General features: G+C 71.3%; 87 protein-coding genes and 2 tRNA genes (2 of these 89 only partly in view). 37 read left to right on the top strand and 52 right to left on the bottom strand.

From position 1 onward, the window contains the following. From WMF44_RS24475 to WMF44_RS24465, 3 genes are all read right to left on the bottom strand, one after another. On the bottom strand, window positions 1-850 hold the 5' portion of the coding sequence (locus WMF44_RS24475; RefSeq protein ID WP_437301504.1) for a hypothetical protein. The gene continues 542 nt to the left of window position 1, outside the view; only the first 850 of its 1,392 coding nucleotides appear in the window; its start codon is at window positions 848-850; its stop codon lies beyond the left edge, outside the window. A 66-nt stretch (window positions 851-916) separates the two neighbouring features. Further along, a complete protein-coding gene (locus WMF44_RS24470; RefSeq protein ID WP_437301503.1) occupies window positions 917-2,527 on the bottom strand; it encodes a hypothetical protein in 1,611 nt (536 codons plus the stop codon). Beyond that, window positions 2,524-2,778: a hypothetical protein gene (locus WMF44_RS24465; protein ID WP_044965533.1), complete on the bottom strand. Its 255-nt coding sequence runs from the start codon at window positions 2,776-2,778 to the stop codon at window positions 2,524-2,526. Before WMF44_RS24465 ends, WMF44_RS24470 begins: the two co-directional genes overlap by 4 nt. Window positions 2,779-2,914: 136 nt before the next feature. On the opposite strand from WMF44_RS24465, the gene WMF44_RS24460 reads away from it, so the two are divergent. Beyond that, entirely contained in the window at window positions 2,915-3,610 is a 696-nt protein-coding gene (locus tag WMF44_RS24460; RefSeq protein ID WP_437301502.1) for an SMI1/KNR4 family protein, read from the top strand. A 182-nt stretch (window positions 3,611-3,792) separates the two neighbouring features. Next, window positions 3,793-5,319 carry a serine/threonine protein kinase gene (locus WMF44_RS24455; RefSeq protein WP_437301501.1) on the top strand — a complete coding sequence of 509 codons (1,527 nt, stop codon included), beginning with the start codon at window positions 3,793-3,795 and terminating at the stop codon, window positions 5,317-5,319. A 192-nt stretch (window positions 5,320-5,511) separates the two neighbouring features. Here WMF44_RS24455 and infC read toward each other — a convergent pair whose 3' ends face one another. The 3 genes from infC to WMF44_RS24440 all read right to left on the bottom strand — a co-directional run bounded on the left by infC (window position 5,512) and on the right by WMF44_RS24440 (window position 6,922). After that, on the bottom strand, window positions 5,512-6,231 hold the full coding sequence (gene infC, locus WMF44_RS24450) for a translation initiation factor IF-3 (RefSeq protein WP_437301500.1): 720 nt from the start codon (window positions 6,229-6,231) through the stop codon (window positions 5,512-5,514). A gap of 244 nt (window positions 6,232-6,475) precedes the next feature. Beyond that, complete coding sequence (locus WMF44_RS24445) at window positions 6,476-6,817, bottom strand: hypothetical protein (protein WP_437301499.1); 342 nt, start codon at window positions 6,815-6,817, stop codon at window positions 6,476-6,478. Between the two features lie 33 nt (window positions 6,818-6,850). Beyond that, window positions 6,851-6,922 (bottom strand) — tRNA-Val (locus tag WMF44_RS24440). A gap of 483 nt (window positions 6,923-7,405) precedes the next feature. Here WMF44_RS24440 and WMF44_RS24435 point away from each other — a divergent pair. From WMF44_RS24435 to WMF44_RS24395, 9 genes are all read left to right on the top strand, one after another. After that, window positions 7,406-8,548, top strand: coding sequence for a transketolase (locus tag WMF44_RS24435; protein ID WP_437301498.1), 1,143 nt, complete (start codon window positions 7,406-7,408; stop codon window positions 8,546-8,548). 201 nt (window positions 8,549-8,749) lie between these two features. Further along, window positions 8,750-9,184, top strand: coding sequence for a preprotein translocase subunit YajC (gene yajC / locus WMF44_RS24430; protein ID WP_437301497.1), 435 nt, complete (start codon window positions 8,750-8,752; stop codon window positions 9,182-9,184). A 55-nt stretch (window positions 9,185-9,239) separates the two neighbouring features. Further along, window positions 9,240-11,393 carry a protein translocase subunit SecD gene (gene secD / locus WMF44_RS24425; RefSeq protein ID WP_437301496.1) on the top strand — a complete coding sequence of 718 codons (2,154 nt, stop codon included), beginning with the start codon at window positions 9,240-9,242 and terminating at the stop codon, window positions 11,391-11,393. 75 nt (window positions 11,394-11,468) lie between these two features. Then, window positions 11,469-12,710, top strand: a complete 1,242-nt coding sequence (secF, locus tag WMF44_RS24420; protein WP_437301495.1) for a protein translocase subunit SecF — start codon at window positions 11,469-11,471, stop codon at window positions 12,708-12,710. Between the two features lie 88 nt (window positions 12,711-12,798). Continuing rightward, window positions 12,799-14,559 carry a single-stranded-DNA-specific exonuclease RecJ gene (gene recJ / locus WMF44_RS24415; RefSeq protein ID WP_437301494.1) on the top strand — a complete coding sequence of 587 codons (1,761 nt, stop codon included), beginning with the start codon at window positions 12,799-12,801 and terminating at the stop codon, window positions 14,557-14,559. 40 nt (window positions 14,560-14,599) lie between these two features. Then, window positions 14,600-15,379 carry an ABC transporter ATP-binding protein gene (locus WMF44_RS24410; protein ID WP_437301493.1) on the top strand — a complete coding sequence of 260 codons (780 nt, stop codon included), beginning with the start codon at window positions 14,600-14,602 and terminating at the stop codon, window positions 15,377-15,379. 35 nt (window positions 15,380-15,414) lie between these two features. Beyond that, window positions 15,415-16,524, top strand: coding sequence for an MlaD family protein (locus tag WMF44_RS24405; RefSeq protein ID WP_437301492.1), 1,110 nt, complete (start codon window positions 15,415-15,417; stop codon window positions 16,522-16,524). 141 nt (window positions 16,525-16,665) lie between these two features. Beyond that, window positions 16,666-17,808 (top strand): pyridoxal phosphate-dependent aminotransferase, encoded by a 1,143-nt coding sequence (locus WMF44_RS24400; protein WP_437301491.1) that lies wholly within the window; start codon window positions 16,666-16,668, stop codon window positions 17,806-17,808. Window positions 17,809-18,161: 353 nt separating this feature from the next. Next, window positions 18,162-18,233 (top strand) — tRNA-Val (locus WMF44_RS24395). A 249-nt stretch (window positions 18,234-18,482) separates the two neighbouring features. Here WMF44_RS24395 and WMF44_RS24390 read toward each other — a convergent pair. Together WMF44_RS24390 and WMF44_RS24385 are read right to left on the bottom strand one after the other, a co-directional pair. Beyond that, window positions 18,483-19,445 carry a hypothetical protein gene (locus tag WMF44_RS24390; protein WP_437301490.1) on the bottom strand — a complete coding sequence of 321 codons (963 nt, stop codon included), beginning with the start codon at window positions 19,443-19,445 and terminating at the stop codon, window positions 18,483-18,485. 39 nt (window positions 19,446-19,484) lie between these two features. Next, window positions 19,485-21,101 carry a TIGR02266 family protein gene (locus WMF44_RS24385; RefSeq protein ID WP_437301489.1) on the bottom strand — a complete coding sequence of 539 codons (1,617 nt, stop codon included), beginning with the start codon at window positions 21,099-21,101 and terminating at the stop codon, window positions 19,485-19,487. Window positions 21,102-21,373: 272 nt separating this feature from the next. Here WMF44_RS24385 and WMF44_RS24380 point away from each other — a divergent pair, with 272 nt between their 5' ends. Continuing rightward, complete coding sequence (locus WMF44_RS24380; protein WP_012237106.1) at window positions 21,374-21,739, top strand: PilZ domain-containing protein; 366 nt, start codon at window positions 21,374-21,376, stop codon at window positions 21,737-21,739. 249 nt (window positions 21,740-21,988) lie between these two features. On the opposite strand, the gene WMF44_RS24375 is transcribed toward WMF44_RS24380, so the two are convergent. The 6 genes from WMF44_RS24375 to pilB all read right to left on the bottom strand — a co-directional run bounded on the left by WMF44_RS24375 (window position 21,989) and on the right by pilB (window position 29,211). After that, a complete protein-coding gene (locus tag WMF44_RS24375; RefSeq protein WP_437301488.1) occupies window positions 21,989-23,740 on the bottom strand; it encodes a hypothetical protein in 1,752 nt (583 codons plus the stop codon). A 135-nt stretch (window positions 23,741-23,875) separates the two neighbouring features. Then, window positions 23,876-25,024: an OmpA family protein gene (locus WMF44_RS24370; protein WP_437301487.1), complete on the bottom strand. Its 1,149-nt coding sequence runs from the start codon at window positions 25,022-25,024 to the stop codon at window positions 23,876-23,878. An 8-nt stretch (window positions 25,025-25,032) separates the two neighbouring features. Then, the gene (locus WMF44_RS24365) at window positions 25,033-25,311 is read right to left on the bottom strand and encodes a DUF4398 domain-containing protein (protein WP_044965531.1); all 279 of its coding nucleotides are present in this window, start codon (window positions 25,309-25,311) and stop codon (window positions 25,033-25,035) included. A 156-nt stretch (window positions 25,312-25,467) separates the two neighbouring features. Further along, window positions 25,468-26,160, bottom strand: coding sequence for a transcriptional repressor LexA (lexA, locus tag WMF44_RS24360; RefSeq protein WP_012237101.1), 693 nt, complete (start codon window positions 26,158-26,160; stop codon window positions 25,468-25,470). A gap of 206 nt (window positions 26,161-26,366) precedes the next feature. Further along, window positions 26,367-27,506, bottom strand: coding sequence for a type IV pilus twitching motility protein PilT (locus WMF44_RS24355; RefSeq protein ID WP_437301486.1), 1,140 nt, complete (start codon window positions 27,504-27,506; stop codon window positions 26,367-26,369). 4 nt (window positions 27,507-27,510) lie between these two features. Beyond that, window positions 27,511-29,211 (bottom strand): type IV-A pilus assembly ATPase PilB, encoded by a 1,701-nt coding sequence (gene pilB / locus WMF44_RS24350; protein WP_437301485.1) that lies wholly within the window; start codon window positions 29,209-29,211, stop codon window positions 27,511-27,513. A 105-nt stretch (window positions 29,212-29,316) separates the two neighbouring features. Here pilB and WMF44_RS24345 point away from each other — a divergent pair, with 105 nt between their 5' ends. Beyond that, window positions 29,317-30,540, top strand: a complete 1,224-nt coding sequence (locus WMF44_RS24345; protein WP_437301484.1) for an FHA domain-containing protein — start codon at window positions 29,317-29,319, stop codon at window positions 30,538-30,540. Beyond that, the gene (locus WMF44_RS24340) at window positions 30,537-31,880 is read left to right on the top strand and encodes a serine/threonine-protein kinase (RefSeq protein WP_437301483.1); all 1,344 of its coding nucleotides are present in this window, start codon (window positions 30,537-30,539) and stop codon (window positions 31,878-31,880) included. The genes WMF44_RS24345 and WMF44_RS24340 overlap by 4 nt, the downstream gene beginning before the upstream one ends. Before the next feature lie 14 nt (window positions 31,881-31,894). Here WMF44_RS24340 and WMF44_RS24335 read toward each other — a convergent pair whose 3' ends face one another. After that, complete coding sequence (locus WMF44_RS24335) at window positions 31,895-32,083, bottom strand: hypothetical protein (protein ID WP_437301482.1); 189 nt, start codon at window positions 32,081-32,083, stop codon at window positions 31,895-31,897. A 283-nt stretch (window positions 32,084-32,366) separates the two neighbouring features. On the opposite strand from WMF44_RS24335, the gene WMF44_RS24330 reads away from it, so the two are divergent. Continuing rightward, the gene (locus WMF44_RS24330; RefSeq protein WP_437301481.1) at window positions 32,367-35,168 is read left to right on the top strand and encodes a tetratricopeptide repeat protein; all 2,802 of its coding nucleotides are present in this window, start codon (window positions 32,367-32,369) and stop codon (window positions 35,166-35,168) included. 9 nt (window positions 35,169-35,177) lie between these two features. Here the strand turns inward: WMF44_RS24330 and WMF44_RS24325 are convergent, their stop codons facing one another. Together WMF44_RS24325 and WMF44_RS24320 are read right to left on the bottom strand one after the other, a co-directional pair. Then, window positions 35,178-37,325, bottom strand: coding sequence for a M3 family metallopeptidase (locus tag WMF44_RS24325; protein ID WP_437301480.1), 2,148 nt, complete (start codon window positions 37,323-37,325; stop codon window positions 35,178-35,180). Between the two features lie 188 nt (window positions 37,326-37,513). Further along, entirely contained in the window at window positions 37,514-39,034 is a 1,521-nt protein-coding gene (locus WMF44_RS24320; protein WP_437301479.1) for a PPC domain-containing protein, read from the bottom strand. 448 nt (window positions 39,035-39,482) lie between these two features. Between WMF44_RS24320 and WMF44_RS24315 the strand changes: the two genes are divergently transcribed. Then, on the top strand, window positions 39,483-39,758 hold the full coding sequence (locus WMF44_RS24315) for a hypothetical protein (protein ID WP_437301478.1): 276 nt from the start codon (window positions 39,483-39,485) through the stop codon (window positions 39,756-39,758). Between the two features lie 40 nt (window positions 39,759-39,798). Here WMF44_RS24315 and pruA read toward each other — a convergent pair whose 3' ends face one another. Next, window positions 39,799-41,439 (bottom strand): L-glutamate gamma-semialdehyde dehydrogenase, encoded by a 1,641-nt coding sequence (gene pruA / locus WMF44_RS24310; RefSeq protein ID WP_437301477.1) that lies wholly within the window; start codon window positions 41,437-41,439, stop codon window positions 39,799-39,801. 198 nt (window positions 41,440-41,637) lie between these two features. On the opposite strand from pruA, the gene WMF44_RS24305 reads away from it, so the two are divergent. After that, on the top strand, window positions 41,638-42,642 hold the full coding sequence (locus tag WMF44_RS24305) for a DUF2804 domain-containing protein (protein ID WP_437301476.1): 1,005 nt from the start codon (window positions 41,638-41,640) through the stop codon (window positions 42,640-42,642). A 33-nt stretch (window positions 42,643-42,675) separates the two neighbouring features. On the opposite strand, the gene ligA is transcribed toward WMF44_RS24305, so the two are convergent. Further along, entirely contained in the window at window positions 42,676-44,706 is a 2,031-nt protein-coding gene (ligA, locus tag WMF44_RS24300) for an NAD-dependent DNA ligase LigA (RefSeq protein WP_437301475.1), read from the bottom strand. Between the two features lie 13 nt (window positions 44,707-44,719). Further along, window positions 44,720-45,205 carry an NUDIX hydrolase gene (locus tag WMF44_RS24295; protein ID WP_231865014.1) on the bottom strand — a complete coding sequence of 162 codons (486 nt, stop codon included), beginning with the start codon at window positions 45,203-45,205 and terminating at the stop codon, window positions 44,720-44,722. A gap of 982 nt (window positions 45,206-46,187) precedes the next feature. Between WMF44_RS24295 and WMF44_RS24290 the strand changes: the two genes are divergently transcribed. Further along, complete coding sequence (locus WMF44_RS24290; RefSeq protein WP_437301474.1) at window positions 46,188-47,006, top strand: carbon-nitrogen hydrolase family protein; 819 nt, start codon at window positions 46,188-46,190, stop codon at window positions 47,004-47,006. A gap of 85 nt (window positions 47,007-47,091) precedes the next feature. Here WMF44_RS24290 and WMF44_RS24285 read toward each other — a convergent pair whose 3' ends face one another. The 3 genes from WMF44_RS24285 to WMF44_RS24275 all read right to left on the bottom strand — a co-directional run bounded on the left by WMF44_RS24285 (window position 47,092) and on the right by WMF44_RS24275 (window position 52,403). Then, complete coding sequence (locus WMF44_RS24285) at window positions 47,092-47,937, bottom strand: helix-turn-helix domain-containing protein (protein ID WP_437301473.1); 846 nt, start codon at window positions 47,935-47,937, stop codon at window positions 47,092-47,094. Window positions 47,938-48,060: 123 nt separating this feature from the next. Beyond that, window positions 48,061-49,998 carry a DNA gyrase/topoisomerase IV subunit B gene (locus tag WMF44_RS24280; RefSeq protein ID WP_437301472.1) on the bottom strand — a complete coding sequence of 646 codons (1,938 nt, stop codon included), beginning with the start codon at window positions 49,996-49,998 and terminating at the stop codon, window positions 48,061-48,063. A 2-nt stretch (window positions 49,999-50,000) separates the two neighbouring features. Then, on the bottom strand, window positions 50,001-52,403 hold the full coding sequence (locus WMF44_RS24275; protein ID WP_437301471.1) for a DNA gyrase/topoisomerase IV subunit A: 2,403 nt from the start codon (window positions 52,401-52,403) through the stop codon (window positions 50,001-50,003). Between the two features lie 310 nt (window positions 52,404-52,713). On the opposite strand from WMF44_RS24275, the gene bamA reads away from it, so the two are divergent. Together bamA and WMF44_RS24265 are read left to right on the top strand one after the other, a co-directional pair. Continuing rightward, window positions 52,714-55,362 (top strand): outer membrane protein assembly factor BamA, encoded by a 2,649-nt coding sequence (bamA, locus tag WMF44_RS24270; RefSeq protein ID WP_437301470.1) that lies wholly within the window; start codon window positions 52,714-52,716, stop codon window positions 55,360-55,362. Between the two features lie 225 nt (window positions 55,363-55,587). Then, a complete protein-coding gene (locus tag WMF44_RS24265) occupies window positions 55,588-56,370 on the top strand; it encodes a rhomboid family intramembrane serine protease (RefSeq protein ID WP_012237081.1) in 783 nt (260 codons plus the stop codon). A 42-nt stretch (window positions 56,371-56,412) separates the two neighbouring features. On the opposite strand, the gene WMF44_RS24260 is transcribed toward WMF44_RS24265, so the two are convergent. From WMF44_RS24260 to WMF44_RS24220, 9 genes are all read right to left on the bottom strand, one after another. Then, window positions 56,413-56,724 carry a hypothetical protein gene (locus WMF44_RS24260; RefSeq protein ID WP_437301469.1) on the bottom strand — a complete coding sequence of 104 codons (312 nt, stop codon included), beginning with the start codon at window positions 56,722-56,724 and terminating at the stop codon, window positions 56,413-56,415. Window positions 56,725-56,835: 111 nt separating this feature from the next. Then, entirely contained in the window at window positions 56,836-58,755 is a 1,920-nt protein-coding gene (gene rpoD, locus WMF44_RS24255; RefSeq protein ID WP_437301468.1) for an RNA polymerase sigma factor RpoD, read from the bottom strand. 118 nt (window positions 58,756-58,873) lie between these two features. Continuing rightward, on the bottom strand, window positions 58,874-60,823 hold the full coding sequence (gene dnaG / locus WMF44_RS24250) for a DNA primase (RefSeq protein ID WP_437301467.1): 1,950 nt from the start codon (window positions 60,821-60,823) through the stop codon (window positions 58,874-58,876). A 199-nt stretch (window positions 60,824-61,022) separates the two neighbouring features. Continuing rightward, complete coding sequence (gene atpC, locus WMF44_RS24245) at window positions 61,023-61,580, bottom strand: ATP synthase F1 subunit epsilon (protein ID WP_437301466.1); 558 nt, start codon at window positions 61,578-61,580, stop codon at window positions 61,023-61,025. Between the two features lie 7 nt (window positions 61,581-61,587). Beyond that, window positions 61,588-63,012 carry a F0F1 ATP synthase subunit beta gene (atpD, locus tag WMF44_RS24240; RefSeq protein WP_012237076.1) on the bottom strand — a complete coding sequence of 475 codons (1,425 nt, stop codon included), beginning with the start codon at window positions 63,010-63,012 and terminating at the stop codon, window positions 61,588-61,590. 248 nt (window positions 63,013-63,260) lie between these two features. Next, on the bottom strand, window positions 63,261-64,091 hold the full coding sequence (rsmA, locus tag WMF44_RS24235; protein WP_437301465.1) for a 16S rRNA (adenine(1518)-N(6)/adenine(1519)-N(6))-dimethyltransferase RsmA: 831 nt from the start codon (window positions 64,089-64,091) through the stop codon (window positions 63,261-63,263). Window positions 64,092-64,100: 9 nt separating this feature from the next. Continuing rightward, on the bottom strand, window positions 64,101-65,771 hold the full coding sequence (locus WMF44_RS24230; RefSeq protein ID WP_437301464.1) for a DUF58 domain-containing protein: 1,671 nt from the start codon (window positions 65,769-65,771) through the stop codon (window positions 64,101-64,103). A 6-nt stretch (window positions 65,772-65,777) separates the two neighbouring features. After that, window positions 65,778-66,755 (bottom strand): AAA family ATPase, encoded by a 978-nt coding sequence (locus WMF44_RS24225; protein WP_437301463.1) that lies wholly within the window; start codon window positions 66,753-66,755, stop codon window positions 65,778-65,780. Then, on the bottom strand, window positions 66,752-68,188 hold the full coding sequence (locus WMF44_RS24220) for a DUF4350 domain-containing protein (protein ID WP_437301462.1): 1,437 nt from the start codon (window positions 68,186-68,188) through the stop codon (window positions 66,752-66,754). The genes WMF44_RS24225 and WMF44_RS24220 overlap by 4 nt, the downstream gene beginning before the upstream one ends. Before the next feature lie 318 nt (window positions 68,189-68,506). On the opposite strand from WMF44_RS24220, the gene WMF44_RS24215 reads away from it, so the two are divergent. From WMF44_RS24215 to WMF44_RS24170, 10 genes are all read left to right on the top strand, one after another. After that, a complete protein-coding gene (locus WMF44_RS24215; RefSeq protein ID WP_157906850.1) occupies window positions 68,507-68,689 on the top strand; it encodes a hypothetical protein in 183 nt (60 codons plus the stop codon). 404 nt (window positions 68,690-69,093) lie between these two features. Beyond that, the gene (rpsP, locus tag WMF44_RS24210) at window positions 69,094-69,360 is read left to right on the top strand and encodes a 30S ribosomal protein S16 (protein WP_012237071.1); all 267 of its coding nucleotides are present in this window, start codon (window positions 69,094-69,096) and stop codon (window positions 69,358-69,360) included. A gap of 1 nt (window position 69,361) precedes the next feature. Then, entirely contained in the window at window positions 69,362-69,613 is a 252-nt protein-coding gene (locus tag WMF44_RS24205; RefSeq protein WP_012237070.1) for a KH domain-containing protein, read from the top strand. Between the two features lie 12 nt (window positions 69,614-69,625). After that, window positions 69,626-70,138, top strand: coding sequence for a ribosome maturation factor RimM (gene rimM / locus WMF44_RS24200; protein ID WP_437301461.1), 513 nt, complete (start codon window positions 69,626-69,628; stop codon window positions 70,136-70,138). A gap of 40 nt (window positions 70,139-70,178) precedes the next feature. Beyond that, complete coding sequence (gene trmD / locus WMF44_RS24195) at window positions 70,179-70,973, top strand: tRNA (guanosine(37)-N1)-methyltransferase TrmD (protein ID WP_437301460.1); 795 nt, start codon at window positions 70,179-70,181, stop codon at window positions 70,971-70,973. Continuing rightward, a complete protein-coding gene (locus tag WMF44_RS24190) occupies window positions 70,970-71,545 on the top strand; it encodes an RNA methyltransferase (protein ID WP_437301459.1) in 576 nt (191 codons plus the stop codon). Before trmD ends, WMF44_RS24190 begins: the two co-directional genes overlap by 4 nt. 71 nt (window positions 71,546-71,616) lie before the next feature. Further along, window positions 71,617-72,798, top strand: coding sequence for a tRNA epoxyqueuosine(34) reductase QueG (gene queG, locus WMF44_RS24185; RefSeq protein WP_437301458.1), 1,182 nt, complete (start codon window positions 71,617-71,619; stop codon window positions 72,796-72,798). Window positions 72,799-72,870: 72 nt separating this feature from the next. Then, window positions 72,871-73,818, top strand: coding sequence for a lysophospholipid acyltransferase family protein (locus tag WMF44_RS24180; protein ID WP_437301457.1), 948 nt, complete (start codon window positions 72,871-72,873; stop codon window positions 73,816-73,818). An 89-nt stretch (window positions 73,819-73,907) separates the two neighbouring features. Then, window positions 73,908-74,633 carry a DUF72 domain-containing protein gene (locus WMF44_RS24175; RefSeq protein WP_437301456.1) on the top strand — a complete coding sequence of 242 codons (726 nt, stop codon included), beginning with the start codon at window positions 73,908-73,910 and terminating at the stop codon, window positions 74,631-74,633. Beyond that, entirely contained in the window at window positions 74,630-75,679 is a 1,050-nt protein-coding gene (locus tag WMF44_RS24170; RefSeq protein WP_437301455.1) for a hypothetical protein, read from the top strand. Before WMF44_RS24175 ends, WMF44_RS24170 begins: the two co-directional genes overlap by 4 nt. Before the next feature lie 318 nt (window positions 75,680-75,997). Here WMF44_RS24170 and rpmB read toward each other — a convergent pair whose 3' ends face one another. The 3 genes from rpmB to WMF44_RS24155 all read right to left on the bottom strand — a co-directional run bounded on the left by rpmB (window position 75,998) and on the right by WMF44_RS24155 (window position 78,590). Next, window positions 75,998-76,222, bottom strand: coding sequence for a 50S ribosomal protein L28 (gene rpmB, locus WMF44_RS24165; protein ID WP_012237062.1), 225 nt, complete (start codon window positions 76,220-76,222; stop codon window positions 75,998-76,000). A gap of 414 nt (window positions 76,223-76,636) precedes the next feature. After that, on the bottom strand, window positions 76,637-77,716 hold the full coding sequence (locus WMF44_RS24160) for a hypothetical protein (protein WP_437301454.1): 1,080 nt from the start codon (window positions 77,714-77,716) through the stop codon (window positions 76,637-76,639). 13 nt (window positions 77,717-77,729) lie between these two features. Then, window positions 77,730-78,590, bottom strand: coding sequence for an N-formylglutamate amidohydrolase (locus WMF44_RS24155; RefSeq protein ID WP_437301453.1), 861 nt, complete (start codon window positions 78,588-78,590; stop codon window positions 77,730-77,732). A gap of 161 nt (window positions 78,591-78,751) precedes the next feature. Between WMF44_RS24155 and xerD the strand changes: the two genes are divergently transcribed. After that, the gene (xerD, locus tag WMF44_RS24150) at window positions 78,752-79,642 is read left to right on the top strand and encodes a site-specific tyrosine recombinase XerD (protein WP_437301452.1); all 891 of its coding nucleotides are present in this window, start codon (window positions 78,752-78,754) and stop codon (window positions 79,640-79,642) included. Window positions 79,643-79,657: 15 nt separating this feature from the next. On the opposite strand, the gene WMF44_RS24145 is transcribed toward xerD, so the two are convergent. The 8 genes from WMF44_RS24145 to WMF44_RS24110 all read right to left on the bottom strand — a co-directional run bounded on the left by WMF44_RS24145 (window position 79,658) and on the right by WMF44_RS24110 (window position 88,948). Continuing rightward, a complete protein-coding gene (locus WMF44_RS24145; RefSeq protein ID WP_437301451.1) occupies window positions 79,658-81,376 on the bottom strand; it encodes a serine/threonine protein kinase in 1,719 nt (572 codons plus the stop codon). A 4-nt stretch (window positions 81,377-81,380) separates the two neighbouring features. Then, entirely contained in the window at window positions 81,381-82,010 is a 630-nt protein-coding gene (locus WMF44_RS24140) for a hypothetical protein (RefSeq protein WP_437301450.1), read from the bottom strand. Between the two features lie 161 nt (window positions 82,011-82,171). Then, window positions 82,172-83,215: a DUF4340 domain-containing protein gene (locus WMF44_RS24135; protein WP_437301449.1), complete on the bottom strand. Its 1,044-nt coding sequence runs from the start codon at window positions 83,213-83,215 to the stop codon at window positions 82,172-82,174. Continuing rightward, window positions 83,212-85,197: a Gldg family protein gene (locus WMF44_RS24130; protein ID WP_437301448.1), complete on the bottom strand. Its 1,986-nt coding sequence runs from the start codon at window positions 85,195-85,197 to the stop codon at window positions 83,212-83,214. Before WMF44_RS24130 ends, WMF44_RS24135 begins: the two co-directional genes overlap by 4 nt. Beyond that, entirely contained in the window at window positions 85,194-85,919 is a 726-nt protein-coding gene (locus WMF44_RS24125; protein ID WP_437301447.1) for an ABC transporter permease, read from the bottom strand. The genes WMF44_RS24130 and WMF44_RS24125 overlap by 4 nt, the downstream gene beginning before the upstream one ends. After that, on the bottom strand, window positions 85,916-86,998 hold the full coding sequence (locus WMF44_RS24120) for an ABC transporter ATP-binding protein (protein WP_437301446.1): 1,083 nt from the start codon (window positions 86,996-86,998) through the stop codon (window positions 85,916-85,918). Before WMF44_RS24120 ends, WMF44_RS24125 begins: the two co-directional genes overlap by 4 nt. A 279-nt stretch (window positions 86,999-87,277) precedes the next feature. Further along, window positions 87,278-88,168 carry a hypothetical protein gene (locus WMF44_RS24115; RefSeq protein ID WP_437301445.1) on the bottom strand — a complete coding sequence of 297 codons (891 nt, stop codon included), beginning with the start codon at window positions 88,166-88,168 and terminating at the stop codon, window positions 87,278-87,280. A 468-nt stretch (window positions 88,169-88,636) separates the two neighbouring features. Next, window positions 88,637-88,948, bottom strand: a complete 312-nt coding sequence (locus WMF44_RS24110; protein ID WP_231865009.1) for a cupin domain-containing protein — start codon at window positions 88,946-88,948, stop codon at window positions 88,637-88,639. Window positions 88,949-89,216: 268 nt separating this feature from the next. Here WMF44_RS24110 and WMF44_RS24105 point away from each other — a divergent pair, with 268 nt between their 5' ends. Beyond that, window positions 89,217-90,335, top strand: a complete 1,119-nt coding sequence (locus WMF44_RS24105; protein WP_437301603.1) for a BMP family ABC transporter substrate-binding protein — start codon at window positions 89,217-89,219, stop codon at window positions 90,333-90,335. Window positions 90,336-90,530: 195 nt separating this feature from the next. Here the strand turns inward: WMF44_RS24105 and WMF44_RS24100 are convergent, their stop codons facing one another. The 5 genes from WMF44_RS24100 to WMF44_RS24080 all read right to left on the bottom strand — a co-directional run bounded on the left by WMF44_RS24100 (window position 90,531) and on the right by WMF44_RS24080 (window position 95,655). Further along, window positions 90,531-91,205, bottom strand: coding sequence for a cysteine hydrolase family protein (locus tag WMF44_RS24100; RefSeq protein WP_437301444.1), 675 nt, complete (start codon window positions 91,203-91,205; stop codon window positions 90,531-90,533). Continuing rightward, complete coding sequence (locus WMF44_RS24095; protein WP_437301602.1) at window positions 91,202-92,791, bottom strand: ABC transporter ATP-binding protein; 1,590 nt, start codon at window positions 92,789-92,791, stop codon at window positions 91,202-91,204. Before WMF44_RS24095 ends, WMF44_RS24100 begins: the two co-directional genes overlap by 4 nt. A gap of 2 nt (window positions 92,792-92,793) precedes the next feature. Further along, a complete protein-coding gene (biuH, locus tag WMF44_RS24090) occupies window positions 92,794-93,489 on the bottom strand; it encodes a biuret amidohydrolase (RefSeq protein ID WP_437301443.1) in 696 nt (231 codons plus the stop codon). Between the two features lie 136 nt (window positions 93,490-93,625). Continuing rightward, window positions 93,626-94,555, bottom strand: a complete 930-nt coding sequence (locus WMF44_RS24085) for an ABC transporter permease (protein ID WP_437301601.1) — start codon at window positions 94,553-94,555, stop codon at window positions 93,626-93,628. After that, window positions 94,555-95,655, bottom strand: coding sequence for an ABC transporter permease (locus WMF44_RS24080; RefSeq protein ID WP_437301442.1), 1,101 nt, complete (start codon window positions 95,653-95,655; stop codon window positions 94,555-94,557). Before WMF44_RS24080 ends, WMF44_RS24085 begins: the two co-directional genes overlap by 1 nt. Before the next feature lie 310 nt (window positions 95,656-95,965). Here WMF44_RS24080 and WMF44_RS24075 point away from each other — a divergent pair, with 310 nt between their 5' ends. The 4 genes from WMF44_RS24075 (at window position 95,966) to pbpC (ending at window position 108,190) form a co-directional block, all read left to right on the top strand. Beyond that, window positions 95,966-96,949, top strand: coding sequence for a hypothetical protein (locus tag WMF44_RS24075; protein ID WP_437301441.1), 984 nt, complete (start codon window positions 95,966-95,968; stop codon window positions 96,947-96,949). 314 nt (window positions 96,950-97,263) lie between these two features. Beyond that, window positions 97,264-99,615 carry a GH116 family glycosyl hydrolase gene (locus WMF44_RS24070; protein WP_437301440.1) on the top strand — a complete coding sequence of 784 codons (2,352 nt, stop codon included), beginning with the start codon at window positions 97,264-97,266 and terminating at the stop codon, window positions 99,613-99,615. A gap of 202 nt (window positions 99,616-99,817) precedes the next feature. Next, the gene (locus WMF44_RS24065; protein ID WP_437301439.1) at window positions 99,818-105,586 is read left to right on the top strand and encodes an MG2 domain-containing protein; all 5,769 of its coding nucleotides are present in this window, start codon (window positions 99,818-99,820) and stop codon (window positions 105,584-105,586) included. A 3-nt stretch (window positions 105,587-105,589) separates the two neighbouring features. Further along, window positions 105,590-108,190 carry a penicillin-binding protein 1C gene (pbpC, locus tag WMF44_RS24060; protein WP_437301438.1) on the top strand — a complete coding sequence of 867 codons (2,601 nt, stop codon included), beginning with the start codon at window positions 105,590-105,592 and terminating at the stop codon, window positions 108,188-108,190. A 118-nt stretch (window positions 108,191-108,308) separates the two neighbouring features. On the opposite strand, the gene WMF44_RS24055 is transcribed toward pbpC, so the two are convergent. Together WMF44_RS24055 and WMF44_RS24050 are read right to left on the bottom strand one after the other, a co-directional pair. Next, window positions 108,309-109,583 carry a DUF1501 domain-containing protein gene (locus tag WMF44_RS24055; RefSeq protein ID WP_437301437.1) on the bottom strand — a complete coding sequence of 425 codons (1,275 nt, stop codon included), beginning with the start codon at window positions 109,581-109,583 and terminating at the stop codon, window positions 108,309-108,311. 8 nt (window positions 109,584-109,591) lie between these two features. After that, entirely contained in the window at window positions 109,592-111,934 is a 2,343-nt protein-coding gene (locus WMF44_RS24050) for a DUF1588 domain-containing protein (RefSeq protein ID WP_437301436.1), read from the bottom strand. Between the two features lie 427 nt (window positions 111,935-112,361). Between WMF44_RS24050 and WMF44_RS24045 the strand changes: the two genes are divergently transcribed. After that, on the top strand, window positions 112,362-113,663 hold the full coding sequence (locus tag WMF44_RS24045; RefSeq protein WP_437301435.1) for a sigma 54-interacting transcriptional regulator: 1,302 nt from the start codon (window positions 112,362-112,364) through the stop codon (window positions 113,661-113,663). A gap of 196 nt (window positions 113,664-113,859) precedes the next feature. On the opposite strand, the gene WMF44_RS24040 is transcribed toward WMF44_RS24045, so the two are convergent. Continuing rightward, the gene (locus WMF44_RS24040) at window positions 113,860-114,552 is read right to left on the bottom strand and encodes a hypothetical protein (RefSeq protein WP_437301434.1); all 693 of its coding nucleotides are present in this window, start codon (window positions 114,550-114,552) and stop codon (window positions 113,860-113,862) included. Window positions 114,553-114,620: 68 nt separating this feature from the next. Beyond that, window positions 114,621-115,343 carry the 3' portion of a GNAT family N-acetyltransferase gene (locus tag WMF44_RS24035; RefSeq protein WP_437301433.1) on the bottom strand. 426 nt of this gene lie beyond the right edge of the window, so only the last 723 of its 1,149 coding nucleotides appear in the window; the start codon falls outside the window, past its right edge; its stop codon occupies window positions 114,621-114,623.

Raw genomic sequence — 115,343 nt, 5'->3', positions numbered from 1 at the left:
CGAGCAGCGGCTCGGCCTCGACGCGCGCGACGGCCGCCCATGCGTTGGCGCGGGCGAGCCCGCCGCTCTGCCGCCCGCCGGCGAGGCCGCCCGCGCGGAAGCCGAGCGGATCGAGGCCGGTCATGGCGTAGGCCTCGAAGCGCAGCCAGTCGAGCGGCTGCCCGAACGCGCCGATCCCGATCTCGCGCCACGTCGAGGGGATGACGAGGGTCTCGACCTTGGGCCTGACCACGCCGTGGAACACCGGCGGCTCGTGCCACTGGTTGATGATCCCCATCGGGACGAGCACGAGGCCCGCGCGCAGCCCCAGGGCGCGGCCTGCCGCGTTCCACTCGATGTAGGCCTGCTCCAGCTCCGCGGCGCCCGGGCAGCTCGCGCAGGAGATCGAGTGTTCGACCTCGAGCTCGACGTAGGACCGGATGTCGGCCGTGAACTCGTGCGCCACGAAGAGCACGAGGCGCGGGATGTCGGCGACCCACGCGCGCTCGCCCTCGCGGCCGGTCGTCGTGCCGCGGACATGCACCTCGCCGTAGCCGCCGACGGAGGTGCTGCTGGCGCTCGCCCCGGCGCTGCGGAACCGCTGCTCGGTCAGGCCGCGGACGAGCTCGTGCTCGGGCGCCTCTCCGGCGCCGAGACCGACGGCGGGCTTCCGGGGCTCCGGCGGCGGCGCGGCGTGCTCGGGCGGCAGGTCGAGGACCGGGCCGTCCGGCGCGGGCTGCGCGGCGGGGGCGGGCTGCGTGGCCGGCGCAGGCTGCGTGGCCGGCGCGGGCTGCGCGGCGGCGGCGAAGGGCAGCAGCGCGCCGAGGACGACGCCCGCGGAGCGAGGCCACAAGGACGTGATCGCTTTCATGACGAGGACCGGGAGCCCGGGGGGCGGGAGTCTTCGCGCCCTTGAAAACGGAGGTCAACCTCGTTTTCAGCGAGGGGGCGCGCCGCGCGGCGCGCGCGAGAGCGCGCCGCCTGCCGGAGGTCCGGCGGGCAGCGCCTCGAGCAGCGCGAGATCGCTCCAGAGCGCGTCGACGTAGCGCGAGCGCGGGCGCGCGAAGCGGATCGCGATCGTGTAGCCGCGGCCTGCGAGCGCGTCGCGCGCCTCCCGCGACAGCGCCTCGCTGGTGATGAGCGCGCCGCCCGGCCCGGCCTGCTCGACGCCGCGGACGAGCGCGGCGTCGTCGCGCACGCGCACGGGCAGCCGGCCCGGCGCGCCCTCCTGGATCATCCGGTCGAGGTCGCGCGTGAGCACCGGGCGCTGCTCTGCACGGGCGTCGCGGAGGAAGCGCACGATCGCGGCCGCCGGCGAGGGCGCCTCGTGCTGGCGAGCGAGCGAGATCGCGTCGGCGAGCCATTGCGCCGCCAGGGCCGCGACGAGGGCGAAGGGCGGGGCGCCGCGGAGCGCGCGATGGCGCGGAGCGCCCTCCGCTGCGGGGCGCGCCGCCGAGAGGGCCGCTGCGCCGGCGGCCATGGCGACGAGGAGGAGCGGGACGAGCGGGAGCCAGTGCCGCGGCTTGTAGGCGATGTTTTGCCCGAGGAACGCCCAGAGGAAGTAAGCGAACGCGGAGGCCCAGAGCTCGGGTTGCTCGCGCAGCGCGCGCGCGGCCCGCTCTCGCGACGCGACCCGGAGCGCGCCCGCGGCGAGGAGCGCGACCAGGAGCGGCGCGCCGAGCCAGCGCGCCGCCGGCGCGTCGGGCCACGCTCCGCCGAGCCCGTTGGCCCAGATCCCCCAGATCACGCCGCGGAGGCGATCGAGCGGCGACGAGACGGTGATCGCCGTCCCGCCCCAGCGGGTGAAGTGCCCGAGCCCCTGGACCCACGTCGTCGCGACGAGGTCGCGCGGCGTCGCGATCAGCACGAGCGGCACGAGCCACGCGAGCGCGCCGGCCGCGAGGTCGCGGCCGCGCGCGAGCCACGCGAGGCGGCCGCCCTCGCCGCGGGCGATGACGGCGAGGCAGGCGAGCGCGAACGGGAAGTACGAGAGCCGCACGCCGAGCCCGACGCCGAGCAGCACGAGCGCCCAGGTGCGCGTGCGCGCCGCCGCGGCGGCGGCATCCAGCGGCGCGGCCGGAGCGGCCGCCCGCGCGCCGCGGGGGCGCCGCGCGCGGGCGCACAGCCAGAGCGCCGCGGTCACCGCCGCGGTGCCGGCCATGTCGCTGAGGAGCTTCTCGGACGACAGCCAGAGGAACGGCGAGGCGAGCGCGAGGACCCCGGCGAACACCGCGGCGCGCCGCCCGGCGACCTCGCGCGCGAGCAGGGCGGTGAAGGCGACGGCGGCCGCGCCGGACGCGGCGCTGACGAGGGCGAGCGCCGCGCGCGGCGTCGCGCCGAGCAGCGCGAGCCCCTTCGCCGCCGCGACGAACACGGGGTAGTACGGCGCGTGCGGGCGGAGCGCGGCCACGTCGAACCGCTCCACGCCGAGCGCGAACCGGAGCGCGTCGATGTCCTCGTCGTGATCGATGCGGAAGAGCAGGCGCGAGGCGAGCGCGGCGGCGGTGAGCGCGGCGAGCGCGAGGACATCGCGCCGCTCTTCCCTCACGAGCCCGAGCCGGATCCCGAGCCGGGCGCGTGCGTCGGCGCGCCGCAGTCCGGCTGATCCACGCTGGCCGCCCCGGCGCTCGTTGTGGCGCCCGAGCCGGACCCCGAGCCGGGGAGCGGCGCCGCCGGCGTGTCGCACTGATCGAACAGCTCCTCGCCCGCGTAGTCGAGGCACGCGGTCGCGAGCGACGCGACGACGAACGTGGCGCCCGCCACGACGAACGCGGTGCGAAGCGATGCCCAGGAGCCCAAGCCAGCCACGCAAGCACCGTGCCGCTGCCCCAAATGACTGTCAAGCGCGTGTGTCACCCGGGTTGCGCCTGCGCGGCGGGGCGGAGCGTCGCTCGTTTTTTGCTCCTTCCGGGGCCGCGCGCGTAGGGTCGCGCGCATGGAGTGGCTCGAGTCGATGCACCGCATCCGCGCGCTCAAGCTGGAGCTCGCGCGGATGGATCCGCGGCGGGGAATGCCGATCGCGCCGCCGGCCGGGGCTCCCGAAGAGGCGATCGCCGGCGTCGAGCGGCGCCTCGGGATGGCGTTGCCGCCGAGCTATCGGGCGCTGCTCTCGCGGCACGACGGCTGGCCGCAGCTGTTCGCCGGCGCCAGCCTGCTCGGGGTGCGCGCGCTCGCGCGCGGCTCGTACATGGACGTCGGGCGGATGGTGCTCGAGCACTGCGAGGGCGAGGATGCGCGCGGCGCGGGCGAGCGCGACGGCGCGCCGGCGACCGTGCGCGGCCGCTACGGTGCGCGGAGCGCGCTCGTCCCGTTCGGCATCGACGCGGCGGCCGAGACGGTCTTCGCGTGGGATCCCGAGGCGAGGGCGCCTGATGGCGAGCTCGAGATCATCCTCTGGACGAACGACGTCGGGCTGCGCCTGTCGGGCTTCCCGGAGCTCCTCGACATGGTGAAGGACATGCTCGCCGCGGAGCTCGACGATCGCCGGCAGCGCGCCGCCGCGCAGGTCGCGCAGATCGAGCCCGCGGCGCTCGCGCGCGGCGCGGTCGCGTCGAGGAGCCGCGTGCGCGCGGTGGCGGTCCCGCTCACACCTGCACCTCGCCCGTTCATGCGGAGCGCGCTCACGGGCTGAGCGAGCCTCGCCTCCCGAGCCTGGCCACCGCGATGCCCGCGTGAGGCTGCGTCCAGGGGAGAGGGCGCGCGCTCGTGCGATCGTCACAGGCCGCATTCTTTGCGCGCCTCGCCCGCGGGCTCCGATGAAGACGAGCCGGTTGTTTCCGCGCGCAGCGTGGGACGTGGTGTACTAGGTGGACCATGACGGATGCCCACCAGCAGCAGCGCTACCGGGTCATCGAGCGGCTAGCTTCGGGCGGCATGGCCGAGGTCTTCCTGGCGGAGAGCGCCGGGATCGAGGGGTTCAAGAAGCAGGTCGCGATCAAGCGCGTGCTCCCGCACCTCAGCGAGAAGAAGCGCTTCATCGCGATGTTCCTCGACGAAGCGCGGCTGTCTGCGCACCTCTCGCACTCCAACGTCGCGCAGGTGTTCGACATCGGCGTCGGCGACAACGCGTACTTCATCGTGATGGAGTACGTGGACGGCGCCGATCTGAAGGCGGTCCTCGAGTCGATGCGCAAGGCCGGCCGCACCCTCCCGGTCGAGTCCGCCGTGTTCATCACGGCGAAGCTCTGCGAGGGGCTCACGTACGCCCACGAGCTCAAGGCGGCCGACGGGCATCCGCTCAAGATCGTCCACCGGGACATGTCGCCTCCGAACGTGCTCATCACGAAGTACGGCGAGGTGAAGATCGTCGACTTCGGCCTCGCCAAGGCGACGAGCCAGCTCGAGAAGAGCGAGGCCGGGATCATCAAGGGCAAGTTCAGCTACCTCTCGCCCGAGGCCGCGCAGGGCCAGGAGGTCGATCACCGCACCGACATCTTCGCGCTCGGCGCGATCCTCTGGGAGATGCTCTCCGGCAAGCGGCTCTTCCTCGGCGACACCGACTACCAGACGGTCAAGCTCGTGCAGCAGGCGCAGATCCCGCCGCTCTCCGAGAGCAACAAGGCGGTCCCCCCCGAGCTCGATCGCATCATCGCCCGCTCGCTGGCCCGCGATCCCGCGGAGCGTTATGACTCGGCGCGCGAGCTCGGCCGGGATCTCACGACCTTCCTGTACAGGTTCGGCAGGCCCGTCAGCGCCTACGACATCGCCGAGCACGTCCGCAGCGCCATGGCGCTCCGGAAGCGGGCTCCCACGTCGGACAAGGCGTCGTTCATCGACCGGCTCATCGAGGAGACGCTGCTCGAGTTCACGTCGCTCCCGGACGACAAGGCGGCGCCGAGCACCACGCGCCTGAACGAGCCGCTCAAGATCTCGGCCTTCGAGGACATCGGAAAGTGGGCCGACGAGATCAAGCTCTCGGCGCCGGGGGAGGACGTCATGCGGCGGTCCCTCGCCACCGTGTCGGTCGAGGAGGGCAACCTCGCCGCGCTCGAGGAGACGGGCTTCGGCCTTCCGCTCGCCCCTTCCTCCCGCGTCCCCTCGTCCAGGCCCGTGGGTCCGCTGCTCGCGCCGCCTGTGCCGGCGCATCCGCCGCTCGAGAGGCGAGCCGTGCCGACCCTGGCCTCCCCGCAGCCCGTACCCGAGATGCAGCGCCCTGCGCCGCCGCCCATCGCGCCGCTCATCCCGGCCGCGCCGCTCGTCCCGGCCGCGCCGCGCGACCTGGAGCCGGATCTGGCCCCTCCAGCCAGGACCGGGGGCGGCGCGGTGAAGGCCGTGCTGCTCGTCGCCGCGCTCGCCGCCCTCGCCGCAGGCGCGTGGTTCGGCGGTCTGATCCCGCCCTGACCCGGCGAAGGGAGCGTGCTCCTCGCGGCGCCCACGGCCGAGCCATGGGCGCTGCGTGCTGCGCGGCGGCGAGGTGCCCAGCGCACGAGCGCTCAGCGCACGTCAGCACGCATCAACACGCGACTACGCGCCGCCCCTGCGAGGCGCGCCGCACCGTGATCGGTGTCGTGGCGCGCTCTCTCGCCGGACGTGTTACTCGGTCCCCTCCGCGTCGTCGTCCTCGTCGTCGTCCTGCTCCTCGAGCTCCCTCTCGAGCTTCTCGATCTCCTCTTCCTCCGTGTCGTCCTGGGCAGGAGCGGCGCGCCCTTCCTGGATCGCCTTCTGACGCGCCTTCTCCGCGGCGGCGCGGGCCTGGGCCACCTTCTGCAGGATCGCCGGCTTGGGCGCCATCATCAGCGTCATCGTGCGCTGCTCCATCATGGGGCGCACCTCGACGTTCGCGATCTCCTCGCAGTGCTGGACGATCCAGTCGAGCTGCTCCTGCGCCTTCTCCGGGTGGGTGATCTCGCGGCCGCGGAAGCGCACCGTGAACTTCACCTTGTGGCCTGCGCCGAGGAACCGGTGAGCAGCCCTGGTCTTGAACTCGAGATCGTGGTCGTCCGTCTTGGGACGGAGCTTGATCTCCTTGATCTCCACCACACTCTGCTTGCGCTTCGCCTCGCGGGCCTTCTTCTTCTCGTCGTACTTGTACTTGCCGAAGTCGAGGATCTTGCAGACCGGGGGATCCGCCTTCGGGTTGACCTCGACGAGGTCGAGCCCCTTCTCCTGTGCTCGGCGCAGCGCCTCGTGGGTCTGCATGATGCCGAGCATCTCGCCATCATCACCGATGACGCGGATCTCCGGGACGCGGATGCGCTGGTTGATGCGGATCTGCGGCCCCCGCTGGGCCTGCCGAGGGTCGAAGCGTCTCATCGCCATGTGATATTTCGCTGCCTCCTTGTGTTCTGTGCTCTTGAAAGCGACGGTCCGCCGCTCCGCGACCGAGCCCGGTCGTGGCGTCCATCACCACGACAATGTCGCCTGACTCTGCGCCGCAGGCAACGGCAGCAAGCAGGACGAGCGCCGCAGCGCATCGGCGCTCCGGGCCATGGCGCGCCGGGCTCGACGGGGGTGGGGAAGGGACTGCCGGACGAGAGAGGCCGGCCGGAGCGGCAGGTCACGAACCCGATGCGCTCACGGCGAGCCGGGGGAGCTTCCGCGCTGCGGCTCGCCGGCCGGCGAGCTCCGCGAGCAGCATCGCCCCGAGGACCTCGTCGAGGTCGCGCGACCGGGGGGCGGCCGCGGCGTTCGCCGAAGGGCCATCCGGAGCGCTCGTCCGGACCAGCCCGATCCAGGCCGGGTCGTCGAAGTGGAAGGGGGGGTGAAGGTGAAGAACGACGAGGCGCCCGTTGACGTGGGCGCCGAGGATGGGGCGGTTCTTGGCGATGTCGTCGGCGAGAGCCTTGCGCACCGTGGTGCGGGCCGCCGGGGCGGCCAGGGCTGTCTGATCGAGGGCCATGAAACCTCGCAGGCTAGGTCTCCTGCTGATTTGTAGGCGCGGCCGGTTTCGAACCGGCGACCCCTACCGTGTCAAGGTAGTGCTCTACCACTGAGCTACGCGCCTATGTCCCGCCCGCTCGGCCCGAGGCCGACGAAACGGAGAGCGCCTCCTATCAAGGGGGTGGAAGTCCGTCAAGCGATATGTTTCGTGGGGTCGCTTTTGTCGTGGCGGCCCGGTGCATGTGACCGGTTCCCTGGTGTTCCTGGTGAGGGCTCGGACGGCGGCCGTCCTCGCCCCGCCGCCAGCAGCCGGTTCGCTGAATCGTCGAGCCGTCGATCGGTCGACGACGCCCGGCGGCAGCCACAGGCCGGGCGCCGGGCGCGGCAGGCTTCCCCGGCGCGCTCGGTGCGCCGGGCGAGCGACCGGCCGGGAGCCGCGCGCGGCGGAAGCGCATTGCGCGCTGGGAGCGTGAATTCTCGGATTTACGTCCGGACACTGACGGACACCGACGAGCGCGATCGCCGCGCTACTCCAGGCCGGCCGCTGTGCGGAGGCCGATCGCGCTCGCGCTTGACCTCGCGTGCGGCTCGGGCGACGAACGATGGGATGGCAGGGCCTGACGGTCTAGGCGCGCCGCCGGATCCGGCGGCGGTGATCGCACATGTCGAGGTGGCCGCGGGGAGCGCGCTGTTCGCCGCGCACGCGGCCGTGCCCGGCAATCTGCCGATCGAGCGCGCCGCGTGCGCCACCGAGGCGATCCGCGGCGCCGCCGCGCGCACGCGCGCCGGGCAGCGCGCGAGCGTCGTGCTGGGCGCCCACGAGCTCGTCGGGGCGCTCGCCGCTCTCGGCGAGGCGGCGGCGGTGCGGACGCCGGTCACCGTGCACGTCATCGAGCGCCGCGGCGGGCTCGCCGTCGGGCGCGACGAGCTCGCGCCTGCGCTCGACGTCGGCGCGGGGGTGCTCGTGACCTGGAGCAGCCAGGAGGCGGCCGACATGACGCTCGTGGCGCGGCGCGCCGCCGAGGACAGCGAGACGCCGTTCCTGCACCTCGTCGACGCCCTGCCGTCGGACGTGTCGGCCCTCGGCGGGGCGCGCGAGCTCGCGGCGCGCTTCCTCGGCTCCGAGCGGAGCGCGCCGACCTTCACCGACGCGGCGCCGGGCGAGAGCGACGGCGACGGGGGGCCTCGCCCGCAGGGCCGCGGCGTCGTCCGCAAGCGGGCCGAGCGGGGCTTCTGCGCGCGCGTTCCGTTCGCGCTCGCCAGCGCGATGCGGGAGCTCTGCGAGCTGACCGGCAGGCCGCTCGGCGCGATCGAGCGCGTCGACACCGCGGACGCGGAGGAGATCATGGTCGTCGTGGGCTGCGCGTTCCCGGCGGCACGCGAGGTCGTGCGCAGCCTGCGCGCGCAGGGCCGCCGCGTCGGCCTCGTCGGCGTGCGCGCGCTCCGCCCGTTCTTCGGCGCCGACGTGGTGAAGACGCTCGGGCGCGCCAAGGCCATCGTGGTCCTGGAGCCGCTCGACGTGCCGCTCGCGCCGTACGGGCCCGTCGCCGCCGCGGTGAAGGCGGCGTTCGCCGACGCGCTCACCTGGGCCCCGGGCTTCCCCAGCGTCGGGCGCATCCCGCCGATCCTCTCCGCGACGTTCGCGACGATCGACGGCACCATCACTGAACGCGACGTGCGCCTCTCGCTCGCGGAGATCGCGAGCGGGGAGCGCGCTCGCCGGCACATCGTGTTCGGCAGCGACGGCTGACGCCGCGCGGCAGCGGGAGAGCGGCAGGGACGCAAGCGCGGAAAGGGCCGCCTGGCTGCATTCCCCGGACGCCCGGGTGAGCCTGCCCGCCTAGCTCCTTGCGCGACCCTTGGATCCTGGGTATGGAGGCGGGCCCCGGGGGGTTGGGAGAGGCCCGCAATTTGCGGGCGAGCCCGTCGGGGCCCGGAGACACGCGTCACCTTGGCAAGCTCAAACTGGTTCCAGCCGAACGCCGCCCCCGGGCGAGCGGGCAACGCGCCCGCGACGCCGGTCGAAGGTCAATCGCCGCCGTCCGGAGGGCAGGAGGCGCCGCCTTCTTCGCCGTTCGGCGGAGGGGCCTTCCAGTTCCTCATCCTGGCGCTGCCGCTGCTGCTCATCTTCGTGATGACGCGGAGCCAGAGCAAGAAGCAGAAGCAGCTCGAGTCGAGCCTCAAGGCGGGCGACCGGGTCGTCACGCAGTCCGGGCTCCTCGGCAGGATCGTCGACATCAGCCCGAACTCCCCAAGGGTCAAGCTGGAGATCGCCCCTGGCGTGAACGTGCAGGTCCTGAAGAGCGCGATCCAGGGCCCCGATCCGGGCGAGGTCGCGGCGGCGGACGCCAAGGTCGCCGACGCGGCGAAGGAAAAGAAGTCGTAGGCCGGCGCTCGGCCCAACAGGAAGCTTTTTTACCGCCCCCGCGGCGCCAGACTCCATGCTCCTAAACATCTTCCAGTACGGGTTCGCCGGCGTCGCCGGCCTGTGCCTCCTCGGCGCGTGGCTCAGCCGAGCGAAGCGCGGCGTCTTCGCCTGGGCGGCGCTCTCCGCCGGCGCCGCCGCGTTCGCGGCCCACTACCACGTGTTCTGGGCCCTCGCGACGTTCGGCCTGATGGTGCCGTGGGCGCTGCTCTGCCTCGGGCCGTGGATCGATTTCGCGTGGCGGGCAAAGACGGGCTTCGTGCTGTTCCTGGCGCTCGGCTCGGCGCTCGCCATCTACCCGACCTACCACGACGAGCGGTATGGCCGACCCGTCCACACCGGCCTCTCGTCGGAGGAGGTCGCGGAGCAGGAGACGCGGGCGAGGGCCGGCGAGCTCGGGTTCAGCCGCTTCCTGACGTCGAACATCCCGTTCCGCCTGGTGCGCGGGCTCGATCTGAAGGGCGGCCTCCGCCTCGTCTACACGGTCGACGTCGACGAGGCGATCAGCGACAAGCGCGATCGGTACTACGACGACCTGCGCGCGGCGCTCGCGAGGTCGTTCGGGTTCCACGAGGGCGACAGGCCGCCGACGATCGAGGAGATGCAGAAGCTCCAGACGAAGCTCCGCATCGAGAAGTCGCGCGAGCAGGCGGACACGATCGCGATCACGTTCAACGACCCGGCGGACTCCGAGAAGATCAACGACGAGTTCCTGGCGAAGTTCCTGCAGGAGCTGCAGCTCCAGCGCTCGGCGGATCGCCGCGTCGCGAAGTTCCGGATCCGCGACGAGGTCTCGAGCAGCATCCGCGAGCGGGCGGTGTCGCAGGCCAAGGAGACGGTGCTCCGCCGCGTCGACGGGCTCGGCCTCAAGGAGGCGAGCGTCTCCACGCGCGACGAGGACGTCATCATCGAGGTCCCCGGCGACGACGAGGCCGCGTTCACCACGATCCGCGAGATCATCAGCCAGACCGCGCGCCTCGAGTTCAAGATGGTCGACGACGACCAGGACTTCTTCGAGCCGATCGCGAGGAGCGCCAAGGAGGAGGACCTCCCGAAGGGGCTGACGTTCTCGATCGAGAACGCGCCGGTCGGCCCCGGGAAGACGAAGCCGGTCCACTTCGCGCGGATGGTGCGCGCGGAGCACGAGGAGATGCGCGACACGCTGAAGCGGCTGCGCGAGTGGGTCGGGACGCTCCAGGTCCCGGCGGACAACGAGATCGGCTTCGGCAAGCTGTACGAGTATGACGAGGAGAAGGACGCCATCGACGAGATCGGCTGGCGGACGTACTTCCTCTTCAGCAAGGCCGAGATCACGGGCGACATGGTGCGCGACGCGCAGGCGCTCCCGGATCAGAGCGAGGGCGGCCTCGGCGGCTGGTACGTGTCGATGGATTTCACCCCGACCGGGGCCGACCGGTTCGAGGACATCACCGGCAGGAACGTCAAGCGGCGGTTCGCCATCATCCTCGACGACAAGGTCGAGAGCGCGCCGGTCATCCAGACCAAGATCGGCGGCGGCCGCGCCCAGATCACGATGGGCTCGCAGAACCCCGAGCAGCAGCTCCAGGACGCGCGCAAGCTCGAGCTGGTGCTCCGATCGGGCGCGCTGCCGGCCCCGATCTCCCCCTCGAACGAGCAGCGCATCGGCCCGTCGCTGGGCAAGGACGCGATCCAGCAGAGCATGAAGGGGGCCATCGCGAGCGGCCTGCTCGTCGTCGTGTTCATGGTGGTGATCTACAGCCGCGCGGGGCTCATCGCGGACGTCGCCGTCATCTTCAACCTCATCCTGCAGATCGCCGTCCTCGCGATGTTCGGGGCGTCGATGACGCTGCCCGGCATCGCCGGCCTGGTGCTCACCATGGGCATCGCGGTCGACGCCAACGTGCTGATCAACGAGCGCATCCGGGAGGAGCTGAGGAACGGCAAGAGCCCGCGCGCCGCGGTCGACGTCGGTTACGACAAGGCGTTCAGCGCCATCCTCGACGGCCACGTGACCACGCTGATCTCGGGGCTCATCCTGGCGCAGTACGGCACCGGCCCCATCAAGGGCTTCGCGATCACGCTGATCGTCGGCATCGCGATCAGCCTGTTCACCGGGGTCGTCTGCACCCGCCTGATGTTCGACTGGGCGGTCCGCGGCCGAAAGATCAAGACGCTCTCGCTCGGCTGAGAACGAGGGGGCGCGAGCCGCTCTCCGACCTTATGAGGGAGAACGCGCGAGCGGCTCTCCGATTGAGACACGACGATGGAACTCATCAAACCTGGCCGTCAGTTCGACTTCATGGGCAAGCGCTGGCTCTTCATCGGGCTCAGCGCGGTGCTGCTCATCCTGTCGATCATCTCGTTCATCGTGCCGGGGCCGAAGCTCGGGACCGATTTCAAGGGAGGCACCGAGGTCGAGGTCGCTTTCCGGGCTCCGGTATCGAGCGCCGAGGTCCGCGAGGCCGTCACCAAGGCGGGCTTCGACGCCCCGGACATCGTGTCCGTCGCGGATCAGGCCAACCCGAACCGCTACCTCATCCGGGTCCACGAGGTCTCGGCCCTGTCGGAGCAGCAGAAGGCCGCGGTGCGCGATCGGCTGTGCCTGCCGCCGGAGAACGGCTCCGTCCCCGAGGACCGCTGCCCGCCCGCTGTGCGCGCCACCGAGGTGAAGTTCAGCCCCGGCGGCGACAAGATCTCCACGCGCTACGACGCCGCGCCCGATCTGGAGGGGATCAAGAAGCAGCTCGAGGGCATCGAGGGGGTCGAGCTCAGGGCCGGCGCGAACAACCCGCTCGTCGTGAGCGAGCGCGACAACAAGGTCGAGCTCCACCTGAAGTCGAAGGGCGACCAGCTGATGGACGGCCTCCGGCAGCACCTCGGCGCGGACAAGGTGCCCGAGCAGGCGCTCCGGGTCGAGTGGATCGGCCCGAAGGCCGGCGCGCAGCTGCGCGACGCGGCCATCAAGAGCGTCGCCATCACGATCTTCTTCATCATGGCGTACATCGCGTTCCGGTTCGACATCCGGTTCGCGCCCGGCGGCATCGTCGCCCTCGTGCACGACGTCGGCATCGCGCTCGGCGCGATGGTGATCACGCAGCGGGAGATCACCCTGTCCACGGTCGCCGCGCTGCTCACGATCGTCGGCTACTCGATCACGGACACGGTCGTCGTCTACGACCGGATCCGCGAGAACCTGGGGAAGCACCGCGACATGAGCTTCGCCGCCGTCATCAACTTCTCGCTCTCCGAGATGCTCGGGCGCACGATCCTCGTGTCGATGACGACGCTGCTGTCGCTCGTCATGTTCCTCTTCTATGGCACGGGCGTCATCAAGGACTTCGCGTTCACGCTCGTCGTCGGGATCGCCGTCGGCACGTACTCGTCGATCTACGTCGCGGCGCCGCTCACCGAGTGGATCGACCGCCGGTTCTTCGGCGCGAACGGGAGCAAGCGCAAGAAGGTCCGCCGCGTCCGCACGCAGAAGCGCGCCGACGCGGTCGTCTGAGCGCCTCGCCGTGGCCGCGCGTGGCCGCGCGGCCTGAACCGCCCCAGGCCATGGACGCACCCACCCCGTCGGTGTACCCGCTTCTGTGATGAGCACCGCCACGGAGGCCTGGAGGGAGCTCCCCGAGCGCGAGGCGCCGGCCTCGGCTTCGCACGGCGCGGGGGGCGCCGCGCCCGTCGCGGATCCGGGCGAGGCGTCCGCCGAGGCGCTCGTGATGGCGCGCCAGCTGGGGCTGTCGATCACGGTCGCGGACATCCTGCACCGGGCCGGCTGGGCGCCTGACGAGGCGACCCGGCGCTTCCTCGACCCGCGGCTCTCGCACCTCACGTCGCCCGACGCGATGGCCGATCGCGAGGCGAGCGCGGAGCGGATCGCGCGCGCCGTGCGCGCCGGCGAGCGGATCGCCGTCTTCGGCGACTACGACTGCGACGGGATCACCGCGACCGCCATCATGACCAGCGGGCTGCGCGCCCTCTCGGGACAGGTGGTGCCGCTCCTCGCGACCCGCGCCGAAGGCAGCTACGGCCTCTCGGCGCCCGCGCTGGAGCGCGTGATGCGCACAGGTCCCACGCTGCTCATCACGTGCGACTGTGGCTCCAGCGATCACGAGCGGCTGGCCGCGGCCCGCGCGGCCGGCATCGACTGCGTCGTCATCGATCACCACCTCGTGCCGGCCGAGCCGCTCCCCGCGATCGCGTTTCTGAACCCGCACCGCGCCGATTGCGGCTTCCCGTACAAGGGGCTCGCCTCCTGCGGGCTCGCGCTCTCGCTCCTGGCCGCCGTGCGCAAGAAGCTCGGCTCGTCGCTCGATCTCCGCCCCTACCTCGACCTCGTGGCGATCGGCACGGTCGCCGACGTCGCTCCGCTGACGGGTGACAACCGCGCGCTCGTGCGGGCCGGCCTTGGCGTGCTCCAGACCGGGCCCCGTCCAGGGCTCCGCGCGCTCGCGGCGCTCGCCAACCTCGATCTCGGGCGCGGCGCGTCCGCCGAGGACGTCGCCTTCCGGATCGCGCCCCGCCTCAACGCGCCCGGTCGGCTCGGCGATCCCGACATCTCCCTGGAGCTCCTGCTCGCGCACGACGGCGTGACCGCCTCCGCGCTCGCCGCCACGGTGGAGCAGGCGCAGATGAAGCGGCGCGCGATCCAGGACGAGATGCTGACCTCCGCGCTCGCCGAGATCGAGCGCGCCGGGTTCGCTCGGGATCCTGCGATCGTCATCGCGCGGCAGGGCTTCCACCCCGGCGTGGTCGGCATCGTCGCTGGCAGGATCACGGCTCGCTACGGCAAGCCGACGATCGTGATCGCGCTCGAGGGCGCGAAGGGGCGCGGCTCGGTGCGCGGTCCAGCGGGCGCGCGGCTCCACGACGCGCTCACCCGGTGCCGCGCCGAGCTCGTCGGCTTCGGCGGCCACCAGGCGGCGGCCGGCGTCGAGGTGCGCGCCGATCGCGTCGAGGCGCTCCGGTCGGCGTGGTGCGACGCCTTCCGCGAGCAGGACCTCCCGGCCGCCTCGGCGTTCGCGGCCGCACACGTCCGGCTCGACGATCGCGACGATCCGGCGGCCGTGGCGCGCGATCTCGAGCGGCTCGAGCCGTGCGGCGAGGGCAACCGCCCGTCGTACGTCCTCGTGGCGGGCGCGGCCGTGCGCTCCGCGAGGAACCTGAAGGGCCACCTCAAGCTGGAGCTCACGTTCGCGCGCCGCGAGATCTCGTGCTTCGGGTTCGAGCTGGGCGAGCTCGCGCCGCGGTTCACCGGCAAGCGCGTGGACGTGGTGGGCCGCCTCCGGCGCGACGCCTGGCGCGGCGGGGACGCCGTCGAGATCAGGATCGAGCACGTCGCCGCGTCCGACTGAGCGTTCGCGGCGGGCCTCCGCGGCGTGCTAGCGTGAACGCGTGGCTGAGCCGCTGATCCGGTTCTCGCGTGTGCGCAAGGCCTTCGGTCCGAAGGTCATCTACCGCGACCTGAACCTCGAAGTGTACCCGGGCGAGACGCTCACCATCATGGGCGGCTCGGGCGTCGGCAAGAGCGTCATGCTCAAGCTGCTCATCCGTCTGCTCGACGCTGACGGTGGATCTATCCAGTTTCACGGTGAGGAGATCACGCGCCTGAGCGAGTCGCGCATCGCCGGGGTGCGCCAGCGCATCGCGATGCTCTTCCAGGGCGGCGCCCTGTTCGACTCGATCTCGGTCGGTGAGAACGTCGCTTACGGCCTGCACGAGCACTACCGCAAGGAGATGACCGAGGCGCAGATCGCGGATCGGGTCAACTGGGCGCTGTCGCTGGTCGGCCTGCCGGGCATCGAGCAGATGCGCCCGGGGGACCTGTCCGGCGGCATGAAGAAGCGCGTCGGCCTCGCGCGCGCCATCGCGGTGCAGCCCGAGGTGCTGCTCTACGACGAGCCGACGACCGGCCTCGATCCGATCAACACCGAGCGCATCAACCACCTCATCAAGGGGCTGAAGCAGGCGCTCAACGTGACGAGCATCGTGGTGACGCACGACATGAAGAGCGCGTTCTCGATCTCCGATCGGATGGCGATGATCTTTCGCGGCGAGGTCATCGCGACCGGCACCCCGGACGAGTTCCGGAGGTCCACCGATCCCCATGTCGCCGATTTCATCACCGGGACCGCTCCGGTGAATGAGGACGTCCAGACGCTTCTCGGCGCGTGACGATCCTCCCGAGATCGCGCAAGATGCCCTTCTGCATGGGCAGAGCGCGCGATCTGAAGGTCGGACTCTTTGTGCTGGCGGGCCTTGTGCTCTCCGCCGTAGTCATTTTCCTGATAGGAGACGAGCGGCGGCTCTTCGACTCCTCCGTCGCCTTCACGACGAACTTCGCCGACGTCCAGGGGCTGAAGCCGGGCGCGCCCATCCGCATGGGAGGCATCGACATCGGTCACGTCGCCGAGGTCGCTTACGGCCCTGATCCGAAGGACACCAAGATCTATGTGAAGCTCGAGATCGTCGAGAGCGAGGCGAGCCGGATCAAGACGGACAGCGTCGCCCAGATCGCGAACAAGGGCCTGCTCGGCGACAAGATGCTGGAGCTCACGAAGGGGCAGAGCCCGGACTCGGTGCCGCCCGGCGGCCACATCCCCGGCGAGGTGCCGACCGACGTGATGGGGAAGGTGACCGGCATGGCCGAGAAGGCCGAGGCGACGCTCGACAACATCCAGAAGGTCTCGGAGAACATCGCCGACGAGAAGCTGCACAGGGATCTCCGCGAGACGGTCGCCTCGGCGAACACGCTGATGAAGCAGGTGACCGAGGGGGAAGGCTACCCGCACCGCTTCCTGACCGATCCCGAGGAGGCCGAGCGCATCTCGCGCACCGTGCAGAGCCTCGACCGCCTCAGCACGGAGCTCGCGAGCGCGGTGCGCGAGGTGCGGGGGGTCGTCTCGCGGGTCAAGGAGGGGCCGGGGTTCGCGCACGATGTCATCTACGGCGACGGCCCGCAGAAGCAGATTCAGCAGTTCGGGAGCGCGGCGGACGAGGTCGCCATGACGCTGCGGGGCATCCGCGAGAGCGACAGCCTCGCGCACGACGCGCTCTATGGCGGCAAGGGCGACGGCGCCGAGGCGCTCGCCAACGTGACGGCGATGACCGGCGATCTGCGGGCGATCGTGCACGACATGAGGGCGGGCAAGGGGACCCTCGGCGCCCTGCTGGTCGATCCGTCGATCTACGAGGACATGAAGAGCCTCCTCGGAAACGTGCAGCGCAACGACGTGCTCCGCGCCCTCGTGCGCTACTCGATCAAGCAGGACGAGCAGAAGCCCGCGGTCCAGGTCGGCGGCGCCACGCCGTCGCCCTGACGGCACATCCGAGCCGCCCGCGCAAGCGCCGGAGCGGTAGCGCCTTGCGTTATCTCAGGCCGCCCTTTATTCCTCAGTGTCTCGATGCCCAGGAAGCTCGCTGACCGTCTGTCGGCCGTCGCGCCCAGTGCAACGCTCGCCATGGCGGCGAGGGCCGCGCGCCTCCGCGCCGACGGGCACAAGGTCTTCTCCTTCGGCGTGGGCGAGCCTGACTTCGACACGCCGGAGCACATTCGCATCGCGGCGAAGGCGGCGCTGGACGCCGGCGCCACCCACTACACGGCCGTGTCCGGCATCTCCGAGCTGAAGTCGGCGATCTGCGCCTCGACCGAGCAGCACCGCGGCTGGCGGCCGCTGCCGAGCCAGGTCACCGTGAGCTGCGGCGCGAAGCACGCGTTGTTCAACCTCGCGACCGCGCTCTTCGAGCCGGGGGACGAGGTCGTCATCCCCGCGCCCTACTGGGTGAGCTACCCGGAGCAGGTGCGCCTCGCCGGCGCCACGCCGGTCATCGTCGACACGACCGAGGAGATGGGGTTCCGCCTCACGGCGGACGCGCTCCAGGGCGCGCTTTCTCCGCGGGTGAAGGCGATCATCCTGTGCACGCCCTCCAATCCGACCGGCTCGGCGTATGCGGAAGAGCACCTGCTCCCGCTCCTGGGCGTGCTGCGGCGCCATGACTGCTGGATCGTCGTCGACGAGATCTATGCCGATCTCACCTACGACGGGTTCCGGCACGTGTCGCTCCCGGCGCTCGCGGAGGACCTCGCGCCGCGGGTGATCGTCGTCGACGGGGTCAGCAAGACCTTCGCCATGACGGGCTGGCGGATCGGCTGGAGCATCGCGCCGGCCGAGGTCGCGAGGGCGCTCGACGTGGTCCAGGGCCAGAGCACAACGAACGCGGCGGCCGTCTCCCAGGCGGCCGCTGTCGCCGCCCTGAACGGGCCCCGCGACGCGGTGTTCGCGATGCGCGCGGCGTTCGCCCGGCGGCGCGCGCTGATGGTCGAGGGGCTCAACGCCGTACCGGGGGTGCGCTGCAGGATGCCGGAAGGCGCGTTCTACGCGTTCGCCGACGTGCGCGGGCTCTGCGGGCGCGCTTTCCAGGGGACGACGCTCGCGAGCGACGAGGACGTGGCGACGTGGATGCTCGATCAGGCGCACGTCGCCGCGGTCGCCGGCACCCCCTTCGGCGCGCCTGGGTACCTTCGCTTCTCGTATGCCTGCGATGAGGATCACATCGAAGCAGGCCTCGCCGCGCTCCGGCGCGCCGTCGCCACGCTCGATTGACCGCGCGCGTCGCTCTGCGCCGGTGCCCGCGCGCGCTCGAAGCGCAGCGGCGCCCGTCCCCGCTCGCTCGACCGCGACGCCGCGCGGACGCGGCGGTCCGCCTGGCACCGTGCCCCGGTCGCTCACCGGCGGCGCGCAGCCGGCGCGCGCGGGCCCCACGGCCGGCGCGCTGGCCGCAGCCGCCAGACGCGCCTTCACCGGCGACCCGCCGGTTCGGGCCTGGTTCGGGGCCTGATGAAGGAGCGCCGCGAAGAAGTTCGACATCGCCAGCGAGTTCTTCTTGTCGAACGCCGATGTTTGGGTTAAAAGCGCCACGTCTTTCCGAAACGGCCGGGTGACAACTGGCTGGCATCGGGCGCATAACTCAGCGGTAGAGTGCGTCCTTCACACGGACGAAGTCGCAGGTTCAAGTCCTGCTGCGCCCACCCCGATTCGCTCCTCTGGTGAGCTGGTTCCACGCATCGAGCTGCATGCGTGGCCGTGCCGCTCCCAGCGCCTGTTGAGCGGCTGCTTCGGAGCATCGAGCCGCCCACGCGGCCGTCCTGGGACCTCCATGCGTGCCGGCAGCGCTGCGGGGTTGGCAGGGCGGAAGGCCGGTCGCCGCCGTCACGTCGAGGCGCGACAGCGGCGATGCGAGGGAACAGGCCGCTCCGGGGTTGGCGAGGCGAAGGCGGTCAGCGAGCAGCGCTCGCGGCGGGCGGCGCTGCCGCCGCCTTGTCGTTCTTGCGCTTCTCGATGGCGCTGGCCGTCGCGCGGAGCTCCTTCTGGAGGGGGCCGCACCTGAGGCACTTGCGCGTCCGATGGCCCCGGCATGGCTGGGGGGTGCCGAACGCCTTGATGTAATGGAGCGCGCGGACATCGCCCTCCTCGCGCGCCCTGGCGAGCATCGCCTTGGTGGGGCAGTCCGTGAGGCGGCGCAGATCGTCGGCGACGAGCAGCGCCGGCGACGCGAGCTGCCGCACGCTGCTCTCCATCAGCCGCGTGCTCGCGTGGTCCCTCGGCCAATCGCCGAACTTCGGCGCGGTCACCACCTCGTAGAGCAGGTCGGGACCGCGGCTTCCCATGTGCTTGGCCATCAGATCGAACGCCGTGAGGGCGAGGTCCGGGGTGCCGTTCGCCGCCCTCAGGATGATCTGCTTGAGATCGTCGTTCCCGACCTCCTCGGGAGCGATCTCGAACAGCCGCTGCGCCGTGAGCAGCGCGGCCGCCATCGCCTTCTCGCGCCCCTGCGCGACCGCGAGCGCCCGGAGGACCGCAGGGTCTTCCGGATACCGCTGCGCGAGCGAGCCGAGCGCCGCGCTCCCCGCGGCCTGGGCGCTCTCGAGCTCCGCGGGTTGAGCGCGGGCAGGCGGCGCCTTCGCCGGGGCCTCGGGCTCCGCGGGCGCGAGCGTCGGCGCCGGCTCGGGGGCCGGCGCGCTGCTGCTCTCGCGGCCGCTGCTGCTGGGCGCGGCCGCCGGCGAAGGGCTCGGCGAGGCGCTGGCGCCTCCCTCGAGCGCCGTCACGGCCGTCGGATCGCGCAGCGCGACCGCGCCGCAGACGAGCCCGGTCGCGGCCAGCAGGCCCAGCGCGGCCAGCGTGGCGGCCGCCTTCGAGCGGCCCAGCCCTGATTCACCGACGTGACTCACCGAGCCGCTCATCGCAGCTGCCTCTCCCGCGGAGGACCCGCGGCCTGGTCATCAACCGTAGGGATCGTCGTTCTTCGGCGGCTTCGGCGCGGCCGGCCTGGGCCTGGGCGCCGCCGGCTTGGGCGCCGCGGGCGCCGCCGTCGCCGTGGGGGCCGCGGGCTCCGGCGCCGGGGTGGTCGCTGCAGGCTCCGCGGTCGCCTTGGGCGCCGCGGGCTCCGCCGGCGCCGGCGCCGCAGGCTCGGCCGTCACCTTGGGCGCCGCGGGCTCCGCGGTCGCTCCGGGGGGCGGGGTGGCGCTCGCCGCCGGCGCCGCCGGCGCTTCGGCGGTCGTCGTGGGCGCCGCCGTCGCGGCGGGCGCAGCCTTGTCCGTCGCCGCGGGCACGACCTCCGTCGGCTGAGGCTTCTCCGCGGGAGCCGCAGGTTTCTCCGCCGGCGCTGCAGGCTTCGCCGCGGGCTGCTCCGGCGCGGCCGGCGGGGTCGCGGAGGGCTTGTCGCTCTGCCCGAAGACGAGCCAAAGCGCGCCGCAGAGCGCCGCCGCGACAAGCAGGATCGTGAGCAGCCGCCCGGTGCCGCTGCTCTCCTCTTCCTGTGCGAGCGGAGTCTGGGCCGCGGGTGCGGCCTTGGCCGTGGCCGCCTTGTCTTCCTTGGGCTTGGCGGCCGCTGGCTTCGCCTTCGCCTGATCGTCGGCCGCCTTCACGTCCTGGCGCGCAGGCTTGCCGTGCGGATCCTCCGCCGGCGCCCGGTCCGCGACCTCGGCCGGCCTCCTGGCAGCGGCCGCCTTCGCTGGTCTCGCCTCGGCCGCGGGCGCCTCGTCCCGCGCCTCCCGCTCGTTCGCCAGCTGAGCGACCGCCTGGACCGGCATCGCCGCCGGCTCGGCCAGCGGCCTGACGTGCTCCTCTTTCGGCGCCGGAGCGGGCTCGGCCTTCTTCGGCGGGGCGGCCATGAGCGGCTCCTTGGACGGGCCGATCTCGTCCAGCGAGCCGCCGGCATCGGCGAGCGCTTGCTTCAGCAGCTCGGCCGCCTGCTTCATCATCGTCCGCTCGTCGGGCGGCGGCATCTCCTTCTCGGGGTTCGTCTGCGGGAAGAAGCTGCCGCCCTCCGCGACGTCGGCCTTCTTCGCCTCGCCCTTGCCCGCGTCGCCCTTCGCCCCGATCGAGCCGAGCCCCAGCATCGTCGACGCCCGCTTGACCTGCGCCTGCGCTGCCTTGGAGGCCGCGGGCTCGGCCTGCGGCGCGCTCGCGGTCGCCGACGGGGCCGTGATCTCCTGCACGTCGTCGCCCAGATCCGCGCGGTCGGTGATGCCGGCCTCGAACGCCGACCCGGCGCCCGCTTGCGCGTCGACGAGCCGGGTGATCACGGCCTTGGATTTCTCATCGATCTTGATGAACTTCACGCCCATGCCCGCCGGGTGCGCGTCGCTCCCCTGCGCGGGCTCGCGCTTCCACACGACGCGGCCGACGCCGGCGATCACGGCTTGCTCGTCCTGCAGACGGATCTCGAACTTGAGCAGCGTGCCAGCGGGGAAGGGCGACGGCGTCTTGATGAAGATGCCGCCACGGCTCACGTCATGCGAGTGGTGCTCGATGAACTCGTCGACCGTGGCGCTCTTGTAGCGGACGGTCATCTGCAGCACTCTCGCTCGCGGATCTTTGCGTGTGTCCTGGGCCATCAGGGTAGAACTCCCGTCTACTTCGCGACTCGCTCGCGACTCGCTCCAGCGGATGTGGTCCGCATGTTACCCAAGGTTCGCCGCGAAGCCCAAAGGCTAACACGTGACGGTCGCTTTACCGAACGCAGCCATGGGCGACCGGGCGAGCATGCTGTTCGCGCGGCGCGCGTCACCGCGCTCGCGCCCGCGCCCCTGCGCCGCAGGGCATGGCGAACCGAGCGTGGGCGCGCGTCTCTCGTGATATGTTCGCGTCGACTGGAGAATGCGCCAGGATGGCTGTCCGGGACCACTTTCGCGTTCACGCGAGGCGACGCGTCGATCTTGGGGCGACGCTGCGCGATCGCCAGTCGATCGAGGAGCACGGCGTTCGCATCCGCGATCTGGGGCTGGGCGGCGCCGGCATCGAGCTGTCCGAGGCCCAGCTCGCGTCGGAGCTCCTGGATCCCGAGGCGTCGGTGACGCTCGAGGTCACCGCCCCGAACCTGTGGGATCCGCTGAGCCTCCGCGGTCGCATCGCCTGGATCCGCCGCGGTGCGGCGGGCCGGCCGGCGCGCGCGGGCGTTCGCTTCGAGCACCACGACGCCGGGTCGCTCTACGGCCTCTACCAGCTGCTCGGCACCGAACACTTCGATCTTTAGCGCGGGGGGCGCCCGCTTCGGATACGGGCCCATCTCGACGTTTTCGGTGCTCACCGCACCGGAGTGCGCTTCCGCGCCGAAAACGCCGATCTGGGCCCGTCTCCTGTGCGGGCACCCCCCGCGCTGCGGCTGGAAAGGGGAGCGGGGGCGGAGGGGCTCGGCTGTATCGACGCGCTGCGCTGCGGCGGGGACGGCGCGCTGGAGCACGTCTGCGCGTCGGCGATGTCGCTGTAGGTGCGGGAGGCGGCGCTAGAAGGCGAACACGGGGCTGACGGTGGGGGCCAGGACGAGGCCGAGCGTTGGCCACATCAGCATCACCTTCATCTCGGCAGAGACTCCGAAGTTCTGGGTGATGCCGTAGACCACACCGGCGCCCAGCGCGGAGAAGTTCCGCCCGGTGATCTGGTAGGCGTCGAGATTCTCGACGTAGCGGGTGTTCGCCAGACACCTGTTGCTGCTGCTGGTGCGCACCAGATCCCCCTCCTCGGTGCGGCGATCGCACACATCCACAGGCACCGAGGCGTTCACCTGGGCTAGCCCGATGGGCGAGGCGAAGGCATAGGGGCGGAACCCGCCCTTCTCGACGATCCGATCCCCCAGGAGGAAATACGTGGCGCGGAGCTCGGCATGGAGCGGCAAGAAGCTGAGCGCCTGGAGATGCGGGTTCTGCAGGTCATTGCCCGCCTCGTCCGTCCACGGGTTCGGCGCGTTCTTGGAAGACGGCGAGCCGCCGAACGCGAATCCGACCCGCACGCCGAGGAGCAGCGACAGGTCCGAGAACAGCTGCCGATCGTACGACAGCATCACCCGCCACCCAGCCAGGCTCAGGCCGCCCTTGACCCCGTTCGTTCCCTCCAGATCCGCGGGCTCGCCGTAAAACTGCCGGCCGTCGCCGCCCGGATGGAAGCAGGCGTACGCGGCGTCGCTGCCCGAGCAGACGTAATCCGTACTGCGCACCAGGAGCAGGTCGAGCTGGCCGGAGACGCCGACCACGTTGCGGTTGCCCTTGCCCTTGCCCTTCGACGCCCCGCCGCCTTCGTCGCTCCCCTGCTCGCAGGTCCCGTTCACGCAGGCGAGCCCCGACTGGCACTCCTCGGTCGCCTCGCAGGCCGCACCCCAGGTCTTGTCCCCGCGCTGGCCGCCAGCCTCGGGGCAGCCAGGCAGGCCTGGCGGGCAATCCTCCTTCGCGGCGCACCGCCTCGGCGGCTCCTGGCCAGGCAGCGACGGCTCCTGCTCGATCTCGTTCTTGATCGGCACCCGGTGAGGCGCCTGCATCGAACCGGCGGTGCCCACCGGATCGCCCGCCTCGTCCCTCAGGATGACGAAATACCGGATATCGCCGGTCGTCGTGACATCCTCGCAGGGGATCTCCACCCCGAAGCCGCCCTCGATACGCTTCATCTCGAGCGACTTCCACTTGGGCGAGCCGAACGGCTTGTAGCGGAGCGTCGCCTTGGACGCGTCGATCTCCTCCGGGATCTCAACATACACGGGCACCGGCGTGTTCACCGCCTGCTCCGCCACCGGCGTGTGGGGAACGTCGCCCGCCGCGGCCTTCGTGGCCTTGCCGCCGTCGCGAGGCGCCTTCCCGGCGGCCTGCGCCTCCTTCTGGGCCTCCTTGAACGCCTGGGCCAGCTCGGTCGTCGTCAGCGCGTCGATGAGCGCCGCCTTCGGATCGGCCTGGAGCGCCAGCACGAACTCGGCCCTGGCCTGCCGGAGCTTGTTGCCGCCGCCGTACACCGTGCCGAGCGCGATGTGCAGCTTGCCGACCACCTGCTTCGAGCACGCGTTCTTGTCGCACTTCTTCAGGGCGTCTTTGAGCTTCTTCTCCGCCTTGTCGAACTCGACAGAGAGGTAGTCATCGTCCATCGCCTGGTTGTGCAGCCTCATCGCCTCGGCGTCCTTTTCGCCGGCGGCGCCGGCGATCGCCGGCGCGCCGAGGACCCACAGCGAAGCCAGTGCAGACGCGAGACGAGCGCGGCGTGAACGACGGGAAAACACGGGTTCAGACCTCCAGGGTGTGCTGGGGAGGGGCTCTTGCTTTCAGGAGGAGGGGGCCGGGTCCGGCCCCCTGGGCTGCGCGGTCGAGAGCGACCGTACCCCGATACGCCAGGCGGTGCCCCCGCGACGGCTGGACTACTGCGCGCCCTCCGTGCGGACGAACTGCACGCGCCGGTTCAGGGCACGGTTCTGGTCGGACGTGTTCGGCACGATCGGCTGCTCCATGCCGTACCCCTTCGATGTCAGCCGGGCTTCGTCGATGCCCTTGGCCACCAGGTACTTCTTCACCGAGGCCGCACGCCGATCCGACAACTTCTTGTTGTAGGCCGCGGCGCCCTTGTTGTCCGTGTGCCCCTGGATCTCGATCCTGATCTTCGGGTTCTGCTGGAGGACGTCCACGACGGCGTCGAGGATCGGGAAGCTCTCGGGCCGGATCTTGTCCTTGTCGAACTCGAAGTGGATCTGCTGCGTGATCTTGATCTCCTTCTCGGTGACGATGACAAGGCTCGGCTTCTTCGGGCAGCCCGGCTTGTCGCCGCCGACCACGCCCGGCTCGTTCGGGCACTGGTCCTCGAGATCGACCACGGTGTCCTGGTCGTTGTCCGGCTCGGGGCAGCCGTCGGCGTCCTCGTAGCCGTCCGGATCCTCCGGATCGTTCGCGCAGTTCTTGCCCGTGCTGTCCTTGTCGTTCGCGTCGAGGATCGTGTCGAGGTCGTTGTCGAGCTCGGGGCAGCCGTCCTCGTCGAGGTAGCCATCCTTGTCCTCGGGCAGGAGCACGCAGCTGTCCTTGCTGTTCGTCAGGCCGTCGCCGTCCGTGTCCGGATCGTCCGGGCAGCCGTCATCGTCCTGGAAGCCGTTCCAGGTCTCGGCGTCGCACGGGCACTTCTTGTCCTGCGGATCGAGCAGCCCGTCGCCGTCGCAGTCTCCGGGCTTGGGCGGCGGCGCCTCCTCGACGAACCCGCGCTCGGCGCACTTCTGCGGCGGCGAGAGGTCGTACGCGGCGTGCGTGTTCGCCTTCGCGATGTCGAGGTGCTCCTTGGCCCGGACGAAGAAGCCCTGATCGAGCTCGACCGAGGCGAACGACAGGTGCGACTTCGCCATCGCCAGCTCGCGCGGCGCGCAGCGGAGCGCGCCGTTGCGCTCCGCCTGCTTCGCGATGGTGGTCAGCGCCTCGATGTCGCCGCGCATGACCGGCACCTGCGTGCACGAGAAGGCGGCCCCGGCGATCGCCACGACAGCGACGGCGCCTGCGCGACGGGCGCGGCGGGAACTGCGGCGCGTCATTCCAATGCTCATCGACCCGCGCCCTCGTGCGCCTGTTTCGCTAGGGTGATCGCCTTGTCCGCGTACTCCTCTGCGACGTCGGCGAAGTCGATCGCGTCGCCGTAGTCGGCGGCCGCGGCCTCTTCCCGAGCCTTCCAGAGGTGCTCGCGCGCGGTGTAGTACTCGTACGGCGCATACTTCTCTGCGCCGAGAGCCTCGGCCGTCTCGAGCTTGCTCGAGGCCGAGTTCGCGGTGAACGCGTAGAGGGTACCGCCGCAGCCGCCCGTGAGAGCCGCCGCGAGCACCACACCCGCGCCTGAAATCCAAGTCCCGAATCGCCGCCCGTGCGTCGTCACGATCGCGTTCTTTCTGGAGCGGGCACCTAAGACCGTCTGCCCGGCCGTCGCGACGCTATCAAGGCCGCTCGGCGCACGTCAACCGGCTCGGGTAAGGGAAAGGTGAGGTCAGAGCTTCCGGTAGACGCCGACGACCACGCCGAGGAGCATCGCGGGCTTGAAGTCGCTCGCCCGGACCAGGATCGGCGCCATCGCCGCGTTCGCCGGCTGGAAACGCACGTAGTCCTTCTCGGGGAAGAAGTATTTTACGGTCGCCTCGTCGCCGATCAGCGCCACCACGATGTCGCCGCGCTGCGCGGTGAGCTGCCGGCGCACGAAGATGTAGTCGCCGCTGAAGATGCCCGCCTCGATCATCGAGTCGCCGGTGACGCGCAGGCCGAACACCTCGCGCCCGCCGCGCACCAGCGTGCGCTCGATCCGGACCGTATCGAGGACGTGCTCCTCGGCGAGGATCGGCAGGCCCGCGGCGATCCGGCCGACGACCGCGATCTCGACGAGGTCGTCCTCCTGGTCATTTGCAGGGGCGTCGTTCCCACCGTTCACGAGCGCGCCGCGGAGATCGGCGCCGCCGCCGGCGCCCGCGCCGTCGAGATCGCGCGGGCGGAGCGCGCGCGACTTCATGTCCTCGCGCGTGAGGTAGCCCTTGCGCTCGAGCGCCCGGAGGTGATCGTTCACCCCGTTCGTCGAGCGAATCCCCATATGCGCGCCGATCTCGCGCAGCGTCGGCGGGTAGCCGCGCTCGCTGATCGACTGCCGGATATAGTGAAGCACCTGCTGTTGTCGCTCGGTGAGCCCCTGCATCGGGCGGAACCTACTGAACGGTTGGGTAGATGTCAAAAAAGTGTGGAGCCCCCTCTCCAAGGCATCGATTTTACTGCGATTTTATGGATGCCAGCGGCGCCCGCCCGCCTGCCCGCCCGTCCGGCTCCCGTCGCGCCGCGCCGCGCCGTGAGCCGCGAGGCGCGTCGAGCGTGCAGGGTGAACCGAAGGGCAGGGCGCCGCTGTGGTCAAGCCTGCTTCGGGCCGCTGTTCCGTGAGCTCACCGCCTGACGGGGCTCCAGCATCGCCCGGATCTCTTCGCCGTCGGCGGCCGCCGCGAACGCCTCCTCCAGCGTGATCATCCGGCGCTGGTAGAGGGACACGAGCGACTGGGCCATCGTCTGCATGCCGCTGCCGGCCTGGCCCACCTGCATCTGCGAGTAGATCTGGTGGAGCTTGTCCTCGCGGATGAGGTTCCGGATCGCCGCGTTCGGGATCATGACCTCCATCGCCATGACGCGCCCAGGGCCGTTCGCGCGCGGCAGGAGGAGCTGCGTCATCACGGCGACGAGCGTGAACGAGAGCTGCTGGCGCACCTGCGACTGCTGGTGCGGCGGGAAGACGTCGATGATGCGGTTGATCGTCGAGATCGCCGAGTTCGTGTGGAGCGTGGCGAACACGAGGTGGCCGGTCTCGGCGATCGTCAGCGCCGACTCGACGGTCTCGAGGTCGCGCATCTCACCGACGAGCACGACGTCCGGATCCTGGCGCAGGGCGTACCGCAGGGCGTCCTTGAACGACGCGGTGTCGGAGCCGATCTCGCGCTGGTTCACGAGCGACAGCTTGTGCGGGTGCAGGTACTCGATCGGATCCTCGATCGTGAGGATGTGCAGCCGCTGCTCCGAGTTGATCTTGTCGATGATGCTCGCGAGCGTGGTCGTCTTGCCCGAGCCCGTCGGGCCCGTCACGAGCACGAGGCCGCGGGGCTTGGCGGTGATGTCGAGCACGACCGGCGGCAGGCCCAGCTCGTCGAAGTTCATGATCCGGAAGGGGATCTGCCGGAACGCGGCGGCGACGGCGCCGCGCTGCATGTAGATGTTGGCGCGGAAGCGGGCGAGCCCCTTCATGCCGAACGAGAGATCGAGCTCGTTGCGCTGCTCGAACGCGGCCACCTGCTCCTCGCTCAGCACCGAGTAGCAGAGCTGCTTCGTGTCGCTCGGCATGAGCGGCGGGAGCTTCAGCGGCACCACCGTGCCGTCGATGCGCAGGAGCGGCGGCGTGCCGCTCGTGATGTGCATGTCGCTCGCGCCCTTCTCCACCATCGCGCGGAGGAGCTGCTGGAGCGTGTACCGGAGGCCTTCCTGCTGTCCGACGAGCTCGGTGGTCATGCGCTCAGTCCCCCATCGTCACGCGGCCGACCTCCTCGGTCGTGGTGACGCCCGCGAGCACCTTCTCGATCCCGCTCATCCGGAGGGTCAGCATCCCGCCCTTGATCGCGGCGGCCTTGAGCTCGGCCGTGGACGCGCCCTGGAGGACCATCTCCTTCAGCGCGTCGGTGAACCGCATGACCTCGTAGAGCGCGACGCGGCCCTTGTAGCCCGAGCCGTTGCAGGTCTTGCAGCCCGCGCCGCGGACGAGCTCCGCGCGCGCCACCTGCTGCTCGGTGAAGCCGAAGTCGAGGAGCACCCTCGCGTCGACCTTCAGCGGGACGCGGCAGTCGGGGCAGATCTTGCGCGCGAGGCGCTGGGCCAGCACGAGGTTCACGCTGGCGGTGATGAGGAACGGCTCCACGCCCATGTTGAGGAGGCGCGAGATCGTCGACGGCGCGTCGTTCGTGTGCAGCGTCGAGAGCACGAGGTGGCCGGTGAGCGCGGCCTTGACGGCGATCTCGGCCGTCTCGAAGTCGCGGATCTCGCCGACCATGATGATGTCCGGGTCCTGCCGGAGGAACGACCGCAGCGACATCGCGAAGTTCAGCCCGATGTCGTCGTGCATCTGCACCTGGTTGATGCCGTGCAGGTTGTACTCGACAGGGTCCTCGGCGGTGCTGATGTTCGAGCCGATCTGGTTGAGCTCCGACAGCGCCGAGTAGAGCGTCGTCGTCTTGCCGGAGCCGGTCGGGCCGGTGACGAGGACCATGCCCCACGGCTGGCTGATGGCCCACTTGAAGTCGGCGAGCGGCTTCGGATCGAAGCCGAGCTTCGCCATGTCGAGCTGCAGGTTCGACTTGTCGAGGAGGCGGAGGACGATCTTCTCGCCCCAGATCGTCGGCAGCACCGAGACGCGGAAGTCCATCTCCCGGCCCCTGCCCATCTTCAGCTTGATGCGGCCGTCCTGCGGGAGCCTCCGCTCGGCGATGTCGAGCGAGCTCATGATCTTGAGGCGGCTCGAGATCGCGTTCTTCAGCTTGATCGGCGGCTGCATCTCCTCCATCAGCACGCCGTCGATGCGGTAGCGCACGCGGAGCTTCTTCTCGTACGGCTCGACGTGGATGTCGCTCGCCCCCTTCTTGATGGCGTTCAGGAGGATCGCGTTGACGAGCCGGACCACGGGCGCGCCCTCGGCGGCCTTCTCCAGCTCGAGGACGTTCACGTCGTCGGCCTCGACCTGGAAGCCGACCTCCTCCTCCCCGAACTCGCTCAGCACCTCGTCGTAGGAGGGGCCGACGTTGTAGGCGCGCTCGATCGCCTCCGTGATGCCGGTCTCGGACGCGACGACAGGCTCCACGTTGAAGCCCGTGAGGAACTTGATGTCGTCGATCGCGTGGAGGTTCGTCGGATCGGCCATCGCCACGACGAGCGCCGTCCCCGACCTGGAGATGGGGATGATCTTGTGCTTCTCGCAGACGTCCCGCGAGACGAGGCGCGAGACCTCCGCGTCGATCTCGTACTCGTCGAGGGCGACGGCCGGGACGCGGTACTGCGTCGAGAGGAAGCTCGTGATCTCTCCGTCGGAGATGTACCCGAGCTTGGCGAGCGCGTACCCGAGGTTCTGACCTGTCTTGCGCTGCTCCTCTTGGGCTTGCCTGAGCTGTTGGAGGCTGATGAGCTTTTCGCGGACGAGCAGTTCGCCGAGGCGGTTCGTTGTCGACATCGAGGCCGCAAATCCTGCGGGTGACGAGGGAGGGAGTCAACGCTGGCGGTTGGGGCCGGCGCGCATCAAGGGTAGGATGTCGGACGGTGGCGAGGATGGCGCTGCGTGAGTCTCTTTGAACGGTTCGGGCTCAGGCGGGGGGACAGCCGACGCAGGGCGGCCGAGGCCAAGGAGCTCGCCGGCGATCTCGCGGGGGCGGTCGAGCTGTACCTCGACGCCGGGATGCCGGACGACGCGGCCCGGGTCCTGCTCCTCCGGGCGGACGCCGAGCGCAGCGTCGAGAAGCGGATCGCCTTCTGCGCGTCGGCGTCCCGCATGGCAGAGAGCCCGGAGCTCAAGCGCTCGGCGCTCGGGCGCAAGGCGCTGCTCGCGTTCGATCTGGTGCGCGCGCGGGGCGCGAGCGTGATGCGGAGCGAGGCGCTGGCCGTCGCGCGCGATCTCGAGGAGGCGGGCGAGCTCGAGCGCGCGGCCGACGCGTACGCCCTGGTGGGCGACACCGAGTCGGAGACGCGGGTGCTGGCCGCGGCGGGCGCGATCGAGCGGCTCGAGGAGCGGCTCCGCTCCGCGATGACCGTCGAGAGGGACCAGCGAGAGCTCGCCGCCGTCCTGCGGTCGATCGCGGATCTCGACCGGATGGCGGAGCGCCGCGAGGCGATCGCGGTGGCCGAGGCCTGGATCGCGGGGAACCGCGGCGGCGAGCAGGTGGCCGACGCCCTGCGCGCGATCCGCGCGCGGCTCCTCTCGGGGCCGATCCTGTCGCTCGAGCTCGGCGGCGCGCTCCTGCGGTGCGCGCTCGGCGACGAGGTCACGATCGGCCGCGGCGAGGCGACCATCGTCGTCGCGTCCCGCGCCGTCAGCAGGACGCACGTGAGGATCCGGCGCGGCCCGTCCGGCGTCGAGGTCGAGGATCTCGGGACGCGCAACGGCACGACGCTGGCGGGCGCGCGGCTCACGGGGCCGCTGCCCGTCGGCCGCGGCGTGCAGCTCCTGCTGGGCGGGGAGGTGCCGTGCGCGATCACGCCGCGGACCGGGGAGGGGTGCGTGGTGGAGATCGCGGGCGATCGCTTCACGGCGCCGCTCGGCGATCTGCCGGTCGGCCCCTGGCGGATCCGCGTCGATCGGGCGGGGGCCTCGGCGTTCGTCGCGCTGAAGACGCCGCCGGGGGCGCCGCCGCCGTTCCTCGGCGACTACCAGCTCGCGCCGTCGGTCGAGCTCTGCGCGGGCGACGCGATCGCCTCGGCGCGCGGGGGGACGGCGGTCTTCCGGCTACCCCCCGCGGGCGAGGCTCCGTCGATCCGGCGCGGCGGCGCCGAGGGCGGCGCGGCGTGAGCCTGTGGCGGCGGCTCAAGGAGCGCCTCGGCGGCGCCGCGGCGGACGGCGGTGCTCCGGCGGACGCGCGCGGCGGCGCCGGGCCGGGCGGGGCAGACGTCGGGGGCAGCGCGCATCCTGCGCGAGCGGAGCGGCCGCAGGCGCACGCGCGCGCGTCGCGCGAAGGAGGAAGCGACGACATCGCGCGCCTGCGGAGCGCCGGCACGCGGGAGGGGCCCTCGACGGACGAGGTCATCGCCGTGCTCCGGCGGGCGCGCGGGACGCTCCGGGAGGCCGAGGCCGTGGCGCACCTCGTCGCGGCGATGGAGGAGCGGGTGCTGCCCGATCCGATCCGCGTGGCCTGCGCGGATCTGCTCGCGGCCCGGGGCGACGAGCAGGGCGCACTCGCCGTCCTGGAGGGCGCCGCGTCGCGCGAGCGCGGGGGCGCGTCGCGCGCGCAGCCGGTGTCCTCGACCGAAGGCCTCGTCCTCGCGGCCGATCTCTACGCCTCGCTGGGGCAGCTCCCGCGCGCGGTCGGCGCGATCGAGCGCGTGCTCGTCCGGGAGATCGGCGCGCCGGGCGCGCGCGAGCGCCACCAGCGCTGGCGGGCGGCGCTCGGCGCGGATCGGCCCGCCGCGGTCGCCCGCCTGGACGACGCGACCGTGGTGGCGCCCTCGGCGGGCAAGAGCCCGTTCCGCCTGCTCCGGGAGGTGGCGCGCGGCGGCGCCGGCGCGGTGTACGAGGCCGAGGACGAGGTGCTCGGCCGGCGCATCGGGTTCAAGGTCTACCACGGGCGGGGCGGCGACCGGGCGCACCTCACCCGCGAGGTGCGGCTCGCCGCGGCGCTCGGGGGCCCCGGCGTCGTGCGGGTCTTCGACGCGGACCCCGAGGAGGGGTGGATCGCGCTCGAGTGGATCGCGCGGGGGTCGGTGAGAGACGTGCTCCGCGCCGGCGACGCGGCGGCGCTCGCGCCGATCGCGCGGTGGGCGCGTCCGCTCGCGCGCGCGCTCGCCCGGATCCATGAGCGCGGCTACGTCCACGCGGACGTGAAGCCGGCGAACGTGCTCCTGCGCAACCTCGGCGAGCCCGTGCTCACCGACTTCGGGCTGGCCAGGCCGCGCGGCGCGCCGTCCGCCGGCGGCAGCCCAGGCTACGTCTCACCGGAGCGGCTCGCCGGGCGGGCGAGCGATCCGCGCGATGACGTCTACGGCTTCGGCCGCGTGCTCGAGGACGTCCTCGTCCACCTCGAGCCGCTCGGCGGCGAGGGGCTCGCTCCCTGGAAGGAGCTGTCGCTGCTGTGTCTCGGCCCGGACGAGGACCGGCCGCCGGACGGCGCCGCGCTCGTCCGGGCCGCCCGCTGAGCGCCGCGGCGGGCTCAGCAAGCTTCGAGGCAGCGCTGGTACCGATCGAGCGCGGCCGCGTCGGTGCCGTCGAACGCGCCGCAGGGAGCCTCCGCCGCGCACGCCGACGCGCACCGGACGCGGCCGTCGCACGACGCCTCGGCGGAGATGCCGCCGCCGTGGAAGCCGCACTCCTCGGTGTGCTCCGTCGCCTCATCGCACACGCCCCCGCAGCCGGACGCGAGGGCGACCGCGAGCGCAATTGACGCAGCTGACGCAGCCGACGCGGCTGACGCGGCGCGAGCTGCTCGTGCGCTTCGGGGTGCTTCCGTCCACCAACGACGCCTGCCTTCGCTCATGCCTGTTCTCTGCCGGCTGATCTCTCGTGCGGGGGACCTCACGCTGCGCCGTGGTGCGGCGCAGCGTGGCAACCCGCTTCGCTTCGGGCGCGGCCCTGGGTAGATTGCTCGCCTGCATGCGCGTACGCAACGAGAAGAGGGCGCCCTGATGCGCTTGGCCATCGTCGCCACGCCCAGCTTGCACCGCGATCAGCGGCCGGCGCCCGGCTCGCTCGACGGAGATCTCATCCGGGCCCGCCTCTCGCTGGACGACGCGGGCTTCCGGGTGATCGACGTCGATCCCGCCCGGGATCTCGCGGAGCAGCTCGACGCGCTGTTCGACGAGGTCGTCGCGACGCGGAGGACGCTGGTCGACGCGGAGGACGCCGCGCGCGACGATGCGTCCACCCTGTTCCTCTTCTACGCCTCAAGCGCGGTCGCGCTGTCGCCGGACGGGGAGCTCTTCCTCTGCCTCGACCCCGAGAACCCCGGCCTGGGTGACGCGCTGAGCGACATCGCCGCGGTGTTCCGCGATCGCGCGCGCGGCGAGGTGCTCTTCGTCCTCGAGTGCCATCACGGCCCCGGGGCGACCTCGCGCGCCGTCGTCGCCGCCGCGGAGCAGGCGGTGGCGTCTTCCGTGACGGGGGTCGAGCTCCTCGTCGCGGCCCACCCGATCGGCTCGCTCGACGCGGATCTGCCGTCGGTGCTCACCCGCGCCTTCGTCGAGCACCTCGACGAGGCCGAGCCGGAGCGCGGCCTCACCGCGGAGGCGATCATCCGCCGCGTGGAGGGGAACGCCGAGCTCGCCAGCGCCATCCCGTGCTTCGCGCGGACGGGCGGGCGGGGCTCCTTCTCGGTGCTCGTCCCGCGCGGCGGCGCCCCGGGCGCGCGCCCGGCGGAGAGGCCCGACGCAGCGCAGCTGGTCGTCGCGGACGAGCGGGACGCCGCCACCACGCCGGCGCCGGCGCCGGACGATCCGGTCGCGCAGTACCTCGCGGCTGGCGACATGCTCGCCGCAGCCGCGGATCTGGACGGCGCGCTCACGGCGTACAAGAAGGCGCTCGCGCTCGTCGGCGTCGCGCACCGGGACGCCCGCGCGGAGGTGCACCTGCGCATCGCCCAGACCAGATGGCGCCAGGAGCGGCACCGCGAGGCGATCGAGAGCTTCGACAAGGCGCTCGCGCTCGCGCCGGAGCACCGGCCCGCGCTCGAGGCCCTGGTCGAGCTCCACCTCGCCGCGCGCGATTTCGTCCGGCTGCGCATCGCGGAGGAGCGGCTGCTCACGCGCGTCGAGGGGGACGGCGATCGCTTCGGGCTCCTCGTCCAGTCCGCAGAGCGCTGGGAGAGCATCGCCGGGGAGCCGGCGCGCGCGCTGGAGCTCCTCGAGCGGGCGCGGGAGCTCCGCCCCGACGACCCCGCGGTCCTGCGCGACCTGGGCCGGCTCTACGAGGCCGCGGGCGACGTAGAGGCGTCGATCGAGGCGCGCCGCTGCCTCATCGAGCGGATGGAGGAGCCCAGGGAGCGGGCGGTCGCGCTCCTGGAGCTCGCGCGCGCCGCGATGCAGGGCGAGGCCCGCGCGACCTTGACCGAGGTCACGCGGGAGCGGGACGGGATCGAGCTGCTCGAGCGCGCGCTGGACGCAGATCCCACGTTCCTCGATCCGCTCTCCCTCATCGCGATCCTCCTCTCGGCGCGGCAGGAATGGGGCGAGCTCGAGCTCGCGTACCGGCGGATGCTCGATCGGGCGCAGCGCATCGCCGACCTGCGCGTCCGGAGCGACGTCACCTGGGAGCTCTGCCGCCGCCTCGGCATGCTCTTCCGCGATCACCTCGAGGATCCCAGCTCCGCGCTGGAGGCGTTCGAGGGCGCGGTGGACGAGCGACCGGACGACGTCCCGGGGCGGCTCAGCGCGGCGTCGCTCGCGCGGACCGCCGGCCGGCTCGAGCGCGCCGCCGCGCACCTCCAGGCCGCGGCGGTGCTCGATCCCGGCAACGTCCAGGTGTTTCACGACCTGTTCGACACGTTCCAGAAGCTGAGGCGGGTCGACCAGGCGTGGTCCGCGGCGAGCGTGGCTGTCTACCTCGGCGCGGCCGAGGCGCGGGAGCGCTTCATCTTCGAGGAGCACCGCCCGGCGGGCCTCGTCCAGCCTGCGCGCGGGCTGAGCGCCGCGACGTGGGACCTCCTGCGCGCGGGCGATCGCGATCGCGCGCTCGAGGAGGTCCTCGCGTCGGTCGCAGGCGCCGCGATCCGCGCGCGGTTCGCCCAGCGCGTGCGGGAGAAGCGGGTTCCCCAGCTCGATCCGGCCGCGCGCGCCGACGCGGAGCGGAACGCGGCGGGCGTGGTCCGCCTGTTCTCGTGGGCGAGCCGGTGTCTCGGGATCGCCGCGCCGGCGGTCTACCTCCGCAAGGACGCGCCGATCGCGGTCGCCTCGGTGGCGGTCGAGGAGTCGAGCGTGCTCGTCGGCGGCGAGGCGCTCCGCGGGAGGACGGCGGCCGAGCTCGCGTTCCTGGTGGGCAGCCACGTCGCGTACCACGTCGGCCCGCACCGGCTGCTGCTCCATTTCCCGTCGCTCGAGGAGCTCGGCGTCTGTCTTGCCGCAGCGGTGAAGGTGGCGCGGCCGTCGGAGCTCGTCCCCGCCGACCTCGAGGGCGCGGTGCTCGCGCTGGTGCCCCTCCTCGACGAGCACCTGACGGAGAGCGAGCGTGACGCCCTGGAGGCCGCGGTGTTCGAGCTCTACGAGATCCGCGCGCCGCTCGATCTCGCGCACTGGGTGGGATCGGTCGAGCGGTGCGCTGCCCGGGTCGGCTATCTGCTGACCGGCGATCTCTCGGTGGCGGCGTCGTCGCTCTCGCGGGGAGACGCGCCGGGCGTTCTGACGCCCGAGGAGAAGATCGGCGATCTCCTGTCGTTCACGGTCTCGGACGCCTACCACGCCTTGCGCGAGGAGCTCGGCGTCGCGATCGAGCCCTGAAGCTGCCGTTCACTCCTTGCCCTGGAGGTAGGCGAGGTACGCGTCGTGGCTCGGCGGGCGGCCGAGGAAGCGGGTGACGAGCGCTCCCGCATCGACGCCGCCGCCCTTCGCGAGCACCTCGTCGCGGAACGCGCGCGCGACGGCGGGGTTCAGCAGGCCTTCCTGCTTGAAGCGGGTGAGCACGTCGCGCGAGAGCGACAGCGCCCACTGGTAGCCGTAGTAGCCCGCGTCGTAGGTGATGAGGTGCCCGAAGCTCGACTGCAGGTGCGTCCCCTTCACAAAGGCGAAGGACTCGTTCGCGCGCTGCGCCTGCTCCACGACCACGGTCGCGTCGAAGCCCGGATCGCGGGTGTGGAGCTCCAGATCGATCGACGCGAGCGTGAGCTGCCGCTGCGTCGCGAGCGCTCGGCCGAAGCCTCGCGCGCGGGTCATCGCCTGGAAGAGGGCGTCCGGGATCTTCTCGCCGGTCGCGTGGTGCTTCGCGAACAGATCGAGCACCTCGCGCGACCACGCCCACTCCTCGAACATCTGGCTCGGCGCCTCGACGAAGTCGCGCACCGTCGCGGTCCCTGAATAGGAGGCCAGCTCCGAGCGCGTCAGGAGGTGGTGCAGCACGTGCCCGAACTCGTGGAAGAACGTCACCACGTCCTCGTGGGACATCAGCGCCGGCTGCGCCCCCGGCTTCGGGAAGTTGCACTCGAGCGCCGCGACGGGGCTCTGCCACGACCCGTCGTCGAGCAGCTTCGCCGTCCGCACGGTGAACATCGCCGCGTGTTTGTACTTGTCGGGCCTGCTGTACAGGTCGAGGTAGAACTTGCCGATCAGCTTGCCCTCGGAGCGCACCTCGTACGCGGTCACGTCGGGGTGCCACGCCTTCGCGGGGACCTCCTTGTACTCGAGGGCGTACATCTTCGCGGTGATGTCCATGAGCCCCTGCTTCACCGCGCCGAGCTCGAGGTAATCCGAGAGCGCCTGCGAATCGAACTGGTAGGTGGACGCGCGGACCCGATCCTCGAGGAAGTAGCGATCGGAGGGGGGGAGCCTGTCGGTCGGCTTGCCTCCGAGCCGCACGTGCTCCTTCATCAGCGCGGCGAACTCGGCCTTGGCGGGCTCTTTCAGCGCGGTCCTGACCTGGTCGAGGAAGCCGCGCACGGCGCCGCTCGTCTTGGCCATCCGCGGCTCGATGGCGTAGTCCGCCCAGCTCTTGTAGCCGAGCATCTTCGCCTTCTCGGAGCGGAGCGCGAGGAGGCGATCGAGCAGCTTCACGTTCTTCTCGCCGCCGCGGTTGGTGAACAGGACGTAGAGGGCGAGCGCGGCCTTGCGGTCCTTGGCGTAGGTGACGAACGGGAAGAAGTCAGGGTAGTCGGTGGTGATCTCGACCTTGCCGTTCGCCTTGGGCGCGTGCTTCGCCACGTACTCCTTGGGCAGCCCCTGGAGGGAGGCGGGCGCGATCTCGATCGATGCGGTCGACGCGGACAGGTTCGACATGAACTCCTGCCCGATGCGGGTGATCTGCTCGTTCACGTCGCGGAGGCGCTGCTGTCGGTCTACCGGCAGCGACAGCCCGTTGCGGCGGAAGTCGCGGAGGACGTCGGAGAGCAGCCGTGCGCGCTCACCGCTCAACGCCTCGCGCGCGTCGCCTTTCGCGGCGTACGCCCCGATGACGGCGGCGAGATCGGCGTCCAGCCACATCGCGGTCGTGAACCTGTCGACCTTCGGCTCGCAGAGCCTCGCGGCCTCTCGCACCGCCGCGTCCGGGTGGGCGACCCCCATCAGGTACGGGAACTCGCCCGCGCTGTTCACCTCGAGCGTGGCGTCGTCGAACCGCCCGAGCGTCGCGGCGTAGGTGAGCTTCTCCGGCGGCGCGCCTCGGAGCGCCCTGATCGCGTCGAGGTGCCCCTCCGCGGCGCGCAGGTGCTCGTCGCAGAGCTGCTTCACGCCCTCCACGGTGAGCCCCTGCGCCACGGGATCGAACTCGGCGCGCGGCGGCGTCTCGGACGGCGCGGTCGTCGCCGGCGTCGACGTCGGGCCCTGCGGCGAGGCGCTGCCGGCCGTGGCCGGCGAGGAGACCCCACCGGTCCGGGTGCCAGCGTTGCAGGCGACGAGCAGGAGAAGTGAGAGGAGCCCTGAGCGCGCGGGTGTGGTGCCGACCTTCATGTCGGTCGGGCTATACCACGGGGAGCGGGGAGGCCCGGGGAGAGCCGCCGGCGATCGGCGCGCCCGGTGTGCCGACGACGACGCGCGCGGTGCCGGCCTTCGAGCGCGGTCCGGCGTCGCGTGCTCTGGCGCACCCGGCGGCGAGCGCCCGGGGGACGGGCGCTCACGCCATGAGGTGCTTCAGAGCCTCACTCGGTCTCCGGCGGCAGGTAGGCGAAGAGGCAGTTGTATCCTCGGCTCGTCACGTCGGCGGCGGGCGTCCCGGCCGATACCCTGACGAGCAGCCGGTTGTCCGCAGGGGCCTCCGGGATCGCGACCCGCTCGACGTACAGGTCTTCGTCCTCGGTCTCCGTGGCCGAGTAGGTGGCGGCGTCGATCGATGTGCCGTCTCCGTTCAGCACCTCGGCGCTGAGCTCGCGGACCCCGGACCCGTTGCGCTGCGCCTCGCAGACGACCGAGAACGTCCAGCCCTCTTCCACGTCCTCGAGGGGGACCGCATAGATGTCGACGTCGGCGGTCTCTCCGTCGGCGAGCTGGCCCTCGATCGCGTAGCTGACGCCGCCTCCCCCGTTGGGGAAGGAGACCAGGCCGCCTTCCGGCGTCTCCACGACACCGTTGGTCTCCTCCTCGGCCTCGAGGGGATCGGAGCTCATGCGGTTGTGCAGCAGGATGTAGAAGTCGTTCTTTCCTACCTCTCCCGCAGGGCGCTTGACGAAGACGAGGTACTCTTGCCCGGCTTCCACCGGGAGGGTGATATCGCCGCCGTTCGTCGGGTCCACCTTCGCGTACGCGTTGGTCAGATCGGTCGAAGCGAACACGGCGATCTCGCTGACCTTCACCGTCGACCCGTTGCCCTCGATCCCTGTCGGCTGGTCGGCGATCAGCTGGGCGAGGATGACGTTGTCGACCGCGGGGGTCTCCGGCGGGGTGAACGAATACACGTCGACGTCGGTCGCGCTCTCGAAATTGCCGAACGCGAAGGTGGTGAAGTACCCCGACTCGTCGTTGTTCAGCTCATAATGCAGCTGCACGGCGTGCTCGGCGTCATTGTTGGGCTCGGCCTCACTGATGAGGCTGTCAGTTTCGCTCTCCGCCACATCGAGCGGAAGGAGCGCCACCCCGTAGTCGAAGCTCACGACCTCGGCGGGGTCGAAGCAGCCGTTCGGGAAGGCGAACTGCGGGAAGGCGGCGTTGCAATCCTGGACGACGATGAAGTACTCGCCGTCTGCTGGCAGGACGGTGAGCAGCTCGCTGTCATTGGTGAAGCCCCGGGCCGGGTCGTCGTTCTGCGCGAGCTGGTTCCCGTCGGCGTCGAGCAGCGTGAGGACGGTATCCGGGTATGTCGGATCCCTCTCGTCATCCGGCGGCCTCGCGTCGCTCAGGATGTACACCGGCTGCCCCTTGGCTCCGGTGAAGCTGTAGTAGTCAGCGTCCTCGTCCAGCGGCTCGAGCGTCCCCTCGAGCCAACCGTCCTCGGATTGGATCGGCTCTGCTTCTTCGGGGCTGTCGTTCCCGTCGTCCACCTCGCCTGAGCCCGTGGAGGTGCTGCCGGCGGTGGGGCCGGTGGTCGCGGAGGACGTCGTGGTGCTGCTCCCGGCTCCTCCCTCGCCGCCGCCGCCTCCCTCGCCGTCGTTGTCTCCGCCGCAGCCTGCGGCGGCCGCCGCGATCGTGCCGAGCACGAAGAAACCCAGAAAATGCATCGACTTCATGGCACCTCCAACGTTTGCTATCCCACAGCGACTCCTGGTGTAGCGGCGTGGGAAATATACACCTACGCTTCTGCTCGTCCTGCGCGCCATGGGAACGCACGCTTTTGACGGGCGGAGATCTGGAGCATACGTAACGGCCGGGGGCTGCTCCACAACCGAATCGCCGGTATGACGGATCGGCCTGTAGAGCTCGGTGCATGGCGGGTCGGATGGCGATGGAGCCGGGCCTGACACCCTGAGAAGAAATCCGATCTCCGTTGGTGCGCTTGACGACTCGGGCGGAACACGGAGTTCGCCGGTGGGCTCACGAGCTCGATTCGCCTCCGGCGGCGCGCGCTTCCAGCAGGGGGATCCGGGGCAGGGGCGAGCCGGCGACGCGCGGCCGCCCCCTGCTCGCCTCTCGCCGCCGGCTCGGCCGCGTGCTCCGATGGCCGCTGGAACTTTCGCCATGCCCCGTCCCGCGCTCCTCCTGGCCCTGCTGCTCCTCGCTCCCACCCCTGGATGCTCGTCGGACATCGACGCGTGCGAGGTGGTCTGCACCAAGAACGCCGAGTGCCAGACCGACAGCCCTGGAAAGGACACGTGCGTCGCGCTGTGCCTCGAGCTGTCCGACCGCGCGTCCTATGCCACGGCCATCGAGCGCACGGCCGAGTGTTACGAGGAAGAGGACCGGTCCTGCGCCGATCTCGCGGGTGGCGTCTGCGACTACTCGCCGGAGGATTGAGCGACGAGGCCCGCCGTGTCTCCGGCGCGGGGCGCGCTGGCTACTCGGCCGCCATGAACGGATAGGCGACCGCGCGCGGCGGGGCGAACGTCTCCTTCACGACCCGCGGGGAGACCCAGCGGAGCAGGTTGAACAGGCTGCCCGCCTTGTCGTTCGTGCCGGAGGCGCGCGCGCCGCCGAACGGCTGCTGCCCGACGACGGCGCCGGTCGGCTTGTCGTTGATGTAGAAATTGCCCGCGGCGAAGCGGAGCGCGTCGCTCGCCGCCTCGATGAACGCCCGATCCCGCGCGAACACGGCGCCGGTCAGGCCATACGGCGACGTCTCGTCGCAGAGCGCGAGCGCCCTGTGCTCCTCGCCGTCGGGGTAGACCCAGACCGTGAGCACCGGCCCGAACAGCTCCTCCGCCATCAGCGGGTGGCGCGGATCCGTTGTCTCGATCAGCGTCGGCTCCACGAACCAGCCGTCGCTCCCGTCGTGCGCGCGCGCGCCGCCGCCGCACACGATCGAGCACGCCGCGTCCGACTTCGCCGCGGCGATCCGCCCCGTGAGCCGGGCGTGCGCGCGCTCGTCGATCACCGCGCCCATGAAGTTGCGGAAGTCGGCGACGTCCCCCACGCGGATCGCCCGGATGTGGCCCACGAGCCGGTCCTTGAGGGCCGGCCAGAGCGAGCGGGGGATGTACGCGCGCGACGCGGCCGAGCACTTCTGCCCCTGGAATTCGTAGGCGCCCCGGACGAGCGCCACGGCGAGCGCGTCGACGTCGGCGCTCGCGTGCGCGAAGACGAAGTCCTTCCCGCCGGTCTCGCCCACGATCCGCGGGTAGCTGCGGTAGCGCCCGATGTTCTCCCCGATGCGGCGCCAGATCGACTGGAAGACCGCGGTCGAGCCGGTGAAGTGGATGCCGGCGAAGTCCGGATGATCGAGGCACGCGTTCGAGACGAGCTCGGGCGGGCCCATGACGAGGTTGATGACGCCGCGCGGGAGGCCCGCCTCGATCAACAGCTCCATCACGAAGTGCGCGGAGTACAGCGCGTTCGCGGACGGCTTCCAGACCACCGTGTTGCCCATCAGCGCCGGGGCCGCGCACAGGTTGCCGGCGATCGCGGTGAAGTTGAACGGCGTCGCCGCGAAGACGAAGCCCTCCAGCGGGCGAGGCTCCGCGAGGTTCCAGATGCCGGGCGCGCTCGCCGGCTGCTCCGCCGCGATCCGGTGCGCGAAGTGGACGTTGTAGCGGAAGAAGTCGATGAGCTCGCAGGCCGAGTCGATCTCCGCCTGGTACGCCGTCTTGCTCTGCCCGAGCATCGTCGCCGCGTTGAGCGTGGGGCGGTACCGGGTCGCGAGCAGCTCGGCCGCCTTGAGGAACACGGCGGCGCGCTCGGTCCACGGCGTCCTCGACCAGGCCGGGTGCGCCCGCCGGGCGGCCTCGATCGCGCGCGCGACGTGCTCGGCGCCGCCTTGATGGGCGCGGGCGAGGAGGAGGTCGCGCCGGTGCGGCGCGCGGACGTCGTCGAGCGCGCCGGTCCGGATCGCCTCCCCGTCGATGACCATCGGGATCTCGATCGTCTCCCGCGCCCGGCGGTCGAGCTCCGCCTTGAGGGCCGCGCGCTCGGGGCTGCCAGGCGCGTACGTGAGGACGGGCTCGTTCTGAGGGCTCGGGGGCGTGGCGATGGCGTCGATCATGACGCGAGTCTAGCGGCGGAGCCGAGGGCGCGCAGGCTCCGGCGCCGCTGCTCTCCGCAGCGGCGTGAGCCAGATGGCCGCAGAGGAGAGAGCTCGGTGCAATCACGCGATATCACGCGATTCGCACGACTCCAGCGATGCCAGGTTTCCGGCGTCGCTCGCCTTGGGCAGCGACCACGTCGCCGCTACTCTCGTCGGATGCGCGAGCTCATCACGCCGCCCGATGCGATCCTCGACCCGAGCACGGGAGCGGCGCGCGTCGGGTCGTACCGGGGCGATCTCCCGCGCGTCGACCCGGCGCTCCTCGCGCCGCGCAGGCTCGATCGGCTGCTCAAGCACAAGCGATGGGTCTACGTGGCGATCGCGTCCGACGAGATCTTCATCGCCGTCGCGGTCGTGCACCTCGGCTATCTGTCGATCGCGTTCAGCGTCGTCTTCGACAAGGCAGGCCGGCGGCTGCTCGTGGACCGCGCGGCGTTCGGGCCGCCCTTCGCGGCGAGCGTGGGCGACGCGGGCGGCGAAGGCCGCTCCTCGCGGGCGTGGCTCCCCCGCGCGCGCGTCCGGATCGAGCGGCCGCGCACGGACGCGACGACCGCGCTGACCGCCGCGCTCCGCGGCGTCGAGCTCGAGGCGCGGCTCGACAGCCGCGCGGCGCCGCCGGCGCTCTCGGCGATCGCGCAGGCCTCGGATGGCTTCCTGATCACCACCGAGAAGCGCCTGCTCCTCGGCGTCGAAGGCGAGGCGTCGGTGCTCGGTCGCCGCATCTCGCTCGACGGAGCGATCGCCAGCTACGACTACACGGGCGGCCTCCTGCGGCGCCGCACGACCTGGCGCTGGGCCCTCGCGCTCGGGCGCGCGGAGAGCGGCGAGCGCGTCGGCCTGAACCTCGGCGAAGGCTTCGTCGGCGACGCCGAGTGCGCGATCTGGATCGACGGCGAGCTCATCCCGCTCGCGGAGGGCCGGTTCACCTTCGACGCGGCGCGGCCGCTCGATCCGTGGCGCGTCCGGACCGCGGACGGCGCCGTGGATCTATGCTTCGTCCCCGGCGCGGCGCACTCGAACCACACGAACCTCGGCCTGCTCGCGTCGGAGTTCATGCAGCCGATCGGCCTCTACTCGGGCACGATCCGCCTCCCGGACGGGCGGCTCCTCGAGCTCCGGGACGTCCTCGGCGTCACGGAGGACCAGGACATCACCTGGTAGGGGCCGGCGGGTCGAGGCCGCGGCTCGCCTCGGTCAGCCGCCGCGGCGCTCGGCGATGAGCCTGTCCAGATCGTCCTCGGTGATGAGCTTCGTACCGTACTTGCGCGCCTTCACCGCCTTGCTCGACGTGGACGCCACGTCGGCGATGACGAGGTAGTTGAGCTCCTTCGTGACGCTGTTCAGCACCCGGCCGCCGTTCGACTCGACGAGGTGGGTGAGCTCGCCGCGGGGACGCGCGCCCGCGCCGGTGAAGCAGAACGTCAGCCCGGCGAGCGGGCCTTCGGCCTCGGGCGCGACCGGGACGATGCCGGCGGCGAGCAGCCGCCCGATCTCGTCGCTGCGGGCGCGCAGCCCTCGGACGATGCTCGCGGCCTTGATCGCGCCGAGGCCCGGGATGCCGGCGAGCTCGTCCTCGCCGGCGGCGAGCAGCTTCTCGATCGTCGTGTACCCCGCCGACACGAGCAGCCGCGCCGTCTGGATCGCGAACCCCTCGATGCCGAGCGCCGCGAGGAACACCGGCAGCGCGAGCGGGAGGCGGCTCTTCAGCTGCTCCAGGCACTTCGTTGCGCTCTTCTCGCCGCGCCGATCGAGGTCGGCGATGTTCTTGACCGTGAGCTTGTAGAGGTCGAGCGGCTCTCGCACGAGGCCCGCGGCCACCACCTGCTCGATCAGCTTGTCGCCCCACTCCAGCGCGCCGATGGCGTCGATCCAGTTGTGGATGCGCCCCTCGATGAGGGCGCGGCACGCGGCGTTCCGGCAGAGGAGGTACTCTCCCTCGACGACGAGCGGCGCGCTGCAGACCGGACAGACCGACGGAGGGACGGCGGCGGGGCCGCGCTTCTCGACGACCTCCTCGACGTACGGGATCACGTCGTTGCGGCGCGAGACCAGCACCTCGTCGCCCACGCCGATGCCGAGGCTCCGCACGTTGGCCGAGTTGTGCAGGGACGCGCGCCGGACGTTGGCGCCGGCGAGCTCCACCGGCTCGACGATCGCCACGGGGGTGACCCGGCCGCTCGGCCCGGTGTCCCACTGGATCGCCACGACCGTCGTCACCTTGGCGGGCGACGCGAATTTGAAGGCGACCGCGCCGCGCGGCCGGCGGTTGACGTCGCCGAGCAGGCCCTGGACGTGGAGCGAGTCCACATAGACGACGAGCCCGTCGATCTCGTAGTCGAGGCCTGCGCGGAGCTCGCTCGAGTAGCGCCGGTAGAGCTTCACGACGTCCTCGACGCTGCCGTGCGCGGTCTGCGGCGTCGCGAAGCCGAGCTCGCGCAGCCAGGCGAAGCGCGCCCGGCACGTCGGGATCTCGAGATGATCGGCGACATCGTAGAAGAGCACGGTGCAGTGCTCCGCCCCCTGGCCGTCGAACCGCTTGGCCGCGCCCGCCGCCATGTTGCGCGGGCTGGTGACGCCGGGGAAGTGGCGCTTCATGTCGGAGAGGCGAAGGATGATCTCTCCGCGCACGGACAGCCGGCCCTTCTCCCGGATCCGCGAGGGGATCCCCTTCATCCGCGCGACGTTCGCGGTGATCCGCTCGCCCCACTCGCCGTCGCCGCGGGTGATGGCGTCGACGAGCTTGCCGCCCTTGTAGATGACCTCGATGGAGATGCCGTCGAGCTTCTCCGCCACGAAGAGGTCACCCGCGACGCTCGAGGTGGATCCCGGCGCCTGCGGCGCGGCGCCCGTGCCGCCGTCGCCGTGCCCGTCCTTCACGAGGATCTCGTCGCACCGGGCGACCCAGGCCAGGAGCTCGTCCTCGGAGACGACCTTGTTGAGCGAGCCCATCGGGATCTCGTGCCGCGCCTTCTCCCACTCGGTGATCAGGGAGGCCGAGCCGACCCGGGCGAGCACCGGGTGCGCCGGATCGAGGGCGCGGAGCTCGTCCTCGAGGGCGTCGAACGCCGCGTCCGAGATCTCGGGGTGCCCAGCGTAGTAGCTCGCCCTGTATTTCTCGATGCGCTCGGCGAGCTCCTCGATCCTCGCCTTGTGCTTCGGATCCGTCGCGAGCCCGCCCTGCAGCGGGTTGCGCGCTCCGGCGTCGTCGTGGTGTGCCTGCGTCATCGCTTGCCTCGGCTCACTCGAGCTCCGTGTCGCCGGCGCGCCGGGCGGCGGCGAAGAGATCCCCCATGTCCATCGCGAGCTCGGACGGGAGCTCGTCTTCCCGGAACAGCCTGGCCTCGCGGATCTCGAGCGGGTTCTGCGGAGGGCGCGTCGGCGCGGCGATCCGGGCGGTGACGACGACCGTCACGGCGTGGAAGCGGATGTCGCGATCGGGCCGCGAGTACACGCCCACGACCCGCCCGAGCTCGACCTCGGTGACGCCGGCCTCCTCGGCGAGCTCCCGCACGATGCTGTCGCGGAGCGTCTCACCCCATTCCAGGGTGCCTCCCGGGAGCGCCCAGGTTCCGGTGTCGCTGCGGCGAACGAGCAGCCACCGGCCGTCGGCGGTCTGAGCGGCGGCGGCGATGCCGACGACAGGTCGCCGGAGCAGCGCGCGGGCGACCTCCTTGGCGAGGGCGAGCACGGAGCGCGGCAACAGCGACAGGGGAGCGATTTCCATGAGAATTTTTGTGGCGTGCGGGGAAAGCATAGGAGCGATCGGGCGCCGCCGGGAGAGGGTTCCGTGCGGCCTCGGCGGATCCTGCGGACGTCCATGCGCCGTGCGGCTCAGGCTCGGTCGCGGGAGAGAGGCAGGCTACGCTCGTCCCCATCATGGCGATCGTGCGGAGGGCGATGCGCGCTCCTGTCGGGTTGTACGGCTGGGCTGTCCTCTGCGGCGTGATGGCCTGGGGCGCGGCGCTTGCGCTCGCGTCGCTCCCGAGCTGCACCGACGAGCGGCTCCCGTCGCCGCGCCCTCAGGCGGGCAGCTCCACCAGCGCGGGCGCCTCGGGGGGATCGCCGCCCGATGCGGGCGCCCACGAAGGGTCGTCGAACGTCTGCGAGTGCCTCGCGGCCTACGGCGGCGAAGCCGGCCGCTGCGGCGATTGCTTTAACGAGCATGCGTCCCGCGGTGGGCGCTGCGAGGCGGAGCTCGCGGCGTGCGACGGGGAGCCCGGGTGCAGGCCGATCAGCCTGTGCCTCAAGGGGTGCGGCCACAAGAAAGCCTGCCAGACGGCGTGTGTGTTCCCGGACGAAGCGGGCGCCGCTCACCGGATGTTCCAGCGGGTGCTCGCCTGTGTGTGCGCCGCGTGCAGCGCCAGGTGCACCTACTCCGGTGCGCCGCTCGAGTGCGCCGCGCCCTCCGAGGTGGACGGCAGCGGTGGAGCCGCTGGCGCCGGCGGGGCAGGTGGCGGTGGAGCCGCTGGCGCCGGCGGGGCAGGTGCCGCTGGCGCTGGCGGAGCTGCTGGGGCAGGTGCCGGTGGGGCTGCGGGCGCCGGCGGGGCAGGTGGCGCGGGTGCCGGTGGGGCTGCGGGCGCCGGCGGGGCAGGTGGCGCAGGTGCCGGTGGCGCTGCGGGAGCGTCCGGAGATCGAGGAATCTGACGAGCCCTGCGCTCTCGTCGGCGCGCGGTCCACGCCGGGTCCCCGTGCGGTAGGCTTGCCGCATGGAGAAACCGGTGATCTGGGCGGCCCTTCAGCTCTCCAGCCAGGAGAACGTGAGCGAGAACCTGGCGCGGGTCGAGGTGCTCGTCGTCGAGGCGGCGCGCCGTGGGGCGACGACGGTCGTGCTGCCCGAGAACTTCGCGTACATGGGCAACGAGGAGGGGAAGCGCAACATCGCGGAGGACCTCGACGCTGGCGGCGGTCCGATCGCGCGTCGTCTCGCCGACGCGGCGCGCTCCGCCCGGGTGACCATCGTGGCCGGCGGCTTCCCCGAGCGCGCGCACGATCCGGCGCGACCGTACAACACCTGCGCGGTCTTCGGGGCCGACGGCCGGCTCACCGCGCGCTACCGGAAGATTCACCTCTTCGACGTCGAGATCGCCGACGGAACGAAGTACCGCGAGTCGGCGTCGACGACCGCCGGGGATCGCCCCGTCGTCACCGAGATCGACGGCGTGAAGCTCGGGCTGTCGATCTGCTACGACGTCCGGTTCCCGGAGCTCTACCGCGCGCTCTCGTCCGCGGGCGCGGAGGCGATCGTCGTCCCTGCGGCGTTCACCCTGCTCACCGGCAAGGACCACTGGCTGGTCCTGCTCCGCGCGCGGGCCATCGAGGCCCAGGCGTACGTCGTGGCCGCGGCACAGTGGGGCAAGCACCCTGGCGGGCGGGCGACGTTCGGGAAATCGTGCGTCATCGATCCGTGGGGTGAGGTGATCGCTCAGGCCTCGGAAGGGGAGGGGATCGCGATGGCGATGCTCGACCCCTCCTACCTCGATCGGGTCAGGGCGAACCTACCGTCGCTCACGCACCGGAGGCTCTGATCGTCGTGTCATGGGGGTAAGCACTTTGTCCTCGCACCGGAGGCTGCGGTGCCCGCGCTCCGCAGGGTCGATCTCTGCCGTCAGCTCACTCGGCAGAGGCGTCGCTCGGCTCCGTCTCTCCGGCCGAGGGCGGCGTGCTGCCGCGCTTGGACAGGAGGGCGCGGAGCTCCGCAGGTCTGCGGAAGCCGATGCGGCGGGCGACCTCTCCCTCGGTTAGCCCCTCATGCAGCAGCGTTCGCGCGCGCTCCGCGCGCACCTCATCGTAATAGACGTGGGGCGATGACCCGAAGGCCGCGCGGAAGAGCCGTGCGAAGTGAAACTCGGACAGATCGAGGTCCAGCGCGACCTCGTAAGAACGGATCCTCTGGCCTGCTTCCGCGGCGCTGCGGATGCGGTCGCGGCCGAGCAGGATCCGCTCCGAGGTACTGCGCGGCAGCGGGGCTGCCGAGCGCAGTGGTGGCGTGGATCGGGAGGCGCCGGTCGCCACAGCGCGCTCGCACGGCAGCTGCGCGCCGTGGCTCGGCGCAGCGACGCCATGCGCGGGGAGCGACGCCGGCCGCGCGGCAGGCGCGCCGCCCGGAACCGACAGGGAACATGCGGCCGGCATGCTGTGGGACGAGGAGGGTGCGATCGGAGTCGAGATGGGAAGCGCAGTCGTCACGAGTACCTCTCCAGCGGTGAAAGGGCGGTGTCTCGCGGTCATCGCGGCCACCGGCGCGACGTATTGCAACCAGCAGGCCGCGAGCCGACGCAGCGCTCTCGGCTCGCGCGGTTCGGCATTCAGCAGCACAAAATCCCGCGATTGTCCGGCAGCCTGCTCGCGATGTCCGACGGGGTGTGGCCTGCCGTTCACGTGGCACAGGCGCCAGAGATCACCCGCGGTTGGCACATTGTGTCTTCGCGACGAGCACGCCATGGCGGTCGCCTGCATCGCGACATCCTCGCGGCGAGCTCATGGGGGGCAGGGAGGATGAATGCTGGAGCGCGGCCGCGCATCCAACGAGGTCCGCGCGAGGCGCGGAGTCGCCGCGACCCCTCGAACGAGGGATCGATGTCAGACGTCGATCTCGGCGTTCGGCGCGCGCTCCATGATGAAGCGGAAGCGCGCCTGGGCGTCCTTGCCCATCAGCTCGTTCAGGATGCGATCGGTCTCGATCTCTCCCTCGATCACGATGCGCAGCGCGCGCCGGCGTCGGATGTCGAGCGTGGTCGCCTTGAGGTCCTCCGCGGGCATCTCGCCGAGCCCCTTGAACCGCGAGATATCCGCCTTGGCCGTCTTGGGGAGCTTCGCGAGGACCCGGTCGCGCTCCGCGTCGTCGAGCGCCCAGTGCGTCTCCTTGCCGACGTCGATCCTGTAGAGGGGCGGCTGCGCCAGGAACACGTGCCCGCCGCGGAGCAGGCCGGGCAGGTGCCGGTAGAAGAACGTCAGCAGCAGCGTCGCGATGTGCTGGCCGTCGCTGTCGGCGTCCATGAGTAGAAAAATCCTTCCGTAGCGCAACTTGGAGGCATCGAAGTCCTTTCCAAAGCCGCAGCCCAGCGCGCTCACGATGTCCTGGAGCTCCTTGTTGCCGAGCACCTTCGAGGTCGAGGCCTGCTCCGCGTTGAGCACCTTGCCGCGGAGCGGGAGGATCGCCTGGGTCCGGCGGTCTCGGCCCTGCTTGGCCGAGCCACCTGCGCTGTCGCCCTCGACGATGAAGAGCTCGCTCTCGCTCGGATCGGTCGATGCGCAGTCGGCGAGCTTCCCTGGCAGGTTGAGCCGGTGCGACACCGGCGTCTTGCGCAGGACCTGCTGGGTCGCCTCGCGCCGCGCCTCCCTGGCGCGCGCCGCCAGGATCGCGCGGGCCACGATCGACTCGCCGGCCGTGCCGTTGTGGAGCATCCACTGCTCGAGCGCCGGCCGGACCATGCCCTCGACCGCCGGGCCGGCCTCGGCGTTGTTGAGTCGATCCTTGGTCTGCCCCTGGAACTGCGGATCCTGGATGTAGATGGACAGGACACCCACGATCCCCTCGCGGATGTCGTCGGCCGTCAGGGTGACCCCCTTCGGCTGGACCTTCTTCGCGTCCATGAACGCGCGGACCGCCTTCACGATCGCGCCGCTGAAGCCGGACTCGTGCGCGCCGCCCGCGTGCGTCGGGATGCCGTTGACGTACGACTTCACGTACTCGTCGGTCGACTCGGTCCACTGGAGCGCGGCCTCCAGGCGGATCTCGCCCTCGCGCGCGACGTAGAAGATGGTCGGGTGCGTCACCGGCTTGCCGCGCTGGGCGACCAGCTTCGGCAAGAAGTCCGCGATGCCGTTCGGGTGGAGGAGCTCGATCGACTCTCCGGACGAGAGATCGCGGAACGCGATCTCGAGCCCTCCGTGGAGGTACGCCTTGGCCTCCAGGCGCTCGCGGATGGTCTCGGGATCGAAGCGCCGGCCCTGCCCGAAGATCTCCGGATCGGGCCTGAAATGGATGGTCGTGCCGTGCTTGCGGGTGGGCGCGCCCTTCTTGAGCTTGCTGGTCGGCGCGCCGCGCGAGAACGTCTGCTGGTGATCGAACCCGTCGCGCAGCACCCGGACCTCGACGAGCTCGGAGAGCGCGTTGACGACGCTCGAGCCGACGCCGTGGAGCCCGCCTGAGACCTTGTAGTTGTCGCTCGCGAACTTCCCGCCTGCGTGCAGCGTGCAGAAGATGAGCTCGAGCGCGGGGCGCTTGTACCTGGGATGGACGTCCACCGGGATGCCGCGCCCGTCGTCGGTCACGGTGGCGCCCTGGAGATCGGCGTCGAGCGTCACCTCGATCCGCTTCGCGTGCCCGTTGATGGCCTCGTCGACCGCGTTGTCGACGATCTCCCAGAGCAGGTGGTGGTAGCCCCTCGCGTCGGTGCCGCCGATGTACATGGCGGGGCGCTTGCGGACGGGCTCGAGCCCCTCGAGCACCTCGATGTCAGCGGCCGTGTAACGTGCGCCGGAAGCGGCGCGGACCGGGGAATTCGTGGCGGCCATGTTCAGCTCACCTCCAGCGTCGGTACGACGACGGCCGGCGGCACCACGCGGGCGAAGCGGTCGCGTCGCGCGACCGGCTCGCCCTGGGTGCCGCGCTGGCCGGCGATCTTGCTCGCGGCGATCTCGAGCGTCTTGCCCTTCTCCGTCTCGACCGTGATCACGTCGCTCGGCCCGAGGGCGAGCGCGGCGCCGACCAGGCGCTCACCTTCGGCGACCCGCATGACGACGGAGCCCTTGCCCGGGCCGGAGAGCAGGGCGAGCTCCTCCACGGCCACGCTGAGCGCCCAGGCGTCGCTCGAGGCGCAGAGCACCCGGTCGGCGCCGTCCACCGCGTGGACGAAGAGCACCTCGTCGCCCTCGTTCAGCTTGGCGAAGCGGCGCCCGGAGCGCGTCGATGGATCGCGGTGCGGCCGCAGCGAGAACCTGAAGCCGAGGCCTCCTCGGGTGATCGCCAGCGCGAAGGGCGGCTCCGGCTCGGCGGAGTCCGGGGTCTGCGCCGGGACGTCGAGCGCCCTCGGATCGAAGGACATCAGCGCGATCAGCCGCTCGCCGTCGGCCAACTTGAACAGCTTCTGCACGGGATCGCCGTAGCCCGTCGACTGCGGCACGTCGTGGATGCGGCACACGTAGCACGCGCCGAGGTTCGAGAAGAACGCGACCGTCGACCGCGTCGAGCCGGCGACGGCCGCGAGGACGCTGTCTCCCTCGCGAATGCGCGTCGAGGCCAGATCCTTCACCTCGCGGACCCGCTTCACCCAGCCCTGCGCCGAGAGGATCACGTTCGCGTCCTCGGCGACGATGAAGTCCTCCGCCTGGTACTCGGGCTCGTCGATCGAGCCGACCACCTTCGTGCGGCGCTTCTCGCCGTAGGATCCCTTGATCTCGACGAGCTCGTCGCGGACGATCCCCCAGCGCTTCGCGTCGTTCCGGAGCAGCCCTTCGATCCGCTTGGCCTCGGCGCGCTTCTCGCCGAGATCCTTCTGCACGAGCAGGATCTCGAGCCGCGCCAGCCTGTAGAGCTTGAGCTCGAGGATCGCGTCCGTCTGCTCCTCGTTGAGGGTGAAGCGCTTCATCAGCTTCTCGGCCGCGTCGGCCTTGCCCTCGCTCTTGCGGATGATCCGGATCACCTCGTCGAGCGCGTCGAAGATCTTCTCGAACCCCTCGAGGATCGTGATCCGCCGCCTCAGCTCGCCGAGCTCGAACTCGAGCCGCCGCGTCACCGTCGCGTAGCGGAAGTCGAGGAACTTCGTCAGGATCTCGTGCAGACCGAGCCGCCGCGGCGCGGCGATCTCCGCGTTGTCGGTGGGCACGAGGCAGGTGAGGTTCACCTGCACGTTGATCGCGAGCGGCGTCTGTTTGTAGAGGTACGCCATCACGAGCTGCGCGTCGGCGCCGCGCTTGAGCTCCATCACGATGCGCACCTCGCCGGTCGACTCGTCGCGCACGTCCACGAGCGTCGGCAGCTTCTTGGAGAGGATCACCTCGGCGATCTTCTCGACGATCGCCTTCCGCTCGATGCCGTACGGGATCGAGGTGATCACGATCTGCGGAGCGGCGCCGCGCTTGCCGTCGCCCTCTTCCAGCTGCCACTCGCCGCGGAGCTTCAGCGAGCCCTGGCCTGCCGTGTAGACGGCCTCGAGCTCCTTCTTCGTCGCGTGCAGCTGACCTCCGGTCGGGAAGTCCGGCCCCTTCACGTACGACAGCAGGCGGTGCGTGGTGAGCTCGCGGTTCTCGATCAGCGCGACGCACGCGTCGATCACCTCGCCCAGGTTGTGCGGCGGGATGCTGGTCGCCATCCCGACCGCGATCCCCTGCGAGCCGTTCACGAGGAGGTTGGGGAAGCGCGACGGAAGGACGATCGGCTCGAAGCGGGTCCCGTCGTAGTTGGGACGAAAGTCCACGGTGCGCTGGCCGAGCTCGCTGAGCAGCTCCAGCGCCAGGGGCCGGAGCTTCGCCTCGGTGTAACGCATCGCGGCGGGCGCATCGCCGTCCACGGAGCCGAAGTTCCCGTGGCCGGCGATGAGCGGCGCCCGCATCACGAAGTCCTGCGCGAGCCGGACCATCGCGTCGTAAATCGCGACGTCGCCGTGCGGGTGGTACTTGCCCATCACGTCACCGACGACCGCCGCGCTCTTCCGGTACTTCGCGTCCGGCCCGAGGTGCAGGTCGTGCAGCATCGCGTAGAGGATGCGGCGCTGCACCGGCTTCAACCCGTCGCGGACGTCGGGCAGCGCGCGCGACGTGATGACGCTGAGCGCATAGTTCAGGTACCGGCGCTGCGCCTCGTCGGCGAGCGAGGTGTCGGGCGCCGGGGGCGGCGGCGGCTCGCTGTCACCGGGCCGGCCGCCACGGCGGCCCTTGCGGGACGCGTCACCGTCGGACGGAAGGGAGGGGGGTCGAGACACGCGATGCTCCAGGGAGTGCGCGGGCACCGGACGAACAGGTGCTCCGATGTTCAGGTGAACGCTGGCGAGCCTCGGCAATTACCCAGGGGCGCGCGCTCGGTCAAGGCTGCCTCGCGGGAATTTCTGGGCAGCGCGTGCTCGCCTGCGCTCGTGCGGACCCTGGCATAGCGTCAGATGGCCGCGAGATCGACCCGAACGCGGGCAGCGCAGCGCGGCCTGACGGCGACGCCTTGATTTCGGCGTCCGCCCTTGAGACTCACGGCGCGCTGGGCTACGGGGTGGCGCCTTGTACGCGACAGGCACCCGACCCATGCTTCGCCTTCTCGGCCGCTGGCTGCGGCTCGTCTGGCTCGGCCTCTTCCTGGTGTTCGTTGCAGTGGCGGCGATACGGCCCCGGCTCGCGGCAGCCCAGGTGCCCGGAGGTGCTCCGGGCGCGCAGCCGCCCCGGGGCGGCGCCGCGCCGCCTGCCGCCCCGGCCAGCGCTGCGCAGCCGCCCGCGCCGGCCGACGCGGCCGTGGGAGCCCAGCCCGGCGCCGGTACACCTGCGCAGGTCGCCGCCGACGCCGTCGAGCCGACGATCCATCTGGCGCCCACGGAGGCCGAGCTCGCTCGGGGGCAGCCGGTCGTCCAGGTCGCCATCGCCGGCAACCGGCGGGTCTCGACCGAGGACGTGCTCGTCTACCTCGGGCAGACGCGGGTCGGCAGGCCGTTCACCCCCGAGGGGCTGGCGCGCGACGTGCGCGAGCTCTGGGACTCCGGCCTGTTCGACGACGTCGAGGTCGACCTCACGCGCCGCGACGACGGCGTGAGCCTGAGGGTGCTGGTCCGCGAGCGCCCGAGCATCAAGGCCATCGAGTTCTCCGGCAACAAGGAGATCGACAGCGAGGATCTGACCGAGGCGCTCTCCGTCGAGATCAAGACCGGCACGATCCTGAGCTACGCGGCGATCCGGCGTGGCGTGCAGAAGCTCCGCGACAAGTACGCCGAGGAGGGCTTCTTCCTCGCCGAGGTCAGCTACGAGGTCAAGCCGGAGCGGGAGAACCAGGTCACCGTCAAGTTCACGATCAAGGAGCACTCCCCGGTCACCGTCCGGCGCATCACGTTCATCGGCAACCAGAACATCTCGGACGAGGAGCTCCGGGAGGTCATGATCACGGGGCAGGGGGGCTTCTTCGCCTTCGGCACCGGCGGTCCGTTCCGCCAGGACGCGTTCGAGCGCGACGTCCTCGTGATCAACGCGCTCTACTACGATCGTGGCTTCCTCGCGGCGCAGGTCGCGACGCCCAGGGTGATGCTCACGCCCGACCGCACGGGCATCGAGGTCACGATTACGATCAACGAGGGGCCGCGCTTCCGCATCCGCTCGCTCCGCGTCTACGAGCGCGACGCCGACGGCCGCGAGATCGAGCCGCTCGGCGGGCGCCGCGCGCTGCGCGAGATGGTGCGGGCCAAGCCGGGCGACTGGTTCAACCGCGCCGAGCTGGCGAAGGATCTCGGCGCGATCCAGACGCTCTACCGCGACGCCGGTTACGCCAACGTCGAGGCGTCGCCTGACACCCAGCTCGACCCGGACAGGCGCGAGGTCGACATCACCGTCGGCATCCGCAGAAACCAGCTCGTCTACTTCGGGCGCATCGAGATCCGCGGCAACACGAAGACGCGGGACAAGGTGATCCGCCGCGAGATGGAGGTGGAGGAGCGGCGGCTGTTCAGCGAGACGAAGCTGGAGCGATCGAAGCAGCGGATCACGGCGCTCGGCTACTTCGAGCGGGTCGACATCTCCACCGAGCAGGGCGACGACCCCCAGCACATCAACGTCAACGTCGACATCGGCGAGAAGCCGACGGGCACCTTCCAGATCGGCGCGGGCTTCTCGAGCGTCGAGAACTTCATCGCGACGGCGCAGGTCCAACAGGCGAACCTGCTCGGGAGCGGCCAGTCGCTGTCGCTCCAGGCGCAGATCTCCGGATCGCGGCGCCTCATCGACGTCCGCTTCTTCGAGCCGTACCTGTTCGACAGCCCGTTCTCCGCGGCGGTGAGCGTCTACAACCAGCTGCGGACCTACACGGAGTTCTCGCAGACCTCCACCGGCGGCTCGCTCACGCTCGGCTACCCGCTCATCGAGCCTGAGCTGCGCGCGCAGCTGACCTACACGCTGGAGAACGACGAGATCTCGTCGGCCACGAACACCGGCCTCGGCACGGCAGAGGAGCGCGCCTCGTTCCAGCGGCTCCCGCTCTACAACCTCTTCAACGCCGGGCTCACGTCGAGCATCCGCCCTGCGCTCACCTTCGACACGCGCAACAACCAGCTCTTCCCGACCTCGGGCATTTACCTGCAGGGCTCGGTGGAGCTCGCCCACAGCGCGTTCGGCAGCGAGAACGAGTTCCTGCGGTACCGCGCCACAGGGAGGTTCTACTACCCGATCACGGACAGCCTGGTCCTCAAGCTGAACACCGAGGCCGGCATGGTGACGAGCCCCAACCCGCAGGGGGTGCCGATCTTCGCCCGCTTCTTCCTTGGCGGCATCCTCGACGTGCGCGGCTTCGAGATCCGGGACATCGGCCCGCGCCTCCCGCTCCGCGAGTCGCTCGATCCGAACTCGCTGCCCATCGCGAACGGCGCGAACATCGGCGGCAACCTGATGTACTACCAGAACCTCGAGCTGGAGTTCCCGATCCTCGAGGCCGTGCAGATCAAGGGCGTCGTCTTCACGGATCTGGGCAACGCCTGGAACCTCGAGAAGCTGTACTGCAACGCCGCCCCCGCATCGCCGCACGACGTCACGAACCCGTGCTTCTCGGCCGAGCGCCTCCTCGACGTCCGCACCTCGTGGGGATTCGGGCTCCGGTGGTTCTCCCCGCTCGGACCGCTGCGCTTCGAGTGGGGCTTCCCGTTCAAGCGGCTGCCCTACGAAGAGACGTACAAGTTCGAGTTCAACATCGGCAACTTCTTCTGAGCCCCTGGCCAGCGGGCGCAGCAGGGACGTGCGCGTTCCCCGGGGGGGCTGACGGGGGGCTGACGGGGGGGGTGGTGCGCGGGCGGGCGGACCCTGCCCCGGAGCGTCCTGGATGGCGCGCAGCGGGCGTCGCGGCCGCTGGAGGGGGGCGGGCGCCGGGCGGATCGCCGTGGAGTCCGGGGGCGGCGGTTGCTCGTCGGGGGCGCCGCTGTTAGGTGGAGATCCATGCGCCCGGAGCACAGCTCGATGGGGTTCCCCAAGCCAGGCAAGGCCCTGCTGGGGATGATGATCGCGATCGGCTGTATCTGGGTGATGTTCACCCTGGGCCTGAACTGGGGGGGCGCCGGCGAAGGCGTGCTCGAGCCGTTCCTCGGCATCAGCGAGAAGGTGCTCCACGGCCAGGTGTGGCGGCTGCTCACCGCGCCGCTCGTCCACAACCCGAGCGACCCCTGGCACTTCGTCACGACGCTGCTCGGCCTGTATTTCCTCGGTGCCTCGCTCGAAGAGCGCTGGGGAGCCAGACGCACGCTGGCGTTCCTGTTCGGCTCCGCCGCCTTCGCGTTCGCGCTCCAGGTGGCGGTGGGCGCGCTCCTCCCGAAGATGGCGCGGCCGGTCTTCTACGGCGGGCTCGGGATGATCGAGGCGGTCGCCGTCGCGTGGGCGCTCGCGCACCGACATGCCACGGTCCGCCTCTTCTTCGTCCTCCCCGTGACGGGCACCATGCTGCTCGTCTTCATCTTCGGGATCTCGGTGCTCAACGTCATCGCCATGCGCGCGCCCCCCGAGGGGCTGATCACGCCGTTCGGGGGCATGCTCGCGGGGTATCTCTTCGGCGACTTCTCCCCGCTGCGCCGCTTCTATCTGCGGATCCGCTTCCGTCAGCTGCAGGCGCAGTCCGCCGCGCTCCGCCGCGTCCCTGCGGCGCGCGGCCGCTCCGGGGGCGTCCCGCTGAGGGTCATCCCCGGCGGCCAGAAGGACCCTCCGAAGGACAAGCGCTACCTCAACTGAAGGGGTCGCGCGGCGCCCCGCCCCGGCCGTGCTCCCAGGCGTTCAGGGCGCGGCGCACCGGCGGAGCTCTTCGAGCGTCTTCGCGCGCGTAAGGCAGGCGAGCTCGCCGGGGTCGACCTTGCTCCCGGCGAGCTCCCGCTTGCAGTCGGATGTCCACTCCGACGAGAGCCTCTCGCCCTCGCTGTCGATCACCACGGAGGCTTTCCCCGGGCCCCCTTTCGCGGTGGACCCCACCCGCTTTGCCTCCGCTGCCCACGCGGTGCGCATGCCCTCGCCGATCGTGCGGCAGTCTTCTTCGGACATCGTCTTGGTGCAGCCGCCGAGGACCGCGCCCGCGAGCACGAGGAGGGCCACGGCGGCGCGTTGCTCGCCGACCGCGCAAGCGCGTGCTCGGCCAGCGAGAGGCCAGCAGCGCGGCCTGCGCGGTAGAGCTGCCTTCGTTTGGCGAGCAGGCCAGCCCACGGACTAGCTGTCGATGAAGCTCTTGAGCTGCTTCGAGCGGCTGGGGTGCCGGAGCTTGCGGAGCGCCTTCGCCTCGATCTGCCGGATGCGCTCGCGCGTGACCTCGAAGTCCTGACCGACCTCTTCGAGCGTATGGTCGCTCTTCTCACCGATGCCGAAGCGCATCCGGAGCACCTTCTCCTCGCGCGGCGTCAGCGTCTTCAGGACCTTACGGGTCTGCTCCGCGAGGTTCATGTTGATCACGGCCTCCGCGGGCGAGATCACGCTCTTGTCCTCGATGAAGTCGCCAAGGTGCGAGTCCTCTTCCTCGCCGATGGGGGTCTCCAGCGAGATCGGCTCCTTCGCGATCTTCAGGACCTTGCGCACCTTGTCGAGCGGGAGCTCCATCTTCTCGGCGATCTCCTCGGGGGTCGGCTCGCGGCCGTACTCCTGCACGAGGTAGCGCGAGGTGCGGATCAGCTTGTTGATCGTCTCGATCATGTGGACCGGGATGCGGATCGTCCGCGCCTGGTCAGCGATCGCGCGGGTGATCGCCTGCCGGATCCACCACGTCGCGTACGTCGAGAACTTGTAGCCGCGCTTGTACTCGAACTTGTCGACGGCCTTCATGAGGCCGATGTTCCCTTCCTGGATGAGGTCCAGGAACTGGAGGCCGCGGTTCGTGTACTTCTTCGCGATGGAGACCACGAGGCGGAGGTTCGCCTCGACCAGCTCCGCCTTGGCGCGCTCCGCCATCCGCTCCCCCTCGCGGATGTTCTCGTAGGTGTCGCGGATCGCGGCGACGTCGATGTTGAGCTCTTCCTCGACCTTCTTCAGGCCCTTCTGGGCGTTCTTGATGGTCGATTCGAAGTCGTTGAGCTCCTCGCGGTTGACGTTGAGCTTCTTGGCGAGCCGCCCCTCGAGGGCGCGGTTGCCCTTCACCTTGATGAGCTCGCGCTTGAGCTCGCCCTTCGAGAGCCCCGTGCGCCGCTCCAGCTCCGTCGCGCCCGCCTCGGCCTTCTCGACCTTCGAGATGAGGCTCTTCAGCTTCTGGACGATCTTGTCGATCGTCCGCTTGTTGAGGCGCATCTCCTCGAGGGTCGTCACGAGCTCGGCTGTCGCCTGCGTCACCTCGACGTCGATCTGCTTGCGGCGGACCTCCGTCTTCACCTCTTTGCGCTCCTCCAGGAGCTCCGCTTTCTTCTTGTCGACGCGCTTCACCTTGTCGATGAGGCGGATGATGCGCCGGTCGGCCTCCTCCTCGTCGAACTCCTGGTCGTCGTTCTCGGCGTCCTTGATGAGCTCCTTCACCCGGATCTTGTGCTTCCGGAGCTTCTCTCCGAGATCGATGATCTCGCGGACGGCGATGGGGGAGTCGAGGATGGCGGCGTTGACCTTCTGCTCGCCGATCTCGATCCGCTTCGCGATCTCGACCTCGCCCTCGCGGGTGAGCAGCGAGACGCTGCCCATCTTCCGGAGGTACATCCGGACGGGGTCGTTCGACTTCGAGTAGTAGTCGACGTCCTCTTCCTCGCGGTCGGGCGTGACGACGAGCTTCTTCTCGCCCGCCTCCTCGTCCGCGATGCGCTTCGGCGCGATCTTCACCTGGGTCGCGCCGTCGACGATCTCGATGTCCTCGTCGCCGAGGGCGCCCACCACGTCGTCGAGCTGATCGGGCGCGACGTCCGCGGGGAGCGCGTCGTTCACCTCGTCATAGGTGAGAAAGCCTTTGCTCTTGCCGGTTTCGACGAGCTTTTCGAGCGTCTTCCGATCCTTCTCCGACCGCTCGGCCCGGATGCCCGCGTCTCCTTTGTTGCTAGGGCGCGCCCCCCCCTCGGCGTGCCCGCGTGTCGATGCGTGCCGCGCGCCGTTCAGCGCGCCGCCCCCCGCAGCCCTCGCGACCCCGCCTGCCCGACCGGAAGATTGCTTGGCCTTGCTCGCCATTACCTCATGCTCCACTTACGGCGATCAGCTCGCCGCGACCGACAAGACACCAAATGACTCCGATAAACTCTAGGGATCACGCACGTCGAGTCACCACGGCGAGGCGACCCGGAACGCATCAAGGAAGACCGAGACCCCCCGCTCTTCGCTGGAATAGCTCACGCAGCAAAGCGTTTTCAGCATCAGCGTCGACCGCGCTCTTCTGGAGCTGGCTCACGACGGCTGCTTTCTGTCGCGCCAGGGCTTGCCTGCTCAACTTTTGTGAATTCTCCAAGAGCGTCGCCTTGGCCGTTGAGGCCGCTTCGAAGACAGGCGAGACCAGCCGTCCAGCCGCGAATGAATGGATCGGAGCCGGGACTTGCGCAAGAAATTCGCTGGCGGCAAGACCCATTTCAAAAGTGAAATTTTGACGCGCCGCAACAATTGCCAGGGCGACGTCGCCTTCGAGGCACTCCAGCGCCGTCTGGAGATCCTCGTCGGCCAGAAGCTCGGGAAAATCGAGGATCGCACCCAGGATCTCCAGGCTTACCTCCTGGATTTGCGTGCGCGAGCGAGCGCGCTCCCACGTCTCGGTCGTCTGTCCGGAGGGGGTCACCTCTCGGGTTGCCTGGCTCCTCGGGCGGGAGAGGGACTCCTCGACGACGCGCTCCAGCTGCCGGAGGTCGTCCGGTGAGCGGCCGCCGATCACGAGCTTCGACGAGAGGCGATCGGCGTAGAGCTTCGCCATCATCCTGAGGTTCGGGTCGTCTTCGTCGGCGAGCAGCGACGTCACGGCGCGCACGCGGGCGAGCTGCTCGGGCAGCGACGAGCCTCCGAAGCTGTCGCCGTCGAGCGCCTCGTCGATCAGGTGCTCGAGCAGGCCGCGCGCCGCCTTGACGATGCGCGCGATCGCCTCCGGGCCGTGCTTGCGCGCGAGGTCGTCCGGATCGACGCCGGGAGGCAGCACGGCGACGCGCGCGCTGAGCCCCGCCTCACGGCACGGGGCGCGCGCCGCGCGCGTGGCCTTCTTGCCGGCCGCGTCGCCGTCGAACAGCAGGATGACCGCGGGCGCGAAGCGCTTGATGAGCTTCGCCTGCCCGGGCGTGAAGGCGGTGCCGAGCGGGGCGATCGCCTGGCCGATGCCGCGCGCGTGGAGCGCGACGACGTCGAAGTTGCCTTCCACGAGGATCGCCTCGCCGCGCTGGCGGATCGCCTGGCGCGCCTGGTGCAGCCCGAAGAGGTGCTCGCCCTTCGTGTAGATCGGCGACTCGGGGCTGTTGATGTACTTCGCCGGCGCGCCGTCGGCCTGCGGCGCAGGGCCGGTGAGGCCGAGCGACGAGAGCTCGGAAGGGCTGGGATCGGGCAGCGCGCGTCCGCTGAACGCGATCACCCGGCCCATCACGTCGGTGACGGCGAACATGAGCCGGTGCCGGAAGCGGTCGTAGTGTCCGCTCCCCGACGAGCGCGGCACGAGGAGCCCGACGCGCTCCGCGAGGACCGGGGAGACGCCTTGCTGTCGCAGGTACGTGGAGAGCCCGTCCCAGCCGAACGGGGCGTAGCCGATCCGGAACGCCTGGAGGGCGTCGGCGATCGGGTCGGCGGCTCCATCACCGTCGCGGAGGGGCAGGCCGCGCCGCTCGAGCTCCTCGTGCGCGTAGCGCGCGAGCGGGTGAGGAGCGCTGCCCGGCCCCCCGCGGAGGCTGTGCTCGAAGAACGTCGCGGCGAGGTGGTTGACGGCGTAGAGGTCGTCCTTCGACCTGCGCGCCGCCTGCGCCTCGCGCCGCTCGGCCTCGGTCAGCGACTCCGCCACCTCGATGCCGGCGCGCTCGGCGAGCGCGCGGATCGCCTCGGCGAACGTCCGGCCCTCGAGCTTCATCACGAAGTCGATGGCGCTGCCGGTCTCCTTGCAGCCGAAGCAGTGGTAGAACCCGCGGTTCGGGCTCACGTGGAAGCTGGGCGTCTTCTCCTTGTGAAAGGGGCACAGCCCGGTGAAGGAGTGCCCTCGGCGGGCGAGGCGCACGCTTTCGCCGATGAGCGCTACGAGATCCGTGCGCTCTTTCACGAGCGCGATCGTCTCCGGAGAGATCATGGGCTGCCTTGGGGGCTCCGTGCGTGCGGGGCCCGAGGATCATCACGGGTGGACTCAGACGGCGTGGCGGCGTCCGCGCCAGCGCCTCGGTGGTACGGGCGGCTCGCGAGGCGGGAGACTTCCCAGTCCCTCGCGGCCTGTGTGGAGACAAGTGTCCTGTGCGGCGGCCGCACGTGCAAGGCGGTAGCCGCCAGAGGCGTCACTTCGGATCGGGGAACGGAGAGCCGGGCTTCTTGTGGTCCGTCAGGCTCTCGTCGGGCTGGGAAGCCTCGACCATCTCGTCGACCGGCGGCGCCTCGGCGTGATCGGCCAGGAAGCGCGTGTCTTCGCGGACCATCGGAGGGGGCGGATCGCCGATGAGCTCGAGCTCGGTGGCGAGCCACTGCTCCTCCTCGATGAGCGCCCGGCGGCGCGGATCAGTCAGGTCGCCTTGCCAGTGGTCGAGCTCGGTGTCGACCTCCTTGAGCCGGCGGCGTACCCTCACGACGTCGACGTCGTCCTTCACCGCGAAGCGCTCGGTGAGGAGCAGCGCGGTGTCGCCGGCGACCTCGACGAAGCCATGATGGACGGCCAGGCGGTGCTCCTGACCGTTCTGGTGGTAGGTCACGAGGCCGGTCCGGAGCGCGGCGAGCAGCGGGAGGTGACCCGGGAGCACGCCGAACTCACCGGCGACGCTCGGCGCGGTCACGTCCGTGACCTGCTCGCGCAGCGCGACGCCGGTAGGCGTCACGATCTCGAGGAGGATTGTGTCGGCCATGGCTGCGTCAGGACGCCCTCTGCGACGCCTTGGCCTTCACGTCCTCGATGCCGCCCACCAGGTAGAAGTCCTGCTCCGCGACATGGTCGAGCTTGCCGTCGAGGATCTCCTCGAAGCCCGCGATCGTGTCCTTGAGCGGCACGAGCTTGCCCTCGAGCCCGGTGAACTGGGCGGCCACGAAGAACGGCTGTGACAGGAACTTCTGGATCTTGCGGGCGCGCGCCACGACGAGCTTGTCGTCCTCGCTGAGCTCGTCCATGCCGAGGATGGCGATGATGTCCTGGAGGTCCTTGTAGCGCTGCAGCGTCTGCTGGACGCGCCGCGCGACGGAGTAGTGCTTCTCCCCGACGATCTGGGGGTCGAGCATCGTCGAGTTCGAGTCGAGCGGATCGACGGCCGGGTAGATGCCGAGCTCCGAGATCGCGCGCGACAGCACGGTGGTCGCGTCGAGGTGGGCGAAGGCCGTGGCGGGCGCGGGGTCGGTCAGGTCGTCCGCGGGGACGTAGATCGCCTGGACGCTGGTGACGGAGCCCTTGGTCGTCGAGGTGATGCGCTCCTGGAAGGCGCCCATCTCCGTCGAGAGGGTCGGCTGGTAACCGACGGCGCTCGGGATGCGTCCGAGGAGCGCGCTCACCTCGGAGCCGGCCTGGGTGAACCGGAAGATGTTGTCCACGAACAGGAGGACGTCCTGCCCCTCCTCGTCGCGGAAGTGCTCGGCCACGGCGAGCGCCGAGAGCGCGACGCGGGAGCGAGCGCCCGGGGGCTCGTTCATCTGGCCGTAGATCAGCGCGGCCTTCGAGATGACGGGGCTGCCGTCCGCGAGCTTCGACTCGCTCATCTCGAGGAAGAGGTCGTTGCCCTCGCGCGTCCGCTCGCCGACGCCGGCGAAGACGGACACGCCGCCGTGCGCCTTCGCGACGTTGTTGATGAGCTCCAGGATGAGCACCGTCTTGCCGACGCCGGCGCCGCCGAAGAGGCCGATCTTGCCGCCCTTGCGGTAGGGGGCGATCAGGTCGATGACCTTGATGCCCGTCTCGAAGACCTCGACCTTGGTCGACTGCTCGATGAACGGGGGCGGCTCCCGGTGGATCGGCGCCACCTTCTTGGCGTGCACGGGCCCGGCTTCATCGATCGGCACACCGACGACGTTCAGGATCCGGCCGAGGCACTCGTTGCCGACCGGCACCATGATGGGCTTGCCCGTGTCGCGGACTTCCATCCCGCGCACGAGGCCGTCGGTGGAGTCCATCGCGATCGTGCGCACCGACGACTCGCCGAGGTGCTGGGCGACCTCGAGCACGAGGTTGTCCGGCTCAGCCGAGATGCTCGGGTTGCTCAGCTTGAGCGCGTTCAGAATCTTGGGCAGCTGGCCAGCCGGGAAATCGACATCGACGACCGGTCCGATGACCTGGGTGATCTTTCCAACAACCATGGAGCGGGAGCCCTCCTCGTACGTGCTTTGACGAGTCGCGGGGCCCACTAGCACGGACCTGCGCGTCCGACTAGTGCCGTGTGCCAGAAATTCTGCGGGATTTTTGACGGCCGCGTCGCTGCGGACGCGCGGTCGTGGGCGTGTTTTCCGGGGCTGGGCTCCACGCAGGACGTCCGTGTGCGACGTCCAATCTCGCATCACTCTCCGGCTCCGGCTCCGGCGACGGGGCGCCGGCGCGCGGCGGGCGCTCAGCGTCCTCTAAAGGCGGCGATCCGCGCAAACGCCTCCACGCTGAGCGTCTCGCCGCGAGCGTCGAGCGAGATGCCGGCGTCCTTCGCGTGCCGCTCGAGCTCCTGGGAGGACCAGCCATAGAGGTTCTTCCAGGCGTTCCGGAGCGTCTTGCGGCGCGCCGAGAACGCGGCGCGCACGGCGGCGCGGAAGGCGTCCGTCTCCTCGGCGCGCCGCGGGCGCCACGGCGTCAGCACGACGACCGCCGAGTCGACCTCGGGCCTCGGGTAGAACGCGCCGGCGCGCGCGATCAGGAGGCGGCGCACGTCGAACGCGGCCTGCACGAAGACCGAGAGCGCGCCGTAGTCGGCGCTGCCCGGGGCCGCGACCAGGCGATCCGCGACCTCGAGCTGCACCATGAACACCGCGCGATCGATCTGGTGCGCGACGGTGGTCGCCTGCTCGAGGAGCCGGCCCGTGATGTGGTACGGGAGGTTGCCCGCCACCGCGTGCGGCCGCGCGTGGCCGGAGAGCGCGCCGACCCAGTCGACCTGCGCTGCGTCGGCCTCGAGCAGCGTCAAGCGGCCTTCCTCGATCGGCCCAGCGAGCTGCTCGCGCAAGATCGGGACGAGGTCGCGATCGCGCTCGATGGCGACGACGTGCGCGGCGCGATCGAGGAGCGGCCGCGTGAGCGCGCCGAGCCCTGCTCCGATCTCGATCACCGCGCCGCCCTCCGTCGTCGTGGCCGCCTCGGCGATCCGGCGCGCCGCATCGACGTCGACGAGGAAGTTCTGCCCGAACCCCTTCTTCGGGGAGAGACCGCGTGTGCGCAAGAGCTCTGCGATGGCCATCGCCCGTCCTCAGATCTGCGGTGGGTGCGCCCCGTCGTGGGCTACGTCTGCGGCTCTGCTCGGCGCGGCCGCCGCGCGCAGCCGCACCACGCGCACGCCGGCCTTGCGGAGCGCGGCTTCGCGGCGGGTCTGAGCCACCCGCGCGCGGATGAGCACCGCCTCGGCCGCGATCGGCGCGAGCTCCTGGAACGCCTTGCTGGACGGCGTGGGGCCGCTCTGCCCCTCGTCGCCCTCGCCGTCCTGCGGTCGCGGCGCCTCCCAGGGAGGCCCGAGCCCTGGCTCGAGATCCGGGAGCGTCCACACCACGTGAACAGCCTTCCGCGAGAGCCGACGCACGGCCTCCGAGAGCTGGCCCAGCTGTGCGTCGGCCGGAGGCGACGCGAGGACGTAGACCATGCTCGCGCGCGGCTTGGCGCGCGCGATGTGCGTGAGCGACTCGGCGACCGCCACGGCGGGATCGCGCCGATCCGGCTCGGCGCGCGCGGGCGACTCGATGCCGTAGCTCGCGAGGTAGCGGCGCAGCGTCCGTTCGCGCTGCGAGCGCCCGAGCGGCGCCGGCGCCGAGAACGGCGCACGCGCGCGCATCGACTCCGCGCGGGCCGCCAGCCGGTCGAGGTCGCCGCGGCGCAGATCGTCGAGCCCGCGCGCGTCGAGCGGCCTGAGGTGCTCGATGACGCGCGCCGCGACGTCCGTCTCGTCGAGCTCGCTCCGATCCGCGTCGTACGTGCCGCACCCGACGGTGAGCGCCTGCGCGATCTTCTGGCCATGCCCTGGGCCGTGATCGGGCGCGATCGTCACGCGCGGGCCGGGGGCCAGGACGATGAGCCCGACGCGATCGCCGCGCCCGAGGTGCCTCGTCGCGATGGCCGCGGCCTCGTCGATCATGAGATCGAGCGGCGCGCGGCCGAGCGGGCCCGCCCAGAGCTCCACGGCCGCGTCGACGAGGATCCAGACCACATCCCGCTCCTCGCGCTCGAACTCCCGCACGAGCAGTGTGCCCCGGCGCGCGCTGGCCTTCCACGCGATCTTCCGGAACGGGTCCCCCGGCTGGTGCTCTCGCAGCTCGCGCAGGTCGTCGCCTTCGCCGCGTACGCGCCCGGGCTTGCCGGAGGCTGCGAGGAGGTGACTGCGTCCTCCGCGCGGCTGCGTCAGGTACGGCATGAAGGGCCGCGGGAGCACCTCGATGCCATACGGGTTCGCGAAGGTCAGGGGCACCTCGAAGAGGCCCGGGGCGCCGTGGACCTCGAGCGCGAGCCCGTGGAGCCCGTGCTGGCCGACGCGCGGCGTTCGCACGATGACCTTCACCTTGAGCCGACCCGAGGCGGAGACCTCGCCGCGGTTCGGCTCGATGCGCACGTCGAGCTGCGACGACGCGATGGTGCGCAGCTTGACGTAGCGAGCCGCGAGGGTGTCGCGGTTCCGAACCTCGGCCTCGATCTCCACGGTGCCTCCGCGCGCGGAACGGAGGATCCGCCGCGAGCCGCCCCAGAGCATCTCGAACCCAGCCGCGCGGATGCGCGCCACCGACACCAGCGTCACGCCGCGGGCGAGCGCGATCGCGACCAGGATCGCCCCGCCCCAGCCGACGATCGCCGGCTCGCGCGCGATGAGCCCGGCGCCCATGACCGCGACGCCGGCGATGGCCAGGTGGGCGGCGGTGCGCGTGGGGTAGAGCTGCATGCGGATCTACGCCGGCCGCGCCGCGCGCCGGTACCCCACGCGCTGGACCGCCTCGTCGACGATCGTGTCGCGCGCCTTGGGATCCACGTCGGCCTCGGGTACCAGCACCAGGCGATGGGCCAGCGTCGCTTGTGCCATGCCGCGCACGTCGTCCGGCGTGACGAACGGGCGCCCGCCGATCACCGCCGCCGCCTTGGCCGCCTGGACCAGCGCGAGCGTGGCCCGCGGCGATGCGCCGAGCAGCACGCGAGGGTGCGTGCGCGTGAACGCGGTGAGGTTCACCGCGTACTCGTACAGGTCGTCCTCGACGTGGATCCTTCGCGCGACGCCCTGCAGCATGAGGAGGTCCTGGACGGAGAGCGTCGCCCGCGCCCGCGGCGCCTCGACGTTGTGCGCGCGGAGCATCGCCACCTCGTCCTTGTGCTGCGGGTAGCCGAGGCTGACCCGGATGAGGAACCTGTCGATCTGCGCCTCGGGCAGCGGGTAGGTCCCCTCGAGATCGATCGGGTTCTGCGTCGCGAGCACCATGAAGGGCGACGGCAGCTCGAAGCGATCTCCCTCGATCGTCACCTGTCGCTCCTGCATGGCCTCCAGGAGGGCCGACTGGGTCTTCGCCGGGGCGCGGTTGATCTCGTCGGCGAGCACGAGGTTCGCGAAGATCGGACCGGGGCGCAGCGTGAAGGTCCCCTCCTTGGGCGACAGGACATAGGTCCCCGTGATGTCGGCGGGCAGGAGATCGGGCGTGAACTGGATCCGCCGGACCGACGCGCCCAGCGCGGCCGCGAACGCCTTGACCAGCGTGGTCTTCGCGACGCCGGGGACGCCCTCCAGCAGCACGTGCCCCTGCGCCAGCAGGGCGGTGAGCATCAGATCGAGGGCGCGCGACGAACCGATGTAAACGCGCGTGATCTCTCGCCGGACCGCCTCGATCCGCTCCTTTGCCGCGGAGATTTCGTCGACGGCGACGGCCTGAACCTGGTTCATCGAGCGCCTTTGTCTGAGTGGGGTGGTGCGAGCTTCGCGTCTGTTGGCGACGGGGACGCCGTCGCAGGATCGGGGGGCGCGCCGGGGTGACGTCCGCGCGGTGGCTTCCGGCCGTCGGCGCCGCAGGCGGCGAGGACATGCCGCACGACGTCGGCGGCGTGCAAGAGCGCAGGCCTCGACACGTTCGCCGGCTTGCCGGCGACGACGGACGCTTCGACTCGGTACATGGTGCCCAGAACATCCTTGAAGGCCGAGAGGGCTCGCTCGTCAAGAGATCCCTCTCGCGCCACGAGCCGCGCGACCGTCTCCTGCGCCGGATTCGCCTCCAGGCCGAACCGCAAGGACAGCGCCTCGAACAGGGCGCTCTTCAGCTCGAGGAACGCGAGGCCCCGCGGGGAAGAGGGGGCGGCGAGGACGGCGAAGCGCCCGGCTGCGCCTCCCTGCGCGACGAGCGGCGTCGGGCGAGCATACCGGGGGAGCGGGCTCCTGTAGGGCCGTGCGGAGGCGCGCGCGGTCCAGATCGCGAGGCCGAGGCCGGCGAGCGCCGCGAGCGCGAGGAGGGCGCCGCCCGGAAGCCCGTCCCGGCGGGCGTCCTCGACGGCGCTCGCGAGCGCCTTGACCTGCGCGTCGAAGTCCTTTCGGAGCGACGTCTCGCCGCCGAACGAGCTCTCTTCGTCGAACCGGTTCGCGACGATGTGGAGCCGCCCTCGGCGCGGCTGAGCCCCGTCCTCGTCGACCAGGTAGCGCGTCAGGCCCGAGGCGAAGGCGCGGTTGCCCGGGTACCTGAGCATCATGTTCATCAGCGCGGACGGGTCGCCCATCGCGAAGAGCCGGCCCTTGCCGACCTGCCCGGCGACGGCGAGGATCACGTCCGGCTCGCTGACGGCGCGGATCCGCAGCACGGGCGAGAGGTTCGGGTGCCGGAGGCCGGTCGCGTGGTTCGTGACGAGCCGCTCGACGTGGCTGACGACGGGGTGCCGGCCGACGGAGTGGCCCCCGACGGTGTCGGCGACCGGCTCCGCGATCGCGAGGGAGGGCCGGTTCCGGAGCGCGGCGAGCGGCCGGGCTGGCGTCGGGATGCGCTCGATCTGGAATCGCCGGAGCGTGTCGTCGCCGCGGCCGAAGTCGTCGATGATGGCGAGCCGCCCGCCGGCCTTCATGAAGGCGGTCGTCTCGTCAGCGTCGAGCGTTTGCAGCGGGTGGAGGACCAGGATGCCGTCCTCGGGGCCGACCTGGCTCCAATCGAGCACAGCGACGGGGTGGACCCTCGCGGCCCCCAGCTCCGCGCGCGCGATCTCGAGAAGCTCCGAGCAACCCTCCCAGCTCGGGTCGTTCACGTCGAAGGCGGCGCCCGCTGCTCGGGCGGGCGCGAGCAGCGCCATCAGTGCGACCAGCGCCGCCAGGAAGGAGCAGGATGTGACGTGCGAGCGCACCGGCCGACGCCGGTCTTCCCGAACAAGTTCGGAACCGGAACTGGAGCCGGAACCAGAACTGGAACTGGAACCGGAACCGGAACCGGAACCAGAAGCAGAACCCGACCCGGGACCGGACCTTGAGCCTGAGGAGCATGCGTGCGCAAACCACGCGCCGTGCCGCGTCATGAGCGCTGCGAACATACCACTGTCGGCCCGACCGATAACCTTGACCCGCCATCCCACATTGCTAGATTCGCTTCTAAGAGCGGGGTGCTTTCTCGCAGACCTCGTTCCACCAATTCAGCCGAGCACTCTACGAGGTGGAGGGGTTAGTCGATGCTTCCTCCGTTCATCATCGAGCAAATACGGCAGCGCGAAGAAGAGAAGGATCGGTCCAGAAGAGAAGAAATTCGACCGCGCCTCGAGCTGCCGATCGAACGCTACCCCGCACCTCGTCGTCTTCCGGACTCGGAAGAGGACGATCCCAACCGGGGCGTCATCATCCTCGATCTGGGCTGACGCCACGTGGTGCACGCGCTCCCGCGTGAACCCCGCTGGAAGCGCCGCTCCGGCAGGGTGTCCTGGACGACGTACCTCCGAGACATTCCCTGTTTTTCTCGCAAATTCCACGAAGTTGGCGACCGTGCATGCACGCGGATCTCGGCTCCGCGCTGGCACCGGGCTCGTCCGGCGAGGACGGTTGGCGATTGAGCGAGAGGGGCTTCGAGCAGGCCGCGAGGGCCTGAAAGTTGTCCTCCGCGGACGTGCCCTGCTCGTGCGGGGTTGACCCTCGGCAGGATCTTCGCCTACGTTGCGCCCCCACTTCTGGCGCGGAGCACTGAACGAGCTACGCTCCGGCGCCTCCAGAGCAGGCCGTGCACAACGTGGGCACGGGCTCTTCCATATCGATCGAGGTTCTACAGATGGCCGTTCATATTCGCCTCGCCCGCGCGGGCACCAAGAAGACGCCCTTCTACCGCATCGTCGTCGCCGACCAGCGCAGCCCGCGCGGCGGCAGGTTCATCGAGCGGCTGGGCACGTACGACCCGCGCAGGACCGAGATCCGCCTCGATGTTCCCCGCGTGAGGCACTGGATCTCGAACGGCGCCCAGCCGACGCACACGGTGGCGCTGCTCCTGAAGCACCCTGGGCTGGCCCAGGCGGCCGCCCCCGCGGACGCCGCGAAGTAGCATGGCCTCGTCGACGTCTCCGCTGGTCGATCTCGTCGCGCTCGTTGCCCGCGCGCTCGTCGATCAGCCGGACCGGGTCGTCGTGCGCGAGGTCGCGGGAGACCGCTTCCCCCGGATCGAGCTGACGGTCGCGCGCGAGGATATCGGCAAGGTGATCGGCAAGGACGGGCGCACAGCGCAGTCGATCAGGACGTTGCTGAGCGCCGCCGCGAGCAAGTCGGGGCGCCGCGCGCACCTCGACATTCTCGACTGAGACGAGCCCGACGTGGAGCGACGCTACGTTCCCGTCGCGGATGTCGCCCGTCCGCACGGCGTTCAGGGGGAGCTGCGGTTGCGCCTCTACAACGAGGCGTCCGACCTGCTCCTCACGCGCCCTCCGATCAAGCTGCGCCTTCCCGACGGCTCTGCGCGGGACGCGAAGATCGTGGCGACGCGGCCCGTCGACAAGGCGTTGCTCGTGCGGATCGCCGGGATCGACGACCGGGACGCGGCCGAGGCCCTGCGCGGAGCGACGGTGTGCGTCCCTCGGGACGCGTTCGCGCCGCTCTCCGAGGGCGAGTTCTACGCCTGCGACGTGGAGGGGGCGCGCGTGATGACGCCCGACGGCGATCTGCTCGGGCACGTGAGGTCGCTCCAGTCGTACCCGACCTGCGATGTGCTCGTCGTGGAGAGGCAGGGCGCAGATTCCATCGAGATCCCGCTGACCGAGAGCTTCGTCAGCAGCGTGGACGCGGAGCGGCAGGTCGTCCAGCTGGCCACGCTGGAAGGCCTCGTCTGAGCCGCCGTTCCACGCAAGGGAGCCCGCCTCGGCAAGTTCGATGCGCATCGACGTAGTCACCCTGTTTCCGGAGCTGTTCGAGGGGTTCCTGGCGATCGGCATGGTCGGGCGCGCGCTCGCGTCGGGTGCGCTCGCCGTGCGGACGCGCAGCCCGCGTGAGTTTGGCCTCGGCCGGCACCGGAGCGTGGATGACACGCCTTACGGCGGCGGCTCCGGCATGGTGATGCGCGTCGACTGCATCGTCCGCTGCCTGGAGGCGCTCGACGAAGCCGCCGCCGAAGGCGGTGCGTCGGGCGCGCCTCCCGGGGCCGACGCGACGGCGTCCTCGGGGCCTCTGCCGCGCGCGCACCGGGTGCTGCTCACGCCGCAAGGGCAGCCTTTCCGTCAGGAGAAGGCCATCGAGCTCGCGGCGCGCCCTGCCGTCGCGCTCGTCTGCGGTCGCTACGAGGGGTTCGACGAGCGGGTGCGCGCTTTCGTCGATGAGGAGATCTCGCTCGGCGACTTCGTGATGACCGGCGGCGAGGTTGCGGCGATGGCGGTGATCGATGCGTGCGTGCGCCTGCTCCCAGGGGTGCTCGGGAACGCTGTGTCGGCGGAGCACGAGTCGCACAGCCCCGCGCTGGCAGGGCTCCTGGAGTACCCGCAGTACACCCGTCCCGTGGAGTTCCGTGGGCACAAGGTGCCCGACGTGCTGCAGCAAGGGAACCACGCGGCCATCGCGCGCTGGCGACGAGCGGAGGCCGAGCTGCGGACGGCCCAGCGCAGGCCCGACCTCTGGCGCAAGGCGCGGGGGGGAGAGCCGCCCCCGGACGAGAGCGGCGAGGCGCGGCGATGAGGCTCGCGCTCGCGCTCGTTCACTACCCCGTGCTCGACCGGTCCGGGGAGACGGTGACCACGGCGATCACGAACCTCGATCTGCACGACATGGCGCGGAGCGCGCGCACGTACGGCGCCGAGCGGCTCTTCGTCGTTCACCCGGTCGCCGCTCAGCGCGCGCTGGCAGAGCGGATCAAGGAACACTGGGTGATCGGCTCCGGCAAGCGCCGGATCCCGGATCGCGCGGTCGCGCTCGATGTGCTGAGCGTGGTCCCCAGCCTGGACGACGTGTACTCCGCGCTGAGCGGCGCAGGTCGGCGCGGCGTCGAGGTCTGGACGACCGCGGCGGCCTCGCGAGGGCTCCCGGTGACGAGCTACGCAGCGACCCGCGCGCGCCTCGCGCAAGCGAGCGATCCGGTGGTGATCCTGTTCGGCACGGGCTGGGGCCTCGCGCCAGAGGTCGTCGCCGATGCCGACGTCCGGATCGAGCCGATCAGGGCGGAGGCGAGCACCGGATACAACCACCTGAGCGTGCGCGCGGCGTGCGCGATCACGCTCGATCGGCTGCTCGGCGACCGGAACGCCGGGTGATCTCGCGTGGCGCGCGGTCGTCGAGCGTGGCGCCAGCACCGCGGCGCGCCGTTCCGGTCCATCCTCCTGAGATGAGCGAGCGCGATGCCGATCGTCCCGCCGGGGAGGCGAGCGCGGCGCGAACGACGCACGACCGGCTGGTGCGCGAGCAGGCGCTCGCGCTCGGCTTCGACGTCGTGGGCGTCGCGCGCGCCGACGAGCCGCTCGGGGTCGAGCACGCACGGTACCTGGAGTTCGTCGCGCGCGGCATGCACGGGGAGATGGGGTACCTCGCGGAGTACGCGGAGCAGCGGCGCCGGCTGGACACCAGCGCGATCCTCGAAGGAGCACGCTCGGTCGTGTGCGTCGGCCGCAGGTATGCGCGGCCCAAGGAGAGCGAGCGGCGCGACCCGCCGCTCGCGCAGAGCGTCGCGCGGTACGCGCGCGGGCAGGACTATCACAACCACCTGAAGCGGCGGCTCCGGCGGCTCGCGGCGTTCATCCGCTCGCTCGCGCCATCCGTGCTCGCGCGGCCGCTCTGCGATGTCGAGCCGGTGATGGAGCGCGTCTGGGCGGCGCGCTCTGGCATCGGTTTCGTCGGCAAGAACGGGCTGATCATCACGCCGGGGCAGGGGAGCTACCAGCTGCTCGGCGAGGTGGTCACCACGCTGGATCTCGTCCCCGACGTGCCCATCGCGGAGCGCTGCGGATCGTGCACGCGCTGCCTCGACGCGTGCCCGACGCAGGCGTTCGACGCGCCGTTCGTGCTCGATCCTCGGCGCTGCATTGCGTACCTGACGATCGAACAGAGGAGCGCGCCGGCCGAGGCGCTGCGGCCCGGTATGGGTGAGCACCTCTTCGGCTGCGACGTCTGCCAGGAGGTATGTCCCTTCAACAGGACCGCGCCCGCGCCCCTCGAGCGCACCGCGCCGTTCCATCCTCTGGCCCGATGGGAAGCGCGGGACGTCGACGACCTCGTGGCGCTCGATGAGCAGGCGTTCGACGCGCTGACCGTCGGGACGCCGGTCCGGCGCGCGCGACGCGGCGGGCTCGCCCGGAACGCGACGATCGTCGCTGCGAACCGGCTGGCGAGCGGCGCAGAGGGCGCGGCGGCAGCGAGCGCGAAGCGCGCGCTCGTCGCAGCGCTCGCCCATGACGACGCATCGGTGCGCGCCGTCGCCGCGTGGGGGGTGAGCCACGCAGGGGGCGGCGAGCCGGCGGGCCCGAGCGCGCCGAGGCATGACGGGTCGAGCGAGGATCCCGGTGCAGGTTGAGGCGCGCCGCCCGCCGCGATCGAGCGCGGCGCGGGAGCGCGGCGGTGCTCGGGCGCTCTTCGCGGGGGCCCGATGATCCGCTACGGTGTGCGCCGGCAAGGCGCCGCGCGCACGAGCACCAACGTGGATCTCCCCTCCAGGCTCCGAGCGCTCCTCGACGATCTACGCCGGCACGATTCCGTCCTCTGGCGGCGGGCGGTCGACGCTGGGGTGACCCACGGCCCGGACCTCCTCGTCCGGCACAGCCCTGCGTTGTTCGGGCTCGTCGTCGGGGCGGTGTTGCCGGAGCAGCGGAGGGCCGTGCGCAGGAACCTCCGGCTGGCGCTGGGCGAGCGGGGGACGCTCGACGAGTACCGCGACGTCGCCCGGGTGTTCATCAACTTCGCCAGCTGTCTCACGGACGCGTTCATCGCGGGCAGCAGCCGGCCCGATCGGCTCACCGGCCTGTGCGTGAACGACGAGCACTTCACGAACGCGTTCCAGCGGGGCCTCGGCGTGATCGTCGTCACGGCGCATACCGGCGGCTGGCAGGCCGCCGCGCCGCTGCTGCGATCGGTGCACGCCGCCGACGTGCTCATCGTGATGCAGCGGGAGCGCGACCAGCGAGCGCAGGCCATCCAGGACGGCACGCGAGATCGGGTCGGCGTACGGATGCAGCACGTGGCCGACGATCCGCTCGCGGTGCTCCCGCTGCTCGCGCACCTCAGGCGGCAGGGCGTCGTGGCCATCCAGATCGATCGGCTTCCGTCCGGGATGCGCGGGCGCGACGTCGAGCTCTTCGGGCGACCCTGGCGCGTCCCGGAGGGCCCGCTTCAGCTCGCGGCGGTCAGCGGCGCGCCGATCGTCCCTGTGTTCACGCGGCGGACCGGCTTCATGGAGTACGAGATCTGCATCGCGCCGCCCATCTCGCTCCCCCGCAAGCCAGGATCGTCCGAGCTCGACGTGGCAGCGCGGCAGATCACGGCGGAGATGGAGCGCTTCCTCCGGGACAACCCGACGCAGTGGTTCCACTTCGAATAAATCAAGGATTTTGCTCCCCAAATGAGAAATCGCGCCGCCGTCGGGCACGCGCTGCATCGGCGCGCAAGCTGGGTTAAGAGTCCGCGCTGATGGCCCGCCTCCTCGTCGGACTGCCCTCGCTCAAGGGCGATATCCAGAAGTACAAAGATCGCTTCGATCTGGTCGAGCTCCGCCCGCTCGATACGTCGCTGCCTCGCGCGACGACGCTCCGCAAATGGCGCAAGGCGGTGCCGCCGGGCTTCGTCTTCAGCGTGGTGCTGCCGCGCGTGGTCGGCGAGCTCGCCGGCGGGCGCGACCTCGACGAGGCGCTCTCGGCCTCGCTCGAGGTGGCGGCCGTGCTGGAGGCGCGGTGCGTCCTGCTCCAGACGCCGGCGTCGCTCCGGCCGACGGCGAGCAACCGCAAGAAGCTCGCGGCGCTCTTCGAGCGCCTGCCCGCCGAGGGGGTCGTGCGCTGCTGGGAGCCCTCCGGGATCTGGGAGCGCGACGACATCGTCGCGACCGCGCGCGCCGCGAAGGTCATCCCGGTGCTCGACGTGGCGCGCGACGCGCCGCCGCCCGGGCCGATCGTCTACACACGGCTGCGCGCGCTCGGGCGGTCCTCGTCGATGGGAGCGGCCGCGCTCGAGCGGGTCGCGGAGCGCCTGCGCGGACGGCGTGAGGTGTTCCTGGTCGTCGAGGGCGACCGCGCGCCGCAGATCAAGTCGCTGCTCGCGGCGGCGCTCGCGCGCACGCCCGATCGCTCGACGGCGTCGGCTGTGGTAAGGCCGACCATGCCCATGCCCAGCACCCTCGTCGCCGAGGACGAGGAGCAGTGATCCGCGGCGCGGCAGCCACCGCGAGCGATCCCTTTGCGGCTTCGGCCGCCCGGGCCGCGCTCGAGTCCTCCGGCAGCGCGATCGACGCGATCGTCGCCGGCTTCTTCGCAGCAGCCGGCGCGCAGCCCGACGTGCTGCTCGCGCCCGCCGTCGCGCTGGCGGCCGGCGTCGGCGTCGGCGCGAGGGCGTTCGATGGACGGGCGATCCAGCCTGGGCGCGGCGCGCCGCGGCCGCGCGGGTTCGTCGATGGGCAGAGCGTCCCGGAGGCCGCGCACGTCGCCGTTCCGCGCTCGCTCGGCATGCTGGTCCTGCTGCACGGCTACCTCGGACGCGCGCGGCTCCGTGAGCTGGTTCGCTCCGGCGTGGTCGCGGCGGAGCGCGCGGGCGCGACCGGGCGCGCCGCGCTGCTGCGTGAGGTCGGCTCGCTCGGCGCGGTGGCGCTCCGGGGGCGCGATGTGGAGCGGGCGCTGCTGGCCGTCGGCGGGGCGGTCGCAGGGGGGACGCTGACCGCCGAAGACCTCGCTGAAGCGGTGCCCGCCGAGGTGGAAGCCGCGTCGACGACGATCGCGGAGGGGGCGACCGCGCTCCAGGCGCCCTGGCCGGTAGGGGACGTGGCGCGACCCACGGACGCCATCGTCGCCTGCGACGGATGGGGCACGGTCGCAGCGCTCGCCTACACGCGCACCGACGATGGCATCACCGTCCCCGAGCTCGAGATCGTGCTGGGCCGCGACGCCGTCCCGGTGCGCCGCGGGATCACGCGCCTCGCCCCCGGCACGCCCCTGCCCGCGGCCGCGCCGATCGGGATCCTCCAGCGCGGCGCCTTCGCGGCTGCGATCGCGCTCGCAGGCAAGCCCACGATCGAGGTGAGCGCCCTCACCGCGCTCCTCGGCGGCACCGCGCTCGAAGCCGCCCTTCATGATGTCCGCACGCAGCAGGGCGCCAGCGCCGCCATCGCCGTCCTGCGCGACGAGCGCGACGCGCGCACGGCCAACCTCGCCGCCGGCTTCATGGCGGGGGCAGGGACGCAGCCCGCGGAGGGGTGAGGCGCAGCGGGCGTCGGCCGGTCGAAGCGGAGATCGGCCGGCCATGCGGCTCTCCAGCCGACGCGGCGCGGGCCATCGAGGGCGCCGTGGAGGAGCGCTGACGCTACAGCGAGGCGCGGCGAGCCGCTGCGCAACGTGCGCTGCGGCCGACGTCTGCCAGCTCGCGCCGGCTGTATGCGCCGCGTGCCGTCACGCACGCGGCACTTCCAAAGCTGAAGAGGGATGGAGGCGAGCCCCGAGAGGGGAGAACAGAGCGCGGCGCATCCAGCCGCGAAGCGGCGGCCGACATTCAGGCCGGCCGTCGCGTCGGCGCTGGGCCTAGAGCGCGACGCCGTAGCGCTTCGCGTAGGCGACGACGCCGATCTTGTCGATCGTGCGGATGTCGCGCGTCGTGAGGTTGAGCTTCACGAAGCGGTTGAGCTCGGGGACCCAGACGCGCCGGGTCTGGATGTTCACGAGCTGCCAGCGCTTCGTCTTGATGTTGGAGTGGGAGACGTTCTGCGCCAGAAGCTTCCGCTTCCCAGTGATGTCGCTCTTCGCCATGACGTCCTCGGTTGGAAGGGGCCCTGCGTCGGTGCCCCGACCGTAAATCGAATTAGCTGGCCGGGCGCACGCCCTGCGCGGGGGAGCAGGGGGGCTCGGGAGCGCGGGAAAGTGAAGGAAGCCGGGGGACATGTCAAGCGTCCTCCGGGGGATCATCGCCGCCGTGGGCTGGGGGAGCTCGGGGCGCAACGCGGCCGAGCCTCTCCCCTCGGTGTCCCCGACGCCCTACGCGCCTGCTGGCGCGCGGCCTAGAGCGACAAACGGGTTGAAACCACGAGAAAAAGCAGGAATTTCACAGGGAGGCGGGGAGGTGGGGAGTGAGAGACGGCAAGAGGGAGAAAATCATTTTTTTTCTTCCTCCCCGCCTCCCCGCCTCCCTGTGCAAATTCTCCGGGTTTCAACGTGATCGTTGTTCTAGGTCAGCCACTCGCCGCCCGAGGGCGGACGCCGATCCCGCCCGTCCTTCTCATTCTCGGGGCGTGAGTGCAGATCGATACGCCGGGCGTCGGCAGCCAGGCGCCAGGCCAGGATCTGGAACAGGCCCAGGCTCGTGATGGCGGACGTCGCCGCGAACGCAAGGCCCGCGGAGAGCACGATGACGATGTCCCGGGGCGAGAAGGTGTCGAGATGCGCGAGCCTGCCGACGACCAGGTCGGCCGTGAAGGCAAGCACCACCGCGACGGCAAGGAACGACCCGGCGCCCGTCGTCTCCGCACCCATGAACCCGGTAAGGCTGGACAGGACCGCCAGGATCACAAGCAAGGCGCCGAGATGGCCCAGGTGCGGATCGTGCAAAACCAGCTGTCCGATCGCATGCCCGAAGGATGGGAGCGTGACGAGGAAGGCGGCGACGAGCAGCCACCGCGCGCCGCTGTACGCCCTGTAGCGAGACCGGAAGACGAGCGCCGCCGGGAGCCCTATCGCCGCGACGGCCCGGGCGGTTCCCCAGCCGACCGCGGTCCCCGAGCTCTGGAGGCCGAGGACTGTCGCGATCGCCCCGAGCACCACCATGGCGACGGCGCGCTGCCGGTAGCTCACCGACGTGAGCGCGGTGAACAGCGCGACGACGCCCAGGACGAACGCTGGCGGCCCCGCGACAACGCCGTCCGGGCGGAGCCCTGCGATCGACAGGCCGCCGAGCAGAAGGAAGCCGGCGCCCACCGCAGCACACCAGATCCGCGCGGCGTCCTGCGCCGGACGCATCGGCGCCAGGTCCTCCATGAGCGCTTCGGACGCGAGGAGCGGCTTGGTGACGTGCTCGCGCGTGCTCGGGGGCGCCACCTCCATCGGGATGGCCGGGTTCGACTCGTGGCGCCGATCGACCGGAGCGGCGCTGATCGACGCCGCAGCCGGTCCCTCCTGAGCGCGATCGGCCGGGCTCTCGCCGGCTGTGGCGCCCTCCGGCTGGGCAGGTGCTGCCTTTTCGCGTTCGGCGATCGCGCGACGGCTCGCTGGCGGGCGGTCGCGGCTCGCCTCTCCGAAAGGCTTTTCCATTGATGGAGCTGGATCAGATCTCACGGGCGTCGAAGGGAGGGCTGCTGCGGAGCTGACCGAGCAGCTCGGCTGAGGTGAGCCGCGCGACCAGGGTGCGTCCGAAGTCTCGCACGGCAGGGAATCCTTGCCCATCCATGGCAAGGGATTGCTCGTCCATGTACAGCCGGCGTGCAATCTCGATTTGCACGGCGTGGACGGCACGGTGCGGTTGGCCGTAGTGCGCGGTGCTGAAGCCCCCTTTGTAGGGGTCATCATGGCGCACGGAGAAGCCGCAGGCGCGCGCGTGCTGATCGACCGCGTCGATCACCGCGCTCGCGGCGGTCGTCCGCCCGCGCGTGCCGGGGACGATGTCGGCCCGACCGATCGCGCCCTCCGCGTGGCCGCGGCGGCCCTGGCTCGGCATCGAGTGCGCGCAGAGGAGGATCGCGAAGCCGAAGCGCTCGCGCTTGCCGGCGAGGAGCGCGCTGAGGGCGCCGTGATACGGGCGATAGAAGCGGTCGAGCCGGCGCTCCACCTCCTGCCGTGGCAGCCGAGCGGCAAGGATGGGCTCGCCGTCCGTGGTCATGCGCCAGATGAGCCCCCGCGGGTAGGGCGCCCGGCCGCCGCCCTCGACCGCGTCGCCGTCGCAGTCGGCCTCGCTCCGGTTGAGATCGACGACCAGCCGGCTCATCCTGGAGAAGAGGAGCGTCGCCCCCTCGGCCGGAGCGTCCTGGAAGAGCGCGTCGACGTACAGGTCCGCGTCGCGCCCGATGCTGCGCGCCGGCGCGATGGTCCAGGACAGCGACTCGGGATCCACGTGGACCCCCGCGTGCGGTACCTCGACGAGGACCGGGCTTTCCGCTCCGCGGGGCTCGATGACCTCGAAGGCTGACACCACAGGGCCCACTGTGACGCATTCCGCGTCCGGCTGGAACCAGGACGGGGAGGTGAAATGCCGGAAGGGAGGAAGACGTATTGCCGTTCGGGGCGTTCTGGGTCGATCTGCCCCAGCCCGGCTTTCTGGCGCGCTTCGCCGCTTTCGACGTACGGTTGGCCGTGGACCTTGCGACCTGGGTGGACGCCTACCTGGATCACCTTCGCGTCGAGCGGGCTCTGGCGCCCCTGACGCTCGAGGCCTACGGCCATGATCTCGCCAAGCTCGTCGCCCATGCCGAGGCGAGCGGGATCACGACCGTCGACGGGCTCGACCAGGCGCTGATCGGCACCTACCTGGTCGCGCTCGGCCAGGCGGGCATCAGCGCCAGCTCGGCGGCGCGCCACCTCTCCGCGGTCCGCGGGTTCATCCGCTTCCTGCTCCGCGAGCGCCGCATCGAGCGGGATCCGTGCGCGCTGGTCGAGCGACCCAGGGTCGGGCGGCGGCTGCCCAAGGTGCTCTCGTTCGACGAGATCGCGCTCCTCATCGAGGCGCCCGAGCAAGGGACGTTCAAGGGGCTGCGCGATCGCGCGATGCTCCACGTGATGTACGCGGCCGGCTTGCGCGTCAGCGAGGTGGTGCGCCTCAAGCTCGCGGACATCGACCGGCGCAAAGGCATCGTGATGGCGCTCGGCAAGGGGGGGAAGCGGCGGCTCGTGCCGCTCGGCGAGCCGGCGCTCGCCGCCATCGACGCCTACCTGGAGCTGCGCGCGACGCACCCGCGCAGCGCGGCGACCCAGGTGCTGTTCCTCTCGCCGCGCGGCGGGCCGCTCACCAGGCAGGCGGTGTGGAAGCTCCTCGGCGGATATGCGCGCGCCGTGGGCATCGCCAAGCCGAGCTCGCCGCACAAGCTCCGCCACTCGTTCGCGACGCACCTGCTCGAGGGGGGCGCGGATCTCCGGAGCGTCCAGGCGCTCCTCGGTCATGCGAACGTCGTGACGACCGAGATCTACACGCACCTCGCCGACGACCACGTGCGCGCCGCGTACCGTCGGGCGCACCCTCGCGCGTGAGCGCGCGCAAGATGGCTATTTGCAGCGCTTGAGGAATTTGCCGCAAGGCTTGCTCGCCGGCTGCCCCGCTGGCTGAGCCGGGGGGATCTCGGTGAGCTGGAACTCTTGCACGAGCGGCGTTCCGGCCTTGACGACCACGCTCAGGCTCCGCGGGAAGTAGCCGGTTCGCTTGACGCTCACCTTGTGAACCCCAGGGGTGAGCCCGATCTCGACCTCCGGGGCCTGCGTCACCTTGCCGTCGATGGTGATCTCCTCGCAGGCGACGGGCTTGCAGGAGATCTTCACCGTCGCGTCGGTCGCCACGCCGGCGTCGGTCGAGGCGCCGGCGTCGGTCGGGGGCTCGGCGCTCGGGGTCCCGGCGTCGGCGGCTGGCGCGCTGTGGGCTGGCTCGGGCGGAGCGGGCTCGGCCGACGGCGCGGGGGGAGCCGCCGCAGAAGCGCTGGTCGAGGCGCTGGGGCCCGGCTGCGCCTCGTCCTTGCGGTCCAGGACGTACCACGCGGCGGCCGTGCCCCCGACGAGCAGCACACCAACGATGCCCACCATCAGGGAGGCCGCCTTGCTCCACGGCGACCTGGGCGCGGTGCTGACCGCCGTCAGCGCGGGGACGCCGCTTCGACGGGCTGCTGTCTGGCTCTGGGCCGAAGGCGGCGGCGCCTGTCCGGAGGGCGCGTCGGCAGATGGCTGCGGCGAGGGTGAAAACGGCGCGTGCGACGGCTGTGGCGGGGGTGAAAACGGCGAGGGCACCAGCTGCGTGGCGTCGGCGGGCGGCAAGGGCGCGGGCGCGCTCGCCGCGGTGACGGCGACGGCCGGCGGCGCGGGCGCGACCGCCTCGTTCACCGAAGGAGACAGGGCGAGCGTCGAGCCCACCTCGATCGCGGCCGCCGAGAAGCCGCTGAGCATGGCCGCGAGCTCGCTCGCGGAGCGGAAGCGCTCGCGCGGATCGTGCGCCAGCGCGCGCGCGAAGGCGCCGTCGAGCACAGGGCTCAGCGGGACGCCGAGCTCCGCGGCCCGCACGGACGCGGCGAGGCGCGGCGCCATGAGCTCGCGCTGCCAGCCCTGGACGTCCACCTGACCCTGGCAGGAACGCCAGTACGAGCGGCCCGTGAGCGCGAAGAAGGAGAGCAGCGCCGCGGAGAAGATGTCGGCGGCAGGCCCCGCCTGGCCGCCCGGCTGAAGCTGCTCGGGCGCCAGCCACGGCGCGGAGAGGACATACCCCTCCTGCGTCGGCACCATGCTCCGCGCGAGGGACGGCCCGAAGTCGGTGAGCTTCACGCTGCCCGGAGCGCTCGGGTCGATGAACAGGTTCGTCGGCTTGAGGCCGTGGTGGGGGACCTCGCGGGCGTGGGCAGCGTCGAGCACCGCCGCGAGAGAGCGGAGCATCGAGCCGACCTCCTCGAAGCCCATCGGCCGGCGACGCGCGAGCTCGGCGAGCGACGGGAACGGGATCATGTCCGTCACCGTGAAGGGCGCGGCCGTCGCCGGGTCGTAGCCGGCCTCGAGGATGTGCGCGGCGAGCTCTGGCGGCAGCCTGTTCGTCTCGGCCACGTACCGCTGGAGGTGCTGCATCGCGTCCGCGCGCTGGCCGACGACCGGCGAGTACAGCTTGAGGGCGACGTCGCGCGCTTGCGCCGTCACCGCGCGGAAGGTGGCCGTCGCGCCCCCGTAGCCGAGGAGCGAGCGGACCGAGAACCTCCCCGCGATGACGCTGCCTGGCGCGACGTTCGGTGCCGTCACGCGATCACTCCGCCGCGACCGAGATCGACTCGATCGATTGCAGGATGGTCTCGTCGGCGCCGGAGTTGTCGTCCTCGGGGACGAAGCCGAGCCCCAGCACGATCTCCCCGTCCTTCCCGGTGTCGCCGAAGATCAGCAGCGGGCCCTTCCTGGTCCCGCGGAGGGCGCCCTCCTTCTGCCACAGGCCGATCTTCCGCCCGGCGACGTCCTTGATGTCGTCGGGCTTCTTCCAGTTCACCTTCTTCTTCGGCAACGTCACGTTGATCTCGCGCGCCAGCGCCTCGAGCGCGGCGTCGCGCTTCTCGAGCGCCTGCTTGCCCTCGCCCGCGTCGACCTGCGCCGTCGCGAAGGCCGGGCCCTCGTCCGCGGCCTGCGCGATCGTGGCGCTCTCCGCCTGGGCATAGGTCCAGCCCGTCGCGGGGGTGAACACGAGTGAGCTCTGGGCGATCTTCGCCCGGGTCGACGCCTCTGCCTGGCACTGCTCGTCGAGCGCCTTGCAGGGCTTCGGAGCAGGGGGAGGCGGAGGTGGTGGCGCCGCGGTCACGGTCGGCGGCGGCGCTACGGGTTGCGGTGGCGGCGGCGAGCTGCAGGCCGCGGCGAGCGCCGCCGCAGCGCCCAGCGCTAGGGTAGGCAATCGTCGGAAGAACATTGCGCCCGAGCGTTGCAGGACCGGACCCGGTACGGCAAGTAAAGAGCGACTGGGGGAGACAGCTTGCGCCCCAGGGCGCGGCCGGCGCCGCGCGGAAGGCTGACCGCGCCGGGCGGCTGCTCCGGCGCGGTCGCGAGGCGCAAGGGCTACTTGACGACGGCGCCGACGTCCTGTTCGACCTGCTCGGCGACGCCTACCGGCACCTTGCCGTGAAGGCGGGTGCGCTCCGTGACCAGGAAGTAGTCGGGCTTGCCGCTCGCCCCGGGGGGCCCCTTCACGAGCTCGGCGAAGCCGATGTCGCCGGAGCGGCCGGTGTACTCGATCCGCACCACGACCTCCTTCTGCTCCGGGGCAGCGGCCACGTACTCGGTGGGGCGGAGGCGGTCGAGCTTGCTCATCCAGTTGCCGACCGTCTCGTCGTTCTGCTCGGGGCTCGCCGGATCGGCCCAGAACTTCTTGCCCTCGTCGCCGCTGCGCACGACCTCGCGGCGCTTGTCCCCGGCGATGACGCGCGCCCTGGCGAGATCGACGTCCTTCCACTCGTGCAGATCCCGCTCCAGGAGCCGTGACTCCGCGGTGTCGAGATCGCGGTAGATGTCGCCCTTGATGGCGTACACCTCGCCCGTGGCCTCGTCGCGCGCGTACCGGTCCGCGCCGCCGGGCGTCGCGCCGCCGAGGACCAGCTTTCGCTCGGCGCCGCGCAGCTTGACGGTGAGCGTGCCCTCGGGCTCGGCCAGCCCGAACTCGGCCGCGCGGTCGTCCGCGATGCGGCCGATCGAGCGCAGCGCCTTCAGCGGCGCGATCGCCTCGGCGAGCTTGTTGCCGGCGGCCACCGAGACGAACGTCGTCGTCTTGACCGTCGGCTCAGGCTCCGCGGGCGGCTCGTCGTCCTGCGCTCCGTCGTCGGGGCTGTGCGGGTCCTTCGGCTTCTCGGCCGGGGGCGTCGTCTTGCGCTCCGCCGTGCCGACGAAGTAGCGGCCCTCCTTGTCCTTCTTCGCCTCGAGGACGACCGTCTTCGATTTGCCCTCGAAGGCGATGCGCTCGACGTCGTCGGCGCGGCCGGTCCAGACGGTCACGTCGGCGACCGAGAGGGCGGCCGCCTTGTCGTCGCGCGTCCAGACGAGGACCGCGGACAAGGCCGCGACCACAAGAAGGCCGAGGTGCACGAAAAAGCTGCGTTCCAACCTCATGCGCGCCTCCCGCTCCCGCGCCGCCCGCGGCGCGTGATGAAGAGCCCGAGACCCAGCACCATGGCCGGCGCCACGAGGATCGTGGCCCAGAACCACACCTGGTCCTTCTCCTTCGTGTGCTCGATCCGGACGTCCTCGCTCGTCGTGATCTCCCCGGCGTAGCTCTCCTCGCCGCCGAGCCACCGGAGCGCGTCGAGCGCGAGCACGATGTTGGGTTCGTTCCTGAACGCCGCGTCGCTGAACACGTCGGCGTCGGCGACCACGAACGCGCGCAGCTCCTTCTTCTCCTTGTCGTCCCCGCCAGGCGCGAGCTCCTTCGAGACCGCCGCCGCGAGGTTGTAGACGCTGCGCTTCTCGCCGCCTTCGTCGAACTTGAAGTTGCCGTTCGCGTCGGCGAACGTCTCGCCCAGCGAGCGGACGACGAAGTCGATCTTGAGGCCGCCGTCCTCGCGCTTGTCGAGCGACGACGCTCCCGGGAAGATCGTCGGCGCCTGCTGCGCGTGGCGGCTCAGCGTCGACACCGAGGCGTGCGAGGAGTACCGCGTCGTGACCAGCATCGCCTGGTCCGAGTCGTTGTAGCGCCGCCGCACGTAGACCCGATCGTTCGCCAGGACCTCGGGCTTCCACGTGAGCCCCACGGCGCCGGCGAGCGGATCCAGATCGACCTTGGCGTCCGGATCGAGCGCGAGCAGGAGGTGCCCGCCCTCATCGGCGTGCCGCTTGAGCGCCGCGACCTCCTCCGGGAGGAACGCCTTCTGCGGGCCGAGCACGATGACGACGCTCGCGTCCTTCGGGATCTCGCTGCCGAGCCCCTGGGCGAGCCCGAGGTCCTTGACGACGTAGTTCTGGGACTCGAGCAGCTTGCGGAGGTTCTTGGTCGTCCGCCCCTCGGGGGAGCTGGCCGACTCGTTCAGCTCGCCGTGGCCGACCGTCAGGTACGCGGTGCGCTGCGGCCGGATCACCTTGAGCAGCACCTTCTGGAAGTCGGCGTCGAGGCTCTTCAGCTTGGCGCCCGCGCTCTTGATGTCGGAGCCGACGGTGAGCGTCTCGCGCGAGCCGTCGCGCGAGAGCACGATGACGCCGTCCTGCGTGACCTTCGCCTCCTTGGCGAGCGCGGGGACGAGCAGGCGATCCTGCACCTCCACGGTGATCTGGGGCGACGCCGCCTTCACCTCGCGCAGGTAGCCCTCCACCTCGGCGCCGACCTCGTTCTGCTGCGGGTAGAAGGCCGTGATCTTGAGCGGCGCGGTCAGGCTCTCGGCGACGCGCTTCGTGGACTCGCCCGGGCGGGCGGTGCGGTAGTACGAGAAGTCCGCCTTGAGATCGAGCTTGCCCGCGGCGAACACGAAGAGCGCGGAGTAGACCGCGGCGAACCCGAGCGTCAGGCCCGAGAGCGTCGCGGCGCGCACCCGCCGGCCCTCGATGCGCTCGGCGCGCCGCATCGGCGCGAGCGCCGCCTCGCCGAAGAACAGCGGCACCGTCGCCATGACGAGCAGCGCGACCCAGGCGACCGTCGTGGCCGCGTCGATGCGCCCGCGCAGCTCGGGCGCGGCGCGCGAGACGCCGACCATGGCCTGCCCCACGTCGGTCGTGGTGAAGTAGGCCGCCACCGCGACGACGCCGAGCGCCGACAGGATCGCGAGCGCGCGCTCGACCGCGCGGCGCTCGCCCGACTCGCGCACCGCGGCCGCGAAGCGCAGCGCGGTGACGAGGACCAGGGTCAAGAACCCGAGCCCCGACAGGGCATAGCGGAGCCACTCGATCGTGGGCACCACGCGCTCGCCGAGGAAGAGGGCGAGGAGCGCGCCCGCGTACGCCGGGACCATCCAGCCCCCGGCGCGGAGCGCGGGCGGCGCGGGCGGCGCGGCGGGCGCCGGCTCGCCGGCCGGCGGGGCCTCTCGCCCTGCGTCCGGCGGGGGCGCGGAGCCCGCTCCCTCGCCGCGGATCTCGGCCTCGTCGGCCTGACCTTGCTTGTCCTTCACCGCCACCTCCGCGCCTTCAGGGTGTGGGTCGCGGCGAGCAGGAAGAAGTACGCGACCGCGACGTAGTAGACGACGTTCTCCAGCCGGAGCACGCCGTTCAGGAACGGCTTCTGGTTGAGCGGGTAGAGGTTCAGCGCGCTCACGACGTCGTTGAGCGGCGGCTCCGTGACGCGGGCGACGAGGAACAGGAAGCCGAGCGTCCCGATGATCGCCGCCCCGAGGATGACCGCGATGACCTGGCTCGCCGCGAGCGTCGAGGCGAAGAGCCCGATCGCGAGCGACGCGGCGCCGAGCAGCAGCACCCCGGAGTAGCCGACCAGGATGTGCCCGACGGACACCTTGCCGTTCACGAAGATGAGCAGCGGCATGTAGATCGTGATCGCCGTCATGAGCGAGACCAGCGCGAGCGCGGCGAGGAACTTGCCGGCGATGATCTCGCCGTCGCGCACGGGCGCGGTCTTGAGCAGGATGAGCGTCCCGCTCTCGCGCTCGCCGGCGATGAGCCGCATCGAGAGGATGAGCGCCGCGACCATCGTGATGAACGCCGTGCCGTCGAAGAACTTGAGCAGCACCTCCGCCGACAGCCGCGCGCCCGAGCCGAGCGCCGCGACCTGGAAGTAGATGCCGTCGATGAGCAGCGCAGCGGCGGCGACGACGTACCCGAGCGGTGATCTCAGGTACGCGGACAGCTCCCGCCGCGCGACGAGCAATGTCCCTCTCATGTCTCGCCCTCGCCTTCCTCCGCCTGCTCCTCCGCAGGGGCCTTCCTTGTGTCGCCGCCGGCGCTCGCCCTGCCGGCCGCGGCGGACCTGTCCTTCGCCCCGGGCGCCCCGCGCGTGGCGAGCCGCAGGAACACCGACTCGAGCTCGCGCTCGCTCCGCTTCACCTCGAGGATGCCGATGCCCGCCTGCACGAGCTCGGCGCACAGCGCCGCGCGCACGTCGCGGTCGGCCTCGACCGCGAAGCTCACGACGTCGCTCCCCGGCTCGGTCGTGGTGAGCTGCTCGACGGACGTGACGCCCTCCACCTCGCGGGCGAGCTCGAGCGCCTTCGCCGCCTCGCCGCGCGCCACGCGGTAGCCCGCGCCTTCGGCCGCGGGGCCGCGCACCGTGAGCTCGACCCGGACGCCGTGGAGCAGCTTGGCCGAGAGCTCCTGCTCGGTCCCCTGCGCGCCGATCTCGCCGTCCCGGATCACGAGGATGCGATCGCACGTCTCGCTGATCTCGGAGAGGATGTGGCTGGAGAGCACGATGGTGTGCTTGCCGCGCAGGCTCCGGAGCAGGGCGCGCATCTCGACGATCTGCACGGGATCCAGGCCGCTGATCGGCTCGTCCAGGACGAGCAGCCGCGGCTTGTGCACGATCGCCTGCGCGATGCCGACGCGCTGCTTGAAGCCGTGGGACAGCGAGCTGATGGGATCCGCGGCCACGTCGTCGAGCTGCGTCACCGCGAGCGCCTCGGCCACCCGCGCGTCGGCCGCGCCGGCGTCGACGCCGCGCAGGCGCGCGGCGAAGTGGAGGAAGGCGCGCACGCTCATCTCGTCGTAGAGCGGCGGCCTGTCGGGGAGGTATCCGATGCGGGACCGCACCTCGTGGGGGTGGTCGACGACATCCAGTCCGTCCACGAGCACGCGGCCCGCGGACGGGAGCAGATCGCAGGCGAGGATCCTGAGCGTCGTCGTCTTGCCCGCGCCGTTCAGGCCGAGCAGGCCGACGATCTCTCCCGCCTCGATCGAGAACGACAGGGGCCCGATGGCCTTCCGGTCGCCGTAGTACTTGTATAGGTCGCTGATTTCGATCACGGCCGTGCACCCCTCCGCGAAGGGAAGAAGCTCTCCGCGCCGGCGATTCGGACGCCGCAGTGCGCGGCGGCCCAGGCGCCAGCGGCCCCTTACAACAGCGGGAGGCGGAAATCATTCCCGACGCGGCGCGCGCGGGGGCTTGCTCCGGAGCGGGGTCCCGCTCCCCCCAGACGCATCGAGCGGGACACCCGGTGAAGTGGTGAGCGAAGCGACCAGGACGTGATGGATCTCAGCCTGCAGCGCGGCAGGGGAGGCGATCCGGCAGCGCTCGTCCCGCCGTCAGCAGTGCTCGGCGATGATGGCCCAGCAGGCGTCCGCGAACTCGCGGTACGTCGATCGGTCGAGCGTCGCCTGCGTCACGGGCATCACGTCCTGGTGCTCGGCGAGCATCGGGCGCAGCGCGCCCTCGATGTCCGCGCTCGTCTCGATCCACAGGAACTCTTCGATGCCGTCGGTGATCTGGCCGCGGATGAGCTTCGGCACCTCGCTCAGGCGGACCTTCTTCGGGCTCCGCCGCGCGATCGACGAGGCGATCTGCTCGGCGTGCGCCGGCCACCGCTTGAGCGCGCTGTGGAACGTGGAGCCGACGAGCCGCAGGATCTGCTGCGCGAGCATCGCCACGCGCGGGCGCTGCACGCGCTCCTCGTTCTCCGCCACCATCGCCAGGTAGTCGTCGCTCAGGAGCTTGCGCAGGTCGCTCGAGAGGATCTGCTGCGACTCCGGCGTCATCCGCAGATCTGCGACGTGCGCGAGGAAGATGTCCCGCAGCATGGTCAGCCGCGCCGTCACCGAGCCGGTCGGGGTCGTGTCGAGGATCTCGGCGAGCGGGTCGATCAGCCGGCGCCCGAAGGTGGTGAGGATGTGATCGAGGATCCGCTTCTGGTGCTGCTTGTGGCCGAGCACGGACAGCGCGCGCGCGATGTGCGCCTTGCTCGGCGCGTCGACGAGGATCTCCAGCGGCTGGTCCTGCGGCTTCCCCTCGTACATGCGCAGCGACGCGAACATCTCGCGGAACGCGTCCGCCGCTGCCGCCCCCTCGCCGGGCTCGCCGTAGACCCGGATGACGAGCCCCGAGTCGGGACCGGCGTCGAACAGCCGCCGGAGCTCTTCCCGGATGTCCTCGTCCGTGACGAGCGGCCCCGGAGGGAGCGATTTCCCGCGCGAATCCATGAGCGTCCAGCCTACGGCAAAGCGCAGCGCACCTGAACCTCTGTGCCCCGAGAAAGCGAGCGCCGGAGGGCGCGCTCGCGGTCCGGTGAGGACGTGCCTGCGGAGATGTCGTACTCCGGACCCCGGTCAGGCCGGCGTGGTGCCGCTGACCTTCGTGTCTGGAAGCGGCGAAGCCCCGCAGGACGCGAGGGGAGCGAGGAGACGTCCTGATAGCGGCCTGGGTGTCCTGATGCGGGGACCGGTGTCCTGATGAGCAGCCCGGATGTCCTGATGAGCGGCCCGGATGTCCTGATGCGGGGACCGGTGTCCAGATGAGCGGCCCGGATGTCCAGATGAGCGGCCCGGATGTCCAGATGAGCGGCCTGGATGTCCTGATGCGGGGACCGGATGTCCTGATGCGTCGGCGTCCGCGGGGGGCCCGTTGGGCTCCCGCAGGACGTTGCGCACCTCCGGCGGGCGGCGCTTACGTCAGATGAAGACGACGGGCTGCTCCCAGATCGCGAGGACGATGCAGCCCTCGGCGCTCGAGACGCTGTGGCGGCTGCCCGGGGCGTTCATCACGAGCGTGCCGGCGCGGTGGTGCCCGCGCTCGTCCGACTGCGATCCTGTGAGCACGAAGATGTGTTCATGGCCACGGTGGACGTGCTGCGGCACGGATGCCCCCGGCGCGTAGCGCAGGAGCGCGGCCGACGCGCCTGCGTCGCTGCTGCCGTAAAGGCGGTGAATCTCGACGCCCTCCCGGAGGCGCCGCCAGGGGACCGACTCCGGATGAGCGGCCATCGTTGCCACATTCGCAATGATGAATGGCAACTGCACAGGCACGAAATCCCGCGTCGCTGCTGGAAGTGTAGCTGTCATCGCGAATCTCCAGTGTTGATGGAACCATGCCACAGCGCGCGGTGCGCGCTCAACGGCAATCACGCGAAGCGCGCAAAATTCACGCGTGGGAAAAGTTTCAGAAATGAGGAGTCGCGTACACATCCATGGCGTGAAGAGCAGACCGAGAACTCCTGTGTCCCCCGTCTTCCCCGTGTTCCTCGCGGCCGGCGTGGCACGGGGGCAGCGTTTCCTCGCCATCCTCCGCCCACTGCTCCTCTCGCTCTCGCTCCTGCCGTCGGCCGGCTGCAGCAAGGAGGGGTCGAGCGATCAGCCGCTCACGGTGGGCTTCATCTACGTCGGCCCCAGGGACGACTACGGCTACAACCAGGCGCACGCCGAGGGGGCCGCCGCGCTGGCCAAGCTGGCCGGCGTGAAGACCCGTGAGGAGGAGAACGTCCCCGAGACGGTCGCCGTGCAGAAGACGCTCGAGAGCATGATCAACCTCGATGGCGCGACGGTGATCTTCCCGACGTCCTTCGGCTATTTCGATCCGCACATCCTCAAGGTGGCGGAGAAGTTCCCGGACAAGATCTTCCTCCATTGTGGCGGCCTCTACGACGGGTCGAAGCACCCGAGCAACGTCGGCAGCTATTTCGGTTACATCGACGAAGCCGAGTACGTGTCCGGCATCGTCGCCGGGATGACGACGAAGAGCGGCAAGCTCGGGTTCATCGCCGCGAAGCCGATCCCGCAGGTGCTCCGCAACATCAACGCCTTTACGCTGGGCGCCCGGAGCGTGAACCCGAGCGTGACGACGGCCGTGATCTTCACCGGCGACTGGTCGATGCCGGTCAAGGAGGCGGAGGCGGCCAACAGCCTCATCGACCAGGGCGTCGACGTCCTGACCGCCCACGTGGACTCACCCAAGGTGATCATCGAGCTCGCGGAGCGGCGCGGCGCGTTCAGCACCGGCTACCACACGAACCAGGCGACGCTCGCCCCAAGGGGGTACCTGACCGGCGCCGAGTGGAACTGGTCCAAGGTCTACACCGATTACATGACGTTCATCCGCGAGGGGAAGCCGTATCCGCACCTCCTGCGCGGCGGCTTCAAGGAGGGGTACATCAAGATCTCACCCTATGGCCCCGCCGTCTCGGAGGAGGCGAAGAAGAAGGCCGAGGAGGCGAAGGCGAAGCTCACGGAGGGCACGCTCACCATCTTCCAGGGGCCCATCATGAACAACGAGGGCAAGGTGGTGATCGCCGATTCGGTCGCGCAGCAGCAGACCGACATCGCGCTCGAGAGCATGGATTACCTCGTAGCCGGCGCCCTCGGCTCCACCCACTAGAGCGAGAGCGGTGGCCACCCGCTTCGGATACGGGCCCATCTCGACGTTTTCGGTGCTCAGCGCACCGGAGTGCGCTTCCGCGCCGAAAACGCCGATCTGGGCCCGTCTCCTGTGCGGGTGACCACCGCTCTGGGACGGGCATCGAGCAGCTGCTCCAGAACGGGCATCGAGCAGCTGCTTTGGAACGGGCGTCGATCAGAGCGCTTCGAGGACGGCGCCGGCGGGGGCGGTCCAGCCGATGATCGCGCCCTGGGCACGGACCATCTCCAACGTTGCCGCCTTGAACTCGGGGAAATAGCTCTCGGTGGCGTCCTCGATCAACAGGCATTCGTAGCCGCGATCGTTCGCCTCGCGCATCGTGGTCTGGACGCAGACCTCGGTCGTCACGCCGGCGATGAGCAGGTGAGAGACGCCGAGCGCCGCAAGCCTGGCGTCGAGGCCCGTCCGGTAGAACGCGCCCTTCCCGGGCTTCGGTACGACGAGCTCCCCGGGCGCCGGCGCGAGCTCGGGCACGAAGTCGTTGCCAGGCTCGCCCAGCACCAGGATGCGCCCCATCGGCCCGACATCGCCGATCCGCATCCCAGGAGCGCCCCGGCTCCGCTTCGCAGGGGGGCAGTCCGAGAGATCCAGCCTGTGACCCTCCTTCGTGTGGATGATGGGCAGGCCGTTGTGGCGGAACGCGTCGAGGACGCGCCGGACCGTCGGCACGATGCGCTGGAGCCGCGCGACGTCGTTGCCGAGCGCCGCGCCGAAGCCGCCGGGCTCGAGGAAGTCGCGCTGCATGTCGATGACGAGCAGCGCCACGGCGTCCCGATCGGCGACGCGGAAGGGGTACGGCCTCGCCGCGATCTCGAGGGGCCGCGCCGTCATCGGTGCCCCGCCATCGCGCGGCCGATCTCCGCGACGTCGGCCGAGGCGATCGGCGACTCGTGGACGATGCGGCCCTCGCTCATCACGAGGACACGGTCGGCCATGGCGAAGATCTCGTCGAGATCCGCGCTCACGAGGAGGACGGCGGTCCCGCGGTTGCGCGCCTTCAGGATGCGGGAGCGGATCTCGGCCACGGCCGCGAAATCGAGCCCGAAGCAGGGGTTTGCGGCGACGAGGAGCTCGATGTCCTCGTCCATGCCGAGCTCGCGCGCGAGGACGGCGCGCTGCACGTTGCCGCCGGAGAGCTTGCCTATCGGGGCGTCGACCGAGGGCGCCTTGATGGCGTACTCCGCGGCGAGGCGCTCGGCCGACCGCCGGAGCGCCGCCCGGCTCACGCCCCAGCGGAGCCTCGTGAAGGGCGGCCTGTCGAAGACGCGGAACCCGATGTTCTCGGCGACCGACATCGCGGGGACGCAGGCGTTGCGCAGCGGCTCCTCGGGCAGGCACCGCACCCGGTGCTTCAGGATCTGCGCGCGCCCGGCGCCGTAGGGCTCGCCATGGACGAGCACGCTGCCACCCCGCGCGGCGCGCTGCCCGGCGAGGACCTCGACGAGCTCCTCCTGCCCGTTGCCGGAGACGCCGGCGATGCCGACGATCTCGCCGCGATGGACCGTGAGCGTCACGCCGTCGAGCGCCGCCCGCCCGCGATCGTCGCTCGCGGCGAGCCCCTCGATGCGCAGGATCGGCTCCCCGGCGGGCGCGTCGCCGCGCGCCGCGGAGACCTGCGCCGGCTGCGCGCCGACCATCATCTCGGCCATGGCCGCCGGCGTGAGGTCCTTGACCTTGCCCCGGCCGGCGACCCGGCCGCGCCGCAGCACCGTGATCTCGTCGGCGAACGCCGTCACCTCGCGGAACTTGTGCGAGATCATGAGCACGCTGATCCGCTGCTCGTCGGCCATGCACCTGAGCATCCCGAGCACCTCGTCGGCCTCCCCGGGCGTGAGGACCGACGTCGGCTCGTCGAGGATGACGATCCTGCTGCCGAGGTAGAGCTGCTTCAGGATCTCGAGCTTCTGCTTCTCGCCCGCGGCGAGCGCGCGGACGGTCCGCTCCGGATCGAGCCGGAAGGGCATGCGCCCCATGAACGCGCGGATCGCCTCGCGCTCCTTGCGCCAGTCGATCACGAGGGGGAGCGACGCGCGCGCGAGCACGAGGTTCTCGGCGACCGTCATGTTCATCACGAGGGTGAAGTGCTGGTAGACCATGCCGATCCCCAGCGCCTGCGCGTCGCGCGGGCTCCTGATCGACAGGGCCGTGTCGCCGACCCTCACCTCGCCGGCGTCGGCCTGGTGATAGCCCATGATGCACTTGACCAGCGTGCTCTTGCCGGCGCCGTTCTCGCCGAGGAGCGCGTGGAAGCTCCCGGGCGCGAGGCGCAGCGAGACGTCGTCGAGCGCGAGAAACGGCCCGAACCGCTTCGTGATCCCCGCGGCGGAGAGCGCCGGCGGCGGCGTGGGGGGGCCGGGCTCCCGAACGGCGGCGCGGGGCGGCCTCGCCGTGGGGCTGGAGAAGACGCGCGGGTCCATGGTCACGGGAGCGCCTCCAGCAGCGCGGCGGAGGTCGAGACCGCGCCGAACACGCCGTTCTGCATCTTGATCATCTTCAGCGCGGCGGCGTGGTTGCCAGGATCCGTGGCCGCGCAGCAGTCGGAGAGCAGCAGGCACTCGTACCCGCGGTCGTTCGCCTCGCGCATGGTGGTGTGCACGCAGACGTCCGTCGTGATCCCCGTGAGGATCAGGTTCTCGATGCGGCGCTGGCGGAGGATGAGATCGAGATCCGTCGCGCAGAACGAGCCCTTGCCCGGCTTGTCGATGATCGGCTCGCCGGGCAGGGGCGCGAGCTCCGGGATGATCTCCCACCCAGGCTCTCCGCGGACGAGCACGCGCCCGCACGGCCCGGGATCGCCGATGCCCACGCCCGTGCCGCGCCCGCCGTCGGTCCGGCGGGAGCGCCACCGCTTGTTCGCCGGCAGATCGGAGAGATCCGGCCGGTGCCCCTCGCGCGTGTGCAGGACGTGATAGCCGCGGCGGCGCAGCTCCGCGAGCGCGCGCTGGATCGGCGCGATGCACGCCCGCGTCAGGGAGATGTCGTAGCCGAGCAGGTCGATGTACCCGCCCTTCCCGCAGAAGTCGGTCTGCATGTCGATGACGATCAGGGCCGTCGTCTCGGGGCGGAGCGCGCCGTTGTAAGGCCAGGCGTAGGGATCAGCGGCCACGTAGGGCATGGGTCGAGTCCTCCTGTCATTCAGCGTTTCGCTCGTCTCGTACGGTTCGCTCGTCTCGCGGGGCTCGCTCCTTTCGTTCGTCTCGTTCGTCTCGTTCGTCTCGTTCGTCTCGTTCGTCTCGCGCCGCCTTGCGCGATCAACGCGCGAGCGTGAGCTCGGCGGGCTGATCGCGCAGGGTCTGGGTCGCGGAGCTCGCGGCGACCATGATGGCCAGCGTCACGATGTACGGCGCGGCGTTGAAGAGGTGGTATCCCCAGGTGATCCCCACGGACTGGAGCGCCGGCCCGAGGGCGCTCGCGCCGCCGAAGAGCAGCGAAGCGAGGAGGCAGCGCACCGGGTTCCAGCGCGCGAAGATGACGAGGGCGACGGCCATGAGCCCCTGTCCGCTCGAGAGCCCCTCGTTCCAGCTGCCAGGGTAAAAGAGCGAGAGGAACGAGCCGCCGACGCCGGCGAGGAAGCCGCCGGCCATGGTCGCGCGCCGCCGGACCAGGTTCACGTCGACCCCCATCGCGCGGGCGCTGTCGGCGCTCTCGCCCACGGTGCGGAGCACGAGCCCGAAGCGGGTGCGGTTCAGCGCCCAGAGCAGGAGCGGGGCGAGCGCGGCCCCGATGAGGAAGAGCGCGTTCACCTGGAGCGCGGAGCGGACCTGGGGGACATCGCTGAAGAAGCCGAGCGATATCGCGGGCAGGCGGGGCGCCGTCGGCTGGATGAGCGGTTTGCCGAGGAAGAAGGCGAGGCCGACGCCGAAGAGCATGAGCGCGATGCCGACGGCGATGTCGTTGACGCGCGGCTTCGAGCACAGCCACGCGTGCAGCGCGCCGAGCGCGGCGCCGATGGCGCCGGCGGCGAGCACGCCGAGCCAGGCAGAGCCGGTGAGGTAAGAGACGCCATAACCTCCCATCGCGCCCATGACGAGCGTGCCCTCCAGGCCGAGGTTCACGCGGCCGCTCTTCTCGGTGAGGCACTCGCCGAGGCTCACGAAGAGGAATGGCGTGCTGATGCGGATGGCCCCGGCGGCGACCGCGAGGGGGATGCCCCAGAGACCGAGCGCAGCTGCGTCGTTCATCATGCCACCGAAGGCGCCGGAGCCGGCTGACGGACCTTGGGCTCGCGGGCAATGAGGGAGCGGCCGTAAAGCGTCTCGCTGGCGAGGATCGCGATGAACAGGATCCCCTGGAGCACGCTCACCGTCGCGTCGGGGAGCCGCGCGGTCCGCTGCAGCAGGCCGCCGCTCGCGCCGATGCCGCCGAGCAGGAGGGCGACCGGCATGATCGCGAGCGGGTTGTGGCGCGCGATGAACGCGACGAGGATGCCGGTGTAGCCATAGCCGCTGATCAGCGACGCGTTGGCCCGGCCGTGGACGGCCGCGACCTCCACCATGCCGGCGAGCCCGGCGCACGCTCCGGCGAGCGTGCAGGTGAGCACGACGAGGCGCTTGACCGGCAGTCCGGCGAGGAGCGCCGCGCGGACGTTGCCGCCGCTCATCGCCGCGCCGAAGCCGAACGTCGTCCGGTGCATCAGCACATAACAGAGCGCGCAGGCGAGCACCCCGTAGGCGAGGCCCCAGTGGACCTCGAGGCCGGGCAGGCTCCCGAGCGCGTTCTCGGCGCCGATGGAGGCGGTCGATGGCTTGTTGAGGCTCGCCGGGTCGCGCAGCGCGCCCTCGACGAGGTGGTTCAGGATCGCGATCCCGATGTAGTTGAGGAGGAGGCTGCTGATCGTCTCGCTCACGCCGCGGTAGACGCGCAGCGCGCCGGCGAGGCCGATCCAGAGCGCCCCGGCGGCGAGCCCGGAGACGAGCATCGCGGCGAGCACGGCGGCGGGCGGCGCGCCCCACGCCCGCGCGGCCAGGGCCGCCGACGCGGCCGAGAGCCCGCCCATGGCGAGCGCGCCCTCGCCGCCGATGACGATCAGGCCGAGGCGCGCCGGCAGCGCCGTGCAGAGCGCGGTCAGCATGAGCGGCGCGGCCCGAAGGAGGGTGTTCTGGAGCGAGAACCACGTGCCGAAGGCGCCGCGGATCATGTCGTGATAGACGCTCAAGGGGTTCACCCCCTGGGCGGCCACGAACGCGCCGAACACGAGGAGCGAGGCCGCGAGGGCCCCGAGGGGGATGGCGATCGCTTCGGTCGTCTCACGCCCGAGCAGCCCGTGCGAGATGACTTTCACGCTGCCGAGGATAAGGCCTCCATTATTTCCACACGTTTTCGGGGAGCTTGCTTGTCGTGACAGGACGGACAGGGCGGGCGCCTCACGCCCGGACGACCCGCGCCGGCCGGCGAGCGACGCGCCGTTGTCATGACGTGCGACACCCCGGGGGCCCACCGGGTCGAGCGACGCTGTGGTGTGGTGGCCGCGCTGCGATGTGGCGATAACGCCGCGATGTGGTGGCCGCGGCGACCGCGAACGGTTCGCACAGCGCGGCGGTCTCCGCCTTGCACTCGCCGTCCGCAAACCCCTGACTGGAGGTAACGCTGTCATGCGGTTCGAACGATCGATCTTGTTCCTGCTCGGCGCTGGCGTCCTCATGGCGTCCGGCCCCGCGGTGTCGGCGGACCTGACCTGCTCGTCGAGCGCGACCCTGGAGGCGCTCGTGACATGCATTCGCGATCGGATGCCCGGCAGGGACTCAGGCGTCTTCGTCACCCCGGGCTCGACGCAGCTGACCGCGTGGCGGAGCGTCGTTCGCACCATGATGGGCGGCAGCTGCAAGTTCGTGCTTCCGTCCAGTCTGTCGTCGTCTACGCAGATCCGGCTGCTCCGCGACGTCAACAATGGACGAAGATACTGTGTGCTCATGGAGGTCGGCGATCGGAACAGCGACGGAACCGTCGATCTCGGGCTGGGCACGTTCATCGTGGACGCGGCCGCGGAGCGAGAGCTCGCTCATTCGGCGCCGCATGCGACAGCGGACCTGGAGACGGAGATCCAGGCTGTCAGCATCTTCAAGGCGACGAGATCCCGCAGCTTCCTGATGGCCGGCGCTCACCGCGATGCGAGCTTCACCGACAGCGTTTGCCAGAGCTCGACCATGGTCTCGGACGTGGCCCACAACGTGACGAACGCGTTTCACGCGACCTATCTGGAGCTCGCGGCCATTTATGGATCGAGGCCCTGGTGGGCCATTCAGTGGCATGGCATGGCGAGAGACACCTGCGCGGAGGACGTGTTCGCCTCGCACGGCATGGATGTCGCCCCCGTCTCCGGTGACAAGATACTGGAGCTCAAGCGCAACTTGCTGGCCAGCAGGCCCACCTGGCGTGTCGGCGTCCCCGGCAGCAGCGATTGCTCGCTGAACGCGACGACCAACGTTCAAGGGAGGCTCCTCAACTTCGTCTCGGCGAGCCAGGTCTGTGGTCGCTCCGCCACGAGCTACAGCGGACGCTTCGTGCACATCGAGCAAGATCCCGCCTTTCGCCTCGCGGACACCTGGATCAATGCGGTCAAGGCGACCTGGCCATGAGCGCCGCTCCTCGGCCGCGAGCTCCGGAACGAGCCTGGCGATGAAAATGAGGACCGTGCTGTTATTGCGCGCGCGCTCGATTTATCGAATAAGCCCCGATATTTCGCGTCGCGTTAAGGTGCCCCGGGTGAGCAGCGACGCGCGAAATGAAGTTCCTGGGAAACGACGGAATCTTCCAGCGATAACGAAGTGAATGCATTGCCATTGGTGCGGTGACGTGTGCGCACGATCCGCATATGCTCGCCGTCATGACATTGCCCCTTACCCCACTACGCTCACTGGGTATCGTCGCTGCCGGTGCCGTCCTCGTCGTGGTGACAGCCGCCTCGTGCGGTGGAGGAGGCTCGAGCTCGTCCTCGTCGGACGGCGGATCGGGGCCTGGCGGCGCCGGTGCCGGAGCAGGAACAGGAACAGGCGTCGGCGCCGGAACGAGCCAGGGCCCTGCGAGCAGCTCGTCGTCAGGGGCGGGCACCGGCGGCGCTCCACCCGCGGTCGGCTCCGGCGGCAGCGAAGGCGGCGGGCCGCCGGCGCACGTGCCGGGCGAGCCGATCTCCATCCCGGCTCAGGCGTGGAGCAGGGGTATCACGGACGGCGTCTACGAGGACGGCGCGCCCATCGGCGGCTTCGGGGCCGGGACGATCACCTGGCGGTTCGACGGCAGGTTCTACAAGGGGCGCCTCGATATCGGGAGCAACGACCAGAACGTCGACAACAACGCGGGCTTCTTCATGTACCAGAAGGCCGAAGGGGGCGACGCGCAGACGAAGCGCCTCGACAAGGACGGCCTGGGCCAGGGGCAGGCGACGTACTCCTCGCTCTTTCCGCGCTCGTGGGTCGATTACCACGGCGCGGCATTCCCCTGCAAAGCGAAGGTCGAACAATACAGCCCCATCATCCCGGGCGACTACAAGAAATCCAGCTATCCGGTCGGCGTCTATCGGTGGGAGATCACGAATCCGACCGGAGCGCCTTGCGACGTCGCCGTGATGCTGACCTGGAAGAACGATCACGGCGGCAATGGCGCCATGGTGCAGACCTCCGGGGACGACGTCGGCCTGGTCCTCACCCGAGGCGGAGGGGCGCCGAGCTCCGAGGGACAGGGGGAGTTCACGCTCGCCAGCCGGAACGCGCCGGGCGTGGTCGTCTCGTACCAGTCGGCTGACAGCGTCGCCGCCCTGCAGAGCGAGCTCGCCAACGACGGCGCGCTCGCCAACACGACGGGCGGGCACTCGCTCGGGGCGATCGCGTTCAAGGCCACGGTGGAGCCGGGGAAGAGCGTCATTGTGCCGATCGTGCTCGCGTGGGATATCCCGGTCACGCAGGCGGGCTCGGGGGACAGGTGGTACCGCGCGTACACACGCCACTTCGGGCGGACGGGGAACGCCTCGTGGACGATCGCGGCGGAGGCGCTCGCCGAGCACGAGCCGTGGCTCTGGGCGATCCAGGACTGGCAGGCGAGCGTGCTCGACGATCCGAAGTACCCGGAGTGGCTCAAGGGCGCTCTGTTCAACGAGCTCTATTACTACGCCATCGCGGGCACGTACTGGGAGGCCGGCGCGGCGTCCGGCCAGCCGGACGACCCGGACGAGGACATGTTCACCAGCCTGGAGTCGTACATCTACCCGTTCTACGGGACGTCGGACGTGCGCTTTTACGGCTCATGGGCCCTGTTCTCGCTCTGGCCGGACATCGACAAGCAGGAGATACGGCAGTTCTGCGACAGCGTGACGACCACCCGCTCCGACAGGCCGCGCGCGCTCGGGACGACCGCGCACGATTTCGGAGACACCGATAGCGTTTTCCGCAAGTGGAACGCGTACACGTACCGCGATTCGACCAACTGGAAGGACCTCAACTCCAAGCTGGCTCTGATGGTCTATCGCGACTGGGCGCTCACCGGGAAGACCGATACGGAGTTCCTCAGCTACTGCTGGCCCGCCGTGAAGATGGCGATGCAGAAGGTGAAGAGCCAGGACGGCGACGGGGACGGGCTGCCGGAGAGCAACGGCATCGACCAGACGTACGACGACATGGATCTGCACGGCAACACCGCGTATTGCGGGGGCCTCTTCCTCGCCGCCACCGAGGCCGCGAAGGAGATGGCGACCGCGATGGGGGACGCCGCGCTCGCGAGCACCTACCAGACCTGGTTCGACCAGTCCAAGGGCGGCTTCGAGTCGAAGCTCTGGACGGGATCGTATTACAAGATCGACACGGGGAGCCGGGACACGAGCCGGATCATGTCGGACCAGCTCGCCGGCCAGTGGTACGCGCGCGCCCTCGGGCTGCCGCCGATCGTCGACCCGAGCCACGCGGTGTCGGCGTTCACGAAGATCTACGAGAACAACTTCAAGCGGTTCGACGGCGGGACCCGCGGCGTCGTCAACGTCATGACCGCCAATGGCTCGGTCGACGGGACGAGCAACCAGACGCGCGAGTGCTGGGTGGGCACGTCCTGGGGCGTGGTGGCCGGCATGATCCAGGAGGGCCTCGCCGCGCAGGCCGGCGAGATCGGCGCGAGCCTGGTCGACACGATCTGGAAGACCGACGGCCTGTGGTTCCGCACGCCGGAGGCATGGGAGGGCAACGGCAGCATCCGCGCGCCCTACTACATGCGCGCCACCACGCTGTGGGCGGCGAAGCACGCATACGATATCGCGCCGTAGACCCGCGATATCGCCCTCGCGAACACGGCGTTGCCCCCCGACTCGCCGCCGCCCACAGAGCGGCGGCGGGCGCGGCCAGACCCCGGGCGCCGGCGCGTCACCGGCGCTCGTCGGGTGTGTCTCGCCTGCCACATCACCCGCCCGGATTCCGCCGCGGACTCGCCTCTTGCGCCCGCGGCATCCCCATTGCTGAGTCGCGGCCATGTCCGTCGCTCCGCGCCTCCGATCTGCGCCCGCCGTTCTCGCGGTCCTCGCCCTCAGCCTGGCGTGCGTTCAGGGCGCGCGCGCCCCCAACGTCCCGCCTCGAGGGACGCTCGCGCCCGGCGCGCTCGACACGGGCGGAAAGGCCGCGGCAGGGCCGTTCGCGGTGGTGTTCGGCGCGCCCCGCGGGCAGACCACGAGCCCCGCCGAGATCAGCCTCGTCTTCAACCGGCCGATGCGATCGCTCGATCTCGCGGGCAGCGAGGCCGCGGCGCCCGCGGTCCTGAAGCCGTCCGCGCCTGGACGCTGGCGCTGGGTCGGCACGAGCGGCCTCACGTTCGTCCCCGAGGGCCGGCTGCCGCGCGGCACGGAGTTCACCGTCGAGGTCCCCGCGGGCACCCGCGCGCTCGACGGCAGCGCGCTCGCCGAGCCGTACTCCTTCACCTTCCGCACCGAGCTGCCCGCGGTCGCGCGCGTCGAGCCCTGGTCGGGCAAGGACGACCTCAAGCCGGAGGCGCGGTTCGAGCTGCGGTTCAACCAGCCGGTCGACACCGCCGAGATCGCGCGGCGCGCGTCCCTCACGGTGGGCGATCGAAAAGACAAGGTGGCGTTCGAGGTGCGGCGCCCCGACGCGAAGAACGAGATGCTCGCCGAGCTCGTCCCCCGCGCGCCGCTGCCGCGCGACAGCGAGATCGAGCTCGCCGTGGCCGAGGGCCTCCGCGGCCGCGAAGGGCCGCTGCCGGCCGGCGAGGCGCAGCGGTTCACGTACCGCACCTACGGGCCGCTCCGGGCGCTGCGCCCCCAGTGCGATCGCGACACGCCAGGGGGGCGCTGCGCGGCCGACGGCGGGTTCACGCTCGCCTTCTCGAACCCCGTCAAGCTCGCGGACGCGAAGCGGGCGATCTCGGTGGAGCCCGCCGTCAAGCTGCTGTGGCCGTCGTGGATCGAGGACGACGAGCCCACGAGCCACATCCCCCTCGGCGGCGCCTTCGCCCCGGGCCGCAGCTACCGGGTGCGCGTGGCCGCCGGGCTGCGCGACGTGCACGGGCAGGCGCTCGCCGGCGTCGTCACCGAGGAGATCGCCTTCGACGATCGCTGGCCCGAGGCGCAGATCGGCCTCGTCGGCAGCGTGTTCGAGCCGGCCCAGCGGCGCGAGATCCCGGTCGTGTCCGTGAACGTGCGCGAGCTCTCGCTCGCGGTCGGCGCGATGACCGAGGAGATGATCCTCGCGCTCCAGGGCGATCCGCACAGCCCGGGGCGCAGCCCGAAGATGGGCGAGATCGCGGCGCTGCCCTCCGGCAAGAAGACGGTCCTGCGCCCGGCCGCCGCGACCAACACGCCGGCGACGCACCTCGTGCGCGCCGCCGAGGTGCTGGGCGGCGAGGGCAAGCGCGGGCCGCTCGCGATCGGGATCAGCTACACCTCCCGGCCCGGGACGCGGCACGCGCGCACCACGTCCGAGGCGGTGATCGCGCAGGTGACCGACCTCGGGATCAGCGCGAAGGTCTCGCCGAGCGGCTCGCTCGTCTGGGTGACGCGCCTGTCGACGGGCGCGCCGGTGCCCGGGGCGCGCGTGTGGATCCGGGCCCCTGGCGCGCCCGCGCCCGCCGCGGTGTCCACCGACGCCCAGGGGTTCGCGATGGTCCCCGCGACGGCGCACGGTCAGGAGGCCGCGACGACGCTCGGGCGCAGCGTTGTCTTCGCGCGCGCGGGCGACGACTGGACGTACCGGAGCGTCGCCGACTCGCTCAACGGGTGGCGCTTCGGCGCGGCGTCGGACTTCAGCGAGCCGCGCCCGTTCGGGATGATGTTCTCCGATCGCGGCATCTACCGGCCGGGCGACACGGTGCGGGTGAAGGGGATCTTCCGCGAGGAGGGCGCGCGCGGGGCGAAGACGCCGGCCGGCAAGGGCGTCGCGCTCAAGGTCGAGGGGCCGGACGGCGAGGCGCTCGTCTCGCTGTCCCCGACGCTCGGCGCCTTCGGCACGTTCTCGGCCGACGTGAAGATCCCCGAGAGCGCGCGGCTCGGCACGTACAGCCTCGCCGCCACGGTCCAGGGCGGCGAGGCGGGGTGGCCGGACGTGATGGGCAGCGTCGAGGTCGCCGAGTACCGCCCCGCCGAGTTCAAGGTCGGCGTCGAGAGCGACAGGCCGAGCTACGTCCGCGGCGACAAGGCGCGCTGGACCGCGCGCGGCGATTACCTGTTCGGGGCGCCGATGACGAACGCGGAGGCATCGCTCTCCGTGACGCGCGCGCCGGCGTGGTTCTCGCCGCCGGGGATCGAGGGGTTCACGGTCCGCGAGGACGAGCTCACCGACGCGCTGCGGGACCAGGCGCCGCGCGGGTTCGAGGTGCAGAGCGCGCGCGAGAAGCTCGACGCGGCCGGGCAGGCGGCGATCGGCGCGGCGCTCTCGATGCCCGGGCAGCGCGGCACCGAGCTCGTCACGTGCGAGGCGTCGGTCACCGACGTGTCGCGGCAGACGATCGCCGGGAGCTCGACGGCGCTCGTGCACCCGGCCGAGTTCTACGTCGCCCTCAAGGAGCCCGAGCTCTTCGCGAAGGCGGGCGACGTGCTGCGGCCGGAGATCCTCGCGGTCGATCCGAAGGGGGCGCGCGTCGCGCAGGTCGCGGTCCGGGTCGAGCTCGTGCACCGGACGTGGACGCTCGCGCGGGCGGAGAGCGGCAGCGCGTACCGCAGCGTGAGCGCGCCGGTCGACAAGGTCGTCGCGCGGTGCGGCGTCACGACGGCGGCGGCGCCGCGGAGCTGCGAGCTCACGGTCCCGTCGGGCGGCTACTACCTCCTGCACGCGACGGCCAAAGACCGCCGCGGCAACCCCGTCGGCGCCGCAGCCGGCGTCTACGCGCTCGGCGAGGGCGGCGGGGGATTCGGCGACAGCGACGAGCTCAAGGTCGACCTCGTTCCCGACCGCGGCAGCTACGAGATCGGCCAGACGGCGCGCATCATCGTGAAGTCGCCGTTCGCCTCCGCCGACGCGCTGGTCACGGTCGAGCGCGCCGGGATCTCCACGCACCGGAAGGTGACGCTGTCGGGCGCCATGCCCGTGATCGACGTCCCGATCACGGAGGACCTCCGGCCGAACGCCTTCGTCTCGGTGCTGCTCCTGCGCGGGCGGACGAAGCCGCAGCCCGCGCCGGGGAAGGGCGGGGCGCCTGGGCCCGACGTCGGGGCGCCGGCGTTCCGCCTCGGCTACGCGCCCCTCCGCGTGAACCCGGAGGCGCAGCGGCTCGCTGTGCGCGTCCGCGCCGACAAGGCGGACGCGCGCCCCGGCGATCCGATCCGCGTGGACGTCGACGTCCGCGACCGCGCCGGCCAGCCCGCCCGCGCGGAGGTCACGCTCTACGCCGTGGACGAGGGCGTGCTGTCGCTGACGGGGTACACGACGCCGGATCCGATCCCCGTGTTCGGCGCGCCGCGCCCCTTGAAGGTGGCGACGATCGAGACGCGCGAGGCGCTCGCCCGCGTGCGCAACCCGTTCGCCGACCTCGGCGCCGACAAGGGGCGCGCGGGCGGCGGCGGCGCCGAGGGCGGCACGGGCGTGCGCCGCGATTTTCGCCAGAGCGCCTACTACAACCCCGCGCTCGTGACCGACGCCTCCGGGCAGGTGCACGCGAGCTTCAAGCTGCCGGACTCGCTCACGACGTACCGGGTCATGGCGGTCGTGGCCGCCGAGGACGATCGCTTCGGCTACGGCGAGTCCCGGGTGACGACGAGCCGCCCGCTCATGGCCCGGCCCGCGCTGCCCCGCTTCCTCCGCGCCGGCGACGCGATCGACGCGGGGGTGGTCGTGACCTCGAAGGGGCTCGCGAAGGCGGCGACGGTCGAGGTGGAGGTCACCGCGTCGGGGCTGACGCTCGCGGGCAGCGCCAAGCGCGCGGTCGAGCTCGCGCCGGGCGGGTCGGCCGAGGTCCGCTTCGCGCTCTCGGCGCCGCGGGCCGGCCCCGCGACGCTGCGCTTCCGCGCGACCGGCGGCGGCGCGTCGGACGTGGTCGAGGTGAACCGCGAGATCAAGGCGCCCATGGCGCCGGAGGCCGTCGCGCTCTACGGCGACACCACCACGGCGAGCGCGGAGCGGCTCGGGGACCTGTCGGCGATCCGCGACGACACGGGCGGGCTCACGGTGAGCCTCGCGCCGACCGCGCTCGTGGGCCTCGGCGGCGGCGTGGAGCAGCTCCTCGAGTACCCGTACGGCTGCACCGAGCAGCTGACGAGCCGGATGGTCCCGCTCCTGTCGCTGCGCGACCTCGCGAAGGCCTACGGGATCGCGCTGCCGAAGGACCTCACGGCCGTCATCGGCAAGACGGTCCGGGAGATCCTCTCGCACCAGCGCGGGGACGGGGGCTTCGGCTTCTTCGCCGAGTCGGACCGCGCGGACCTGTGGACCACGGCGTACGCGCTGTGGGGCCTCACCGAGGCCAGGCGCTACGGGGTCGCGGTGCCGCCCGACGCGGTGGAGCGCGCGACGTCGTACCTGCGCCAGGAGCTCAACCGGATCGGCGCCGACCCGCTCCTCCGGGCGACGGCGCCGTTCCTCGTCGACGTCCTCGCGGCGAGCGGCGCCCCCGACCCCGGGCGCGTGAGCCAGCTGTTCGACGAGCGCGACAAGCTGCCGCTCTTCTCGAAGGCGCTCCTCGCGCACGCGATGGTGATCGGCAAGAGCGACAGGGCGTCCGTGGATCAGCTCGTCCGCGAGCTCGAGGGCGCGCTGCGCCTCGACGGTCCGGTCGCGCGGGCCGTCCACAACCACGGCGACGCCTACGCGGTCCTCATGGACTCCGAGGCCCGCACCTCGGCGCTCGTGCTCCGCGCGCTGCTCGCGGCGCGGCCGGCGCACCCGCTCGCGCCGCGGCTCGCGGCGGGGCTGCTCGCGGATCGCCGCGGCGGCACGTGGCGCAGCACGCAGGAGACGGCCTGGGCGCTGCTCGCGCTCGATCAGTACCGGAAGGCGCAGGAGAAGACGGCGCCGGACTTCGACGCGCGGGTGTTCCTGGGGCAGGCGGAGCTGTTCTCCGCGCCGTTCCACGGCCCCACGACGGAGCAGGTCAAGACGTCGATCCCCGCGGCGAGGCTCGCGAGCGCCGGGGGCGCGCCGCTCGCGTTCTCGGTCGACGGGCGCGGCCGCCTGTTCTACGAGGCGCGGCTCCGCTACGCGCGCAAGCAGCTCCCGACGGAGGCGCTCGACCGCGGCTTCTTCATCGAGAAGTCGCTCCGCGCGATCGCGCCCGAGGACCTCGCCGCCGTGGTCGGCGGCGCGTCCACGTCGAGCGAGCGCGCGGCCCCGCCGTCTGTCGCGTTCGCCGGCGGCGATCTCGTGCTCGGCGAGATCGTCGTGGTGACGCCCTCTCCGCGCGACTTCGTGGTCATCGACGATCCGCTGCCGGCGGGCCTCGAGGCGGTCGACGCGCGGCTCGCGACGTCCGCGCGCTCGCTCGACGTCGACGCGGCCGAGGCCCAGGCCGAGGCGGACGACGCCGACGCCGATCAGGACGACCTCCGCGCGACCGGCCGCGCGTACGAGCCGAGCCGCTTCGTCCGCGAGATCCGCGACGATCGCGTCCTCTTCTTCGTCGATCACATGGCCGCCGGGATGTACCGGTACCGGTACCTCGCGCGCGCCACGACGCTCGGCTCGTTCGTGGTCCCGCCCGCGCGCGCGGAGGAGATGTACAGCCCCGAGGTCTTCGGCCGGACGGGCGCCGTCACGGTCCAGGTCGGGAGCCGAGGGCCGGACGCGGCGCCGCGTCCGCGCTGAGCCGTGCGCGCGCCCTCCCCGGAAGCCGGCCGCGCAGGGCGGTCGCTTGCGCGCCTCGGCCCGCGCGCGCGGCGGATCCTCCGCCGCGCGGCGCAGATAGCGCTCGCCCTCGCCGTCGCGCCGTGGCTCCTGCTCGCCGTCCTCGCGGCGCTCACGCCCCTTCCGCCAGAGCTCGCGGCGCCCGAGGACCACGCCGTGTCCACGGTCGTGCTCGACCGCCACGGCACGGTGCTCCGCGAGCTCCGCGCCGGCGACGGCGCGCGCGCGCGCTGGCTTCCGCTCTCCGAGGCCGGCGATCGCATCCAGCGCGCGCTCCTGGCCGCGGAGGACAAGCGGTTCGCGCGCCACCCAGGCGTCGATCCGATCGCGATCGCGCGCGCCGTCGGCCAGCTCGCGGCGGAGCGGCGCGTCGTCTCGGGCGGGTCCACGATCACGCAGCAGCTCGCGCGCACGCTCGTCCCGCGCCCCCGCACCGCGCGCGGCAAGCTCGGCGAGGCGGCGCTCGCGCTGCGCATCGAGGCGTCGCTCTCGAAGCGCGAGATCCTCGAGCAGTACCTGAACCGCGTCGCGTTCGGCCCGGGCCTGCGCGGGGTCGAGGCGGCGAGCCGCTTCTACTTCGACAAGCCCACGCGCGACCTGTCGCTCGCCGAGGCCGCCGCGCTCGCCAGCATGCCGCGCGGCCCGGCGCTCTACGATCCGCGCCGCGGCACCGGGCCGCTCGAGCGCCGCAGGAACCGCGTCCTCGATCGCATGCTCGCCGCCGGCCTCGCCGGCGAGGCCGAGGTGGCCCGCGCGCGCGCGGAGCCCATCGCGCTCGCCCCGAAGGGGGGCGGCCTCGGCGCGCCGCACCTCGTCCGCGCCGTGCTCGGCGGCGCGCTGGGCCCGGGCGCGGGCCTCCCCGCCGAGGGCCCCGGCGCCGCGCCGCGGATCGTAGAGCGCCGGGCGACCTCGATCACGCTGACGATCGACCGTGGCCTCCAGCGCGAGATCGAGGTCCTCGCGCAGCAGACCGTCCGCGGCCTCTCGGATCGCGACGTCGGCGCGGCGGCGGTGGTGGTGATCGAGAACGCGACCGGCGAGATCCTCGCGTACGTCGGCTCGCACGACATCGACGACGCCGCCGGGCTCGGCCACAACGACGGCGTCCTCGCGCTGCGCCAGCCCGGCTCTGCGCTGAAGCCGTTCGTCTACGAGCTCGCCATGGAGCAGCTCGGGTTCACCGCCGCGACCGTCCTTCCCGACGTCGAGCTCTCGTTCCCGACGGCGGACGGCAACTACGCGCCGCGGAACTACGACGGCCGCTTCCACGGCCCCGTCCGCCTGCGGGACGCGCTCGCCAACTCGTACAACGTCCCTGCGGTCTGGGCGGCGGCCGCGCTCGGCCCCGAGCGCGTCCTCGCGCGGCTCCGGGAGCTCGGCCTCCGGTCGCTCGATCGCGAGCCGTCGCGCTACGGCGTCGCCATCGCGCTCGGCGACGGCGAGGTCCGCCTCGTCGACCTCGCGAACGCTTACGCCACGCTCGCGCGGGGAGGCCTTTACCTGCCGGTGCGCGCGGTGCGCTCGTTCGCCCCCGCGTCGCCTCCGTCGCCCTCGTCGCCAGCGGCCTCTTCCGTGTCGTCCGCGCGCAGCGGGAGCGACGCGCCCGCCGAGCCGCCCGCGGCGCCCCCCGAGCGCGGCGCGCGCGTCCTCGACGCCGCGCGCGCCCGGGTGATCGTCGACATCCTCGCCGACGACCGGGCGCGGCTCGCGTCGTTCGGCGAGGGCAACGCGCTCGATCTCCCGTTCCCCGTGGCCGCGAAGACGGGCACGTCCAAGGGCTTCCGCGACAACATCGCTGTCGGCTTCACGCCCGACGTCACCGTCGCCGTCTGGGTCGGCAACTTCGATGGCTCGCCCATGGGCGGCGTCAGCGGCATCACCGGCGCGGGCCCGCTGTTCCGCGACGCCATGCTCGCCGCCGCGCGCGTCCGGCCGCCGCGCCCCTTCGATCCGCCCGATCCCGAGCAGCTCGCCGAGGTCGAGGTCTGCGCCCTGTCCGGCATGCGGCCGACCGCCGCGTGCTCGCACCGCCGCCGCGAGCTCCTCCCGCGCGGCGACGCCGCGGCGCTCTCGCCCTGCGACATGCACGAGGCCGTGCGCATCGATCGCCGCAATGGCCTGCGCGCCGGGGCCTGCCCCGACGCGGCGGTCGAGGAGCGCGTCTTCGAGCGCTACGACGCCGAGCTCACGGCGTGGGCGCGCGCCGCCGGCCGTCCCCTCGCGCCCGATGCGGCGTCGCCCCTCTGCGGCGCGCTCGCCGGGCTCGACGGCGCGCCCGGCGCTCCTCCAGCCGGCGCCGGCGCCGGCGCGCGCGTCCGCGTCGCGTACCCGCCCGACGGCGCCCGGTTCGTCCTCGACCCCTCGATCAACTCGCTGCAGGCGATCCGGCTGCGCGCCGACGTCCCTCCGGGCGTGCCCCGCGTGCGCTTCGTGCTCGACGGGCGCCCCATCGAGGTCGGCCCGCCGTTCGCGCTCGACTGGCCGCTCGTCGCCGGCGCGCACCGGCTCCGCGTCGATGCGGACGGAGCGGCCGCCAGCGAGGAGATCGCGTTCTCGGTGGAGTGAGCGGCGGGCGAGGCGACATCCCGTCTCCTCGCCCGCCGGCGCCGATGAAGGCACCCGCGTTGCAATCTGTGGAATCGATGATGTCGATGACGGGGCGGCGCGCCGCCCGCCGGCCACGTCACCCGAAGATGGGCAGGTCTTCTTCCTCGGAGAGCGGGAATCGCCCCACGAGCGGATCGTCCGCGATCCCGGCCAGCTTGCGCAGCGCCTTGTGGATGTGCCCCGGCTTGAGCCGGACGCCGCCCTCCTTGGGCGCGAGCGTGACCGGATCGACGTCGAGCGGGTTGTGCCGGTCGTCCGTCGCGCCGATCACCCGGTTCCCCGCGATGCCTGCGCCGGCCAGGATCATGCTGGTGATGTTCCAGTGGTCCTTGCCGTTGCCCTCGTTGTAGCCCGGAGTCCGCCCGAAGTCCGAGCCCACGACGAGGACGATCCGGTCCGCGATGCCCTGCTCCTCCGCGGCGGTCAGGATGAAGTCGATCCCGTCGCAGATCTGGTCGAGCCGCGGGATGTGGTTGTCGTCGTGGTTCCCGTGCGTGTCGAACCCGCCCACCGACAGGTTGGCGCTCACGCAGATGCCGGCGCGGTAGGCCGCGAGCGCGACCTGCGCTTGCCGCCGCAGCGAGGCGCTCTCGAACTCCGCGGGCAGGTACTGGATGAGCTGCTTGAGCTCGTTCTGCCCGACGCGCGAGGTGAAGAGCGTGCTCATCGCCTGCTTGACGTGGGGCAGCCGCTGCTGCTCGAGCTTCGCCGCGTGCCGCGCCTGCCGCGCCTCCAGGATCCGCGTCATCGTGGCTTCGGTGTGGTACTGCTCGCGGTTCTCTTCGTTCCCCGGATCGATCCTGTTCGGATAGGCGAGCCGCTGCAGGAGGCCGGTGTCGGGTATGCGGGTGACGGCCACGACGTTCGCCGTCGTGTCGTAGCCGCCGTTGCTGATGAACCCCATCGGCAGCGCGCCGCCGTGGACGCCGGCCACGAGCGCCGCGAAGGCGGGTTTGCCCTCGCGGAGCGTGCCGCACCACGTGTTGCGGACGCCGGCGTCGTGGCTGTTCGTCCCGGTGTCGATGCCGTTGATGACGAGCAGCTTGCTGTAGTGCTTCTTGAAGAACGCGTCGTTGCCGCCGACCGGCGCGTACCTGAGATTGCCGGCGGTCCCGATCGCGTCGCGCAGGTAGCTGCGGTTCATCGCTTCCCGCGTCTTCTGCTCGTCTTCGTCCGTCGCGCCCTTGGGATCGCAGAGGCTCGTCGGGTCCCAGCCGCCGCTCGCGTGGATGTGGACCCAGAGCGGGCCCTCGTAGGGGCCGGCCGCGGCGGCGTCCCTCGACAGCACGCCCCCTGCGACGACGCCGAGGCCCGCCATAGATGCCAGTTTGAGGAAATCTCGACGTTCCATGGCTGCTCCTACTGGTAAAGAAACCTGAAGTCCGAAAGGAGATACGTCATGACGCTCATCCACGCCCGGATCGTGTAGTTCTCGTCGCGCGTGAGCTTCTCGCCGTCGGGCAGCCCCTCTCGAGTCCAGTAGTCGTTGTTCACCTGGCAGGGGCCGGGCAGCGACCTCGAGAGCCGCCCCTCCTCGCCCTCCGGCTTCGCCATGCCCGCCTTGCCCTCCTCCCACGTCTCGAGGAAGACCTTGTACGTCCGCTCGATCTCGGGATCGCCGAGCTCGAGCGACTCGCCCAGCACCCGCTTGTGCAGGTACTGGATGTTCTGCTTGATCCCCTCGACGGCCGGCAGCACGTCGAAATCGTTCGTGTCCCGCGGCTCGAACGTCGTCTCGACGTAGGGGAAGAGGAGCCGCTCCTCCTGCGGGAGGTAGAGGTCGCGCGGCACCGAGATGCACGCCATCTCGTTCGCCATCCGGTCGGCGATGTTGGCCATGATCCCGTTCGGCTCCGAGATCCGCTGGATCACGTCCTGCGAGTCGATGCCGCCGTACAGCATGCGGTAGGCGTCGCGCCGGAGCAGGAAGTCGTAGCGATTGCCGTCGTCCTCGAACGCCCGCGGGCGCCACGGATACCCCGTCACCGCCCAGATCTTCCGGTGCAGCTGCTCGGGCCCGAGGAACCGCGTGCCGCCGAGCTGCGTGAGCGCCTCGCCCCGAGACGCCTGCGCCACGTTGCGCGCCCGGAAATAGGGGCTCTTGACGATGGCCTTGACGACCGTCTTCAGGTTGTAGCCGCCGTCGGCGAAGTCGTGCGCCATCGTGTTGAACGCGTGGTATTGGGCGAGGTACGCCCGGAACTTGGCGTTGAACTCCGGATCGTCGTTGGTCGGCGCGGCGAGCGGCTGTTGCCCGGTGAGGCCGGTGTACATCGTATAGACCGCCGAGAGCGCGAAGCGGGGGTCGTCGGCGACGCGCTTCGCCACCCACGAGAGCGCGGTCGGGAACTCGCTGAACGGCACCGACTCGGCGCCGAAGCCCGGCGGCCGCATGTCCTCGTACCAGGTGTCGTCCTCCTTGTACCGGCCCGCGGAGTCGAAGCTGTGGAACCCGCCCGACAGCGGGTCCAGGGCGGCGTGGCAGACGGTGCACGCCGCGTTGTTCATCGTCGGGTTGAAGTCGGTGATCTTCGTCTGATCGAGCGGCTGCTCGGCCGTCTTCAGGATGTCGGTGCCGAGGAAGAACTGATAGACCACCCTCGCGCGGTGGCGGTTCCTGTTGGTGCTCGTCGTCGGGTGCCTGGACAGGAAGACGGGGGAGGTGAGCACGCCTGCGAGCGGGATCGGATCGCGCTTCGCCGGGACGAACTCGTCCGGATCCGCGTCGTTCTTGAACTCGGCCGCCACGCCGTACGCCCTGGCGGAGAAGGGGCTCACGACCGTGTAGTCGGCGGTGAGGACCTCCTTGAAGGACCTGTCGTTCCGCACGATATAAGCGATGAGCTCGAGCGGCTCCCTCCCGACGGCCCGGTTCGTCCAGCTCTTCAGCTTGTTGGCGACGTCCTCCAGGTCCCGCGCGCCGTATTTCGCGACCAGCGCCGGATCCTGCGGGAGGCTGTTGTACCACTTCGGGTCGTACGCGTCGCTCCGCAGCAGATCGACGGCCTCCTCGCCGTTCAGGTAACGGTCGGTGAGGAAGAGATCGTTGTAGATCTCCTTCAGCCGCACATAGAACGCCTCCTCCGTGAGCATCTGGTCCAGGATCGGATCCAGCGCGGCCATGCCGCTCTCTGCGACGGCCTCCTCCTCGGCCTCGGTCGGCAGGCGCCCGGCGAGCTCGAGGCTCGCCGTGCGGAGCGTCTCCTCGGGTCCGCTCATCACCACGCCGGCGAAGGAGGCGTTGACGTCCGTCTCGCAGGACGACGGCTCCTTCGTGCGCTCCACCATCGCCCGGAGCGCCTCGACCTCGGCGCTGTCCGAGGCGAGGACCTGGCCGCCGCCGTGCTCGATGGCCTTCGTCGGCTTGAGCAGCACGTACGACTCGCCGCCGAGCTCGAGCCCGGCGAGCGACTTGAACGTCGCGAGGTTCTTGTCGAGGAACCCCGCCTCGCTGCTCCCGGCGAGGATCAGCTTGGATTCCGCCGCCTGCCCCTGCGGGTTATGGCAGCCGATGCACTTCGTCGAGAGGATGGGGACCCACACCTTCTCGGCGAAGAATTGCTCGTCGGAGATGCACGGGCCGTCGGCCTCGCTGCTGCAACCGGCGGACACGGACGCGAGCGCGCTCGCGCCCGCGGAGAGCCCCAGGAGCCCCAGGGCCGTCGCGGCGCGCTTCCGGAGTAACCATCCTATTCTCGGCATAAGCATCCTCGTCGGGAGCGCTCGCGCGACTCCCACGTTGAGGGGACCGGGAGAGCGGAGCCCCGAATCGCGTTGAAAGAATACACACCGACAGCCCCTATCGCGGGGCGCATCCACCCCGCGATGGCCGGGTCCTCGTTCATCGACCATCGACACCCGATGAGGCGAGCTGGACGAACGCCCGCTTCATCGCTTGCGTAGACCACGTACTCTAACCTCTCGAGGGCCTCTCCCGCTATGCGCTCAGCACATTGCTTGATCAGAATTTCTGGTTGTTACCTCTAGTAGTCGTGAAGTTTTTCGACGAGAGGCTGTGGCCCCTCCGGAAGCCACGTACCCGGTGCGCCCAGGTGGGCGCTCCCACCCGTGGGCGCGCGGGGCGTGCGTGGATGTGGTCAAGACCAGGGAAATCGAATAACCGTTGGATATGAGCTCGACGAGGGATGCGACCCGCGCTCGCGCGGTTCAGTGGTTTGTTCGCGGCGGCACGCTGCGGTCGGCGGGCCGGGATCCCGTCAAGATCGGCATCGCGCCGATCGTGGTGGGGCGCGATCCGAGCTGCGGTGTGGTGGTCGACGATCCGGAGGTCAGCTCGACGCACTGCGATCTTCGCGCGGAGGGGCCGGGCGTGCTCGTCCGCGATCTCGGCAGCAAGAATGGGACGTTCGTGTCGACGGTCCGCATCCGCGAGGCGATCTTGACGGCCGCGTGCACCATCCAGGTCGGCGGCTCGGTGCTGAGCTTCGAGCCGCTCGACAAGGAGCGCGTCGACGTCGGCTTCGACGAGAGCTTCGGCCCGCTGATCGGCGCCTCGCCGCGGATGCGCCACCTGTTCCGCCTGCTGCGCGAGGTGGCCTCGACGGAGCTCTCGCTGCTGATCACCGGGGAGACGGGCACGGGCAAGGAGCTCGCGGCGCAGGCCATCCATGACGTCTCGAGCCGGCGCGGCGGCCCGTTCGTCGTCGTCGACTGCGCCTCGCTGCCGGGCGCGCTCGCCGAGAGCTTCCTCTTCGGGCACGAGCGCGGCGCCTTCCCCGGGGCGAACGAGCGGAGGAGCGGCGCCTTCCACGAGGCGAGCGGCGGGACGATCTTCCTCGACGAGCTGGGCGAGCTGCCGCCCGATCTCCAGCCGAAGCTGCTGCGCGCGCTCACCGAGCAGAAGGTGAAGCGCGTCGGGTCGCGGATCTACGAGCCCGTCGACGTGCGGATCATCGCGGCGACGCGCCGCGACCTCGGCCGCAGCATGAACACCGGGCGCTTCCGGAGCGATCTCTTCTTCCGGATCGCCCAGATGCGCATCGAGCTGCCGCCGCTCCGCGAGCGGCGGGAGGACATCCCCCTGCTCGTCGAGCGCGTCTGCGAGCGCCTGGGGTGCCCCGAGCGCGCCGTGGAGATGGTCAATCTCATCACCACGACGCTCGGCCAGCACGATTTCCCCGGCAACGTCCGCGAGCTCATGAACGTCACCAGCGTGGCCGCGAGCCTGCCGCCCGGGGCCGAGGCGATCGCCTCGATCCTGCCGCTCGAGGGCGGCGGCGACGTGGTCGTGCCGACGTCGGCGTTCGGCGAGGCGAAGCGGAGCGCCGTCGCGGCGTTCGAGCAGCGTTACTTCAGCGAGCTGATCCGCGCGACGGGCGGCAACGTCAGCGAGATGGCGCGCCGCGCGGGAATGGAGCGCCACCACGTGCGGATGTTCTTGAGGAAGCACGGGCTCACCGCGAAGCAGTGAGGGCTCGGAGCGGCGAGGGCGCCGAGGGGGTCCTAGAGCGACAAACGGGTTGAAACCACGAGAAAAGCAGAATTTTCACAGGGAGGCGAGGAGGCGGGGAGCGAGAGACGGCGAGAGGGAGAAGATCATTTTTTTCTTCCTCCCCGCCTCCCCGCCTCCCTGTGAAAATTCTCCGGGTTTCAACGTGATCGTTGTTCTAGGCGCCGCCTGCGCCGCCTGCGCCGCCGCTGCCGCCCGCGCCGCCGCTGCCTGCCGGGTCGCCGCCCGCGCCGCCGCTACCGGTCGGGTCGCCGCCCGCGCCGCCGCCGCCGGTCGGGTCGCCGCCCGCGCCGCTGCTCGTCGTGGCCGTGGCCGTGGTCGTGGCCGGGTCCCCGCCGCAGCGCTCCACGCCGCGGCAATCCGCGCAGGAGCACCCCTCGAAGTACTCCGCGCACGAGCCGTTGTCCGTGCAGTGATCCGTGCACCGCGGGGTGCTCGTGCAGTCGGGGCAGGTGCAATCCTCGTTGGCGTTGCACCCCTCCTTGTCGTTGCACCCGCGCCTCGGGCTGCAGGCCGCGACGGTGCCCGCGCAGTCCTGGCAGGTGCAATCCTCGCCGTCGGGGGCGTCTGGCCGCATGTCGCAGGCGCCGTCGTCGTTGCAGCGGCCGAGGCAGCTCGCCGTGTCGGAGCAGTCGGGGCAGCTGCAGCTCTCGGGGACCTGGGCGAGGATCGTACACCGCCCATCCGGGCTGCCGCCGAAGCAGCCGAAGCCGAGCGAGCCGCCGGCGCCGGCGACCGTGGCCGCCGTCGCCGTCGAGGTCGTGTCGGTGGCTTCATTGCTCGAGCAGCCGCCGCTCGCGGCGAGCCCGAAGACGATGGAGGAGGCGAGGAGTGCAAGAAAGGCGCGCATGTCTGGCAGCATCCCTCTCCAGCGCGCGTCACGTCAACACCGCATGTCGCGCTGCACCAGGGAAGCGCTCAGCGGAATGCCACGCTCCTGTCCGCCGTCTTCGCGCGGACGGCGGCGCGCTCGCGCGCGAGGAACTCGCGCACGGCGGCGTCCAGGCGTGGATGCGCGATGTGGTGCGCGCTGTGGGTGACGCTCGGTGCGAAGCCGCGAACGAGCTTGTGCGACCCTCCCGCGCCCGGCTCGAAGCGGCGCAGTCCCCGGGCGATGCAGTCCTCGACCGGGTGATAATAGCAGACGTTGAAATGCAGGAACGGGCGCTCCTCCGACGCGCCCCAGTAACGGCCGTAGAGCGTCGTCGGCCCGGCGAGGTTGAGCGCGCCCGCGATGGGGCGTTTGCCTTCCCGCGCCAGGACGATCTCGACGCCTCCCTGGGCCCCGCCGCCGCGCAGCCGGGCCGCGATCTCCTCGAAGAAGGCGCGGTTCAGGTACTGCCGGCCCCAGGCGAACTTCTCCACGGTGGAGACGTAGAAGCCGAACATGGCATCGACGATCTCCGGCGTGATCTCCGCGCCGCGCAGCGTGTCGATCGACAGCCCCTGGCTCGTGGACTCGCGCATTTCCCGCCGGATCTGGTGCCGCCGCTTCGCGTTGAAGCGCGCGAGGAAGTCGTCGAGCGTCCGATACCCCTCGTTCTCGAACTGGAACTGGACGCCGCAGCGGTGCGCCATGGCGGCGCCGGAGAGGGCGGCTGCCTCGTCCTCGGTCGGGAACAGGACGTGGGCGCTCGAGAT

The organism is Sorangium sp. So ce426, from assembly GCF_051475585.1.
Taxonomy (GTDB): Bacteria; Myxococcota_A; Polyangia; order Polyangiales; family Polyangiaceae; genus Sorangium; species Sorangium cellulosum_B.
The sequence above is the reverse complement of the archived record's forward strand: the minus strand, read 5'-3'. Positions and strand labels throughout refer to the sequence as shown.

What these genes read in the sequence shown, in the direction of transcription:
- secD (WP_437301496.1), top strand. Translation starts at nt 9,240, where the DNA reads ATGCTCCTAAACATCTTCCAGTACGGGTTCGCCGGCGTCGCCGGCCTG.
- WMF44_RS24085 (WP_437301601.1), bottom strand. Translation starts at nt 94,555, where the DNA reads ATGAACGACGCAGCTGCGCTCGGTCTCTGGGGCATCCCCCTCGCGGTC.
- WMF44_RS24320 (WP_437301479.1), bottom strand. Translation starts at nt 39,034, where the DNA reads ATGAAGTCGATGCATTTTCTGGGTTTCTTCGTGCTCGGCACGATCGCG.
- WMF44_RS24305 (WP_437301476.1), top strand. Translation starts at nt 41,638, where the DNA reads ATGCGCGAGCTCATCACGCCGCCCGATGCGATCCTCGACCCGAGCACG.
- WMF44_RS24215 (WP_157906850.1), top strand. Translation starts at nt 68,507, where the DNA reads ATGCTTCCTCCGTTCATCATCGAGCAAATACGGCAGCGCGAAGAAGAG.
- WMF44_RS24160 (WP_437301454.1), bottom strand. Translation starts at nt 77,716, where the DNA reads ATGGAAAAGCCTTTCGGAGAGGCGAGCCGCGACCGCCCGCCAGCGAGC.
- rpoD (WP_437301468.1), bottom strand. Translation starts at nt 58,755, where the DNA reads ATGGCGAGCAAGGCCAAGCAATCTTCCGGTCGGGCAGGCGGGGTCGCG.
- WMF44_RS24225 (WP_437301463.1), bottom strand. Translation starts at nt 66,755, where the DNA reads ATGAACCAGGTTCAGGCCGTCGCCGTCGACGAAATCTCCGCGGCAAAG.
- WMF44_RS24040 (WP_437301434.1), bottom strand. Translation starts at nt 114,552, where the DNA reads ATGCGCGCCTTTCTTGCACTCCTCGCCTCCTCCATCGTCTTCGGGCTC.
- WMF44_RS24390 (WP_437301490.1), bottom strand. Translation starts at nt 19,445, where the DNA reads ATGAGCGGCTCGGTGAGTCACGTCGGTGAATCAGGGCTGGGCCGCTCG.
- WMF44_RS24380 (WP_012237106.1), top strand. Translation starts at nt 21,374, where the DNA reads ATGGCTGTCCGGGACCACTTTCGCGTTCACGCGAGGCGACGCGTCGAT.
- dnaG (WP_437301467.1), bottom strand. Translation starts at nt 60,823, where the DNA reads ATGATCTCTCCGGAGACGATCGCGCTCGTGAAAGAGCGCACGGATCTC.
- atpC (WP_437301466.1), bottom strand. Translation starts at nt 61,580, where the DNA reads ATGGCCGACACAATCCTCCTCGAGATCGTGACGCCTACCGGCGTCGCG.
- WMF44_RS24355 (WP_437301486.1), bottom strand. Translation starts at nt 27,506, where the DNA reads ATGACCACCGAGCTCGTCGGACAGCAGGAAGGCCTCCGGTACACGCTC.
- WMF44_RS24400 (WP_437301491.1), top strand. Translation starts at nt 16,666, where the DNA reads ATGGCGGCGAGGGCCGCGCGCCTCCGCGCCGACGGGCACAAGGTCTTC.
- rpsP (WP_012237071.1), top strand. Translation starts at nt 69,094, where the DNA reads ATGGCCGTTCATATTCGCCTCGCCCGCGCGGGCACCAAGAAGACGCCC.
- WMF44_RS24175 (WP_437301456.1), top strand. Translation starts at nt 73,908, where the DNA reads ATGGCCCGCCTCCTCGTCGGACTGCCCTCGCTCAAGGGCGATATCCAG.
- WMF44_RS24445 (WP_437301499.1), bottom strand. Translation starts at nt 6,817, where the DNA reads ATGGCCCTCGATCAGACAGCCCTGGCCGCCCCGGCGGCCCGCACCACG.
- WMF44_RS24370 (WP_437301487.1), bottom strand. Translation starts at nt 25,024, where the DNA reads ATGACGCGCCGCAGTTCCCGCCGCGCCCGTCGCGCAGGCGCCGTCGCT.
- WMF44_RS24115 (WP_437301445.1), bottom strand. Translation starts at nt 88,168, where the DNA reads ATGGATTCGCGCGGGAAATCGCTCCCTCCGGGGCCGCTCGTCACGGAC.
- WMF44_RS24280 (WP_437301472.1), bottom strand. Translation starts at nt 49,998, where the DNA reads ATGGCCGCCACGAATTCCCCGGTCCGCGCCGCTTCCGGCGCACGTTAC.
- WMF44_RS24285 (WP_437301473.1), bottom strand. Translation starts at nt 47,937, where the DNA reads ATGCAGGCGACCGCCATGGCGTGCTCGTCGCGAAGACACAATGTGCCA.
- pilB (WP_437301485.1), bottom strand. Translation starts at nt 29,211, where the DNA reads ATGTCGACAACGAACCGCCTCGGCGAACTGCTCGTCCGCGAAAAGCTC.
- WMF44_RS24125 (WP_437301447.1), bottom strand. Translation starts at nt 85,919, where the DNA reads ATGAGAGGGACATTGCTCGTCGCGCGGCGGGAGCTGTCCGCGTACCTG.
- WMF44_RS24330 (WP_437301481.1), top strand. Translation starts at nt 32,367, where the DNA reads ATGCGCTTGGCCATCGTCGCCACGCCCAGCTTGCACCGCGATCAGCGG.
- WMF44_RS24455 (WP_437301501.1), top strand. Translation starts at nt 3,793, where the DNA reads ATGACGGATGCCCACCAGCAGCAGCGCTACCGGGTCATCGAGCGGCTA.
- pruA (WP_437301477.1), bottom strand. Translation starts at nt 41,439, where the DNA reads ATGATCGACGCCATCGCCACGCCCCCGAGCCCTCAGAACGAGCCCGTC.
- queG (WP_437301458.1), top strand. Translation starts at nt 71,617, where the DNA reads ATGAGCGAGCGCGATGCCGATCGTCCCGCCGGGGAGGCGAGCGCGGCG.
- WMF44_RS24110 (WP_231865009.1), bottom strand. Translation starts at nt 88,948, where the DNA reads ATGGCCGCTCATCCGGAGTCGGTCCCCTGGCGGCGCCTCCGGGAGGGC.
- trmD (WP_437301460.1), top strand. Translation starts at nt 70,179, where the DNA reads ATGCGCATCGACGTAGTCACCCTGTTTCCGGAGCTGTTCGAGGGGTTC.
- recJ (WP_437301494.1), top strand. Translation starts at nt 12,799, where the DNA reads ATGAGCACCGCCACGGAGGCCTGGAGGGAGCTCCCCGAGCGCGAGGCG.
- WMF44_RS24435 (WP_437301498.1), top strand. Translation starts at nt 7,406, where the DNA reads ATGGCAGGGCCTGACGGTCTAGGCGCGCCGCCGGATCCGGCGGCGGTG.
- WMF44_RS24095 (WP_437301602.1), bottom strand. Translation starts at nt 92,791, where the DNA reads ATGGACCCGCGCGTCTTCTCCAGCCCCACGGCGAGGCCGCCCCGCGCC.
- rpmB (WP_012237062.1), bottom strand. Translation starts at nt 76,222, where the DNA reads ATGGCGAAGAGCGACATCACTGGGAAGCGGAAGCTTCTGGCGCAGAAC.
- biuH (WP_437301443.1), bottom strand. Translation starts at nt 93,489, where the DNA reads ATGCCCTACGTGGCCGCTGATCCCTACGCCTGGCCTTACAACGGCGCG.
- WMF44_RS24135 (WP_437301449.1), bottom strand. Translation starts at nt 83,215, where the DNA reads ATGAGGTTGGAACGCAGCTTTTTCGTGCACCTCGGCCTTCTTGTGGTC.
- WMF44_RS24050 (WP_437301436.1), bottom strand. Translation starts at nt 111,934, where the DNA reads ATGCCGAGAATAGGATGGTTACTCCGGAAGCGCGCCGCGACGGCCCTG.
- WMF44_RS24290 (WP_437301474.1), top strand. Translation starts at nt 46,188, where the DNA reads ATGGAGAAACCGGTGATCTGGGCGGCCCTTCAGCTCTCCAGCCAGGAG.
- WMF44_RS24325 (WP_437301480.1), bottom strand. Translation starts at nt 37,325, where the DNA reads ATGAAGGTCGGCACCACACCCGCGCGCTCAGGGCTCCTCTCACTTCTC.
- WMF44_RS24065 (WP_437301439.1), top strand. Translation starts at nt 99,818, where the DNA reads ATGTCCGTCGCTCCGCGCCTCCGATCTGCGCCCGCCGTTCTCGCGGTC.
- rsmA (WP_437301465.1), bottom strand. Translation starts at nt 64,091, where the DNA reads ATGGCCATCGCAGAGCTCTTGCGCACACGCGGTCTCTCCCCGAAGAAG.
- infC (WP_437301500.1), bottom strand. Translation starts at nt 6,231, where the DNA reads ATGAGACGCTTCGACCCTCGGCAGGCCCAGCGGGGGCCGCAGATCCGC.
- WMF44_RS24405 (WP_437301492.1), top strand. Translation starts at nt 15,415, where the DNA reads ATGGGCAGAGCGCGCGATCTGAAGGTCGGACTCTTTGTGCTGGCGGGC.
- WMF44_RS24075 (WP_437301441.1), top strand. Translation starts at nt 95,966, where the DNA reads ATGCGGTTCGAACGATCGATCTTGTTCCTGCTCGGCGCTGGCGTCCTC.
- WMF44_RS24055 (WP_437301437.1), bottom strand. Translation starts at nt 109,583, where the DNA reads ATGGAACGTCGAGATTTCCTCAAACTGGCATCTATGGCGGGCCTCGGC.
- WMF44_RS24100 (WP_437301444.1), bottom strand. Translation starts at nt 91,205, where the DNA reads ATGACGGCGCGGCCCCTCGAGATCGCGGCGAGGCCGTACCCCTTCCGC.
- WMF44_RS24190 (WP_437301459.1), top strand. Translation starts at nt 70,970, where the DNA reads ATGAGGCTCGCGCTCGCGCTCGTTCACTACCCCGTGCTCGACCGGTCC.
- WMF44_RS24265 (WP_012237081.1), top strand. Translation starts at nt 55,588, where the DNA reads ATGCGCCCGGAGCACAGCTCGATGGGGTTCCCCAAGCCAGGCAAGGCC.
- lexA (WP_012237101.1), bottom strand. Translation starts at nt 26,160, where the DNA reads ATGCAGGGGCTCACCGAGCGACAACAGCAGGTGCTTCACTATATCCGG.
- WMF44_RS24385 (WP_437301489.1), bottom strand. Translation starts at nt 21,101, where the DNA reads ATGGCCCAGGACACACGCAAAGATCCGCGAGCGAGAGTGCTGCAGATG.
- ligA (WP_437301475.1), bottom strand. Translation starts at nt 44,706, where the DNA reads ATGACGCAGGCACACCACGACGACGCCGGAGCGCGCAACCCGCTGCAG.
- secF (WP_437301495.1), top strand. Translation starts at nt 11,469, where the DNA reads ATGGAACTCATCAAACCTGGCCGTCAGTTCGACTTCATGGGCAAGCGC.
- WMF44_RS24205 (WP_012237070.1), top strand. Translation starts at nt 69,362, where the DNA reads ATGGCCTCGTCGACGTCTCCGCTGGTCGATCTCGTCGCGCTCGTTGCC.
- WMF44_RS24295 (WP_231865014.1), bottom strand. Translation starts at nt 45,205, where the DNA reads ATGGAAATCGCTCCCCTGTCGCTGTTGCCGCGCTCCGTGCTCGCCCTC.
- WMF44_RS24230 (WP_437301464.1), bottom strand. Translation starts at nt 65,771, where the DNA reads ATGCAGCTCTACCCCACGCGCACCGCCGCCCACCTGGCCATCGCCGGC.
- WMF44_RS24315 (WP_437301478.1), top strand. Translation starts at nt 39,483, where the DNA reads ATGCCCCGTCCCGCGCTCCTCCTGGCCCTGCTGCTCCTCGCTCCCACC.
- WMF44_RS24045 (WP_437301435.1), top strand. Translation starts at nt 112,362, where the DNA reads ATGAGCTCGACGAGGGATGCGACCCGCGCTCGCGCGGTTCAGTGGTTT.
- bamA (WP_437301470.1), top strand. Translation starts at nt 52,714, where the DNA reads ATGCTTCGCCTTCTCGGCCGCTGGCTGCGGCTCGTCTGGCTCGGCCTC.
- WMF44_RS24460 (WP_437301502.1), top strand. Translation starts at nt 2,915, where the DNA reads ATGGAGTGGCTCGAGTCGATGCACCGCATCCGCGCGCTCAAGCTGGAG.
- atpD (WP_012237076.1), bottom strand. Translation starts at nt 63,012, where the DNA reads ATGGTTGTTGGAAAGATCACCCAGGTCATCGGACCGGTCGTCGATGTC.
- WMF44_RS24180 (WP_437301457.1), top strand. Translation starts at nt 72,871, where the DNA reads ATGATCCGCTACGGTGTGCGCCGGCAAGGCGCCGCGCGCACGAGCACC.